Genomic DNA, 110,173 nt, shown 5'->3' on the forward strand with positions numbered 1-110,173 from the left:
CCGCGCGGACGATATAGGCTTCCCCGGCGCGATTGACATAGCCGGCGCCGGCGATGCGGTTGGCGTGCTCCAGCGCCTCCACGAGCTGGACCAGGCCGACGCCGTAGGCCGCGAGACGCCCCGGGTCGGGATGAACCGCGTACTCCTTCACATAGCCGCCGAGCACATCGACCCCGGCGACGCCGGCCACGGTCTTCAACTGAGGCGCCACGATCCAGTCCTGGACCGTCCGCAGGTAGGTGGCCTTTTCCCGATCGGTCGTCAGGCGTTCTCCCTCAGGCGTGACGTAGGGAACGCCGGGCCCGGCGGCTGGGCCGGCCAGTTCCAGCGACCAGATGTAGACCTCGCCCAGCCCGGTCACGACCGGACCCATCGAGGGCGTCAGACCCTCCGGCAGATCCTCTCGCGCGGCCTGAAGCCGTTCGTTGACCAGGTTGCGGGCGAAGTAGATGTCGGTTCGGTCGGTGAAGACCGCCGTGATCTGTGAGAAACCGTGGCGTGACAGTGAGCGGGTTTCGATCAGGCCGGGCATGCCCGCAAGGGCGGTCTCCAGCGGAAAAGTGACCTGCCGCTCGACCTCTTCCGGACCCAGTGCGGGAGCGACGGTGGTCACCTGGACCTGTCGGTTGGTAATGTCAGGCACGGCGTCGATGGGAAGACGCAGCAGTTCGCGGCCGCCGAGCAATGCCAGAACCATAGCCAGTCCGACGACAAGCCAGCGATGGCGAACCGAGGCGTCGATGATGCGATTCAGCATGATCAATGTCCGTGCTCCGCCGCGCCCTTGGCCAATTCGGCCTTGAGCAGGAAGGCGCCGGATCCGGCGATCCGTTCGTCGCCGCTTAGGCCCGACAGGATCTCGATCCGTCCATCCGAAGTCCTGCCGGTCGTCACCGCGCGGGCGCGAAAGCCGCCCGTCTCCACGACGAATACGGAGGCGACGCCCTCGACCGTCTGAACGGCGTCCATGGGGACGACGACAGCGCCATCGCCGCCGCCGGCGGAAATTCGCGCGGACACCACCGAGCCGGCGGGCGGTGTCTGACCTGTCGGCCGGGCGCGGACCACGACCACTCCGGCCGCGTTGGCTGGCGCGACGGCGATCACGGTCCCCGTCACGGCCTGGGCGCCGGCGACCGTGCTCTCAAGCGTGTCCCCGATCCGCACCAGACCGGCCGCTGCGGGCGGCGCCTCGAAGACCAGTTCCAGCCGGCGCGAATCTGCGACCGCTGCGACTTGCAGGGCCTCTTCGTGGAGGGTTTGGCCAGGGGCGGCGCTGATCCGCGTGACAATCCCGGCGATCGGGCTGCGCACGACCGTGAGCCCGTCCGATCCCGGCGCGCCGAAGGCGCTCACGCGGGCGCGGGCGGCGCGCAACTGGGCTTCGGCCCTTCTGGCTTCGGCGGCGCTGACGTCCAGTCGGGCCTGGGACACCCACCCCTGTTCCAGCAAGGTCCGGTCGCGGCGTTCAGCGGCGCGGGCGGCTTCGACGGTCGCCTGGGCCGCATCGACATCGGCGCGGGATGCGGCGCCGTCGGGGCTTCTCAGGGTGATCAGTGCAGCCCCGACCTTCACAGGATCGCCCAGACCCACGTGAACCCTTTGGACGGTTCCGGCCAGGGGTGCGTCGACGATCGCCTCGGCGCCGGGACTGAAGCCGACGCGACCGGGCAGCTTCAGTTCTGTCCCACCCCCGCGTTCGGGAGTGATGAGGGTGACGCCGGCGGCGGCGGCGCTGTCCGGGCGCAGGGCGACCCATCCTTCAGGCGCCGGCTCCTCCGCGTGCGCCTCTTCTGTCTCACCTGCGGCCTGTTCGGCGTCGCTTGGCGTGGTCATCAGGCGGGCGGCGCCGAAGCCCAACCCCAGGGCGACGACGACGGCCGCGCCGGTCATCAGCCAATGTTTCTGCAATCTCATATCGATCCTCATCCGGCGCGTGGCCGAACCCATGTTCAAGACCCGGCGCAGGCCGGGCCAGGAGACGCATCGGTGCGAATTTCCGATGGCGCGTGGGAACAGGCCGATCTCGGCCTGGACAGGATCAGGTTCGGGGAGGACGGTCCGGCCCGTCTGGGCGGTCCAGAGGCGCGCCGGGCGTATGCTTCGCCGGACGGGGCAGGGCGAAGGCCGGCCTGGAGGCCTCGCCCGTCAGGGCGGCGGGCGTGGCGGCGTGTGGCGCGTGGCAGCAACCGTTGGCGCAGGCCGGGCCACAGTCGGAACAGGCGTCGCCGGTCCCATCGTCGGCGAGCACAACGGCCACGCTCTGTGGCGTCTCATCAGTGCAGGCGTGGCTTTCGAACGCGGGCAGCGAGAAGACCAGCGTCAGCAGAAGGGCGCTGACGAAGCCCATCCGGCGAAGAATGTCCCGCAAGGCCTGCATGAGCGCTCCATAGCACCGGGCGCATCGACTGTCTTGCTCTGCACCGCAGGCCAAACCTAACAGATCGGTAACTTGCGAGCGCGACGCTAGATTGACAAGGTTCCTTGACTACGCGGGGTCGGATGGGGCCGGACCGCGGGCGCGTCAGTGCGCCGATCTCGAACCTGGGGCAGGGAACCGCCATGCTGTCGATCAAGAATCTCGTCCACGTCTACGGCAATGGGACTCGCGCGCTGGATGACGTCAGTCTGGAGGTGCCGCGCGGCATGTTCGGCCTGCTGGGACCGAACGGAGCGGGCAAGTCCACCCTGATGCGCTCCATCGCCACGCTGCAGACCCCGACGTCAGGCTCGATCGACTTCGACGGCATCGACGTCATCAAGTCGCCGGAACTGCTGCGCCGGACGCTCGGCTACCTGCCGCAGGATTTCGGCGTCTATCCGCGTGTATCCGCCTACGACATGCTCGACCACATGGCGGTGCTGAAAGGGATCGCCGGCGGAAAGGAACGCAAGGAGACGGTCGAGGGCCTGCTGAACCAGGTGAATCTCTGGCCGGTGCGCAAGAAGGCCCTGGCCGGCTTCTCGGGCGGCATGCGCCAGAGGTTCGGCATAGCTCAGGCCCTGATCGGCAATCCCCGCCTGATCATCGTGGACGAACCCACGGCGGGTCTGGATCCGGAGGAGCGCAACCGTTTCCTGAACCTGCTGGCCGAGATCGGCGAACAGGTGGTGATCATCCTGTCGACCCACATCGTCGAGGACGTAGCGGACCTGTGCCCGCGCATGGCGGTGCTGGCGGGCGGCAAGATCCAGCTGGAAGGGGCGCCTGCGGAACTCATGGGGCGACTGGCGGGTCGCGTCTGGAAGAAGACCATCGACAAGGAGGCCCTGGAAGATCACCGCGCCGGGTACGAGGTCATCTCCACCCGCCTGTTCGCGGGCCGCACCGTGATCCACGTCCTGTCGGACCAGCAGCCGGGCGAAGGTTTCGAACCGGCCTCCAGCGGGCTTGAGGACGTCTATTTCTCGACGCTGAGCGCCTCGCGCCGCGCCGCCGCCTGATCCGGAGACCCGACGCATGTTCGCCAAGGTCGCCGCCTTTGAGCTCCGCTACCAGCTACGCCAGCCAGCCTTCTGGGTCATCTCCATCCTGTTCGGTCTGATGGGTTTCGGCCTCATCGCCGCAGGGGACAACATCTCGATCGGAGGAGGGGGCAATACGCACCTCAACTCGCCGTTTTCGCTGATCCTGACGCACATGGTGCTGGCCGTCTTCTTCATGCTGGCGACCACGGCCATCGTCGCCAATGTCGTGGCGCGGGATGCGACGACCGGCTTTGGGCCCATGATTCAGTCCAGCCGCCTGTCGAAGTTCGACTATCTGTAAGGGCGCTTCCTCGGGGCCTTCATCGCAGTGGCCCTGTGTTACCTCAGCGTGTCCGTCGGCACGATCATCGGCACCTTCGCGCCCTGGGTCGACAGGGAGACGCTCGGGGCCTTCCGGCCAGACGCCTACGCCTACGCCTATTTCGTCATGGGCCTGCCGGCCGTCTTCCTGACCTCGGCCATCTTCTTCGCCCTGGCGACGGTGACCCGATCGATGATGGCCACCTATGTCGGGGTGGTCGCCTTCTTCATCGTCTATCTGACCCTGACGTCGTCGCTGGACCGGCCGGAATTCCGGGAAGTCCTGGCCTGGCTGGAGCCGTTCGGTCTGTCGGCGATCAGTGAGGTGACCCGCTACTGGACGCCGGCGGAGCGCAACACCCGCCTGCCGGAGTTGACGGGAGTGCTGCTGGGCAACCGCGTGATCTGGACCCTGGTCGGCGTCGCATTCCTGGCCGCTGCCTACGCCCTGTATCGACCGGCCGCGCGCGGCGCCAAGGCGGGCAAGCAGGACAAGTTGCGTGCCCTAGCCGCAAAGGAAACGCTGGTCGTCGCTTCCGGTCCGCTGCCCCGGCCCAGCTACGGGCCGGCGTCTGCCTGGGCTCAACTGCGCAAGCGGACGGCCTTCGAGATGGCCTTCATCTTCAAGAGCCCGGCCTTCCTGGTCCTGATCGTGCTCGGCGCCTTCAATTCGATCGGCGCGCTGCTGTTCGCCGGCGAACTGTACGGCGCGCCGACCCTGCTGGTGACGCGCACGGTGATCCAGCTTCTGACGGGCGCCTTCGGCCTCGTCTCGATCATCATCGCCATCTACTATTCGGGGGAGCTCATCTGGCGTGACCGCGACCGGCGCACGCATGAGATCGTCGATTCGACGGCGGCGCCGGATTGGACTTTCCTGCTGCCCAAGATTCTGGGCCTGACGCTCGTCCTCGCAGCCACGCTGCTGGTCGGTGCGCTCTCGGGCATGGCCGTCCAGGCCTACAAGGGCGGCGTTCCCTTTGAAGTCGACAAATACCTGCTCTGGTATGTGCTGCCGGAGACGATCAGCTACGCCTTGCTGGCCGTGCTGGCGATATTTATCCAGGCCTTGTCGCCCAACAAGTTCGTCGGCTGGGCCATCATGGTGGTCTATCTGATCTCGACGATCGTCCTGGGCAATCTGGGCTTCGACCATCGCCTGTATCGCTACGGCTCCACGCCGGGCGTGCCTCTGTCGGACATGAACGGGCAGGGATCCTTCATCTTCGCCGCCAACTGGGTCACGGCCTACTGGCTCGCGTTCGCCGTCATCCTGATGGTCATCACCTACGGCCTGTGGCGTCGTGGAACGGAGGCCCGCTTCCTGCCGCGTCTGCGCCGGCTCCCTTCGCGACTGAAGGGCGGGGCCGGACTGATCGGGGGCATGGCTCTGGTCGCGTTCGTGGCCCTCGGCGCCTTCATCTTCGTCAACACCAACGTCTGGAATGAGTACCGTAGTCGCGACGCCGGCGAGAAGCTTCAGGTCGCCTATGAAAAGGCCCTGCTGCGCTACGAGAACACGCCGCAGCCTTCTGTCGTCAGCGTGACGCTGGATCTGGATTTGTATCCGCATGAGCCGCGCCTGACGACCAAAGGCAGCTATGTGATCGAGAACCGCACGGGCGCGCCGCTGTCGGAGATGCACCTGCGCTGGCTCAGCGACGACCTGGAAATGACCCGTCTGGACGTCGAGGGCGCAACAGTCGCCCGCGAGTGGTCCGACTTCGACTACAGGATCTATCGCTTCGCCACGCCTATGGCGCCGGGCGAGCGTCGCACGGTCAGCTTTGAAACGGTGGTGACCCAGAAAGGCTTTCCGAACTCGGGGCCGCTGACGTCGATCGTCGACAACGGCACCTTCATCAACAACTCGGCCTTTGCTCCGGCCATCGGCATGAGCCGCCAGGGCCTGCTCAGCGACCGCACCAAGCGTCGCAAATACGGCCTCGAACCCGAGCTCCGGATGGCCAAGCTCGAGGACACCTCGGCCCAGGCGAAGAACTATATCGGCGCCGACTGGGTCAATGCGGACATCACCGTGCGCACTGTGGCCGACCAGACGCCGGTCGCCCCCGGCTACAAGGTTTCAGACGTCACCGAGAACGGCCGCCGCGTCGCTCGCTTCGTCACCGAGGCGCCGATCCTGCATTTCTTCTCGGTCCAGTCGGCTAGGTATGCGGTGCGGCAGGAGGTCTATAAGGGCGTCAATCTGGCGATCTATCATCACCCGGCGCACGACATGAACGTCGGGCGGATGATCTCTTCGCTGAAGGCCGGGCTCGACTATTTCCAGTCGGCCTTCGGACCCTACCAGTTCCGTCAGGCTCGGATCGTGGAGTTTCCGGCCTACGCCAGCTTCGCCCAAGCCTTCGCCAATACCATGCCGTACTCGGAATCGATCGGCTTCATCGCCGACTTCCGCAATCCGGAGAAGATCGACTACGTCACCTATGTCACGGCGCACGAACTCGGCCACCAGTGGTGGGCGCACCAGGTCATCGGCGCCGACATGCAGGGCGGCACCAGCCTGTTGGAAACCCTGGCGCAGTATTCGGCCCTGATGGTGATGGAGAAGACCTATGGGCGCGACAACATTCGTCGCTTCCTGAAGTACGAGCTGGATCGCTATCTGATGGGCCGGGCGACCGAGCGGCTGGAGGAAATGCCCCTCTATCGCGTCGAGAACCAGGGCTACATTCACTACCAGAAGGGCGGTCTGGTCATGTACCTGCTGCGCGACCAACTGGGAGAGGCGGCGGTCAATGCGGCCCTACGGTCGCTGGTCGAGACCTACGCATTCAAGTCCGCGCCCTATCCGCGCTCGATCGATCTGGTGAACGCGCTGCGGGCCAACGCTCCGCCCGACAAACAGGCGCTGATCACCGACCTGTTCGAGCGGATCACCCTGTATGACGTGCGGGTCACCGACACGACGGCGCGCAGACTGCCGAACGGCAAGTGGGACGTGGCCGTCACCGTTAAGGCCCGCAAGTTCTACGCCGACGGGAAGGGCAAGGAGACGGACGCGCCGCTGAACGAGGTGTTCGACGTCGGCCTGTTCAGCGCCGAACCCGGCAAGCGCGCCTTTGACGAAAAGAGCATCATGGCCTTCGACCGCCGCCCGATCCGCTCCGGCACCCAGGTGCTACGGTTCGTGACCGACGAGAAGCCCGCCTTCGCCGGCGTCGATCCGTACAACAAGTGGATCGACCGGGATTCCAACGACAACGTCGAGGCGGTGGACTGAATGTGCGGGGGCCGGTCTCTCGCGAGGCCGGTCCCTATTCTCGCGGTGACCGCGGTTCTTCCTCGGCCCCCAGGAGGACCTCGAGCATCATCTTGCGCCGGGTCAGGAAGTTGCGAGTGACCTGATAGTGATCAGTATCTTCGTACGCGATCCGGTCCACGCCATGCTCCGAGACCTGGTAGATCCAGGCGTTGGGGTAGCCGAGCAGGATCGGGGAATGGGTGGCGATGATCAGTTGCGAACGCGCCAGCACAAGCTCGTGCATCCGCGCGAGGAAAGACAGTTGACGCGTCGGCGATAGAGCGGCCTCGGGTTCGTCGAGGATGTAGACGCCGTCTCCGATGAAGCGATTGTCGAAAAGGGCGAAGAAACTTTCGCCGTGGGACTGCTCGTGCAGACGCCGCGCGCCGAAACGGCTGGCCCGAATCTCAGGGTCCTCCAAATAGCTAGCTACTGTGAAGAAGCTCTCGGCCCTGAGGAAGAAGCCGTCCTGAACGCGCTGCGGCGACCTGATTGGTCGGACGAACCGGTGCAGGGGCGAGTGGCTGTCGCGCGTGCCGAAACGATGCTCGCGACCGCCGCCCTCCGGATTGAACCCCCAGGCCACGGCCAGAGCCTCGATCAGGGTCGATTTGCCCGACCCGTTTTCACCGACCAGGAAAGTCACGTTCGGGTGAAACTCAAGGCTGTGCAGCGACCGCACAGCCGGCAGGTCGAATGGATAGGCGGCCTCATCCCACCCCTCCCGGCGCTCGAACAGGGCTTTGATCCAATAGGGGCGCGCCAGGGCAGCCATCTCAGAAGCCCGTGAACAGCCGGTCCAGCGCCCGGCGGATGTCGTCCTCGCGATCGGCGAGAGAGCCTCGGGCGACGCTCAGGACGCGCCGATCCAGTGCGGCCATTTCCGACAGCATCAGCACGAAGGACTCGCCCTGGTGAACGACCGGAATCGTCACCTTGGTCAGCAGGGCCGTAATCGGCATCCGCAACAGCGGCGCGACCAGCACCGTCGGCCCCTCATCATAGAGGTGCGATTGGATCACCGCCACGAACGGAGCGATGGCGCGCGACTGCGACGAAGGATTGTCGAGAACGTCGAACTGGCGGATCACCAGCGCCGCAAGTCCTCGCCGAACACACCGAAGCGGTCGATCCGCTCGCGGTGCAGGGCGATGGCCTCGGCGTTCTCGTCGCCCCACTGACGCGCCTTGTCCGCATAGCTGAGGTGCGCGGCGCGCCGTCGATCCAGCGCCTCGCGCAGACCGTCGGTCGTCACGGCGCTCACGTCGATGTCGAGCGCCCGCGCCTCGTCCAGCAAGGCTTGGTCGATCTCGATCTTCAACTCGATCTTGCCCATGGGCCGAAGCCTAACCCGGAACCGGCCTGCGGACCAGATCAACCAGGCGAGATCATCTTCTCGGGCCGTACCGCCTCGTCGAACTCGGCGTCGGTTAGATACCCGCCGCCGACGGCTTCCTGGCGCAGGGTGGTGCCGTTCTTGTGGGCCGTCTTGGCGATCCTGGCGCAGGCGTCATAGCCCAGCTTGCCGTTCAGGGCCGTGACCAGCATCAGCGAGTTGTTGAGGCCGCGCTCGATGTTGTCTACGCGGGGCTCGATGCCGACGACGCAGTTTTCGGTGAAGCTGATCGCGGCGTCGGCCATCAGGCGCACCGACTGCAGGAAGTTGTAGGCCATCACCGGGTTGAAGACGTTCAGTTCGAAATGCCCCTGCGAGCCGGCGAAGGTGACGGCGGCGTGGTTGCCGAACACCTGCACGCAGACCTGGGTGAGGGCCTCGCACTGGGTCGGATTGACCTTGCCGGGCATGATCGACGACCCCGGTTCATTCTCCGGCAGGGCAAGTTCTCCCAGGCCCGAACGGGGGCCAGAGCCCAGGAAGCGGATGTCGTTGGCGATCTTGAACAGGGACGCGGCCACCGTGTTGATGGCGCCGTGCGAGAAGACCATGGCGTCGTGGGCGGCCAGGGCCTCGAACTTGTTCGGCGCGGTGGTGAACTTCAGGCCGGTGATCTGGGCGATCTTGTCTGCGACGCCTTCGGCGAAGCCGATGGGGGCGTTCAGGCCGGTGCCGACGGCGGTGCCGCCCTGGGCCAGTTCCATCAGCTTCGGCAGGGTCTGGTTGATGCGTTCAATGCCGTTCTCGATCTGCTGGGCGTAGCCGCCGAACTCCTGGCCGAGCGTCAGGGGGGTGGCGTCCTGGGTGTGGGTGCGACCGATCTTGATGATGTGCTTCCAGGCCTGGGCCTTGTCGTTCAGGGCGTTATGCAGCGTCTGGAGCGCCGGGAGCAGGCGGTGGACGATCTCCTCCGCGCAGGCGACGTGCATGGCCGTGGGATAGGTGTCGTTGGACGACTGGCTCATGTTGACGTGGTCGTTGGGGTGGACGGGCTTCTTGGACCCCATCTCGCCGCCCAGGATCTCGATGGCGCGGTTCGAGATCACCTCATTGGCGTTCATGTTCGACTGGGTGCCGGAGCCGGTCTGCCAGACGACGAGCGGAAAGTGATCGTCCAGCTTGCCCTCGATGACCTCGTCGGCGGCCTTGACGATGGCTTCGGCGAGGGCAGGGTCCAGCTTGCCAAGCGCCAGGTTGGTTTCGGCGGCCGCGCGCTTGACGATGCCCAGGGCGCGCACGATCGGCAGCGGCTGCTTCTCCCAACCGATCTTGAAGTTGCCGAGCGAGCGTTGCGCCTGTGCGCCCCAATAGCGATCCGAGGCGACCTCGATGGGGCCGAAGGTGTCGGTTTCGGTGCGAACGGTGCTCATGACGCGGCGGCTCTCTCAGGCGTGGCGGAGGAATGCGCGGCGGTGTAGCACGGGAGCCATGCAGGGCAAGGCGCGCGCCATTCTTGACGGATATCCGAAATGACCGGCGGCGGCTGGATCGGAACCGGCAAGGTCCGGGCGCGAGAGATCGGCGGCGCTGTCGAAATCGCCATTGAGGGCCTGACCACCCAGGCGAAGTACTACAAGCCGCTGGTCTATGAGTTCATGCGCAAGGAGTGGGCGTCTCGCCCGTCGTGGGGCGACCATGTGGTGGAAATCCGCATGGAGCATGTCGGCGAACCTCCGACGCTCGATCTCGACAATCTGGCCAAGGCGCTGCTCGATGCGATCAAGGGCTATCTGTTCCACGACGACGCCCAGGTGGCGCGACTGCTGGTGGAACGGTTCGAGGGGGAGCGCGAACGGATCGTCATCCGCTGCTTCAGGCGTCAGGCGTCGGCCGGCGGACCTGGATAGCGATCGAAGGCGGGGAGGTGATGCAGATCCGCCATCCAGCCGATCCGGTCCGCCGTCTGGATCTGGGCCTGAAGCGGCAGGGCGTCGGGGGTGTCCAGCGTCGCGCTTTGCACGTCGATCTGGCCGGGGAAGATGACCTCGTTCGTGTAGAAGAGCCCAGTTCCACAGCGACCGCAGAAACCGCGCCGTCCATCCGCCGAAGAGGCGTACCAGACGGGCTGACCGGTGATCCGGACCTGATCGGCCGGCGCGAGGGCCCAGGCGACAGCCGGCGCACCGGCGCATTTCCGACAGTCCTCGCAATGGCACAGGGTATGATGGATCGCCTGGTCAGCGGTCTCATACCGAATGTCGCCGCAATGGCAGCCGCCCGTCAGCATCACCGTCTCCCGAGACGTTGTTCCCTTTATGTTCTATATCGAATGCAGCCATCGTTGGCAATCCGCCTGGGATTTCACGAAAGAAGGCTCGGGGAGGCGTGACGCGCCGGTCCTATTTCTTCCGGAACTGGTCCAGAGAGACGACCTTGGGCACGTCGTCGTCGCCGCCGTCTTCCACGGACGGCGCTGCCTTGGCGGGCTCGGGAGCCAGTGACAACACCGGTTCGGGCGCGATTTCCGGTGGATCGAAGTCGAGCACGTAATCGACGCCGCGATCATGGAACCGGGTGATCGCCGAATAAGGAATGGTCAGCACCTTGGGCACGCCGCCGAACTTCAGCATCACCGTGAAAAGACCCGGCTCCACGGCAAGGTCCCAGTACTGGTTCTGGAGGACGATGGTCATGTCGTCCCGGAACCGGGCCAGCAGGTCCGGCGGTATCGTCACGCCCGGCGCCCGCGTCTTGAAGGTGATGTAGAAGTGGTGATCACCCGGCAGCCCGTCCGGCAGGGCCGCCCGTTCCAGCGCCAGGCGCACGACGCTGCGCAGGGCTTCCTGCTCAAGGGCGCCATAATCCATCAGGTCGGCGGGTTCGTCGGCCATCGCATCCTCATCACTTGCCACGTTGATAGCGACGCCTCGCCCGACGCGAAAGGCGCCTGACGCGGAAATGAAGGTGAATATCTGAGGTGGGAAGCGCCGGGATTCTGTTGCCAGGCTCCCGACAGGCCCCGCCTGAGGATCTGAACCCTCAGGACTTAAAGTTCGAAATCAACCGAACCGCATTACGCGGCGAGGCGGACTTCTCCAGCGAAGTTATCGTTCGCAGTTAGAAAATGGCCCGATACGGTGGGCCAGGACGAGCGAAAGCAATCTTCTTTACACGTCCGTCGATGCTAGTCGGCCCCATGCTCGCTCCGCCGATAACGCGGGGAGAAATGGTGGAGCCGCCGGGAATCGCACCCGGGTCCGGTCCGCTTATTACAAGCGCATTTATCGCCATAGTCCGGGCGAACCCGGACAGAACCAATATAGGCGCACCGCGTCATTTCGCAAAGGGGCGCGCTGAAGCCGCGAGGTTCGACAGCCTGTCAGGGCCGAACGCGATCCCAGTCCGGCGTCTGGTTGCGGAACCAGGTCAGTTGGCGCTTGGCGTAGTTGCGGGTGGCCTGGCGCACCGCGTCCATGGCGTCCTTCAGTGAAACCTTGCCGGCCAGATGGGCGGCGAAATCGCGGACGCCCACGGCCTTCATGGCCGGGAGGTCGGGCTTCAGGCGACGTGCGGCCAAGGCTCGGACCTCATCCAGGGCGCCGCTTTCGACCATCAGGGTCACCCGCCGGTCACAGTTGGTATAGAGCCGTTCCCGATCGGGTTCGGTCACAAGCCGATCATAGGTTCCGGGCTTCAGGATCGGACGTGTTTCGGCCTGCCAGTCCGAAAGGGCGCGGCCGGTCGTTTCGGCCACGGCCCAGGCGCGGGTCAGGCGTTGACGGTCGCCGGGCGCGATGGCGGCCTCGGCCTTGGGATCCATCTCGGCCAGCCGACGACGGTATTCCTCCTCGCCAAGGAAGTCGATCTGTTCATCCGCCATCTCGCGCGCTCTGACCGGCACCTCTGGAATGTCGGCGATGCCGCGTGTGAGCGCGGTAAAGTAGAGCCCGGTTCCACCCACGATCACGACCGATCGCCCCTCGGCGCACAACTGATCCAGCAGGGGCGTCACCGCGCGCGTCCAGCGCCCCACCGACCAGGCGTCGGCGGCGTCGGCCACACCGTACAACCGATGTTCGGCCAGGGCCTCGTCTTCTTCGGACGGGCGGGCGCTGAGGATGCGCAGATCGGCGTAGAGTTGCTGGCTGTCGGCGTTGACGATGACGGCGCCCGTGCGGCCGGCGATGTCCAGCGCCAGGGCGGACTTGCCGGACGCGGTCGGACCGGCCAGCAGGGTGATGTGAGGGTGATCGGTCAAGGGCGCTCGCAACGAGGTGATCCCGGCGATAGAACGGCGCCGCGACCTGCCGCAAGCCTTGCCGAGATTTCCCGTGATCGATCGTGACGCCGTCATCGCCGCCCTGGACGCTGTCATCGACCCGAAAAGCGGGCGGGGGCTGAACGCGTCCGGCCTCGTGCGCGGCCTGACCGTGGCCGAGGATCGCGCCGGTTTTGCCCTGGAGGTCGCCGCTGTGGACGCGGCGCTCTATGCGACGGTCCGGGACTCGGCCGAGGTGGCGTTGAAGGCTCTGCCCGGAATGGCGCGGGTCTCGGTCATCCTGACGTCGGAGGCCTCGCCGGTCGTGTCGCCGCGGCGCACGGCGTCGCTGTCGCCACAAGCGGTCGATCAGACCCGCGCGAAGGCGCCGATCCCAACCGATCGACCGGCCCATGTCCGCCGGGTGCTGGCCATCGCCAGCGGCAAGGGCGGGGTCGGCAAGTCGACGGTCGCGGTCAACCTCGCCGCGGCCTTGATGCAGCGCGGCCTGTCGGTCGGGGTGCTGGACGCCGATGTCTATGGTCCGTCCCTGCCGACCATGCTCGGCCTGTCGGGAAAGCCCGAATACCGCGACGGCATGATGGAGCCGCATCTCGCCCATGGACTGAAGGCCATGTCGGTCGGCCTGCTGACCGGAGCCGGCGACGCCATGGTCTGGCGGGGACCCATGGCCTCGCAAGCCCTGACCCAGATGCTGACCCAGACGCGATGGGGCACGCAGACGGCGCCGCTGGACGTGCTGGTGGTCGATCTGCCGCCCGGCACCGGCGACGTGCAACTGACGCTGATTCAGAAGACGCCGCTGGACGGTGCGGTGATCGTCTCGACGCCGCAGGAGGTCGCCCTCGCCGACGCCCGTCGCGCCCACGCCCTGTTCCAGAAAGTCGGCGTGGCTACGCTGGGGCTGATCGAGAACATGAGCGGGGACGTTTTCGGACGAGGGGGAGCGGAGGCGGAGGCGGCCCGGCTCGGTGCGCCGTATCTGGGCGACATCGCGCTGGAGGCCGGCATACGCCGGGCGGGAGATGCGGGACGTCCCGTGGTTCTGGGCGAAGGCGGCTCGGCGATCACGGAAAGGTTCGCGGGGATCGCTGCGAGGCTGTCCGAAACTCTGGCGCTCTGAGGATCGACGCCCGTCTTGCCGCCGTCGGCATTGTCGATATTGTGGCCGTGGGGAAGGGGGCTCCCGGTGACGTTCAGAAGCACACGTGACTGACGACGAGGACGAAGCGTCCTCCGGACGTCGAAAGCTGCTGCTTTACGTCCATGGGTTCGATCCCCGTGGCCCCGGCGTCCTGCATGACCTCCAGCGGCAAGATGCGGTCGGTTCAACCGACTTCGGCGGCGCGTTTCGCGTCGGCCGTCGTCGTCGTGAACCCCATTCCAGCGTCTGGCGCATTGACGCCGACTGGCCCGAAGGAGTCGTCAGCACCGAGTTCGTCGCCTTTCGCTGGGATGATCTGGTGCGGGCCCGCTGGGGTCGCTCTCTTCGGGCGCAAGCCGGCGGCCTTGCGAGGTGGCTGGCGGCCTACTGGCGGACGGGGACTTTCGGCGCGTTGATTTCGGCTTCAAGGACGACGCGCCTTGCGGTTCTGGCGCTTCCGGCGGCGGTGCTTGCGTTCTGCGTCGCAGCGGGCCTGGCGGCGGCTTTCGCCTCGTGGGCGCTGGCGCTGGCTGCGGCCCGCGTGGGCCTGCCGACGGCTGCCGGACTGGGAGGACTGGCGGTGCTCGCCCTGGCTCCCAGCCTTTGGCGACGCTTCGACCGTTGGGCCAATCTTTGCTGGCTGGGGCGTGGCCATCTTCACATGGTCGATCTCAGCCAGGGCCGTATTCCGGAACTGGACGAACGCCTGCAGGCCTTTTCCGATCGCCTGATCGTCGAGGCGGCCTCGGGACGGTGGGAAGACATCATCGTGGTCGGCCACAGTTCGGGCTCGATACATGCCGTCGACGTCGTGGGGCGGGCGCTGATGCGGCACGAAGGGTTGGGACACTCCGGGACGCCCATACGGCTGATAACGATCGGCCATTGTATTGCGCCTTACGCAAAGCTCGGACCTGCGCCGAGCTGGTCGCGGGCGCTCGATGCGCTCGTCGCGGCGGATGATATCGGCTGGACGGACATCAGCGCGCCTGCGGATCCGGGGGCGGCCGGTGTCTGGCACCCCCTGCTGCACACGCCGCATCAACATGACATCGGTCGTGTCCGGCGGCTGTCGCCGCACTTCCATCGCGCGCTCTCGCCGGAGCGGTTCCGAACGCTGAAGCGCGATCCCATGGCCTATCACTTCCAATATATGCGCAGCTCCGACCATCCGGAGGTCTATGACTGGCGCCGCATCGCGTTCGGGCCGGATCGCATGTCATGACCGGCTTCATTCCGCCGAAACCGCACGCCCTGTCTGAAAGGCCGCGCCTGATCGATCGCATACGCGCCAGCCTGAGTTCCAGCCTGGCCCTGTTCCAGGCCGGCAGCTACGGCGGCCTGGGCGTCAGCCGGTTTTCCATTCCCACGGCGCCCCGGCTGGAGCGTCGCTGGCTCTACACGGTGCGCGATCCCGCCCATGTGCGCGAAATGCTGGTCAGCCGCCCCAAGGATTTCCCCAAGAGCGTCATGATGGGGTCGATGCTCAGAAGCCTGACCGGCGAGAGTATTTTCACGACCAACGGCGACGTCTGGCGACGCCAGCGCGACCTGATCGACCCGGCGTTGGAACAGGCGCGGATCAAGGAAAGCTTCTCTCGTATGAGGGAGGCGGCGGACGCGGCCCTGGTCGATCTGGACCGGCGCGCCGCGCGCGACGGGGTGGTGTTCATCGACGACGCCATGACCCATTTCACGGCGGACGTGATCTTCCGGACCCTGTTTTCGGAACCGATCGACCCGAGATCCGGTCGCCAGGCCTTCGCCGCCTTCGAAACCTTCCAGAATCTGGCCTACGCCCATGGAATGGTGCGGCTCAGCGGCCTGCCGACGTTCGTGTTTCCTGGATCCCTGCCGGCCATCTTCGCTGCCTGGCGCATCCGGCGGGTGATGTGGAAGCCGCTGAAGCGGCGGCTGGACGCCTATCGCGCAGGCGGGCCGGCCGGGGACGACATTCTGGGCGCGCTGCTCCGGGGCGGGGCGGAAAGCGGCTGCGGAGGCTTCTCGCCGCGCGAGCTGCTCGATCAGGTCTGCATGCTGTTTCTGGCGGGCCACGAGACGTCGGCCAGCGCCATCGCCTGGGCCTTCTATCTGCTCGCCAACAGCCCGGATGATCTTGAGCGTGTCCGGGAGGAGGTGGCCCAGGCCGCAGGCGACGACCCGCTGGAGTTCCAGAGCCTGCGCCGCCTGGACTTCACGCGTGACGTTTTCCGCGAGGCGATGCGGCTGTATCCGCCGGTGGCTTTCGTGGCCAGGGATACGGTCCAGTGTGAACACCTCGGCAATCGCAAGGTCGATCCGGCGAGCGTCATCTTCATCGCACCCTGGCTGATGCATCGGAACAGCCTGCTGTGGGAAGGCGCGGACGAGTTTCGTCCCTGCCGTTTCGCCACGCCTGAAGGCCGCGCGGCGATGAAATCCGCCTTCATGCCGTTCAGCATGGGCGAGCGCGTCTGCCCTGGCGCGGCCTTCGCCCTTCAGGAAGGCGTGATGATGTTGGCCATGGCGGTACGCCGCTTCGATCTGGCGCCCGCCGAAGGGGCCGATCCGATCCCCTACGCCAAGCTCACGCTCAACTCGGCCAACGGCATTCGCATCGTGATGCGGCGCAGGCGACAGAAAAACGCTGGATAAGGGTTTTCAAACGCAACCCTGATCGCCACCTTGTCGGTTCTTGTCCTCCTCCCCAGAGATCCGCATGTCCGTCGACGCCCTTTTCCGCCCGTTCACGATCAAGAACCTGACCCTGCCGAACCGCATCGTTATGGCGCCGATGACGCGGTCCTTTTCGCCGGGCGGGGTGCCGACGTCCGACGTGGCCGCCTATTACCGCCGTCGAGCCGAAGGCGGGGTGGGGCTGATCGTGACCGAGGGGACGGTGGTCGAGCGGCCGGCCGCCCGCAACGACGCCGCCGTGCCGGTGTTTCACGGCGAGGCCCTGCCGCAATGGAAGACGGTCGTCGACGAGGTCCATGCGGTCGGCGGGCTGATCGCGCCGCAGATCTGGCACGTCGGCGCCGCCCGTGGTCAGGGCGCCGACTGGCAGCCCCTGGGCAAGGTCGACAGCCCCTCCGGCCTGGTGGCGCCCGAGAAGCTGAAATACGAGGCCATGACCGACGAGGACATCGCCGACACGATCGCCGCCTTCGGCCGGTCGGCGCGGGCGGCGCGCGAGCTGGGCTTCGACGCGGTCGAGATCCACGGCGCCCATGGCTATCTGATCGACCAGTTCTTCTGGAGCGGCACCAACGCCCGGGAAGATCGCTGGGGCGGCGCGACGATCAGCGATCGCGCCCGGTTCGGCGCCGAGGTGGTCAGGGCGGTTCGCGAGGGAATCGGCGAGGACATCCCGCTGATCCTGCGTCTGTCGCAGTGGAAGTCTCAGGATTACACGGTCAAGAACGCGCATGATCCGGCGGAGCTGGAGGCCTGGCTGACGCCGTTGTCCGAGGCCGGCGTCGATGTGTTTCACTGCTCGCAGCGTCGCTTCTGGGAGCCGGAGTTCGAGGGTTCGGACCTGAACTTCGCCGGCTGGACCAAAAAGGTCACGGGCAAGCCGACCATCACCGTCGGGTCGGTCGGTCTGAACAGCGAGTTCTTCGGCGCCTTCCGGGGCGAAAGCTCCGAGGCGGCGTCGCTGGACAATCTGGTCGAGCGGCTGGAGCGGGAGGAGTTCGATCTGGTCGCCGTGGGCCGCGCCCTGATCACCGATCCGAACTGGCCCAACAAGATCCGTGACGGTGAGACGGTGGGCGGATACGACCGCGCCTCGCTGATGACGCTGGTCTGATCCTTCGGGCCAGGTCGGAGGCTGCTCCGGCTCGGCCCGCGGGCTCATGCCGACTTCCGCTCCAGGATGCGGAAGACCATGTCGTGGTCGTCCTTTTCGGCGGCGGCCTGGGCGACCGCCTCGGTTTCTTCCCATTGGCTCTCGTCGAAGGCGGGGAACCGGGCGTCGCCCTCGGGCGCCGCCTCGACGTCAGTGACGTAGAGCCGTCTGGCGCGCGGCAGCATCGCCTCAAACAGGGCCGTCCCGCCGATCACGCAGACCTCGTGAACGCCGTCGTCCATGGCCGCCTCGCGCGCCATCTCGATCGCCTCGTCCAGATTGGTGCAGACCACGGCCCCCTTGGCCATGCCCTGTTGGTCATAGGAGAGGTCGCGGGTCAGGACGATGTTCAGTCGGCCGGGCAGGGGCTTCAGCGGCAGGCTCTCCCAGGTGGCGCGGCCCATGACGCAGGGCTTGCCCATGGTCACGGCCTTGAAGCGTTGCAGGTCGCTGCGCAGCCGCCAGGGCAGGGCGCCGTCGCGGCCGATCACGCCGTTCCGGCCGCGCGCCACGACAAGAGCGATCTGGGGCAGGTGCATGGGGATCTCCGTCTGCGGCGCAGATCGAGACTTAGCTCTCGCGCTCCAGCCACTTCAACCACTTCCGCTGCATGGCGGTTTCCAGATCGACGCCGGCGCGGTCGCAGTAGATCAGCAGCATGCCCAGCACGTCCGCCGCCTCGTCCGCCAGGGCCTGGGGGTCGGCCGCGCCGCGCGCCCGGCCGGACAGGCGCAGATGTTCGGCGGTCAGCTCGCCCAGCTCCTCCTGCAGCTTCAGCAGGGCCCAGTCCCGGTCGCGGTCGATGGCGTGCTCGCGTGCATAGATGTCGGAGATGCGCAGGACGCTGTCCTGCAAGTCCTTGATATTCATCAGATCGCGACGTCGGCCTTGATGTGCGGCCAGGGCTGGTAGTCGCTGAGGGTGAAGTCCGACAGGTCGTAGGCGAACAGGTCGTCCCTGGCGGCGATCGTCATGGTCGGCAGGGGCAGGGGCTCTCGCGTCAGTTGCAGCTCGGCCTGTGCCAGATGGTTGGAATACAGGTGGGCGTCGCCGAAGGTGTGGACGAACTCGCCCGGCTTCAGCCCCGTCACCTGGGCCATCATCAGGGTCAGCAGGGCGTAGGAGGCGATGTTGAACGGCACGCCGAGGAAGACGTCGGCGCTGCGCTGATACAGCTGGCACGACAGCTTGCCGTCGGCGACGAAGAACTGGAACAGGCAGTGGCAGGGCGGCAGGGCCATGTCGTCGACGTCGGCCGGGTTCCAGGCGGTGACGATGTGGCGGCGGCTGTTGGGATTGGTCTTCAGACTGTCGACCACCCGGGCGATCTGGTCGATGACACGACCGTCGGGGGCGGTCCAGGACCGCCACTGCTTGCCGTAGACGGGACCCAGCTCGCCCTCGGCGTCGGCCCATTCGTCCCAGATGCGGACGTTGTGATCCTTCAGATAGCCGATGTTGGTTTCGCCGCGCAGGAACCACAGCAGTTCGACGATGATCGAGCGCAGGTGCAGCTTCTTCGTCGTCAGCAGGGGGAAGCCCTTCGACAGGTCAAACCGCATCTGGCGGCCGAACACCCCCAGGGTGCCGGTGCCGGTGCGATCATCGCGACGCGCGCCGGTGTCCAGGATGTCGCGCAGCAGGTTCAGATACTGCCGCTCCGGATGGTCGGCCGGAGCCACGGGCAGGGACTGAAGATCAGCGAGGGCGACCTGGGCGTTCATGGGATCAACCTTGAAGCCAGATGAGGTGATTCGGAACGCCGAAACGCGTTCGCGTCCACAGGAATTGCGCGTCGGCGGTCGCCGGTCGGCGCGGCGTTGCCCTGTTTCAACCTGCCTCATCCTCGGGCTTGTCCCGAGGACCCATTCATCCGTGCGGGCGAGCGGTGGATCGGGGCGCATGTCATCGCAGTAGTTCGTGCGGCGGTCGGGATGGGCCCTCGGGACAAGCCCGAGGGTGACGGGATTTTTTGGATTGGGGGATTTTCCCCCTCCACCGCTTCGCGGTCCGGTCGTCGGATCGCGTGTGATCTTCCACCAAGCCGGGGGCGTCGCCCCCTCCACCGCTTCGCGGTCCGGTCGTCGGATCGCATGCGATCCTTCTCCACCCCCAGAAGGCGGAGGAGAAGGCGTGCGCCATCGGCTTCACGGCGGGGGCCTGAAGGGTGCGGGAGGGGCGGAGCGCCGGGCCTCGCCCGGTCTGTAGGATAGAAGTACCGTTTTCGACGAAGGCCTGATGTCGCTCCGCGCGAGGCCTGGACGGGAGGAGCGACGGGGGGCGCTGATTGGCGCCGGCGTCGAATAGCCCCCCGGCGGGCGGGTCGGCCGGCGTGGCCGATCCCCGGAACGGTCGGGATTTCAACCCCGACCCAGCCTCGGCTCCGAAAAGGTTCCCCTCCGCGGTCGAGGCGGCGGGGCCCGTGTGAACAGACCCCGCCCCCGCTGTCTCGCCTCCACCGCCCGCAGGTCGCCGGCCGACGGCCCTCCCGTGCGGCGGAGTGGGAGCATTATGGATGAGGTTTCACCTGCGCCCGGAAGAGGGCTGCAAGTTTCAGGGAAAGGTGAGGGAAATCAGCGAATCCGGGTGTTGAAGTGTGATGGATGACCGCCCTCTGCCAGACGCCTCCCTCTCCCGGTTGGGAGAGGGATTGAGCGCACGGCGGCGCAGCCGTCGTCCTGGCGCTCAAGGGTGAGGGGACGGATGGTGGGGTCGGCGTGAGCCGTGTCACGGGCGGTGCGACGGCTGTCGCCGAAGGCTGGACCGTCCCCTCATCCGTCTCGCTACGCGAGCCACCTTCTCCCAACAGGGAGAAGGGATGTTTGATGCGACCCTCTCCCAACCGGGAGAAGGAGTTGGGACGGCGGCTGTCGCCACGGGCGTGTCAGCCGGCGAAGCCGCCTTCGTCGAGGAAGGCCTGTTCCTCGGGCGTCGTGTCGCGGCCGAGGCAGCGGTTGCGGTGGGGGAAGCGGCCGAAGCGGACGATGATGTCGCGGTGGATGTGGGCGTATTTCAGAACCTCGGGCATGTCGGCGCTGAGGGCGACGGCCGCGTCCTGATCGGCCAGGGCCTCGGAATGTTCGAAGGGGGTGACGAAGAACTGGCGCAGGTCGGCGTCGAACGTCTGAGGGAAGCCGCGATCCCAGGCCTGGCCGGCGAACATCAGCCCCAGGGCGTCGGTGGCGAATTGATGCGCCGTGCCCCGGAAGCTGTTGCGCGGGTATTGATCCAGCAGGATCATCAGGGCCAGCGCGCCTTCGGCCGTCTCGATCCAGTCGTCCAGCTCCCGGCGCGCCGCCGCCCAGTGCAGGTCGTGGGCGGCGTCGCGGAACTGGCGATCGAAGGCGTCGTCCTTGGCGTACCATTTGGCCGCGCCCGCCGCTTTCCAGAAGGCGACGACCGAGGAAGCGGTTATGAGAACGGTCATGACGCAGACTCCGAACGACCCCGTGACCCTAGCCGACCCGCTGCCCGTGTTCCACGACCGCGACTGCGATCTGTCGATCATTCGCGGTCGGCGGGTGGCGGTGATCGGCTACGGCAGCCAGGGACGGACCCATGCCCTGAACCTGCGCGATTCCGGCGTGGCCGACATCGTGATCGGGCTGAAGCCCGGCTCGGCCACCCGGGCCAAGGCCGTCGCCGACGGCTTCGTCGTCAGGACGGCGGGCGAGGCGGCGGCCGGCGCCGACGTGATCGCCGTCATGGTGTCGGACGAGGCGCACCGCGACCTGTATCGCGACGAATTGGAGCCCAATCTGGCGCCCGGCGCGGCCCTGATCTTCGCTCACGGCCTGTCGGTGCGGTTCGGCCTGGTCACGCCGCGCCCGGACCTGGACGTGATCCTGGATTCGCCCAAGGGCATCGGCCCGCGCATCCGCGACCTGTACGAGGCCGGGGAGGGGGTGTTCTGCCTGTTCGGGGTGCATCAGGACGCCACGGGCGGGGCGCATGCCCTGGGGCTGTCCTATGCGGCCGCCCTGGGGTGTGGGCGAAAGGGCATTCTGGAGACGACGTTCGCGGCCGAATGCGAGAGCGACCTGTTCGGCGAGCAGGTGGTTCTGTGCGGCGGAATCGGCGAACTGATCGATGCGGCCTTCATGAAGCTGGTCAGAGCCGGTTATCCGCCCGAGGTGGCCTGGTTCGAGTGTTTCTATGAGGTCAAGCTGGTCACGGACCTGATGTATGAGCGGGGCATGGCGGGGGCGTTCGGCAAGATTTCGAACACGGCCGAATACGGCGCCTATCTGACCGGGCCGCGCGTCATCGGCGAGGCGTCGCGGGCGGCGATGGACGGGGTGCTGGCCGATGTGCGCGACGGGACGTTCGTGAAGCGGCTGATGGCCGACTATGACGCGGGATCGCCGGATCTGCTGGCCCGCCGGCGGGCGCTGGGCCAGCGCACGCTGGAAACCGTCGGCGCGCACCTGAATGCGGTCGCGGCGGAGGCGTCCGAGATCTGAGGGCGAGGCGCCCTCGGGAAGGGCGGAGATCCAAATGGTCGGAGTGGCAGGATTCGAACCTGCGACCCCTGCGTCCCGAACGCAGTGCTCTACCAGACTGAGCCACACTCCGACTTGGAGGCGGGCTTATAGCGAGGGGGTTTCGCCGCCGCAAGCGCCTTGTGACGCGCCGGGCGGCGGCTTTTTCGTTCGATCGATTTCGCCGCGTTTCGGGTGTTGCATCCCCCGCGGCCTTGGCGTATCTCGACCGCCTTCCGGCGATCCGCCGGTTACGCCGATCCTGCTGGGGAATGGTGTAATGGTAACACTCCGGTTTTTGGTACCGTCATTCTAGGTTCGAGTCCTAGTTCCCCAGCCATCGGTTCTCCCGCGCCTCCGTCGCCTTCCACGCCCTGCGGGGCTGCGTCCGCGCGGGTTCGGGATTTCGAGCGGCTTCCGGCCGATTCTGACCACCTCTGACGGGACGGCGCAGGCCGCCCTCCGGGCCTCAGCGCGTGCGGGGCGTCAGGATTTCGCCCAGGCGGTCCGGCGCGCCCTCGATCCGTTCCAGCCGCGGATAGCGCAGGCCGTCGGCGTAGGTCAGGTTGACCGTGCGGAAGCGGTCGCCGGATTTCAGCAGCAGGACGATCGGCCGGTCCGTTCCCTTGGCCGCGGTGACGGCCTCGCGCAGGCGTTCGGCGCTGGCGGCGCGGTCATTGATGGCCAGCAGGTCCCAGCCGACGCCGATGTCGGCCTGGAACGCCGGGCTGCCCCAGCGGATGTTCGACAGGCGGTTGTTCGGCCCGGACAGGGTGAAGCCCAGGGAATACTGGAAGTCGTTGGCCCAGCCGGACATGATCCGCTTCTCGGCGGCGGTCAGGCTGTCGACATAGGTCAGGCGGTAGCCGCCGCGCGCCAGGCCGTCGAGCGGCGCCCTGGCGTCCGGTCCGGCCGCGTCCAGACGGGTGCGCAGGAAGGTCGCCCAGTCACGGGGGTGGACGGCGTTCAGATGGCGCACCACGTCCTCGAACCGGTAGCCCTCGGGTGCGACGACCCCGTCGTTGCGGCCGAAGAAGCTCTTGGCGAAGTCGTCCAGCGAGCGACGGCCGTTGGTCGCCTCGCGGATCAGGGTGTCGGCGTCCAGCCAGACCAGCAGGGCTTCGCGGTAGTAGTCGCCGGTGCCTCGCATCCAGGAGGACCACTGGCCCGGCACGCGATAGCCGAGCAGATTGTGGTTGTTGGTGTCCTGTAACGAGCGCCAGCCGCGCCCCGGCTGATTGTCATAGAAGCCCGCGATCCCGGCCAGGGTGATGAGGGACTCCTCCTTGGTGTGCAGGCCCGAGCGGGCCGACAGGACCTCGCCCCAGTATTCGGTCTGGCCCTCATAGACCCACAGCAGGGTGTTTTGGGTCGGAACGTTGTAGTTGGCGGTCAGCTCGTCGGCTGGCCGCATGTGCTTGCCGTTCCAGGAGTGGACGAACTCGTGCGGCAGCAGATCGCGCGCGCCGTTGTGCTTGTCCCAGGCGGTGAAGAAGTCGGTCGCCCCGGTGTTTTCCGAACTGCGGTGATGCTCCAGGCCGATGCCGCCGATCTGGTTGGTCAGGCCGAACAGGAACTCATAGCGGTCGTAGTGCCGCGCGCCGAACAGACGGTCGGTCTGGTCGACCAGATTTCGGTAGAAATCGAGCTGGGCCTCGGTCGCGGCCAAGTTCTTCGCCTCGTCCGAGACGATGTTGAGGAAGACGTCGCCGTCGGCGCGGTCGATGTTCACCCGGCGATGGTGGGCGCCGGCGAACATGGGGCTGTCGACCAGGGTGTAGAGGTCGACCGGCTTGAACACCGCCGCGCCGCCCTCGAAGCTTTCGGTGTCCAGGGCCACGCCATAGCCCCAGCCCGGCTTCATCCGGACGGTCGGCGCCACCGTGATCCCGGTCGCGTCGTAGCCGGCGGGATAGAGGATGGCCTTCTCCCACTGGAGGTTGACGACGTCGGGGCCCATGACCACCCGCCACTGGCTGCCGTCCGGCTGGGTCAGCCATTCGAACGCGACGTCGATCTCCGTCACGTTCGCCGGGACGTCCAGATGGAAGGCGTAGGGCTCGACCGTGTCGCGCAGCCACTCCAGCCTCTGACCGTTGGCGGTGACGGTCAGTCCCGACAGCAGCTGGATCGGGCCGGTGGCCGCGTGGTTGCCGGGCAGGTATTTCGGATAGAGCAGGGTCAGGGGGCCGGCCGCCGCGACGGGGACGGTCTGTTTCACCCGGATGATGCGGCGCTCGGTGTCCGTGATGTCGGCCTCATACCGGATCACCCCCGGATAGGCGGCCTGGGACGGGGTCGGGATGACCGGCTGGGCGCGGGGCAGGGCCAGGGGCGCCTGGCTCGCCTCGGTCACGACCGCCGTCTGGGCCAGGGCCGGCAGGGCGGCGCCGGCCATCAGGGTGACGATCAGGGCGGCGGGCAGGCGAGCAAGCAACATGACGACACTCTTGCGGCGGAACCAGAGACGGGCGCGCACCGTCGTGTCGTCGGCCCGCCGCGTCAAGGCGTCAGGGATCGCGGCGTGGTCGCAGCCTGGGCCGTCGGACTATGGCAGGGGCGTCAGGCTGATCTCGACGCCGTCGTCCAGAGTGGCGGCGTCGCCGGTCTTCGATCCCATCTGCATCAGGGCGCGCCCGGAACGGGCGACGACCATTCGCGGGTTCGCCAGGTCAGCGCCGTCGTGGTTCAGGTAGGCCTCCAGGATCAGACGGCTTTCGTCGCCGTCGCCTTGTTCAGGCTGAAGGTCGGCGGTGAAGAGATACTGGCCGTCAGCCCCGGTCAGCACGATCTCGGCCTGCCCGCCCTCGCGAATGGCGGTCCGGCCAGAGGCGACCTCGGTGCCCGCGCGCATGACCGACACCTCGATGGCGTAGCGGTTCGGCGTCGCGGCGGCGTCCTGCGCGGACGCCGGAGTGAACAGGGCGAGGGCCGCCAGGGCGGGCGCCAGGGGGACGAAACGCGACAGTCGCATGGTCAGGCTCCTTGCTTGTGCAGGCACCGTCCGGTGACTCGGCCCGGCCGACAAGCGGTCCGGCGGAGAGGAGATGTAGTCGGCGGCGAAGACGGGATCGCGGCGCCGCCCGCTGAAGAGACCGATTTCACTCTAGGAGCGTTCCAGGCCGGCGATGGCTTCGGAGACCTGCTCCGACATCTGGCTGACGATCGCCTGGGCGTCGTAGAGGCCGCGATTGTAGAAGTAGGGGCCGATCTCGCGGGCGAGGAAGTCGATCAGCATCTCCGCCGGCAGATCCCGCAGCTCCATTTCCAGCTCGTCGCGGAAATAGGGGCGTAGCCGCGCCTTGATGTCGGCGATCTCCTCGCGGCTGAACCGGATCGGCTTCATGCGACCTCCGCCAGGGCTTCTTCGGCGGCGATCCAGGCGGCCTCGGCAGCGTCGAGATCGGCCTGGGTCCGGGCCCGCGCGCGGGTCAGGCCCTCCAGCTTCTTCGGATCGCTGACGGCGGCGTTGGCCAGGTCGTCGTCGATGCGGGCGACCTCGGCCGCCAAGCGCGACATCTCGGCTTCGGCCTTCTTGACCGCGTGGCGCAGGGTCGAGGGAGAGGGGCCGGATCTTTTGCTGGTCCTATCGTTGGCCCCGCGGGGGCTCTCTGCCTGAGGGTGTTCTGCGGCGGTTTCCGCCGCCGGTTCATTCTTTACCTGCGACGGCTTCATGCCGGCCTGTTTGGCGCGGTCGAGGACGAACTTCGCATAGTCGTCCATGTCGCCCTCGAACGGGACGACCTTTCCGTCCGCCGCCAGCCACAGCCGGTCGGCCACCAGTTCCATCAGGGACCGATCGTGGGTGATCAGGATGACCGCGCCCGTATACTCGTTCAGCGCGTCCAGCAGGGCCCGGCGGCTGTCAATGTCCAGGTGGTTGGTCGGTTCGTCCAGAATCAGGATGTGGGGCGCATCCATCGCCACTAGATTCAGCAGCAGGCGAGCGCGTTCGCCGCCGGACAGGGCGTCGACCTTGGTCTCCTGTTTCTCGAACGGCAGGCCGAACTGGGCCAGGCGGCTGCGGCGGCTGCTCTCCGAGGCGTCCGGCATGGCGCGGCGGATGATCTCCAGCGGGGTGTCGGTCGGGTCCATCGCCTCGATCTGGTGCTGGTGGAACCAGCCGACCCGCATCTTGCCGTCGCGATGGAACTCGCCGGTCTCGATGCTCAGGGCCTTGGCGATCAACTTGGCGAAGGTCGACTTGCCCGCCCCGTTGACGCCCAGCAGGCCGATGCGGTCGTCCAGGTCCATCCGCAGATTGAGGTTCCGGAGGATCGGCTTGCCCGGCTCATAGCCGACATTGGCGCGTTCGAGACGGATCAGGGGCGGGGGCAGGGGGCGTTCGGGCGACGGCAGGACGAAGGGGGCGACGCGCTCCTCGGGCGGCAGTTCGATCCGCTCCATCTTCTCCAGCTTCTTGACGCGCGATTGGGCCTGGGTCGCCTTGGACGCCTTGGCCTTGAACCGGTCGATGAACTTCTGCAGGTGCGCCCTTTCGGCCTCCTGCTTGGACTTGGTCGCCTCCATCAGACGCAGCTTCTCGGCCCGCGTCTTTTCGAAGGTGTCGTAGTTGCCGGTGTAGAGATCCAGCTTGCGGTTCGAGAGATGCAGGATGTGGGTGCAGACCTCGTTCAGCATCTCCCGGTCGTGAGAGATGATCAGTGCCGTCGCCGGATAGCGCTTGAGCCGGGCCTCCAGCCACAGGGCGCCTTCCAGATCGAGGTAGTTGGTCGGTTCGTCGAGCAGCAGCATGTCCGGTTCGGCGAACAGGGCCGCCGCCAGCGCGACCCGCATGCGCCAGCCGCCCGAGAAATGCGACATGGGGCGCAGGATGTCCTCCTGGCTGAACCCGAGGCCGACCAGGATTTCGGATGCGCGGGCCGGGGCGGCGTCGGCGTCGATCTCGATCAGCCGGCCCCAGATTTCGCCCATCTCCTCGGGCTCGGCCGTCTCCAGCCGGGTCAGCAGGTCATGTCGCTCGACGTCGGCTTCCAGGATGGTGTCCAGCACGCTGACCGGGGTGGCCGGATGTTCCTGATCGACCGAGCCGATGCGGGCGGTCTTGGGCAGACTGACCTCGTCGCCGTTGGCGGTCAGTTCGCCCAGGATGACCTTGAACAGGGTCGACTTGCCGATGCCGTTGCGGCCGACCAGCCCGACCTTGGCTCCCGGCGGCAGGCTGACCGAGGCGTCGTCCAGAAACTGGCGGCCCCAGGCGTTGAGTGTCAGGTTCTTGATCTGGAGCATGAGGTCGTCAGTCGTCGGAAAGATCGGGCGCGAGCGGTCGCCGGCCGCGCATTGAGGCGAAAATAAGCAGCGGTTGGAAACCGGGGAGACCGCCGCTATAAGCCCGCGACCCTCAATCTCCCAACAAGAAGTCACTCCCATGACCGAACGCACCTTCTCGATCATCAAGCCCGACGCCACGCGCCGCAACCTGACCGGCGCCGTCAACGCCGTGATCGAGGCCGCCGGCCTGCGCATCGTCGCCCAGCGCCGCGTCAAGCTGACGACCGAACAGGCCAAGAAGTTCTACGAAGTCCACGCCGAGCGCCCGTTCTACGGCGAGCTGGTCGAGCAGATGACCGCCGAGCCGGTCGTCGTTCAGGTGCTGGAAGGCCCGAACGCCGTCGCCGCCTATCGCGAAGTCATGGGCGCCACCAACCCGGAACAGGCCGCCGAAGGCACCATCCGCAAGCAGTTCGCCCTGTCGATCGGTGAAAACTCGGTCCACGGTTCGGACAGCTTGGAGAACGCCGGCATCGAGATCGCCCAGTTCTTCACCGAAGACCAGATCGTCGGCTAAGGCGCTTCGCGCCAGACATCGAAGAAGCCCCGGAGCGATCCGGGGCTTTTTTGGTTTGGGCCTGTTCTTGTGAGTGCCGACGTCCCGCCTCACCGAGCATCCCGGCGAAGGCCGGGATCCAGATGGCGAACTTCGTCTTTTGGGTGGTTCGATCCATCGCCCCGCCTCGACGACCCGGAGTTCGATCTGGATTCCGGCCTTCGCCGGGATGCACGGAGGGGGGAGGCGACGGCACGCCCGCACGCGCTCTAGCTGAGGGTTCGGCAGAAGTCCGACAGAACGGCGGGGTAGAGGTCGTGCTCCGCACCGAGAACCCGCGCCGCCAGGGTCTCGACGGTATCTTCGGCCTGCACCGGGACGCGCGCCTGGCCCAGGATCGGGCCCTCGTCCACGCCCTCGGTCACCAGATGCACCGTGCAGCCCGCCTCGGTGTCGCCGGCGGCCAGGGCGCGGGCGTGGGTGTCGAGGCCCGGATAGAGGGGCAGCAGGCTGGGGTGGATGTTCAGCATCCGTCCCTGCCATTTTCGGACCAGCCACGGCGTCAGCAGCCGCATATAGCCGGCCAGGGCCACGACCTCGACGCCTCTGTGTTCCAGCTCGGCCTGGATCGCCCGCTCATGCCCCTCGCGATCCTTGCCGAACGGCCGGTGATCCACAGCGATGGCCTCGACCCCGGCCGCCCGTGCGCGCGCCAGTCCGCCCGCGTCCGGACGGTTCGAAAGCACCAGCACCACCTCATAGGCCGCATCCATCGGCTGTCCCGCCGCGATCAGCGCCGCCATGTTCGATCCGCCGCCCGAAATCAGGACGGCGACGCGGCGGCGATGGACGGGGGCGGGGGCGGCGGTCATGGCGGCGGCTGGATGGCCGCTCCCGGCGCGCTTGGCAAGGCGACGCCCGCCCGCCTTTCTGGAACAGTCGCTGCGGGGGAGTTTGAGATGAGCACGATCGAGACGCCCGGCCCGGCGCGCCTGCCAGTGATCGACAGCCTGCGGGCGCTGGCGCTGTGGGGCGTCATCGCCATGAACATCCTGTCCATGGTCATGGCGCTGGACGCGGCGGCGGTGATCGAAAGGGCGGGGCCCGCAGACTTCGCGGTCGCCGCTTTCGACCTGATCCTGGTTCAGGGCAAGGCGCGGTCGGTGTTCGCCTTCCTGTTCGGCGTGGGCTTCGGACTGCTGATGTCACGCACCGGGCCGGGCTTCATCGGCTTTTATCTGCGGCGCATGGCGGTGCTGCTGGCGATCGGCCTGTTCAACCTGGCCTTCCTGTTCTGGGGCGACATCCTGATCCTCTACGCCCTGCTGGGCATGGTGCTGATGCTGTTCCGGCGGTGGAGCGATCGGTCGATCCTGACCCTGGGGCTGATCCTCATCCTGGCGCCCCCGCTGATCGCCGGGGCGATAGAAGCGGTCACAGGCGCGCCGATCCGCGGTCTGTCGGGCCTGACCTCGGCGGAGGGATGGCGGCTGATCGAGGCCCGCGCGCCGATCTATGCCGAGGGCTCCTACCTCCAGGTCGTGGCCGCCAACCTGCGCTACTACGTCGATCATAACCTGCACGACACGGCCTATGTCCTGACCTATGATCTCGGCGTACTGGGCCTGTTTCTTCTGGGCCTCTGGACGGCGCGGAAAGGCGTGTTCGCCGACATCGCGGCGTGGCGGCCGCGCCTGCGCCGCATCGCCTGGATCTGCCTGCCGATCGGCTTTGTGCTCAGCGCCGTGCATGGCTCCGGCCGGATGGGGATCGAGGCGGGCCCGTTGCTGCGCGCCGCCGTCACCGCCGCCTATGTCGGCCTGCCGGTCATGGCCATGGGCTACGCCGCCCTGTTCACCCTCTGGCTGTCCGGCAAGGGGAAATGGCTGCAGAGAGGCCTGACCCCGATGGGGCGCATGGCCCTGACCGGCTATCTGGCGTCCAACCTGATCGGGGGCTTCATCTGGTACGGCTGGGGGCTGGGCCTGATGGGCGACATCAATGTCGCGGGGATGGCCGCCATCGGTCTGGCGATCTTCGTGGCGCTGTGCGTCTTCAGCGCGATCTGGCTGAAGCGGTTTCGGCAGGGACCCGCCGAGGCCCTGTGGCGTCGCCTCAGCGGCAGAAGATCGCGGCCCGCCTGACGGCCGTATACGAAAATGCGCGCGCGGGCTTGCGAAGCGGCCGGGCCCGGACGTAGCGTCCCGATCCTGTTCAAGGGCCTGTTGTCCCGGGGGATGTATCCATGACGCGCCTTCTGTCTTTCGCCTGCGCCGCCCTGGCGCTGGCCGCCGTGAGCATGCCGGTTCTGGCCCAGTCGCCGGGCGCCATGCAGTCCGCGCCCGACCGGTTCCGCAACGCCAACGCCCAGGCCGTAGAGGCCGACTGGGCCCGCGCCCCGGTGGCCGAGCAGGAGGTGGTGACGAAGGGGTCGGTGACCGCCCATGGCCAGACGCTACGCTACTCCGCCACGGCGGGCACCCTGACCATCCGCGACGACGCGGGCATGCCGACGGCCAGCCTGTTCTTCACCGCCTATACGCTGGACGGCCAGCCTGCAGGGCGCAGGCCGGTGACCTATCTCTATAACGGCGGCCCGGGCTCGCCGACGATCTGGCTGCACATGGGCTCGTTCGGCCCGGTGCGGATCCTGACGGACGAGCCGGTGGTCGAGCGGCCGGCGCCTTTCCGCTTCGGTCCCAACGACATGACCCTGCTGGACCAGACCGATCTGGTGTTCATCGACATGGTCGGCGCCGGATACTCGCGGCCGCTGGGCGAGACGCCGGGTTCGGCCTTCTGGGGCGTGGATCAGGACGCCGACGCCTTCACCCGCGCCATCATGCGCTACACGACCAAATACAGCCGCTGGACCAGCCCGAAATACATCATCGGCGAGAGCTACGGCACGCTGCGCGCCGGGGCCGTCGCCTACAACCTCGAGAACCAGGGCATGCCCCTGAACGGCGTGGTGCTGCTGTCGTCGATCATGAACTACGGCGTACGCCAGCCGGGATTTTCGTCCAACTACATCGGCCTGTTCCCGACGTTTGCGGCCACGGCCTGGTATCACAACAAGGTGCCCAACCGCCCGGCTGACGTGGAGACCCATGTCCAGCGCGCGCGTGAGTTCGCCCTCGGCCCCTATGCGTCTGCGCTGGCTAAGGGATCGATGATCTCCGACGCCGAGCGGGCCTCGATCGCCCGCCAGATGAGCGAACTGATCGGCCTTTCGCCCGAATATATCGACCAGGCCAATCTGCGGGTCGAACTGGGCGGATTCCGCAAGGAGCTGCTGCGCGACCGCCGCCGCACCATCGGCCGCCTGGACATGCGCTATCTCGGCATGGATGCGGATGCGGCGGGCGGGGACCCGGAGGAGGATCCCTCGTCGAGCGCGATCACCGGCGCCTATTTCAGCGTGTTCCGGGACTATGTGGCCAACACCTTGAACTACAAGACCAATGTCGAGTACCGCATGTCGGCGCGCGGCCTGCCGGGCTTCAACTGGAACTGGAGCCACCGTCCGCCGGTGGGCGGGCCGCAGACGACGCCGAACACGGCCGTCGATCTGGCCACGGCGATGCGGCGCAATCCCTATCTGAAGGTGCTGGCGCTGAACGGCTACTACGACGCCGCCACGCCCTTCTTCTCGACCGAGTTCGACATGGCCCAGATGATGCTGGAGCCCGAGGTCCGGGGGAACGTCGCCTTCACCTACTATGACGGCGGCCACATGATGTACACGAGCCGCGAGGCGCTGGAGGAGCTCCACGCCGACCTGAAGGGGTTCTACGCCGAGACGGTCAACGGCGGGGCGCGTTAGGGGCGTTCGGAGTTCGGCTCAGCCAATAGAGTGGCAGTTGTAGGCAAAGGGGGATGCAACGATGCTGACAATGCTCTTGGCGACATTGGTTTTGGGGGCTGAGACGGTAAGAGTGGAGGTCGCCCCGAAATTTATGAATGGCGTCCACATGGCCTGTGAGGCGTCATTCGACGTGGTAGTCGAAGACACGGCCTATTATCAGGGTGACGCCGTAGCCGTTGCGGGAAGTTTTTCGCTCTACAACTGGCCTGACGGCAGTCGAGTTTTCGTTGGCATGAAACTCGGCGTTTCTCGAGACGGAGAAAACTATACTGCGCCGTCTGACGCCTACGTGGTGAATGGGTTCCATACGAACCTTGGCGAACAACAAGCACAGTCACCCGCAGAGAGTCCGAGGTTCCGCCTCTTTGTTTTTGATGCGGGTGGCCACCAAACGGTGGAGGCGCTCTGGGGGATCAGCTTCCAGAACCGGCTCGATGTTGCTTACACACTCGAAAATGGGACGGTGCCGATGATTTTCGCTGTCGACTTTACTCCCGAGCATGGTGAGGCTTGGGAACGTTGCGTTTCTGCGCTGACAGGCCGTGACGCGTAAGGGGGGCACCCGTTCGAGGCTTTGGGGAAACGCCTAGTTAAAGCGGTTCACCAGCAGGTGGTTGGGCATGCAATGCGCCAGCCCTCTCCCGCCGGGAGAGGAGCCGATGTTCACGAAGCCACCAACTGCCCGCAGACGAAGGCCGTCTCGCCGGCTTCCAGCAGTCCCGCCAGCACCTCCTCGGCGTTTTCCGGGCTCACGATCAGGATGAAGCCGACGCCGCAGTTGAAGGTGCGGCGCATCTCGTGGTCGCTGATGCCTCCGGTCTCGGCCAGCCACTGGAAGACGTGCGGCATCGGCCAGGCGTCCCAGTCGAACGCCGCCTCCAGACCCTCGGCGATGCAGCGGGGCGGGTTCTCGATCAGGCCGCCGCCGGTGATGTGGGCGCCCGCCTTGACCAGACCGGCCTTCATCAGGGGCAGGACCGACTTCACATAGATGCGGGTCGGCTCCATCAGGGCCTGGGCCAGCGACCGGTCACGGGCGAACGGCGCGTCGTCGCCCCACGACAGGCCGGACTTCTCGACCACCTTGCGGATCAGGGAATAGCCGTTGGAGTGGGGGCCGGACGAGCCGACGCCGATGATCAGGTCGCCCGGATGCTGGCGATCCAGATAGGGCAGGGCGTGGCCGCGTTCGACGGCGCCGAGCGAAAAGCCGGCCAGGTCATAGTCGCCGTCCGAATACATGCCCGGCATCTCGGCCGTTTCGCCGCCCACCAGGGCGCAGCCGGCCTGACGGCAGCCCTCGGCGATACCGGCGACCACGCGGCGCGCGTCGTCCACGCTCAGCTTGCCCGTCGCATAGTAGTCCAGGAACAGCAGGGGCTCGGCGCCCTGGGCCAGTAGGTCGTTGACGCACATGGCCACCAGATCGACGCCGACGCCGTCATGACGGCCGGTTTCGATGGCGATCTTCAGCTTGGTGCCGACCCCGTCGGTGGTGGTGACGATCAGGGGGTCGTTGAACCCGGCCGCCTTCAGGTCGAACAGGGCGCCGAAACCGCCCAGCGACGGCTCCGATCCGGGCCGCGCCGTGGACTTGGCCAGAGGCTTGATCGCGTCCACCAGCAGTTCGCCCGCGTCGATGTCCACGCCGGCGTCAGCGTAGGTCAGGCCGTTGTGGAGCTTGTCGGTGTTGTCGCTCATGGGTCACGGACCTGGGCTGGAATAGGACGAGGAGGGCGGGAATCGCGGCGGAATTGCGTTGCGGCTCTTGCCACAAGGCGGTCGCCGGGGGCTATAGCATCCGAATGACGCCGATCACCACCAATGAGGCGCTGGCCGAGTTTTGCGCCCGCCTGTCCACGGCCCCCTTTATCGCGGTCGACACCGAGTTCATGCGGGAAACGACCTATTGGCCGAAGCTGTGCCTGATCCAGGCGGCGTCGTCCGAGCATGAGGGGATCATCGATCCGCTGGCCGAGGGGCTGGACCTCGCCCCCTTCCTTGACCTGCTGCGCGATCCGAACATCGTCAAGGTGTTCCACGCCTGTCGCCAGGACGTGGAGATCTTCGTGCGGCTGGGCGCCATGCCCCGGCCCCTGTTCGACACCCAGGCCGCCGCCATGGCCGCCGGGTTCGGCGATCAGGTCAGCTATGATTCCATCGTCCGCCAGATGCTGAAGGTCGATCTGGACAAGGGCAGCCGCTTCACCGACTGGTCGCGCCGGCCGCTGTCGGACGCCCAACTGCACTACGCCATCGGCGACGTGACGCACCTGGCGGCCCTCTATCCCAAGTTGCGCGACCGGCTGGCGCGCGAGAACCGTCTCGACTGGGTGATGTCGGAGATGGAGGATTTCGTCGATCCGGCGCTGTACGACACCGATCCGGAAAACGCCTGGAAGCGGCTGAAGCCCAAGAAATATTCGGCCAGGTACCTGGCGGCGTTCAAGACCGCCGCCGTCTGGCGCGAACGGGCGGCGCAGGAGCGCGATCAGCCGCGCGGCCGCATCCTGAAGGACGAGGCCATCGACGAGATCGCCACCCAGGGCCCGACCGACGTCGAGGCCTTCAACCGCATGCGTTCCGTGCCCAAGGGCTTCGGCGGGTCGCGCCTGGGGCTGGAGCTGATCGAGGCGCTGAAGGTCGCCCTGGCCGATCCGGAGGCCCATGCGCCCAAGCTGCAGCGCCCGGCCCACAACCAGCCGGCGCCGCCGTCGGTGGTCGAACTGCTGAAGGTGCTGCTGAAGGCCAAGAGCGACAACGCCGGCGTGGCCTCCAAGCTGATCGCCACCGTCGCCGATCTGGAAAAAATCGCGCTCAGCGACGACGCCGACATCGACGCCATGAAGGGCTGGCGCCGCCAGCTGTTCGGCGAGGACGCGATCAAGCTGAAAAGGGGCGAGATCGCCCTGGTCCTCAACGGCCCGCGCGTCGAGGTGGTCGAGATCGAGGGATAAATCCGTCGATCGCTCGCTCGCCGGACGTTTCGCTGGCTAAGGTCGCCGTCGGGTGTCGCCGCCCCGGGTCATCGAGATCAGTGAAGCTGGGTCCTCGGGTTCGCTGGCGCGCCGCGAGGATGACGATGGAGGGAGGGATTGATTCAATCGAACCAACCCTCGGACAGGTCCCGCCATTCCGGATTCTCTGTCTCGATCAGTTTCAGCTTCCAGGTGCGAAGCCAGTGCTTGATCTGTTTCTCGCGCTTGATGGCCGCGACAACGGATTCGAACGGCTGATACCAGACCAGGGTGCGGCATCGGTAGTCCGCCGTGAACCCTTCAAAATGCCCGATCTTGTGTTGCCAAACGCGTTCGTACAGGTTGCTGGACATGCCTGTGTACAGGGTGCCGTTGCGGCCGCTGGCGACGATGTAGGTCGCGATGAAGACCCGGTGTGTTTCTCTCACTTCTCACCCCCCCTGTCGTCATCCTCGGGGTGCGTAGCGAACCCGAGGACCCAGCCGTATCGGTCTGAATACCAGCCAGCGCCGTTTGCGTATCGTGGGTTTGTGAGGCTGGGTCCTCGGGTCTCGGCTGCGCCTCGTCCGAGGATGACGATGGGGTGAGGGCTACGGCTGCGCCGCCGGCTCCCACAGCTCAATCGCATTGCCTTCGGGGTCGTGGATGCGGGCGAAACGGCCGACCTCTGGCATGGCGTCCCATTCCGGCTTCGTGATCACCTCGATTCCGGCGGCGGTCAGCGAGGCTTTCAGTCCGTCGAGGTCGTCGACGCGGAAGTTCAGCATGAAGGCCTTGTCGGCGGCGAAATAGTCGCTGTCCTGCTTGAAAGGCGAGAACACCGTCAGCCCCGCCTGCTGGGGCCAGACATAGACGCCCGGCGGCGCGCCGACGCCCAGGTGCTCCAGGTACCAGGCGGCCAGGGCCTCCGGATCCTTCGATCGAAAGAAGAAGCCGCCGATTCCCGTAACCGCCATGCGTCACCTTCACCGCTACCTAGACCCGCCTTGTAACACGCCCGGGGCCAGCCGACACGCAGCCGTGTAGCTTGTTGGCCGGCGGGGATCGTGGGACCGTCCGGGTGGAAAGGGGGCTCCATGAGCCTGCATCGGGTTTTCGCGCTGGTATTGGCCGTCGTGGCCTTGGCCACCGGGCCGACGTCCGCCCATGCCCTTCAGGATGAGCGCGCCGCGCCGCCGCCTCTCCTCGAAGAGCTCGAGAGGCTGTGCCTTCGCGCCAAGGGCGATCACGTCTGGACCTGGTCCTGGGCCCGGGCGAGCGGATTTGAAGACATGGATCCCTCGGCCGTAACGACCTTCAGCCTTTGGGGTTTCGCTCGTGATCTGCGCGGCATGACGCGGACCGTTGACGGTGTTGAGTATCGCCTCATGACGGCGATTGGCGGTTCTCGCCCCGTTGGATCGGACGCCCGTACGGATGGGCATCAAGCGACGTTTTGTTGGGTCTCGGCCCGCCCCCAGGATCGTCGACGCACCGTGGCCGATGTCGGGCGTCTGCTGCGGGTTCCCTCTTACCGCGTGGGGAACTCAAGGCTCTTTCCGTGGCTCGAACAGGATGGCGAGCGCCGACGCGTCAGCCGCACCGCCTTCGAGCGGGATTTCCACCGCTTGGTTCGTGAGGACCACATGCAACTGGTCAGCGTGACCCACGACAAGGACTGGGTGCACCTGGGCTACTTCCGTCGGCGCGATCCGGCGGCGGAGCCGGACTCGCTCGGCCGATACTGACCGGCGATCAGATATCCAGCTTCAGTCCCATGGCCTCGGCCAGAGCCTTCGCCCGACGCCGGGTCTGTTCGCCCAGCAGCACGTCTGCATAGCCGTCCGAGGCCGTCAACTTCAGCGTGTCGCCCTGCACCCGCACGGCCGCATTGGCGAGAAGCTGCGGCGAACGTCCCGACAAGTCGCAGCCCAGACGCATGGCCAGCCCCAGGGCCCGGGCGCGGGCGCGGGCCGTATCGTCCAGCAGGCGGTCCACGGCCTCCGGCTGGGGCGTCGAGGGCGGCCCGGCGTAGCGGGCGTTCAGCACGGCGGCCAGGAAGGCGCGCTCAGGGTGGGTCTGTCCGGCGACCGGGGCGCGCAACACCTGATCGACGACCAGCTCGACCCGGTGATCGGGGTGTAGCCGCGCCCCCAGGTCGGCCAGGCGGCAGGCGGCCCGCGCCAGCACCTCGTCCCGCGTCGGTCCGAACGCCGGGGGAAGGGCGGCGATCACCTGTCCGAGCCAGGCGTGCAACGCCTCGGGCAGATGCGGCGACACCCCCTGTCTGACACCCAGGGCCATGGCGCCCGCCAGCAGCGGATCCTCAAGCGGACCCGCCGCGTCCAGCGCCTCGAACAGCAGGCCTTCGCGCAGGCCCCAGGCCGAGAACTGGATGGTCTTCAAGTTCAGGCGCTCGATCAGCCCCTCCAGAACCAGGGCGGAGTAGGGCAGGGTCTCGGCGCGCTTCTTTGACACGCCCGGCAGACGTTCAAGGCTGGCCTTCGACTGTTGCGCCATCAACCGCGCCAGGTCGCGCGCCTCGGCCGCCGGCATGGCGTATTGATGCACGATGCGCAGCGGATAGTCGGTCCGCGCCATATGCACCTGCGCCAGGGCCCGCCAGCCGCCGCCCACGGCGTGCAGCACGTCGGCCGAGAACCTGTCGGACGCCGGCTTCAGCACCTGTCCGATGCGGGTCTTCAGGCGACCGGCGTCGAACCCCTTTGGGTCGGCCAGGCTGAACGGCCCGAGGGGCAGGGTCACCCCCGGCCTCTGTCCGCCCTCGCCGATGCGGATCAGCTCCAGGCTGGACCCGCCCATGTCGGCGGCCACGCCTCGTGCGCCGGGATCGCCGGCCATGACGCCGAGGGCCGCGTATTTCGCTTCCTCCTCGCCGGAAAGGACTCGGACCTTCAGTCCGGTCTCGGCGGCGACCCGATCACAGAAGTCGGGCCCGTCCGTGGCTTCGCGCACAGCGGCGGTGGCGGCGACGAAGCTGTAGGCCGGCCGCACCCCTTCCAACACGGCGGCGAAGCGGCGCAGCGCCGTCAGGGCTGTCTCGACCCCGTCCTTGGAAAGCCGCCCGGTCGCCGGCAGGTCGCGGCCCAGCCCGGCCAGCACCTTCTCGTTGAACACGGTCCAGATGGCGCGGCCGTCCAGCCGGTACAGGACCAGGCGCACGGAGTTCGAGCCGATGTCGATGACCGCCGCCTCTGTGGCCGGCGTCGTCAGCAGGTCCTTCACGCCTCAGGTCTTCCCCACGCCCGGCCTATTTGCCGGGCCTCACATAGCGCAGGGCCTCGGGCTTCGTCTTCACCTTTCGACCGCGTCCGGACAGGCTGGGGTTGGTCATGAAATACTGATGCGCGGAGAACGGCCGGGCGGGATCGGACGGCGTCAGCCGCTCATAGTCGCCGTCGGGCTTCAGGATCCAGCTCTGCACGTCGTCCTTCAGGTTGGCGACCATGATCTGGTCCAGCACCTGGTCGTGGACGGTGGCGTTGCGGATCGGGGCCATGACCTCGACGCGTCGTTCCAGATTGCGGGTCATCCAGTCGGCCGAGGACACGAACACCTTGGCCTTGTCGTGCGGCAGGTCGCGTCCGTTGGCGAAACAGATGATGCGGCTGTGCTCGAGGAAGCGGCCGACGATCGACTTGACCCGGATGTTCTCCGACAGGCCCGGCACGCCCGGCCGCAGACAGCAGATGCCGCGCACCACCAGATCGATCCGCACCCCCCACTTGCTGGCGCGATACAGGGCGTCGATGATCTCCGGATCGACCAGGGAGTTCAACTTGACCCAGATGGCGGCGGGCTTGCCCATGGCGGCGGCCGACATCTCCTTGCCGATCAGCTCCAGCAGGGTCGATTTCATATTCAGCGGCGACACGACCAGCGCTTCCAGCGCCTCGGGCGTGGCGTAGCCGGTGATGTAGTTGAACACCCGGCTGGCGTCGCGGGCCAGGGCGGGGTCGGAGCTGAACAGGCTCAGGTCGGTGTAAACCTTGGCCGTCACGGGGTGATAGTTGCCGGTGCCGAAATGGCAGTAGGTCTTCAGCCCCTCGCCCTCGCGACGGACCACCACGCTCAGTTTGGCGTGGGTTTTGTACTCGACGAAGCCGAAGACGACGTGGACGCCCGCACGCTCCATGGCCCGGGCCCAGCGCAGATTGGCTTCTTCGTCGAACCGCGCCTTGATCTCGACCAGGGCGGTGACGTTCTTGCCGTTCTCGGCCGCCTCGATCAGGGCCGCGACGATCGGGCTGTCCTTGGAGGTGCGGTAGAGCGTCTGCTTGATGGCGATGACGTTCGGGTCGCGGGCGGCCTGGCGCAGGAACTGGACCACCACGTCGAAGCTCTCGAACGGGTGGTGGATCAGGATGTCCTTCTCGCGCACGGCGGCGAAGACGTCGCCGCCCTGGTCGCGCACCCGTTCCGGATAGCGCGGCTCATAGCCGGGGAACTTCAGCTCGGGATGGCCGGCCGGGATCAGCTCGGACAGCTGGGCCAGGCCCAGCATGCCGTCGACCAGCACCACGTCCTGCGGCGCGGCCTCAAGCTCGCCGACGATGAACTCGCGCAGGTCGTCGGGCATGGCCGCCTCGATCTTGACCCGCACCACCTCGCCCAGACGCCGCTGCTTAAGGGCCTCCTCATATTCGAGGACCAGATCCTCGGCCTCTTCCTCCACCTCGATGTCGCTGTCGCGGATCAGGCGCAGCAGGCCCTTTTCCAGCACCTCGCAGCCCGGGAACAGGTGATCGATGAACAGCAGCAGCATCGATTCCAGGGTGAGGTAGCGCCGCCGCCCCTTGGCCGAGCGGCCGTCGGTCGGCAGCTCCCAGAAACGCCTCACCTGGGTCGGCACCGGCACCAGGGCATACAGGGTGCGGTTGTCGCTGTTGCGCTTCAGCTTCAGCGCCAGGGAGAAGCCGAGATTGGGCAGGAAGGGGAAGGGGTGCGCCGGGTCGATGGCCAGGGGCGTCAGGACGGCGAACAGCTGGTTCAGGAACTCGGGCTCCAGCCGCTCTTTCTCGGTCTGGGTGATCTTGGACGAGGAGATGACCTCGATCCCGGCCCCGGCCAGCTCGACGCGCAACTGCGCCCAGCGGCCCTGCTGCTCGGCCATCAACTCCCCGGCCTGTACGTTGATGCGCTCCAACTGTTCGGCCGGGGTCAGGCCGTCGGCCGACAGGACCCGCACCCGCTCGCGCACCTGGCCCTTCAGACCCGCCACCCGGGTCATGAAGAATTCGTCCAGATTGTTGGCCGAGATCGACAGGAACCGAAGCCGCTCCAGCAGGGGATGCGCGGGGTTGGCGGCCTCTTCCAGGACGCGGGCGTTGAACTTCAGCCAGCTGATCTCGCGATTGAAGAAGCGGGCCGGCGAGGTCATCAGCGCCTCGTCCAGCACGAACTGGGGCGCGCGGGAGGAGGGCACGGTCTCGCCGGCGGGCGTCTCCTTGATCGGCGCGTCCTGGGCGGCGGCGCGGGAAGCGGAAGCAGGTGAGAGGACGTCGTCGGTCATGCGGTGATCTTGGTCGGCGATTGCGACACTCGCAACCACGCGGCGGTTCGTCGCGGACGGATCAGTCGTCCCCGGCCACGCCTTCCAGCGCCTGACGGGCCAGGGCGCGGGTGACCGGGCGGTGCAGGGCGTCCATGCGCGCCACGATGTCGGCCGCCGCGTCCGCCGAGCGGTCGATGCGGCGGACCAGATAGTCGACCACGTCTTCGCCGGGCGTCATGGCGCGCTCGGCGAAACGGGCGCGCAGAATGGCGGCCAGGACCACGTCGTCCGGGGCCTCGATCGCCACCACCCGCATGGCGTCCAGTCGCGAACGCAGGTCGGGCAGGGCGGCCTTCCAGAGGCGCGGGGAGGGCCGGGACACCAGCAGCAGGGCGCCGCCGTCCGCCTGGGCCAGGTTGATGAGGTGGAACAGCGCCTCCTCGTCGGCGTCCTGGGCGATGTCCAGCAGGACGGGCCGCCCCTCCAGCTCCAGCGGATCGACCAGGGCGGCCTCGGCCCCGTTCAACCCCACGGCGCCCAGTCGTTCGGCCCAGATGGCCGCCAGCCGGCTCTTGCCGCTGCCGGCCGGCCCGCACAGGGCCATCACCCGTCCCGCGCCGTCGGGCCAGCGCGACAGGACGTCGAACGCCTCGATGTTGCAGTCCGAGCGCACGAAATCCGCACCCAGGTCGGGCGCGTCGTTGTGCAGCGGCAGGCGCAGCTGATCGGTCATGGCGTGTCGCGCCGACATGGCTGGAACCTAGCACCAGCGGCGGCGCGGACGGTTAATGCGGCCGGGGAGATCGGGGACAAGGCGTCGCGCCTGTGGATCGCCGCCGCCATGGACCGTCCCTCAGAGCCGACCCTGCAGGGCCGGGGTGATCTTGTTCGCCTCCATCTCGACGATGGCGAAGGTGGCCGCTCCCTCGATGTGGAACGGGTCCTGGGTCAGCAGCTCGGCCAGGTCGTCATGGGAGACGCGGTCCGACACGATCAGCACGCCGCCCGTCCGCGATTTCAGCGGCCCGGTGACCAGGAACAGGCCGGACGCCACATGCGGGTCCAGCCAGGCCCGATGCGCGGGCCGCACCGCGTCCACGATCTCGGTGGCGGCCGTATAGGTCAGGGTGACGATGAACATAGGGCTCTCTCGGGGTCCGTATCGCCGTGATATGTGGATTCGCGGAGGCCGTCACAACCGGGCCCGGACGCCTCCGACCTTGACTTTCGGGGGCGATGGTGGCCCTTCCGCCCCTTCCGTTTCCCGCCGCCCGCGCGGCCGAACCCAGACGATTCCCCATATGCACGCCTATCGCTCCCACACCTGCGGCGCCCTCCGTTCCTCGGACGCGGGCGCCAATGTGCGCCTCTCGGGCTGGGTTCACCGCAAGCGCGACCACGGCGGCCTGCTGTTCATCGACCTGCGCGACCACTACGGGCTGACCCAGCTGGTCTTCCATCCGGAGACGCCGGGCTTTGATCTGGTCGAGCGTCTGCGCGCCGAGAGCGTCATCAAGGTGGACGGCGAGGTCATCGCCCGCGACGCCTCGGTGGTGAACCCAAACCTGCCGACGGGCGAGGTCGAGGTGCGCGTGGCCGGCGTCGAGGTGCTGTCCGAGGCCGCCGAACTGCCGATGCCCGTCTTCGGCGATCAGGAATACCCCGAGGACATCCGTCTCTCGAACCGCTTCCTCGACCTGCGTCGCGAGCGGTTGCACAAGAACATCGTCCTGCGCTCGAAGGTGATCTCCTCGATCCGCCGTCGCATGGTCGATCAGGGCTTCCTGGAATACCAGACCCCCATCCTGACGGCCTCGTCGCCGGAAGGCGCGCGCGACTTCCTGGTGCCGTCGCGTCTGCACCCCGGCAAGTTCTACGCCCTGCCGCAGGCCCCGCAGCAGTTCAAGCAACTGCTGATGGTCTCGGGCTTCGACCGCTATTTCCAGATCGCGCCCTGCTTCCGCGACGAAGACCTGCGCGCCGACCGTTCGCTGGAGTTCTATCAGCTCGACGTCGAGATGAGCTTCGTCACGCAGGAGGACGTTTTCGCGGCGATCGAGCCGGTGATGCACGGCGTGTTCGAGGAGTTCGCCGACGGCAAGCCGGTGTCGCCGATCGACGGCAAGCACGTCTTCACCAACGATTTCGGCGACACGTTCGAACACGCCGGTTTCGAACGCCTGACCTACGCCCAGTCGATGGCCTGGTACGGCACCGACAAGCCGGACACCCGCAACCCGATCAAGATGCAGGTGGTTTCCGACCACTTCCGCGACGGCGGCTTCGGCCTGTTCGCCAAGATCCTGGGCGCCGACGACAAGAACGCCGTCTGGGCCATTCCGGCGCCGACGGGCGGTTCGCGCGCCTTCTGCGACCGCATGAACTCCTGGGCGCAGGGCGAGGGCCAGCCGGGCCTCGGCTATATCTTCTGGTCGGATGATCAGGGCGCCTGGGGCGGGCCGATCGCCAAGAACCTGGGCCAGGAGCCGACCGAGGCGCTGATGGGATCGCTGGGCCTGGGGCAGGGCGACGCCGCCTTCTTCACGGCGGGCAACCCGGCCGTGTTCGCCAAGTTCGCCGGACTGGCCCGCACCCGCGTGGGCACGGAGCTGAAGCTGGTCGACGAGAACCAGTTCAAGTTCTGCTGGATCGTCGACTTCCCGATGTTCGAGTGGTCGGAAGACGAGAAGAAGGTCGACTTCAGCCACAACCCCTTCTCCATGCCGCAGGGCGGTCTGGAGGCGCTGGAGACCCAGGATCCCCTGACCATCCGCGCCTATCAGTACGACATCGTCTGCAACGGCTATGAACTGTGCTCGGGCGCGATCCGGAACCACAAGGCCGAGATCATGCTGAAGGCCTTCGGCATCGCCGGCTATGACGCCAGCGTGGTCGAGGATCAGTTCGGCGGCATGTTGAACGCCTTCCGCTACGGCGCGCCGCCGCACGGTGGTCTCGCGCCCGGCATCGACCGTATCGTCATGCTGCTGGCCAATGAGACGGCCATCCGCGAGGTCATCGCCTTCCCGCTGAACCAGCAGGGCGAGGATCTTCTGATGAACGCGCCGACCGAGGCGCAGGAGCGTCAGCTGAAGGACGTCCACATCCGGACGGCCTTGCCGCTCAAATAAGGCTGGGCGTCGTTACCCGGTCGCCGCTGTCCGGCGGCGGCCAGCGCAGTCCTGAGCCATCAGTCCTGGGCGAGCAGCAGCTGGCGCTGGACCGGCGGAACCGGCGGTGACGGCGGACGCGGCGGGGCCACGCGAACGGTCATACGCGACCGGCAGGCCGAGGCCGTCAGGCCGCGAGGCAGGCGGGTGGTGTCGTCGCCGCACGCCTCCGACACCTGCGACTGGGTCAGGCCCAGGGCGCCCGACAGGTCAGCCCCGCGAATGTCGGTCCGCCGCAGCGAGGCGCCGTTGAAATTGGCCCGACTGAACTGGCCGCGGCTGAGGCGCGAACCGTCCAGGGTCGCATTGCGGAAATCCGCGCTGCTGAAGTCGCCTGCGCCCAGGTTGGACGCCGCCACCTCGGCGTTGCGGAACGAGGCGGCGCGGGCGTTCACATTGGCCAGGGTCACGCCGAACATCTCGGCCGAGGTGAAGTTGGCGCTGGACAGGATCGCGCCGTTCATATTGGCGCCGCTGAGTTCGGAAGACGACAGATTGGCGCGGATCAGGTTGGAGCGGGAGAAGACCGCGCCGCTGGCCGAGACGCCGGTCAGGTTGGTGTCGGAAAAGATGGCGCTGCTGAAGTTCGATCCGCTCATCTCGGCCCCGCGCAGATCGCCGCGCGAAAAGTCGCTGGAGGAGAAGTTGGAGCCGGTCAGTTCGGCTCCGCGCAGATTCGCCCCCACCAGGGTGGCGCTCATGAAGGTGGCGCCGGTGAAGGTAGCGCCGGACAGGTTGCGGCCGGACAGTTCGCAGCGGTTGCAGGATCCGCCCAGGCTGACCAGGCGGGCCACGTCGCGGTCCTGAACCGACACCCGCACCCCGGCGGCGGCGGGCACGGCGGCCAGGCCGGCGGCCGTCGCGACGGCGACGACGGCAAGACGACGGAAAGGGCGAGCGATCTGTTTCACACCCCCTCCATGCCGCCTAACGCCGAAAAGCCCTACTTAAATCGAGGTAAGGATGGCGCCGTTATCGTTGCGATCCTGTGACCATCGGTCGGTGGGTCAGCAGGCGGGGATATGCAGCCGGCCGGGCAGGGTGGTCGAGGCGTCGCCACAGGCGCGGTTCAGTTGCGCCTGGGTCAGGCCGGTCGCCCGCCCCAGCTGGGCGCCCGAGAAGTTCGTGCCCGACAGATTGGCGCCGGAGAAGTTGGCGCCTTCCAGATAGGCCCCGACGAAGCTGGCGTTGGTCAGGTTGGCTCGCGAGAAGCTGGCCCCGGAGAACACTCCGCCATAGGCCTCCACGTCACGCAGGTCCGCGCGGGTGAAACGCGCCCGGTTCATGACCGTGAGGCTGAGGTCAGACTGCCGCAGCCGGGCGCCGGTCAGGTTCAGCCCCCGCCGCTCCAGCCCCGAAAAGTCGCCCTGGAACAGGTTGCAGCCGGGACAACTGGCTCCACGGCGCACGCTGGCGATCTGTCCGGCGTTCTGGGCCAGAACGGGCGTCGCCGCCGCGACGGCGGCGCTGAAGAGGACGAGGAGCACAGGTTTCATCGGCGGGTTCCGGACCGGACAGGCGGAAAATCGATCCCCAGCCTATCGCCAAGGTGCTTACGATCTGCTGAACCGACGCCATGGTCACGTCTCAGCCCTCACCGTTGCTGGAAATGGCCGGCGTCAGCGTCGTGCGGGGCGGGCGCGCGCTGCTCGACGACGTCAGCCTGACGATCGGTCGCGGGGAACACACCGCGATCCTCGGCGCGAACGGATCGGGCAAATCGACGCTTGTCCGGCTGATCGCCCGCCAGCTCTATCCCACGCCGGACGTCCGGGGGCGGACCGGTCAGGTGCGCATCTTCGGCGAGGCGCTGTGGGACGTCTTCGATCTGCGGCGTCGGCTCGGCATCGTGTCCCCGGCCCTCCAAAGCGATCTGGCGGGCGAGGAGCCGCTGGAGGCGTTCGACGCGGTGGTGTCGGGCTTCTTCGCCTCTCGCGGCCTCTGGCGTCGTGAGGCGACCCTGACGATGCGGCGAGACGCCGAGGCGGCCCTGGCCCGGATGGGCGCCGATCACCTGGCGGGTCGGTCCCTCGCCACCCTGTCGACCGGCGAGGCGCGGCGCGTCCTGATCGCCCGCGCCCTGGTCCATCGCCCGGAGGCCCTGCTGCTGGACGAGCCCTGCGGCGGGCTGGACCCCGTGGCCCGGCGGGACTTTCTGGAGGATCTGCGCGCGGTCGCGCGGGCGGGCGTGACCCTGATCCTGGTGACGCATCACGTCGAGGAAATCCTGCCGGAGATCACGCGCCTGGTCCTGCTGCGCGACGGGCATGTGCTGCGGGACGGCAGGCGCGACGCCCTGCTCAACGGCGAGGTCCTGACCGAGGTGTTCGGGCGGGAGATGATGGTCGAACGCCGCGGCGACTGGGACTGGGCGCGGATCGCCTGAGCCGGATCAGCCCCTCGCCGAGGGACTGGCCGAGGGATTGGGCAGGCCGGGCCGCCCCGCCGCGCCGCAACTGTCGCAGATCCATTCGCCGCCCTTGTTCTGCAGGGCGAAATCGCCGCAGGCCGGACAGGCGTCCGCGTCGATGACGGAGGGCGTCGGGGTCTGGGCCTCGCGATCGCGTCCGAACGGCAGGACGACCAGATTGTCCGGCGTCTGGCCCCGCGCGAAACCCTTGGAGATGAAGCGGGCGGCCGGCACCAGCTCATCGGCCTTGCCCTGACCCAGGCCGTCGGCGTCCAGAGTCTCGGCGTCGGCGTTGGCCAGTTCTTCTCGGCCCAGATAGCTGACCCCCAGCTCGCGGAAGATGTAGTCGAGAATGGAGGTCGCCGAGCCGATCGAGTCGTTGCCCGTGACCCGCCCCGCCGGCTCGAACCGGGTGAAGACGAAGGCGTCGACGAACTCGTCAAGAGGCACGCCGTATTGCAGGCCGATCGAGATCGCGATGGCGAAATTGTTCATCAGGCTGCGGAAGGCGGCGCCTTCCTTGTGCATGTCGATGAAGATCTCGCCCAACTCGCCGTCGTCATATTCGCCGGTGTGCAGATAGACCTTGTGGCCGCCCACCGCCGCCTTCTGGATATAGCCCTTGCGCCGGTCGGGGAGTTTTCGGCGCGCGCGGTCGCGCTCGATCACCCGCTCCACGATCCGTTCCGTGACCGCAGGATCGGGCGTCGGCTCGGGGTCGGCGCGGCGGGCTGCGACCGGTTCCGGCTCAACGAAATCGAGGAACGGCTCGGACGGCGGCGCGGCGCGACGCAGGGCGATCAGGCGACGCCGCGCCTGAACCCCTTCGCGCAGCGCCTGAAGCGCCTCTTCCGGACCCGCGTCCCAGGCCAGGGCGATGGGCCGCGCATCCGCGACGTCCGCCCGCGTGGCGACGGCGGCCCGGACACGGCGTTCAATCCCGTCGGGGGCCAGGTCCAGGGCCATGCGCAGGGCGTCCGGCGCGGCGACCCAGTCCGCCAGGCTGGGATGCCCGAGAGCGTGGGCCTCTGCGGCGTCTATGGCGTCCTCCGCCAGGCCGAGGCGGCGGGGCAGGGATGTCGAATCGGCGGGGTCCAGGCCCAGCACGTCCTGCACGAAGCCGGGGTCCAGGGCGGCGAAGGCCTGATCCAGGGTCCCGGCCTCGGCCAGGGCGGACTCAAGGGCCTGCAGTTCGGCGTCGGTGAAGCCGAGGCCGCGCAACATCTCGTGGTCGACGCCCGGTCCCTGGTGCAGGGTTCGCCGACCGAACAGACGGCGCTCGGCCGCCAGGACGACTTCGGGTCCGCCGTTCGCCGCCAGGGCCCGGGCCAGGCTGGGGCGCAGTCGACGGATCACCTCGCCGTCGGCGGTCTGATACGCCTCGACATGGCTGAATTCGGACAGGCCGAGGCGCAGGGCGGCCTCCGGATCGTCATTGAGCAGGTTCAGCGTGCGGTTGCGCCTCACCCCCGGCGTCCCGAGCCGCACGCCCAGTTCGCGCGACGCCGCAGAGGCCGCCCTCGCGACCGCCGCAGCCATATCCGCGAGGGCCGCCAGCCCGGTCTCATCGGGCGTCCGGCCCTGGCTGAACAGCCAGTCGGCGCCGCCCGCCAGGCCGAGGGTGAGCGGCCGTCCGCCGGACGTGTCCAGATCCGAAGCGAGGTCCAGGGCCGTGGTCCACAGCCGCACCAGAGCCTCCAGCGTCGCCAGGTCGTCGCCGATCGCCGTCAGATTCAGGGCGCAGCCCGGGGCGACGGTCGCATCGGCCAGGGCCTGGGCTTCGGCGATATCGAGGGCCAGGACGACGCCGCGTTCGGTCAGGGCGGCCTCGGCGGCCTCGGTCAGGATGGCGGCGCCGGGCGACGCCTCCAGGCGGCCGGCCGGGGCGTGAACCAGCCAGGGCGTCTCTGTCTCCGGCGGCTGGACAGGCGCCGTCCAGCGTTCGCCGCTCAGGGCGCGGCGGATGTCGGCGTCCCGGCATCCGGCGCGGCGCGCCGCCGCCGCCGCCCGCGCCAGGGCCGGATTGGCGGCGGGATCGCGGCAGTCCCGGGCGGGACCTTCACACCGCGCCACGGCGTCGGCGACGGCGTCGAGGGCGCGCACGGCGGCCTGGACCGCCGTCCCCTGCAGCTCGCGCGCGCGCTGGGCGGACACCGCCGCCGCCAGGAGGGCGCGGTCGGCGTCGGACATCAGGTCATGGATGGTCGGAAGCGGTCGCCCCCCGCCGGCGGCGGGCGCGGCCAGCCCCAGGGCCATCGAGGCCGCCAGCTCCGTCGCGAAGGTTTCGGCCTCGGCGGCGTCGGCGAAAAGTCCGGCGTCCAGCCCGCGCGCCGCCAGCCGCTCGGCCCAGTCGGCCGGCGCCCCGGCCAGCATGGCGTCGAGGTCGTCGACACGCGGCTCCACCGGCGGCACGGTGGCCGCCCAGTCGAGCCAGGCTTCGATCTGGACGTCGCTCCAGCCGTCAGGGGCCAGCACGGCGGTCAGGGAATCGGCGCGTTCGATCTCCCGCCGGGCCAGGGCGAGGCGGCCGGTCTGGAGCGCGAAACGGGGCTTGAAACGCATGGGAGCCTCGGCTTTACGGCCAGCCTAGGGGCCTTTCGCGCTGTCGGCAATAAATCTTGGGGTCGCGACGGGTGTTACCCCCAAGATATTGAGGCCGGTTTCGTGCGGCGCATGCTGGACGGCGGGCGGCCCGGTTTCTATGATCGCTTGACGCGCCGGACTGCCCGGCCCGGACGACATTCTCGGACCTCCCACGTGCTCGACAAGATCTTCACCTGGTGGAACGGGGCCACGATCGGCACCCTGTTCACCATCGCCAAGCGCGCCGACCTGATCGGCACCGACGAGCTGGGCAACCGCTACTACGAAGCGCGCGACCGCAAGAGCTACGACGGCCGCAAGCGCCGGTGGGTGGTCTATAACGGCTATGCGGAGGCGTCCAAGGTGTCGCCGGACTGGCATGGCTGGCTGCACTACACCTTCGACGAGCCGCCGACCCAGGAGCCTCTGCCGCGTCGGCGCTGGGAGAAGGATCATCAGCCGAACCTGACGGGCACGCCGATGGCGTGGCGCCCGCAGGGATCGCTGGCCGCCGAGGGCGTCCGCCCGCCGGCCGTCGGCGACTACGAGTCCTGGAAACCCGAATGAAGCGCCTGCGGCCGCTCCTGATCGGCGGCGCCGGCCTGGTCCTGGCCGTGAGCGGCGGCGCCGTCGTGGCGGGCGGCTGGCAACAGGCGACGCCCCAGCCGGCGACGCCGTCCTCGGCCGACCCGATCGGCGACCTCCTGCGCGCCCAGCCGCCGGTCGAGAGCCCGCCCGCCGGCGGCCCCGCTCCCAAGGCGCCCACGCCGGTCACGCCGCCGATCGCGCCCGGCGACCTGACGCCGCCGCCCATCGAACCGGTCGAGACCGAGGTCGTGGAAAAGGCGCCTCCCGCCCAGATCGTCACCGAACCCGAGACGCCCGCCCCCCGCAAACGCCTGCGCGTCGTGGTGGTCGAGGCCATCGACAAGATCACGGCCGAGAAGATGCGGTTCGAGGTCGTGGTCGGCGGCCGTCCCGTGCGCTTCAACAACAGTCTGGTGTTCTCTGCCCGGGCTTGCGAACTGTCGGGGCCCAATGAGCCGATCGAGGACGCGGTGGCCTATATGGACGTCAGCCTGCAACCCAGGGGCGCCCTGGCGGGGACGGAGGCGCGCCAGATCTTCCGGGGATGGATGTTCGCCTCCAGCCCGGCGGTCAGCGGCCTGCAGCACCCGCTCTACGACGCCTGGATCGTCGGCTGTAAGACCTGATTCTATCGGGCCGTCGCGAGATCGACCGCCTCGGAGCCGGACATCGGCAGGGTCAGGGACGCCACGTCCGGCTGAACCGCCAGCGCCGCCTTCAATCGCCTCAGGTAGGCCGCCTGCGGCGTCTCGATCGCGCCGAAGCGGCTGAGGTGCGTGGTCATGAACTGGGCGTCCAGCAGGGTCCAGCCGCCGCGTCTCATCCTTGCGACCAGATGCACCAAAGCGACCTTTGAGGCGTCGGTCGCCCTGCTGAACATGCTCTCTCCGAAAAAGGCTCCGCCCAGGGTCACGCCATACAGACCCCCGACGAGGACGTCGTCCCGCCAGCATTCCACGCTGTGGGCCCGGCCGCGCTGGTGCAGGGCCAGGTAGAGGTCGCGGATCGGCGCGTTGATCCAGGTGTCCTCGCGACCGTCGGCCGGCGCCGCGCATCCGTCCAGCACCTCGGCGAAGGCCGTATCGACACGAACGTCGAACGCCGCGCTCCTGACCGTGCGCCTGAGCCGCGCCGGGACGTGGAATCCGTCGAGCGGGAGAACGCCTCGCTGCTCCGGCTCGACCAGGAAGACGCGCGGGTCGTCGCGCGCCTCTCCCATCGGGAAGACGCCGCGCGCGTAACAGCTCAGCAGTTCGTCCGGCCCGAAGCCGTGCGGAAAGGGTTGGGCCGAAAAGTCCGGCTCGCTCAGCCTTCGGCCTTCCGGTTCGCCGCCCATTTCTCCAGCCAGTGGATGTCGTAGTCGCCGGACAGGATGTCGGGCTCGTTCAACAGCTTCTGGAACAGGGGGATGGTGGTGTCGACACCGCCGACGATCATCTCGCCCAGGCTGCGTTTCAGGCGGGCGACGCATTCCGTACGGTCCCGACCGTGCACGATCAGCTTGCCGATCAGACTGTCGTAGTAGGGCGGGATCGAATAGCCGGCGTAGATGGCGCTATCCAGCCGCACGCCCAGGCCGCCGGGGGCGTGGAAGTCGGTGATCTTGCCGGGCGAGGGAGTGAAGGTGTCGGGGTTCTCGGCGTTGACCCGAACCTCGATCGCATGGCCCTCGAAGACGATGTCGTCCTGGGCGAACGACAGCGGCAGGCCGGCGGCCACCCGGATCTGTTCGCGGACCAGATCGACGCCCGTGATCATCTCGGTGACCGGGTGTTCGACCTGAAGACGGGTGTTCATCTCGATGAAGAAGAACTCGCCGTCCTCCCACAGGAACTCGATGGTGCCGACGCCCAGATAGCCGATGGCGGCGATGGCCTTGTTGACCGTCTCGCCGATCTTCCTGCGCCCTTCGGCCGACAGGGCGGGCGAGGGGGCCTCTTCCAGCACCTTCTGGTGGCGCCGTTGCAGCGAGCAGTCGCGCTCGCCCAGATGGACGACGTTGCCGTGCGCGTCGGCGATGACCTGGATCTCGATGTGGCGGGGCTTCTGGAGGTACCGCTCCATATAGACGGCGCCGTTGCCGAACGCGGCCTTGGCCTCGGACTGGGCGGTCTGGACGGCCTCGACCAGATCGTCGGGCGTCAGCGCGACCTTCATGCCGCGCCCGCCGCCGCCCGCCGCCGCCTTGACGATCAGGGGAAAGCCGATGGATTTCGAGGCTTCGATCGCGGCCTCGACCGTCTCGACCTCGCCGTCGGAACCGGGAACGACCGGGATGCCGGCGTCCTTGACCGTCTGTTTGGCGCTGATCTTGTCGCCCATGACGCGGATGTGCTCCGGCTTGGGTCCGATGAAGGTCATGCCGTGGGCTTCGACGATCTCGGCGAAGCGGGCGTTCTCGGACAGGAAGCCATAGCCGGGATGGATCGCCTGGGCGCCCGTGATCTCGGCCGCAGCGATGATCGACGGGATGTTCAGATAGGATTTGGCCGCCGGAGCCGGGCCGATGCAGACGCTCTCGTCGGCCAGCCGCACCCACATGGCGCCGCGATCGGCCTCCGAATGCACGGCGACGGTGGAAATGCCCATCTCCTTGCAGGCGCGATGGACCCGCAGGGCGATTTCGCCCCGGTTGGCGATCAGGACCTTGGTGAACATCGGTCCGGCCTTACGCTTCGAGCAGGATGAGCGGTTCGCCGAACTCCACCGGCTGGGCGTCGCCGACCAGCACCTCGGCCACGACGCCGTCACGCGGGGCCTGGATCGGGTTCATGGTCTTCATGGCCTCGACGATCAGCAGGGTCTGGCCCTTCTTGACGTTGTCGCCCGGCTTGACGAACGGCGGAGCCTCCGGCGACGCCTGCAGATAGACGGTGCCGACCATCGGCGACTTCACCTCTTCGCCCGCGCGGGCGACGATCGTGGCCGGATCGCTGGGCATGGAGGCCGGGACCGGAGCGGCGGCCGGCGCCGCGGCGATGGGGGCCGGCGCGGCGGCGTAGGCCATGGGCGCGGCGGCGACGGTGATCTCGCGCTTGACCTTGATCTTCAGGTCGCCGCGCTCGACCTCGATTTCGGTCAGCTCGGTCTCGTTGAGGATGTCTGCGAGCGACCGCACCAGGGCGGCGTCGATGTCGTGGTGTTTCTTGTCATCGGCCATTGGCTTGGACCTTCTTAGGTTTGGGGCGAACGGGCGGCGGCGTCGCCGCGTTCCCGGATCAGCCCGAGGGCGGCCTGAACGGCCAGGTGATAGGACTGGGGGCCGAAGCCCGAGACGACGCCGGACGCGGCCAGGGACACATAGGTGTGACGCCGGAATTCCTCGCGCGCGGCGGGGTTGGACAGATGGCATTCGATCACCGGGATCGACAGGGACTTCAGCGCATCCAGCAGGGCGATCGAGGTGTGGCCGTATCCGGCCGGATTGATCACCAGGGCGTCCGCCTGGCTGCGGGCCTCCTGCACCCAGTCGATCAACTGCCCCTCGTGGTTGGTCTGGCGAAACACGACCGCGGCGCCCTCGGCCGCACGCTCGCAGATCGCCTGAACGTCGGCCAGGGTCTCGCGGCCGTAGATGTGCGGCTCCCGAACTCCGAGGAGGTTCAGGTTGGGGCCGTTCAGCACGTGGATGACGGGTTGGGCCATGGGCTCCGGGTGGCGGCGCCTGACGCGACGTCAGGTTCTGGATCGGGCGGAATCAGGCGGCCTTTTAGCGGAGCCGCGCCAAGGATCAAACCCGTAGCACGAACCCGTGTCTATGCCTGGGTCCAGCCGCCTTCCGACAGGCGCAGACGGCGGCGGCCGTTGCGATCCAGCCGCCCCGTCGTCCGCACATCGCCGAAGCGCACGACGAAGGGGGTGTCGGGCGCGCCGCGCAGGGTGACCTGATCCGGGCGCGCGGCGCTCCAGCTGAGGTCCATCTCCAGCCCGCCGCGCGCACGCACGCCGCTGACGGAGCCCCTGGGCCAGGCCGACGGCAGGGCCGGCAGCAGATCGATCTCGCCGTCCGCCGAGTGGAACAGCATGCCCATGATCCCGGCGGCGCCCCCAAAATTGCCGTCGATCTGGAACGGCGGATGGGCGTCGAACATGTTGGGATAGGTGCGCTCCGGCCCCAGCAGAAGTTTCAGCACCGTGTGCGCCCTGTCGCCGTCCAGCAGCCGCGTCCACAGATTGATCCGCCAGCCGATGGCCCAGCCGGTCGACAGGTCGCCGCGAATTTCTAGCGACCGGCGCGCGGCGGCGGCCAGTTCGGGAGTCTTGCCGACGCTGATCTGGTCGGACGGATACAGGCCGTACAGATGCGAGACATGGCGATGGTCCTGCTCCGGCGCCTCCATGTCCCAGTCGTCCAGCCATTCCTGCAACTGACCGTCCTTGCCGATCTGATCGGCAGGCAGCCGCGCTCGCGCCGCCCGGACCTCGGCGCGGAAGTCCCGATCCAGACCCAGGGTCTCGGCCGCGGCGACGGTGTTGTCGAACAGGTCCCGCAGGATCTGGCTGTCCATCGCCGGCCCGGCGCAGATCGAGGCGCCGAACGGGTGCAGGTTCTCCGGCGACATGGACGGACAGGTGACCAGTCCGCGCCCCTTCGGATCCTCGACCAGAACGTCGAGGAAGAACCGGCTGGCGCCCTTCATCAGCGGATAGACCTCGGCCAGATAGGCGCGGTCGCCGCAATAGTCCCAGTGGTCCCAGAGGTGTTTGCACAGCCAGGCGCCGCCCGTGGGCCACATGCCGTAACGCGCCTGGTCGATCGGCGCGGTGGCCCGCCACAGGTCGAGATTGTGATGCGCCACCCAGCCTCGCGCGCCATAGTTGACGCGGGCCGTCGTCGCCCCGGTCTCCGCCGCCTCCCGCACCAGCCGGACCAGCGGTTCCACGCACTCCGCCAGATTGCCGGGCTCGGCCGGCCAGTAGTTCATCTCGGTGTTGATGTTGATCGTGTATTTGCAGCCCCAGGGCGGGTTCAGGCGGTCGTTCCACAGCCCCTGAAGGTTCGCCGCCTGCGTGCCCGGCCGCGAACAGGCGATCAGCAGATAGCGCCCATACTGCATGTACAGCGCCGCCAGACCCGGATCCTCCTGGGTCAGGGAACGGGCGATCCGGACATCCGTGCTCTGGGCCGGATCGAACGTTGGCCCCAGGTCGATGGAGACGCGCCCGAACAGGGCCGAATGATCCGCCACATGGGCGTCGCGCAGGGCCGCCGCCGTCTGCCCCGCCGATCGGGCGAGGGCCTGGCGGTTGCGGACGGCCGGGTCGGCGTCGGCCTGTTTGGGGCCGACATGACTGGTGGCCATGACGATCCGGATCGTCGCGGCGTCGGCGCCGTCGACCGTCAGGCGCCCGCCACGGGTCGTGACCCGTCCGCCTTCGGCCTCAACCTGGACGCAGGCTTCGAACGTCAGCGCCGAGGCGATCCCGTGCTGGCCGGTGTTGCGGCCCTTCAGGAACAGCCGATCGCCCTCTGCGACGGCGTCGCCCGGCTGGGGCGTCTCGAACTCGGCGTCGAAGGTGATCCGGCCCGGCGTGTCCGCCGTCAGTCGAACGATCACGGCGTCGGCCGGGTGCGAGGCGAAGATCTCCCGCCGATAGCGCACCCCGTCGCGCGCATAGGTGACGGCGGCGATCCCCGTCTCGAGATCCAGGTCCCGGCGGTAGTCCGACGCCTGGGACGAGGCGCCGAAGGTCAGCATCAGGTCGCCGACCGTCTGATAGGACATCTGGCGGATGGGCCGGGCCATCATCTTTTCATGGGCCAGGGCCTGGGCCGCGAGATACTCGCCCGCGAAAATCAGCCGCCGCACCTCGGGCAGGGCCTCCAGCGCCTCGGGCGACGAGGGATCATAGGGACCACCGCCCCACAGGGTGTCCTCGTTCAGTTGAAGCCGCTCGCGCGCCACGCCGCCGAACACCATGGCGCCCAGCCGGCCGTTGCCGATCGGCAGGGCCTCGGTCCAGGCCTCGGCCGGCGCGCGGTACCACAGCTTCAGCGCATTCGGGTCGGCCGCCGCCGGGCGTGCCGTCGCGACGGCCTGGGCGCGGATCGGTCCGGCGGCCGCCGTCAGGGCCAAGGCCGCGCCCCCCGCCAGAAGGCCGCGACGACTGGTTGCTCGACCGAAGCTCATCCTTGTCCTCCCCAGGCGCCGAAAGGGGGACTGTAGCGAGGCCAAATAATATTACAAATGAGATCGAAGGTCGCGCCTGTGCGTCCTGACGTCACTTCTGCTATGTCGTCGCCCATGCAGATTCAGCTGAACGGTGAACCTCGCGACGTCTCGGCCACGACCATCGCGGCGCTTGTGCTGGAGGTCGGCTTCGATCCCCGAAAGGTGGCGGTGGAGCGCAATCTGGAGATCGTGCCCCGGTCCCTGCACGCCGCCACGGTCCTGGCTGACGGCGACCGGATTGAACTGGTGCAGTTTGTCGGCGGCGGTTGATCGCGATCAAATCGCGCGACAGGCGGTTTCGCGAGGCGTGCCGAAGGTCTAGGTCACCGGCATGACCGAAGCTGTTTCCGACACCTGGACCGTCGCCGGACGGACGTTCACCTCGCGCCTGATCGTGGGCACCGGCAAATACGTCGACTACGCCCAGAACGCGGCGGCAGCCGAGGCGGCGGGGGCCGAGATCGTCACCGTGGCCCTGCGTCGCGTGAACCTGTCGGACCCGAACCAGCCGATGCTGGTCGACCATGTGAAGCCGGACCGGTTCACCTTCCTGCCCAATACGGCCGGCTGCTTCACCGGCGAGGATGCGGTGCGGACGCTGCGGCTGGCGCGCGAGGCGGGGGGATGGTCCCTGGTCAAGCTGGAGGTCCTGTCCAACTCGGCCCACCTGTATCCCGACATGGTCGAGACGCTGCGGGCGCTGGACATGCTGGTCAAGGACGGGTTCGACGTCATGGTCTACTGCACCGACGACGTCGTCATGGCGAAACGGCTGGAGGAGGCGGGCGCCGCCGCCGTCATGCCCGCCGCCAGCCCGATCGGCTCGGGCCTGGGCATCCAGAACCGCGTCAACATCCGCCTGATCGTCGAACAGGCGACCGTGCCGGTTCTGGTCGACGCGGGCGTCGGCACGGCCTCGGACGCAACCATCGCCATGGAGCTGGGCTGCGACGCCGTCATCGCCAACACCGCCATCGCGGGAGCGAAGGACCCCATACTGATGGGCTCGGCCATGAAGCATGCGGTGATCGCCGGACGTCAGGCCTATCTGGCCGGACGCATGCCCCGGCGCATGTACGCCGATCCCTCGTCGCCGCTGGCCGGACTGATCTGAGGCGACGCCCGGCCGATTGGCGCCGCGCCCGTTCCGGTCCACAGTGACCGGACAGCGGGAGGGCGGGACATGAAACGGTACCTACTGGCCTTTACGGCCCTGGCGGTGTGTCTCGCGGCGCCGGCCGTGGCCGATGCGACCCGCGACGCCGCGATCCTTGAGGCGCTGGACAGCCCCCAGGTCTGCGGCGAGGGCGGATCGGCGCTCAACACCGACCCGGTGGCCGGCATGGTCATGGTCGATGGCTTCGGCAAGGCGACCTGGCCGGTCGACGCCATGCCCGAGGCCCAGGCCTGGTTCGATCACGGGGTGCGGCTGCGCTGGGCGTTCGAACACACGGAATCGGTCAGGGCCTTCCGCAAGGCGCGGCTGCTGGATCCGACCTGCGGCATGTGCGCCTGGGGCGAGGCCTGGGCCCTGGGTCCCAATCTGAACGGCGGCGGCAATGACGACGCCTCTCAGGCCGCCGCGCTGAAGGCCGCGCGCGAGGCCCGTCGCCTGGCGCGGGACGCCACGCCCGCCCAGCGACGCATGATCGACGCCCTGGTTCAACGATACTCCGGCCGCAAGGACACACGCGCCCGGCGGTTCGCCCGCGCCATGGACGGAATCGCGACGCGCAATCCCGACGACCTGTTGATCTCGGCGGCGACCGCCGATGCCTGGCTCCTGACCGACTATGACTGGTGGAACAAGGACGGGACGCCCAAGGCGGCCGGGGTCAGCCGCGCCATGGGCCTGCTGGAGCATTCCCTGCGGGTCGATCCCGACGATCCGGGCGCCATCCACCTCTATATCCACCTGACCGAATGGTCGGACGATCCGCATCGCGCCATCCCCTATGGCGAGCGACTGGCGCGGCTCGCCCCGGGCGCCAGCCATCTGGTGCACATGCCCTCGCATACCTTCTATCGGGTGGGCCGCTACAAGGATGCGATGAACTCCAACGTCGAGGCCGTGGCGCTGGACAAACGCTATGACCGCCTGGCCCGGCCCGAGGGCGGGGTGAAGGGCATGCCGCTGCATTCCCACAACATCCATTTCGGCATGGGCGGCGCCCTGATGGCGGGCGGCGCCGAACGGGGTGTCGAACTGGCGGACTGGTTCCTGTCGACCTATGGCGACATGGGGCCGACGGCGGTCTGGCGCGCCATCCAGGCGCACAACGCCTACGCCATCTACGGCCGGTTCGCGGACCCCGCGAAGATCGCCGCCGTGGCGGAGCCTGACGAGGCCAGATATCTGCTGCGGATTTCCTGGCGGTACATGCGCGGCGAGGCGGCGGCGCGGGCGGGCGACGCCGGGGCGGTCCGCGCCGAGGCGGCGGCGATCAAGGCGATCATCGCGGCCACGACCTTCGCCGGTCCGATGCAGGACAATCAGAAGGGCTTCGTCCAACTGGCCCAGCACGTGCTGGAGGGCCGCGCGGCGATGATCGAGGGCGATCCTGACGCCGCCGTGGCCGCCTTCTCGGCCGCGGCCGCCATCCAGGCGATGGGAGACGGGGAGGGCGGCGATCCGCCCATCATCTGGTATCCGACCCGCCGCAGTCTCGCCGCCGCCCTCCTGGCCAAGGGCGACGCCGCCGGCGCCAAGGCCAAGATCGAGGAACTGCTGAAGGACTGGCCGAACGATCCCTACAGCTATTTCGTCCTCGCCGAGGCCGAAACGGCGCTCGGCGATCGCGCCGCCGCCCAGGCCGCCCGCGACAAGGCGCGGGTCGAATGGATCGGCGGCCGCATGGACCTGAAGCTGGCCTGAGGCGAGTCGCGCCCCGGCGGCGGAACGCTTCCGCCGGGCATGGCGGTGGGCTATTCACCGCGCGGCGACACCCCGTGTCGCCTGTTCGCGATGGCGAGCCACCCATGCTGGATGGCCGCTCGTCACCGCTGAGGGAAGACTGCCAGATGTCCAAACCGCCTTCGGTCCTGATCTGCGGCTCCATTCGCGATGGGGGCGCCCTGGCCGGTGAGTTGCAGACCTACTTCCGCTGGCGATCCGAAGGTCTGATCGACCGGCTGGTGTTCAGCGGATGGCTGTCGGACCGGGCGGACGGCAACATCGATCTCATGGTCCGGAACGGCGTCGAGGTGGTGCTGTCGCATCAGCCGGTCATCAGGGGGCCCGGCCACATCTTCCATCAGATCAAGAACTTCCATTTTGGACTGCAGGCGTTTGCCGACGACGAAATCGTCCTGCGCTGCCGGACGGACAAGACGGCGCCGATCTATGCGATCGACGGCCTGACGCGTCGCTTCCACGACGCCCCGCCGCCGGGCGCCGCCGCCCCCTTCGGCAAACGCCTGATGTTGCAGGCGGCGTTGCCGCTTCAGCCGTTCTTCTTCAACGATATGGCCTTCATGGGTCTGGCGGGCGATCTCAGACGCCTGGTGTCCTTCGATATCTGGTGGGAGATCGAGCACGCCGTGTTGAACCCGGAGCAGATATTCCATCTGCCCCCCTATCGCCACTCCGCGCCCGCCACTCACGTTTTCGGCCGGGTCAATCCGGGGCTCGAACACCGGGATCCTGCCCTGTCGGTCGAAATCTATCGATTCCTGCTCACCCAGGATCTCTATCTCAGGGCCGTCGCCGAAGGGTTGGCGGCGCTTGAGGCCGGCTACTGGTTCGGCTGGGACCGGGACAGGCCCGCAGACATGCCCGAAGCCGCCTCTATCGCCGGGCTTCTGGACCTGCCGCTGCAATCCAGCGGATCGACTCTCTGGATGCAGGCCAACAGCAATATGCCGGGCCTGAACCATTCCGAAGCGGTCACGGCGCTGCTCGACATGCCCATATCGGAGGCGGACGCGCGGACGCCGCGGTCTTTCCTGTCACTCGACGCTGGCGTCCCGGAGGCTGAACTGGGGCGCCTGGCGCGGAACCTGATCGAGGGATTCGCGCAGCGTTTTCCCGGCCGACACAATGCGCCGGTGTTTCCACACGACGAAGGCGGCCTGCGCGTCATCCCGCCTCGTGTTCAGAGCGTCGCCGCCGGATAGCCGGCGCCCGACCTCGTCAAGGTTGCCCCGATCCTCAGGACTTCGCCGCCTCTATGGCGCGGTTGACCTCGTCGGGCGCGATGCCGTGGGTGGTCTTGCCGTTGATGAGGAAGGTCGGGGTGCCGGTCAGGCGGAACATCATGGCGGTGGTCTGGATGTCGGCCAGATGGACCGCGATTTCCGGCCCGGCCATGACCGCCTTGGCGCGCGCCAGGTCCACGCCCTGGGCGACCAGTATGCGATCGACCGTCTCCTCGGTCAGCGATCCCTCGACCATCAGGGCCTGATGGACGGGCAGGTACCTGCCCTGGGCGTGGGCGGCGAGGGCGGCGCGGGCGGCGTAGTGGGACATGGCGTCCTCGCCGCGATCAAGGATCGGCCAGTCCTTGAACACGAACCTGACCTCCGGGTGCGCCTGCATCAGCCGCAGGAAGTCGGGCGCCACCGCCTTGCAGCCGGGACAGCGGAAGTCGAAGAACTGGATCACGGTGACCTGGGCGTTCGCCGGGCCATAGGCCGGGTCGCGGGGGTCTGCGGCCAGCAGCGCCGGGTTGGCGGCGACGGCGGCGTTGACGGCCTCGACGCGCCCGGCCTCCTCGCGGGTCTGGCGGGCCGCGACGACCTCGTCCAGCACCTCGGGATGGGCCAGCAGATACGACCGGACGACCCGTCCGCCGAACAGGTCCGGCGCGATCCAGGGCGCGGCCGCGAACCCCAGGGCGATCACGGCGACGCCCAGGGCCAGGGCGCTGCGGCTTCTCAGCCACCCGCCACGAGCCATGGCCGGGCGAGATGACGTATTGGGCGAGCCGTCCGGGGAGGGCGGAGGAAGGTCGGTCATGTCGCCTCGGTTAGTGCGGATTCGCGTCGGCGTCCAAGCGCATCTCAGGACGACGGCGGCAGCACGGCCGGGCGACGGCGTGCGTCGCGGCGATCCAGGTCCGCGATGTCGTCCATCGTCGCGCCCGACGCCAGGACGATGTCCATGGCGCGGCGCCATTCGATGGTGTTCCGTTCCAGCATCGGCCGGGCCCGCAGGGCGAACTGGGTGGCCTGCTCGACGTCGCCGCCCGCGAAATAGGCCTCCGCCATGGCCAGCCGGGCCTCGCCCTCCTTGCCCTGGGTCGAATAGGCCTGGGACAACAGACGCCAGGCCATGGTGTTTTCCGGTTCGCGGGCCGACGCGCGTTTCAGTTCGTCGATCGCCCGATCCAGCCGCTCCCGATCCTGGGTCTCGATCAGGGCGTGCGCCAGGTTGATCCGCAGCAGGGGCGCGTCCGGCTTCAGGGTCACGGCTTTCTGGTGGGACTCGATGGCGTCGGCGGGACGGCCTTCCTCGAACAGGATCTGACCGCGCAGCTCCCACAGGTAGGGATTGTCCGGCTGCTCGCTCAACAGGGCGTCGACGGCCGCGATGGCCCGCTCTGTCTGGCCGTCGCGGTAATAGGCGATGGCGCGGGCGTAACGGGCCGGATAGCTGGTGTCGCTTTCGCGATAGGTCCGGAGCGTGGTGTTCGGCGGATCCATGAAGGCATGGATCTTGGCCAGCATGATCGCGTGCTCGGCGATCCTCTGGTCGCTGTCGCGACGGTCGTAGTTGGATGCGGCCTCGACCGGTCGACGCAGGGCCTCGATGCGTTGCCCGGACAACGGGTGGCTGCGGAAGTAAGGATAGCGCCGCGCGTCCGAGAAGACTTCCTGCGAGCGGAAGTTCTCGAAGAAGGACACCAGGCCGCGCCCGGATTCCCCGGCCGCCTCAAGGGCCCGGGCGCCCGTGATGTCGGCTTCGCCCTCCTGGCTCTGCATGTAACGCAGCGCGCTCAGGGTGCCGAAGTACTGGCTGTTGGCCATCAGCATGGCGCCGGCGCCCGGCTCGCCGGCGATGGCGGCCAGGGCGCCCAGGGCCATGGTCATCAGAAAGGGCTGCATCCCCGCGTTCTGGGCGCCGTCGCGCAGCAGATGGCGGTTCTTGATGTGACCGCCTTCGTGGGCGATCACGCCCAGCAGCTCATTGGGCGTCTCGGTCTGCAGAATCAGGCCGGTGTTCAGCCCCATGATGCGCCCGCGCGTGGCGAAGGCGTTCAGCGTCGGGTCGTTGACCAGCAGGATCTCGACTTCTTCGGGGTTCAACCCCATGGCCGTCAGGGTCGGCGCCGACCAGTCGTGAATGAAGGCCTCGATCTCGGTGTCCCGGATCAGGCTCTGGGCCGAGGCCGCCGACGGCGTCAGCAGGGCGAGACCGACGGTCAGGCCGGCGGCGACGGCGGCGAGCCGGCGGGAACCGTGGCGAACAAGGCGGTTCAAGATGAACTCCCTACCAGCGACAGGCCCCCGCCCGACCTACAGACGACTATCTAATCGCGGCCATTCAGCGGCGCCACCATCCGCGCTTGGGCTTTTCGGGCGGCGTGGTGACCTGATTGGGATCGGCGGCGATGATGGCCGAGACGTCGATCTCTGGGACCGGCGCGGCGGTCGGCTCGACGACCTCGGCGACTTCGGGCTCGGCCGGGGTCGGCTCGGGCTCGGGGGCTGCTTCGACGACGGGCGCGATTTCGGCGGCCGCCTCGAGGGCGATGTCCAGAACGACGGGCTCGCCCTCCGGCTCCGCCTCGTTCGGCTCGACCCCGGTGTCCAGATCGACCTCGGTTGTGGCCGCAGAGGCGCTGGCCGGGCGACGACGCACGCGGCGACGGCGGGGTTCGGGAGCGAGCGCCGGCGCATCCTCGCCGCCGTCCGCGGCTACGACGGCCATCGGCGTGTCGGGCGAACCGTCCGGCGGCATGCCCTCGTTGGTGGCGCGGGCCTCGACCTTGACCTCGTGGGTCATTTCACCGGCGCCGCCGCGACCCCGTCCGCGACGACGGCGACGACGTCCGCCGGCCTCGCCCGAGGTGTCGCCCAGGGTCTCGGGCGTCTCGGCGTCCTCGGTCCGTGCGGCGACGGCCGGCTCGGATTTCTGAGGGTTGATCGGGTCGAACCAGACGTAGGGATCCTCCAGCGACGGCGTGCGGCCGCGCACCCAGAAGAAGTGACCACCGGCCACGGCGCCGTCATCCTCACGCGCCCGACGTCCGCCACGACGGCCACGCCGACGGCGACGGCCGCCTTCGCCATCGTCCTCTTCGTCGTCCGCCGTCGCCTCGACGCCGGATTCCTCATCGCGCCGTCCGCCGCGACGGCGCCGGCGACGCCGACCGCCCCCGCCGACCTCGATCCGGCCGCCGGCCGCGTCGTCGTCGGTGTCCTCGCGCTCGATGTCGGCTTCGTCCTCGTCGTCTTCCTCGTCGTCCTCGTCTTCGTCCTCGTCGCTCCAGGCGGCGTCGTCGAAATCGTCCTGCAGATCGGCCAGCGAGACCTCGGGCTCGGGCGCGACGAAGTCGTCATACGACTCGGTGCGTTCGATCGTGCTTTCGCTCTGGGCCAGGCTGTCGTCGATCTGGACGACGACGTTCAGGCCGCGCTGGACCAGCAGGGACTGCAGATAGGCGCGCTTGTGGTTCAGGATATACAGGGCCACGGCGGTCGACACGCGCAGGATGACCGATCCCGCGCCGTTCTTTCCGGCCTCGGCGTCCAGCGCCCGCAGAACCGTCAGGGCGGCGGATTCCGCCGAGCGGATGCGTCCGGCGCCCTGGCAGTGCGGACAGATTTCGGTGGCGCCTTCCAGCACGCCCAAGCGGCGGCGCTGGCGGCTGATCTCCATCAGGCCGAAGGCCGATATCTTGCCCATCTGGATGCGGGCGCGATCCTCGCTCAGCGCGTCCTTCAGGATGCGCTCGACGGTCCGATTGTTCTTCGGCTCGTCCATGTCGATGAAGTCGATGACGATCAGTCCGGCCAGGTCGCGCAGACGCAGCTGGCGGGCGGCCTCGACGGCGGCCTCGCAGTTGGTCTTGAACGCCGTCTGCTCGACGTTGCGTTCCTTGGTCGCCTTGCCCGAGTTGACGTCGATGGCGACCAGGGCCTCGGTCTGGTTGATGACCAGATAGCCGCCCGACTTCAGCGTCACCACCGGCTGGTGAATCCCGGTCAGCACGTCCTCGATGCCGTTGGCGGCGAACAGGGGCCTGGCGCCCTGGTACAGATGCACCTTCTTGGACTGGGACGGCATCAGCACGCGCATGAAGTCGCGCGCCTGTTTGAAGCCCTCGATCCCCTGAACCTGGATGCCGTCGAAATCCTTGTCGAACATGTCGCGCACGGCGCGGCGGACCAGGTTCTCCTCTTCGTAGATCACCGAGGGCGCGTGGCTGGCCAGGGTGGTCTCGCGGATCGTCTCCCACAGGCGCAGCAGGTACTCATAATCGCGCCGGATCTCGGCCTTGGTCCGCTTGGCGCCGGCCGTGCGGATGATCAGCCCCATGCCCTTGGGCACTTCGAACGAGGCCACGGCGCTCTTCAGGCGGCGACGGTCCGAGCTGTTGGTGATCTTGCGCGAGATGCCGCCGCCCTTGCCGGTGTTCGGCATCAGCACGCAGTAGCGGCCGGCCAGCGACAGCCAGGTCGTCAGGGCCGCGCCCTTGGCGCCCCGCTCGTCCTTCACGACCTGGACCAGCAGAATCTGGCGACGCTTGATGACGTCCTGGATCTTGTAGCGACGCATCAGGCGGCGCTTCAGGCGCTCCTCGTCCGCCAGCTTGGCTTCGGGATCGGCCTCGTCGTCCGCCGACTCGCGGCCCAGATCGTCCTCGTCCGCCTCGTCGTCCGCCTCGGCCATGATGGCTTCGCGGTCTGCGACGGGGATCTGATAGTAGTCGGGGTGGATTTCGTTGAAGGCGAGGAACCCGTGCCGGTTGCCGCCGTATTCGACGAAGGCGGCCTGCAGGCTGGGTTCTACGCGGGTGACCTTGGCGAGGTAGATGTTGCCGCGAAGCTGGCGCTTCGTCTTCGACTCGAAGTCGAATTCCTCAACCTGGCGTCCGTCCACGATGGCGACGCGGGTTTCTTCCGCGTGCGCCGCATCGATCAGCATCGTCTTTGACATGTAGAATCTCTCTCTGGCGCGCTCTGGCCGACCCCGATGTGCTGGGGGTCATGGCGGCTCGCCGAATGGGGTAGGGGGCCTGGCCGGGCGTGGTTCCGCTGCGGATCGCGGCGATCGCCGGATCGTTGTTCCGGACAAGCCGGGCGGAAGGCGAGGCGTAAGGGCCCATGGGTCTGGTCGGTCCTCGACCCGAACGCGCCGTTTGCGGCGGCGAAGCGGGCCGGTTCTTCGATTCCTCGGGCCAGGCCCGGCGGAATCTCGGATGGGTGAAAGTCAGCGCAGGCGGGGCGACGCGTCGATCGCCGATCAGGATCGGCAGACGAACGCTCCGCGAGCGGACACAAGCATAGGCAGGCTGAAGCCGAAAGAAAAGGTTTCCGCGCTTAACTCAATCCAAACCGCGCTCGTGCAGGATGACGGCCAGCGAAGGTGGGATCGCCGTCAGAATGATGCGCAAGGCTTTTTACGCTCCGCTCTCCAGGCTCGGCCTGTGGGGCGTCAGGGAATGGACGATGACCGCCGCTGCGTTCGTCGTGATCTGCCTCGCCCTGTTCCTGGGCGGGCGCGGTATCGCGGGCGGAGCCAGCGGTGACGTGCTGGGCGTCCGCTTCGGCGGCGACGCCGAACGCACGCGCGTGGTGCTTGATCTCGGCGTTTCCGCGCGCGGCGCCGTGGTCGAGGCCGGCGACGCGGGCCGGGTCGTTCTGAACCTGTCCGGCGTGGCGCCGGGACGGGGCGTCACGGGCGACGGCTCCGGCCTGGTCAACGCCTATCGCATCTCGGCCGCCGCCGGCGCATCGCGGGTCCAGCTCGAGTTGGCCAAGGCGGTCGAGATCGAGCGCCGCTTCCTGCTTCCTCCGGGCGACGGGGTCGCCAACTACCGCTACGTCGTGGACCTCAAGGCGCGCGCCGGGGCCGGTCCCGCGCCGACGACGCCCCGGCCCGCCGCTGTGCCCAACGTCCGGCCGGCCGCCGAGACCCGTTCGGCGCCGCGCGCGTCCGCGCGACGCGACAAGCCATTGATCGTCATCGACGCCGGCCACGGCGGGCGGGATCCGGGCGCCATGGGGGCGTCGAACCGGGAAAGCGCCCTGACCCTGGCCGCCGCCCAGACGCTGAAAGCCGAGCTGGAGCGCACCGGGCGTTACCGTGTCCTGCTGACACGCACCAACGACACCTATGTCGATCTGTATCAGAGGGTCCGCATCGCCCGCCGGGCGGACGCCGACCTGTTCATCTCCCTGCACGCCGACGCCGGGGCCGATCCGGCCACGCGGGGCGCCAGCGTCTACACCCTGTCGGAACAGGGGGCGAGCCGCGCCGTGCGCGAGGTGACGCGCGGGGACGACTGGCACCGCGATCTGCACCTGCCCGGACGCGACCCGTCCGTCGACCGCATCCTGCTGGACCTCACCCAGCGGGCCACCCAGAACCGCTCCGCCCAGTTCGCCCGCACCCTCCTGAGCGGCCTCGAATCGGCCGAACACCCGATGCTGCGGCGCAGCCATCGCGACGCGGGTCTGGCGGTCCTGCTGGCCCCGGACGTGCCCGCCGTCCTGCTGGAGATGGGCTTCATCACCAATCCGGACGACGAGCGCCTGCTGGCCGACGAACGCCGCCGCCGCCGCATGATGCGCAGCGTCGCCGACAGCATCGACCGCTATTTCCGGGGCGGGTCCGAGGCTGCCCTGTTCGCCTCGGCCGACACCACGGCGGCCGGCGCGCCCTGATCGGCCCTTCTTCGGCCAATTGGCGTCTAGCCCCGATGGGCGGCGCGGTCTAAATCAGGGTTCGAGTGTCCGGCCCCTCCTGGACGCGGCGCTGGAGACCGTTGGTGAAGATTGCCGAACGCTGGTTCGTGTTGGCGGGCGTGGCCCTGCTGGGCGCTGTCGCGCTCGCGGGCTTCATCATCGCCGTCTATGCGGCCTGGCTGTTCCACGACCTGCCCGACGCGTCGGAGCTGACCGACTATCGCCCGCCGACCGCGACGCGCGTCTATGGCGGCGACGGCACCCTGATCGGCGAGTTCTCGGACGAGCGGCGAATCTACGTCACCTATGACCAGATCCCCCAGCCGGTGATCCACGCCTTCCTGGCGGCGGAGGACAAGAAGTTCTTCGACCACGGCGGCATCGACGTGTCCGGTCTGGGCCGGGCCATGTTTAAGAACGTCTTCAACTTCGTCGCCGGCCGACGGCTGGAGGGCGGCTCGACCATCACCCAGCAGGTGGCCAAGAACGTCCTGCTGACCAACGAGTCCACGATCGGCCGCAAGCTGAAGGAGGCGATCCTTTCCAGCCGCCTCGAGGCCACGCTGACGAAAGAACAGATCCTCGAACTGTATCTGAACGAGATCTTCCTCGGCTATCGCTCCTATGGCGTGGCCTCGGCCGCCTACAACTATTTCGGCAAGTCGCTGAACCAGCTGACGCCCGACCAGGCCGCCTTCCTCGCCGCCCTGCCGAAGGGGCCGAACAACTATCATCCAAAACGGCATCCCGGCGCGGCCAAGGGGCGGCGCGACTGGGTCCTGGGCGAGATGAACCAGGCGGGGTGGCTGAGCGACGCCGACCTGGTCGCCTCACAGGCGCGGCCGCTGGCGGCCAATGACGCGCCGCAGCGCGCCCAGTACCGCGACGCCGACTTCTTCGTCGAGGAGGCGCGACGTCAGGCCCTGGCCACCAAGGACATCGGCGAGCATCTGAACGCAGGCGGCTTCTATATGCGGACGACGCTGGACCCCAGCCTCCAGACCGCCGCGCGCGACGCCCTGATGACGGGGCTCGAGAACTATGATCGTCGCCACGGCTGGCGCGGCGCCTGGGGCGAGACGGATTTCGCCGAGGGCTGGCAGGCGGCGGCGCTCAAGCGTCAGACGCCGCCCGAACGGCGGGCCTGGCGCGCGGCGGCGGTCACCGCCGCCTCGGGCAATTCGGTCCAGGTCGTCACCGCCCGCGACGGCGACACCGGCAGCCTGATCCCCGCCGACGCGGCCTGGGCCAACGCCCGTCGTCCGCTGAAGCGCGGCGACCTGATCTTCGTTGAGCCCCGCAACGGCCAGTTCGCCCTCAAACAGGTGCCGGCGGTCAACGGCGCCCTGGTGGCTGTCGAGCCCCAGTCGGGACGCGTCCTCGCCATGGTGGGCGGCTACTCCTACGCCCTGTCCAGCTTCAACCGCGCGACCCAGGCCAAGCGCCAGCCGGGCTCGGCGTTCAAGCCCTTCGTCTATGCGACGGCGCTGGAAGGGGAATACACCCCGGCCTCGATCGTGCTGGACGCCCCGATCAGCTTCGCCGGCGGCCCGAACGGCCAGCGCTGGACGCCCGAGAACTACAGCCGCGAATACTACGGACCCCAGACCCTGCGTCGCGGGCTGGAGCTGTCGCGCAACGTCATGACCGTGCGTCTGGCCCAGGCGGTCGGCATGCGCCGTATCGTCGACCAGTCCGAGAAGATGGGCCTGCCCGGCCTGTCGCCGAACCTTTCGGTGTCGCTCGGCGCCGGCGAGGTGACCCCGTTGCAGCTGACGGCGGCCTATTCGGCCTTCGTCAACGGCGGACGCCGCGTCCAGCCCTATCTGATCGACTATATCCAGGACCGGAACGGCGAGACCGTCTGGCGCGCGGACCGTCGCAACTGCCGTGAGTGCGGGCGCGCCTTCAGCGGCCAGGCCTCGCCCCGCCTCGACGCCCGCGGCGCCCAGGTGATCGACCCGATCACCGCCTATCAGGTCAGCTCCATGCTGGAAGGCGTGATCCAGCGCGGCACCGCCGCCAGCGCCCGCGGCCTGGGCCGCTGGATCGGCGGCAAGACGGGCACGACCAACGACTACCGGTCGGCGTGGTTCGTCGGCTTCTCCTCCGACATCGTGGTCGGGGTCTTCATCGGCTTCGACGACAACCGGTCCCTCGGGGGCGGAGAGACGGGGGCGACGACCCCGGTGCCCATCTTCACCCAGTTCATGCAGCAGGCGCTGAAGGAGCGGCCGGCGCGTCCGTTCGTGCGTCCGCGCAACGCCGTCTTCCGCGTGGTCAATGGCACCGAGGAAGCCTTCCGTCCCGGAACCGAGCGTCAGCGGGAGGAACAGGCGCCGGTCGATCCGACCATCCCGGTCGGACCCCAGAACTACAACGAGATCATCCGGCGCGAGCTGGAGGCCGAGACCGCCCCGCCGCCGTCCGCCCCGCCGCCCAGCGCCCCGCCGCCGCCCACGCCGCAGCGGCCGCCGGCCGAGGACCTCAGCGGCCTCTATTAGGGCGTCCGGCCCAGGTTCGGGCTTTCCCTTTGAGCGGCGGACCTATATGTCCGCCGCTCGCATTTTGTATCGCGGGAGTTTGCGATGAGACCGGATGTCGAGGCCATGAAGGCCGACATCGAGCAGAGCGTCGCTCTGCTCAGGAGGCGTCTTTGACTGGGACGTCGCTGTAAGAAAGCTCGATGAGCTGAACGCCAGGGTCGAGGATCCGACCCTGTGGGACGACCCCGACCAGGCCCAGGCCGTCAGCCGCGACCGGTCGCGCCTGGAATCCCAGATCTCCGCCGTGCGCGAGATGGAGCAGGGGCTGGAAGACGGCGTCATGCTGTCCGAAATGGCCGACGAGGAAGGCGACGAGGCCGCCCTCGAGGATGCGCGCGCCCATCTGAAGGCGATCAAGGACCGCGCCGCGCGCGCCGAGCTGGAAGCCCTGCTGTCCGGCGAGGCCGACGGCAATGACGCCTATCTGGAGGTCAACTCCGGCGCCGGCGGCACCGAGAGCTGCGACTGGGCCGGCATGCTGCTGCGGATGTACACCCGCTGGGCCAAGGCGCACGGATACGAGGTCGAGTTGGAGGCGTCGGAAGACGGCGATCAGGCCGGCATCAAGTCGGCGACTATCCTGGTCACCGGCCCCAACGCCTATGGCTGGCTGAAGTCGGAATCGGGCGTGCACCGGCTGGTCCGCATCAGTCCGTATGACGCGGCCGCCAAGCGCCACACCTCCTTCGCCTCGGTCGGGGTTTCGCCCGTCGTCGACGACACCATCGAGATCGACATCAATCCGGCCGATGTGCGCACCGACACCTATCGCGCCTCGGGATCCGGCGGACAGCACGTCAACAAGACGGATTCGGCCGTGCGCCTGACGCACATTCCGACCAACACCGTCGTGGCCTGCCAGGCCGGCCGGTCACAGCACCAGAACCGCGATCAGGCGTGGAAGATGCTGCGGGCCCGCCTCTACGAGCTTGAGCTGCAGAAGCGCGAGGCGGCGGCCCAGGCCCTGGCCGACGCCAAGACCGATATCGGCTGGGGGCACCAGATCCGCTCCTATGTCTTGCAGCCCTATCAGATGGTGAAGGACCTGCGGACAGAGGTCGAAACCTCGGACACCCAGGGCGTGCTGGACGGCGATCTGGACGCCTTCATGGGGGCGGCGCTCGCGGCCCGCGTGGGCGAGACCCGGGGCTCCACCACCGAATAGCCGACAGAATGACGAAAGGCCCCGGCGATCACCGGGGCCTTTCTCATCTCAGCGATGCGTCGCGGTCAGAGCGGGCGCAGCGGCACGGCGTCGAGGGCCGATTCCAGCGCCGCCTGGGCCGACCCGGCCGGAGACGTCGGCGCCGGGGACGCGGGGGCGGAGAAGGTCGGCTGCACCGGAGCGGGCTCCGGCGCGGGAGCGGGCGCGGGAGCGGGAGCCGGGGCAGGAGCGGGAGCCACCGCCGCCGGGGCGGGAGCGGCCGGGGCTTCGCGGCGGCTTTGCAGGACGCGGCCCTGGAAATAGGCGCCGATGTCGATCGACAGCTGTTCGGCGGTGATGTCCCCGTCGACATAGGCGGTGGCGACCAGCTTCACCTGACGGCCGGAGACGCCGCCGACGATCCGGCCGCGCACTTCCAGATATTCGGCGCTGACATTGCCTTCGACCGAGCCGGTTTCGCCGACGATCAGGCGCCCGACGCGGATGTCGCCCTTGACGGCGCCGTCGACCTGCAGGTCGCCGTTGCCCGACACCGTGCCCTCGAACTGCAGATCCGCAGCCAGGGTGGACAGGCTGCGGGCCGGAGCCGCAGGCACGGGCGCCGGGGCGGGGCTCGACGCCGCAGCGGCGGCGGGACGCGGCGACTCCGGCAACGGCGGAACATCGGCGATGGCGGGCCGGGTCGTCGGCTTAGTGGTCTTGTTGAACAAGATAATCTCCTGCCTTGAGGAAGCGGGCTGGGTTCTGGGGACGTCCGTCGACCCACACCTCATAGTGCAGGTGGACGCCGGTGGATCGGCCGGTCGTGCCCATGGCGCCGATGCGCTGGCCGACCGCGATCGCCTGTCCGGGCTGGACGGCGATGGCGTTCAGATGGGCGAACCGAGTCTTGAAACCTCGCCCATGGTCTATCTCAACGGTGTTGCCATACCCTGAACGCACGCCGGTGAAGGAGACGACGCCCGGCGCCGTGGCCAGGATCGGGGTGTTCAGGGGCGCGGCGAAGTCCTGGCCCTGGTGCAGGGCCGGCCGGCCGTTGAAGGGATCGAACCGCACGCCGTAGCCGGAGGTGGTCCGGGCGTGCGCGGGGCGGGACAGGGGCAGGGCGTCGGCCGCGTCGGCCAGGTCGCGCATTTCGCCCAGGCTGTCGGCCGCCTGACGAATGCGCAGGGCGAAGGCCTCGTCCACGTCCAGGATGGCCGCCAGGGCCCGCGGGTCGCGCGCCTCGACCAGGGGGCCGCCCAGGGCCGCGCCCGCGGCGGCGTAGGCGGCGGGGTTCAGTCCGGCTAAGCGAAAAGCCAGCCGCAGCCGCTCGGCCCGGCTCTGTGCGAAGGTCTCGGCGCGCGCGATCAGCCGCTCCTGATCCAGTCGGACGGCCATGATCCGCTGGCCCGGCGTCAGATCGCCGCTCGCCGGTCGAACGGGACGCAGGGCCGCGCGGGCGCCCGGGACGCCCCGGAACTGGCCCATGACCTGGGTCAGGGCGGCGTGCCGCCGCTCGACGGTGCGGGCGATGTCGTCCAGCGATCCTGTGGTCGTGGACATCCGCATGACGGCGCTGTCCAGTCGGGCCTGTAGGTCGGCGTTGGCCCGTTCGGCCGCCGCCCGATCCTGCGCCGCCCGTTCCTGATCCGCACGCGTCGATACCGCGTCGATCGCGACCGAAGCCGAAGCCAGCAGGGTCCAGCCGCCGACCACGGCCGCGACCCCGGCCAGGATCATCTGCTTGCGGCTGCTGACCGCATAGCCGCGGATCTCGCCGTTCGATCGCAAATAGATCTGACGCTCGGGAAACCAGCGTCTGATCCAGCCCCCGCTGGTCATGTCCGTTTCCTGCCCACAGGCCGAAGCCCCCAAAACCGGCGGCACTATCCGTCAGAGATTCGGGGGCGGCAACACTGTTTACGTCTCGTTAACCATCAATATGGCCGCGAAACGCCTCACGCGAATCTGGATCGACGGAAGATTCGCGTCACGGGCGATCGGATGACGTTCAGTAGGTCGGACGGCGGAGTCTGAACCCCGCCTTTTCAGGTCTCACTCGCCGCCAGAACCGCCTCGGCGTGTCCCTTGACCGACACCTTGCGCCAGGCCTGGGCGACCGTTCCGCCGGCGTCGATCAGAAAGGTCGCCCGTTCGATGCCCATATAGGTGCGGCCGTACAGCTGCTTCTCGCCCCAGACGCCGAAGGCCTCGGTCACCGCGCCGTCCTCGTCCGACGCCAGGATGACGCCCAGCTCACGCTTTTCCGCGAACCGCGCCAGCTTCTTCACCGGGTCGCGGGACACGCCGATCACCGTCACCCCCGCCGCCTCGAAACGCGGCAGCAGGGCGGTGAAGTCCTGGCCTTCCGTCGTGCAGCCCGGCGTGTCGGCCTTGGGATAGAAGTAGAGCACATAGGACCTGCCCTTCAGGCCCTCGGACGAAATCCGGTCGCCCGAGGCCGTGGCCATGTCGAAGGCGGGGGCGGGCATGCCGGGCTCGAGCGCCATCAGACCGGCCTCACCAGGACGATCTTCTTCTTGCCCGCCGCCAGCTTCAGCACTCCGTCCGCATTGACGTCGTCCGCCGCGATCAGGCGCGCGCCGTCGGCGATCGCTTCGTCGTTCAGACGCAGGCCGCCGCCCTGGGCCAGGCGCCGGGCCTCGCCGTTGGAGGCGCTGAGGCCCGCCCGGGTCGCCACGGCGGCGATCATCGCCCCGATAACCTCGTCCTTCGCCAACTCCACGGTCGGAAGATCTGCCGAGATCTGGCCCTTCTCGAAGGCGCTTTCGGCCGCCGCCCGCGCCGTCGCGGCCGCTTCCGCGCCGTGCAGCAGGGTCGTCGCCGCATCAGCCAGCGCCTTCTTGGCGTCGTTGATCGCGGCGCCTTCCAGCGCCTCGAAGGCCGCGATCTCGTCCAGCGACAGGTCGGTGAACAGGCGCATGAAGCGGCCGACGTCGGCGTCCTCGGCGTTGCGCCAGAACTGCCAGTAGTCGTAGGGGCTCAACTGCTCGGCGTTCAGCCACACCGCGCCCTGGGCCGTCTTGCCCATCTTGCCGCCCGAGGCCGTGGTCAGCAGCGGCGTGGTCAGGCCGAAGGCGGCCTTCTGATCCACACGGCGCACCAGATCGACGCCCGAGACGATATTGCCCCACTGGTCCGACCCGCCCATCTGCAGTGTAACGTTTAGGCGGCGGTTCAGCTCCAGGAAGTCCACCGACTGCATCAGCATGTAGTTGAATTCCAGGAAGGTCATCGGCTGCTCGCGCTCCAGCCGCAGCTTGACCGAGTCAAACGCCAGCATCCGGTTGACCGTGAACTGGGTGCCGAAATCGCGCAGGAACTGGATGTAGCCGTATTTCGACAGCCACTCGTCATTGTCGATCATGACCGCGTCGGTGGGGCCCTCGCCGAAGGTCAGGAACTTCTCGAACACCGTCTTGATGGTGGCGATGTTCGACTTGATCGTCTCGTCCGTCAGGTGCGGGCGCGAGGCGTCCTTGCCGGTCGGGTCGCCGACCTTGGTCGTGCCGCCGCCCATGATGACGACGGGTTTGCCGCCGGCCTGCTGCAGCCGGCGCAGCATCATGATCTGGATCAGGCTGCCGACATGCAGCGAGGGCGCCGTGGCGTCAAAGCCGATGTAGCCCGTCACCACGCCGGACGCCGCTGCGGCGTCCAGTTCGGCCGGATGCGTGATCTGGTGGATGTAGCCGCGCGACTGCAGCGTGCGCAGGAAATCGGACTTGAATTCGGTGTCGGTCATGGACGGCTCCGTTAGCAGGGATGCCGGCGGCCGTCTTGTCAGATTGCGCGCCGGAGTGCGGCGCAGGTTCGCGGGCCGCTCGCTAGATCAGCGGGCGGTAATACAGGCCGGTGCGGGCGAGGGCGGCGAACATGGGGTCGGGATAGGCGGCGCCGTACGGCTCCGTCAAGTCCGCCGGTCTGCGGCCGGAACCGAAATGGGGTTGAAGCCATGCCGACACATGGTCGAATAGAGGTCGAACGCCGCCCCTGCACGAAAGACGATCCGCATGGCCCTCACCGTCCGAAACCCGGCCGCCCTGCGCCTGCTGATCGGCTGGGCGGCGATCGCGGTCCTGACGCTGGGCGGCCTGACCCTGATCGGACTGGGGCCGACGAGCGCGGGGGCCAGATCCGTCTTCCTGCCCGCCCTGGTCGCAGTCCTCTTCCAGGGCGGAGCGGCCCTGATGGCGGTGCGCCGCGGTCATGTGCGGCTGGGCTGGATCATCCTGCTGGCGCCCAGCCTGCTTCTGGCGGCGACGATCGTGCTGATCTTCGGCCTCTATCTGCTGGGCAGGCCCTGAGGCTGACGGATGCCGCGCGCCGTCCTGATCCCGCATCCGACCTCGCCGGACGGACCTGCTGCGACAATCGCGGTCGAATATGAACGGCGGGCGGATCAGCTCTGGCTTCGCTTTGTTTGCAAGGGCGATCCGGACCTGATCCGCTGGCCGGCAGAGAATCCGCCGGGGCGGGCGGACAATCTCTGGACGCACACCTGTTTCGAGGCCTTCGTGGGCACGGGTGAAGCCTATTTCGAATTCAACCTCTCGCCGACCGGCCAGTGGGCGTCCTATGCCTTCGCCGGCTATCGGGAAGGCATGAGGGCGGCGGATGAGGCGGCTGTGGTCGATGGCCTTGATGGCGGATCGGACTACATGGCGCTGGAGGCACGTGTCGATTTACCCGACGCCGCGCAGCGCCTGGCGCTTTCGGCCGTGATCGAGGACATCCACGGCGAGAAGACCTATTGGGCCCTGGCCCATCCGTCGGATAAGCCGGATTTCCATCATCCCGACTCGTTCACGCTGGTCCTGCCGGCGCCCGAGACCTCTGGAACGGAACAGCCATGAAATTCGGCATCGACCGCCTGATCTCCGAACCCGCGCTTCAGGCTGAACTTCAGGGACGGCGCGTGGCCCTGCTGGCCCATCCGGCGTCGGTGACGGCGGACCTCACCCATTCCATCGATGCCCTGGCCGCCATCCCCGGCGTCCGCCTGACCGCCGCCTTCGGCCCCCAGCACGGGATGAAGGGCGATCTGCAGGACAATATGATGGAGACGCCGGACGAAACCGACCCGGTGCACGACATCCCCGTCTTCAGCCTTTACGGCGAGGTCCGGCGGCCCAGCGGCCAGTCGATGACGACCTTCGACATCATCCTGATCGATCTTCAGGACGTCGGCTGCCGCATCTACACCTTCGTGACCACGCTTCTGTACGTGCTGGAGGCGGCGGCGGAGCACGGCAAGACGGTCTGGGTTCTCGACCGGCCCAATCCCGCCGGGCGACCGGTCGAGGGTCTGACCCTGCGTCCCGGCTGGGAAAGCTTCGTCGGCGCCGGGCCCATGCCGATGCGCCACGGCATGACCCTGGGCGAAATGGGCCTGTGGTTCATCGACCACTTCAAGCTGAAGGTCGACTACCGCGTCATCGAGATGCAGGGCTGGGAGCCCGAGGCCGCGCCGGGTTACGGCTGGCCGCTGAGCGAACGCAGCTGGATCAACCCCAGCCCCAATGCGCCCAACGTCTCCATGACCCGCGCCTATGCGGGGACGGTCATGCTGGAAGGGGCGACCCTGTCCGAGGGACGCGGCACCACCCGGCCGCTGGAGCTGTTCGGCGCGCCCGACATCGACGCCCGGGCCGTGATCGCCGAGATGAAGTCTCTCGCGCCCGACTGGATCAAGGGCTGCATCCTGCGCGACATGTGGTTCCAACCCACCTTCCACAAACACGTCGGTCAGCTGTGCAACGGGGTCCAGATCCACGTCGACGACCCCCACTATGATCACGCGGCGTTCAAGCCTTGGCGGGTCCAGGCCCTGGCCTTCAAGGCGATCCGGCGGCTGTATCCCGACTACGACCTGTGGCGCGACTTCCCCTATGAATACGCCTTCGGGAAACTGCCGATCGACGTCATCAACGGCTCGCCCCTGCTGCGCGAATGGGTCGATGACGCCGACGCCACGCCCGCCGATCTGGACGCCCTGACCCAGCCGGACGAGGCGGCCTGGATCGAGGTGCGGCGGCCCTTCCTGTTGTACTGAGCGTGACCGCATCGACATCCCGGCTGGCGGGCGTCGCCAGCGGCCTCGGCGCGGGCGCGTTGTGGGGCCTGGTCTTCCTGGCGCCCAAGGTCGCGCCGGACGCCTCGCCGATGATGATGAGCGCCGGGCGATATCTGGCCTATGGGCTGATCGCCGCGGCCCTGCTGGCGCCGCGCTGGGGCAGGGTGCGGCTGCATCTGGACGCCCCCGCCTGGAAGGGCCTGATCTGGCTGAGTCTGTCGGGAAACCTGATCTACTACCTGTTTCTTGTGGTCGCCGTGCATTTCGCCGGCGTCGCCGCCTCGGCCCTGATCGTGGGCATGGTGCCGGTCGCCGTCGCGGCCTGGGGCCTCAGGGACCCCGACGCGCCGCCGCTGTCACGGTCCGCGCCGCCGATCCTGCTGGCGACGGCCGCCGTCGCGCTGATCGGCTGGGAGGCGTTTCTGGGACGCGGCGGCGGGCATGCCGGCGACGTCGCGGCCAATGCGCCGGGCGGAGACCTGGTGCTGACCCTGATCGGCCTCGGCTGCGCGGTCGCGGCCCTGATCTCCTGGTCGATCTATGCGATCAGCAACAGCCGCTGGATGGCGCGGCTGCCGCAGGTGTCCGCCCATGACTGGTCGTTGCTGACCGGCGTCGTCACCGGCGGGATGGCCCTGCTTCTGACCATCCCCGCGGCCTTGCGCGACCTGCCCGACGACGCGGATCAATGGGTTCGGCTGGCCGGCGTCAGCGTCGGAATCGCCGCCCTGGCCTCGATCCTGGGCAACGCCCTGTGGAACCAGGCCAGCCGGTTGCTGCCTCTGTCGATGCTGGGCCAGATGATCGTGTTCGAGACCCTGTTCGCCTTCCTCTACGGCTTCCTGTGGGAAGGGCGCGGGCCAACAGGGTTGGAGATCATCGCCGTCATCCTGATGATCGTCAGCGTGATCTGGTGCGTAAGGGCCCATGGCCCCTCAGTCGCCGAGGGCGCCGAGAAGACCACGCCGGACTGAGTCAGGCCGGCTCGGCTTCCAGACGCTTGTCCAGATAGGCGCCGACGCGACGATCGACGGCCTCGATATGGTCCTGCCAGAAGTGGGTCGCCCCGTCTTCCAGCTCATAGTCGATGACGATGCCCTTCTGGGTGCGCAGCTTGTTGACCACGCGCTCGACCTCGATCGGCGGCACGATGCTGTCGGCCGTGCCGTGCAGGAACAGGCCCGAGGCCGGGCAGGGGGCCAGGAAGCTGAAGTCGTAGATGTTCGACGGCGGCGACACCGAGATGAAGCCGTCGGTTTCCGGCCGGCGCATCAGCAGCTGCATGCCGATATAGGCGCCGAACTGATAGCCGGCGACCCAGGTCTGGGTCGCGGCGGGGTTGTTGGCCTGCAGCCAGTCCAGCGCCGTGGCCGCATCGGCCAGTTCGCCGATGCCGCTGTCGAACTCGCCCTGCGACTTGCCCACGCCGCGAGAGTTGTAGCGCAGGGTCGCGAAGCCGCGCTTCACGAACAGCTGGTACAGGGTCACCGCCACCGGATTGTTCATGTGCCCGCCCGCCTTGGGGTGGGGGTGCAGGATCAGGGCGATGGGCGCATTCGGGCGCTTCCCGGGCGAATAGCGGCCTTCGATGCGGCCGGAGGCGCCGGGCAGGATGACTTCAGGCATGTCGGCTCTGGAATCCGTTCAAACGTCGTTTCTAGGCGGGACAATACTTGACCATGGCGGTAGGACTTTCTAAGTCCGCCCGGCGCGCGGTCGCCTTGTCGAGGGCGCGGGTCTTAGCACAGGCCTTCCGCAAAGCGCGAGATTTTTGAGGTTTGCTCATGCGCCTGTCGACCAAGGGACGTTACGCCGTGATGGCCATGGCCGATCTGGCCAAGAACGGGCGCGCCCAGAGCGCGGAGCGCGGCGCCCAGAGTCGGGCGGTGTCGCTGGCCGAAATCGCCGCGCGGCAAGAGATTTCATTGTCCTATCTGGAACAGCTGTTCGCACGGCTGAGAAAGAGCGGTCTGGTCAAGTCCGTGCGTGGGCCCGGGGGAGGCTATCGCCTGGCCAAGGCCGCCCATGAAACGGTGGTGGCCGAGATCGTCCTGGCCGTTGACGAGCCCATCCGGGCGACCCGCTGCGTGGCCCACGGCACGCCCAAGGGCTGCATGCTGGCCGGCGAACGCTGCATCACCCACAATCTGTGGGAGGATCTGGGCGACGAAATTCATCGCTATCTTTCGCGCGTCTCGCTGGAGGATGTGGTCATGAACCGCACCGGCGCGCGGCGGTCGCCGGTCGTGGATCGCCCGATCGCGGTCGAGGCGGCGGCATGACCGGCGTCTACCTCGACTATAACGCCTCCGCGCTTGTGCGGCCCGAGGTGCTGGACGCTATGACGGCGGCCCTGGCGGACAACGGCAATCCGTCCGCCGTGCATGCGGCCGGTCGCCGGGCGCGGGCCCGGGTGGAGACGGCGCGGGCCCAGGTCGCGGATCTGGTCGGCGCCGATCCGACGGCGGTGATCTTCTCGTCCGGCGGCACCGAGTCCAACGCCCAGGGCGTCGTCAGCGCCCTGGCCGGCGGTTGCGAGCGGCTGATCGTGTCGGCGACCGAACATCCGTGCGTGGCCGAGGCGGCCGCCGCGTCCGGCGCGCCGGTGGAGGTGCTGCCGGTCGACGCCAACGGCGTCATCGATCTGGCCTGGTTGAAGGCTGCGCTGGCGCGTCCCGGTCGGGCTGTGGTGGCCGTCCATCACGCTAACAACGAGAGCGGCGTGATCCAGCCGATCGCCGAGGCGGCCGGGCTCGTGCGCGCCGCCGGCGGCTGGCTGCACGTCGACGCCATCCAGTTGGCGGGCAAGATCCCGGTCGATATGCGCGACCTCGACGCTGACAGCCTGACCCTGTCGTCCCACAAACTGGGCGGTCCACAGGGCGTGGGCGCACTGATCCTTCGGGAAGGCGTGTCGGCCGTGCGAATCCTGCATGGCGCAGGACAGGAGCGAGGCCTGCGCGCGGGCACCGAGAACGTGCCGGGCATCGTCGGCTTCGGCGTGGCCGCCGACTGCGCCGCGCGCGACCTGCCCCAGGCCGCGTCTCACGCCGCCTGGCGCGATGCGGCCCAGGCCCGCGTCCAGGTCGCCGGCGCCACGGTCATCGGCGCGGGGGCGGATCGCTTGCCCAACACCCTGTTCATGGCCGTCGAGGGCTGGGACAGCCCGCAGCAGCTGATCGTCATGGATCTGGCCGGGATCATGGTCTCGGCGGGTTCAGCCTGTTCCTCGGGCAAGGTGAAGCCGTCAAAGACGATCAGCGCCATGGGCCTGGATCATCTCGCCACGGGCGGCGTTCGGGTTTCTGGGGGCTGGGGCACGGTCGAGGGTGACTGGGCGCGCTTCGCCGACGCCTGGATCGCCGCATACGACAAACACAAGTCGCGCGCCGCCGGGCGCTTGAGAGAGGTTGCCTGATGGCCGCCGTCAAGGAAACCATCGACGCCGTCGCCGCGCTGGAGAAGTACGCGCACGGCTTCACCTCGGACATTGAGCAGGAGTTCGCCCCCAAGGGTCTGAACGCGGATATCATCCGCTTCATTTCCGGGAAGAAGGGCGAGCCGGAATGGATGCTGGAATGGCGTCTGGCTGCCTATGAACGCTGGTTGGCGATGGAGGAGCCGACCTGGGCGGCGGTGAAGTACGAGCCCGTCGACTATCAGGACCTGTTCTACTACGCCGCGCCCAAGACCAAGGAGGGGCCGAAGTCGCTCGACGAGGTCGATCCGGAACTGCTGGAAGTCTACGCCAAGCTGGGCATCCCGCTGAAGGAACAGGAAGTGCTGGCGGGGGTGCAGGGCGCGCCGCGCGTGGCCGTGGACGCCGTGTTCGACTCGGTCAGCGTCGTCACCACCTTCAAGGAGGAGCTGGCCAAGGCGGGCGTGATTTTCATGCCCATTTCCGAGGCCTTACGCGAATATCCTGATCTGGTGCGGCAATATCTGGGATCGGTCGTGCCGGTCTCGGACAACTATTTCGCGGCCCTGAACAGCGCGGTCTTTTCGGACGGATCCTTCGTCTACATCCCGCCGGGCGTGCGCTGCCCGATGGAGCTGTCGACCTATTTCCGCATCAATGCGTCACAGACCGGCCAGTTCGAACGCACCCTGATCATCGCCGACAAGGGCAGCTACGTTTCGTACCTCGAGGGCTGCACCGCCCCCATGCGCGACGAGAACCAGCTGCACGCGGCCGTGGTCGAGATTGTCGCCCTCGAAGACGCCGAGGTGAAATACTCCACCGTCCAGAACTGGTATCCGGGCGACGCCGAGGGCAAGGGCGGCATCTACAACTTCGTCACCAAGCGCGCCGACTGCCGAGGCGACCGGTCGAAGGTCAGCTGGACCCAGGTCGAGACCGGCTCGGCGGTGACCTGGAAATACCCGTCCTGCATCCTGAAGGGCGAGGAGAGCTCGGGCGAGTTCTATTCCATCGCCATCACCAACGGACATCAGCAGGCCGACACCGGCACCAAGATGATCCACCTGGGCAAGAACTCGCGCTCGCGGATCATCGCCAAGGCGGTCTCGGCCGGAAAGTCGGACTCGACCTATCGCGGCCTGGTCTCGGTGCATCCTAAGGCGACGGGGGTGCGCAACTTCACCCAGTGCGACAGCCTGCTGATCGGCAAGGACTGCGGTTCGCACACCATCCCCTATATCGAGGCCCGCAACGGCTCGGCCCAGCTTGAGCACGAGGCGACGACGACCCGTCTGTCCGACGACCAGCTCTTCTACGCCCAGCAGCGCGGCCTTTCGCAGGAAGAGGCCGTGGCCCTGCTGGTTAACGGCTTCGTCCGCGACGTGATGCAGAAGCTGCCGATGGAGTTCGCGGTCGAGGCGCAGAAGCTGGTGGCGATCTCGCTGGAGGGGTCTGTTGGCTAAACCTCTCCCGTCATCCTCGGGCTTGTCCCGAGGACCCATTGGCCCGCATGCTCCGACGCATGGGGGAACGCCTCTTCATCGCCGTCTACATCATGACCAACGCCTCCTACGGGACGCTCTATGTCGGCGTGACCAGCAATCTGTACGAGCGGGTGCGCCAGCATCTAGCCGAGACGTTCGACGGGTTCACGGCCGAGTACGGGCTGAAGCGGCTGGTCTGGTATCAGCCGTTCGACAGCATGACCGCCGCCATCCGGCGCGAGAAGTCGCTGAAACGCTATCTGCGTGGCTGGAAAATCAATCTGATCGAGCAGGACAATCCGCATTGGGACGACCTGTCGCTTCAATGGGACCGAAATCCCGTGTGGCGGCCTCCGGTGGACGACTAACCTCATCTCTTCGTCAACCTCGGGCTTGTCCCGAAGGCCCATCGTCGGGTCGAAAGGGTGATGAGGAATTTGTTTCGGCTCCTGCCTCTCACAACCTGACGCTCGTGCCTGCATACAAATGGGTCCTCGGGACAAGCCCGAGGATGACGGGGGGTGGTGGAGCGATCAGCCTGGAAGGGAGCGTGGGGTGAGTGCGGCCTGGGAACAGATCGCTGCAAGCCCGGAAGATGTTCCGGTCGTTCTCGCTTGGGAGACTGCAGATCGCCTTCAATCGCTCTTTGAAGGCCAGAACGATCTGCAAAGGCTCGCCGCGCTCAAGGGTGTGAGCGAGTTCGCATTTCGCTCAGTGAATATCGGTTTGGTCGATGCCGAAGGCATGGCCAGCCAGCTCGAAGCCATGGCGGGCTATGTCCGCAAGAATATGAAGTGACCATGCTTTCCATCTCCAACCTCCACGTCTCCGTCGGCGACAAGCCGATCCTCAAGGGGCTGACGCTCGACGTTCCCTCCGGCGAGGTGCACGCCGTCATGGGACCGAACGGGGCGGGCAAGTCGACGCTGGGCTACGCCCTGTCGGGTCGGCCAGGCTATGAGGCGACCGAAGGCTCCGTCGAATGGAACGGGCAGGACCTGCTGGGTCTGGAGCCGGCCGAACGGGCGGCCCAGGGCGTCTTCCTGTCCTTCCAGTATCCGATCGAGATTCCCGGCGTGCCGGCCCTGACCTTCGTGCGCACGGCCCTGAACGCTCAGCGTCGCCAGCGCGGCGAGGACGAGGTCTCGGCCCCTGAGTTCCTGAAGATGGTCAAGGCGGCGTCGAAAGCCCTGAAGATGGACTTCGACATGCTGAAACGGCCGCTGAACGTCGGCTTTTCGGGTGGCGAGAAGAAGCGGATGGAGATCCTGCAGATGGCCCTCTTGGAGCCGTCGCTGCTGATTCTCGACGAGACCGATTCCGGCCTCGACATCGACGCCCTGCGGATCGTGTCGGAAGGGGTGAACGCCCTGCGCAGCAAGGACCGCTCGATGCTGGTCATCACCCACTATCAGCGCCTGCTCGACTACATCAAACCGGACCGGGTCCATGTGCTGGCCGCCGGCCGCATCGTCGCCTCGGGCGGCCCCGAACTGGCGCTGCAGCTGGAGGCGGAGGGGTATGACAAATACCTTCCGCAGGCGGCATGACGGTTCAGCCCCAGAATTTGGCGAAGATCGATCTGACCGACGCCTCGACCTTCCCGTCGCGGCGGACGGAGGCTTGGAAATACAGCGACCTGCGCCGCTATCTGCGTGAGGCGCCTGAACCGTCGCCGACCACCACCGTCGGCGCGCCGGGACCGTTCTACGCCCTGGGCGGAGAGGCGATCGTCTTCGCCAACGGCCGGCCGGTGGGCGTCACCGACTTCATCGCCTCGGGCGAACAGACCCTGCGCCTGCGCTACATCAGCCAGGCCGAGGCCACCGGCCACACGGCGTCCGCCCGCGTCGTCGCCCGGCCCGGCGCCCGGCTGCTGCTGCTGGAGACCCACGAGGGCAGGGGCTCGGCCTATGTGGCGCACAACCGGCTCGAACTGGACGTCGCCTCGGGCGCGGTGGTCGAGCGCATCGTCCTGATCGACGAACCCGAAGACGCCCTGTCGATCGCCGAGGCCGAGGTGAAGGTGGCCCCCGGCGGCGTCTATCGCCAGACGCTGGTCGCGACAGGCGCGAAGCTGCAGCGCGTCGAGACCCGCATCCGTCATGGCGGCGAGGGGGCCGAGGTGCGCGCCGACGGCCTTTATCTGCTGAACGCGTCGCGCCAGGCCGACCTGACCAGCGTGGTCACCCACGCGGCGGCGGACGGCCAGACCAGCCAGCTGATCAAGGGCGTGGCGCGGGACGCCTCGCGCGGCGTCTTTCAGGGCAAGATCGTCGTCGAACGCGGCGCCGACGGCACCGACGCCCGCATGGGCCACCACGCCCTGATCGCCTCTGAGCGGGCGGAGATCGACGCCAAGCCCGAACTGATCATCTACGCCGACGACGTCCAGTGCGCGCACGGCAATACGATCGGAAATCTGGACGAGAGCGCCCTGTTCTACATGCAGCAGCGCGGCATCCCGGCCGACGAGGCGCGGGCCCTGCTGACCCAGGCCTTCCTGATCGAGGTGGCGGACCGCATCGAACACGAGGGCGCGAAAGAGGTGGTGCGGGAATGGCTGACGGCGCGACTGTGAGCACAGCCCTCGACCTTGCGGCCATCCGCGCCCAGTTCCCGATCCTGTCGCGGACCGTGAACGGCCGCCCGCTGGTTTATCTGGACAACGCCGCTTCGGCCCAGAAGCCGCGCGCGGTGATCGACGCCCTGGTGGCGACGATGGAGGGCGGCTACGCCAACGTCCATCGCGGCCTGCACACCCTGTCGAACGAGGCGACCGAGGCCTATGAGGCCGCACGCGAGACCGTCGCCCGCTTCCTGAACGCGCCGTCGCCCGACACCATCGTCTGGACCAAGGGCGGCACAGAGGCGATCAATCTGGTGGCGAATGGTCTGGGCCTTTCGATCCAGCCGGGCGACGAGATCCTCGTCTCGGAGATGGAGCACCACTCCAACATCGTGCCCTGGCACATGCTGCGCGAAGGCCATGGCGCGGTGCTGAAATGGATCCCGATCCTCGACGACGGCACGCTGGACATGGCGGCCTATGTCGACCTGCTGGGGCCCCGGACCCGGATCGTGGCCGTCACCCACATGTCCAACGTCCTGGGCACCATCAATCCGGTCGCCGAGATCACGCGTCTGGCCCATGCCGCCGGGGCGCGGGTGCTGATCGACGGCTGCCAGGGGGCGGTGCATGCGGCGCCGGACGTTCAGGCCATCGGCTGCGACTGGTATGTGCTGACCGGCCACAAGCTGTTCGGACCGACCGGGATCGGCGCGCTGTACGGAACCGCCGCCGCGCTGGACAGCCTGCCTCCCTATCAGGGCGGCGGCGAGATGATCGAGACGGTCAGCCGCGACGCCGTGACCTATGCCAAGCCGCCCCACCGTTTCGAGGCGGGCACGCCGCCGGTCCTGGAGGCGATCGGCCTGGGCGCGGCGCTGGACTGGCTGTCCGGTTTCGACCCGGCCGCCGTACAGGACCACGAGGCGGCCCTGTACGCCCGCGCCATGGAACGTCTTCACGGCGTCAACGGCGTCCGCATCCTGGGCCAGGCGGAAGGGAAGGGGGCGATTCTGACCTTCGCCGTGGACGGCGCCCACGCCCATGACGTGGCCCAGATCATGGATCGCTACGGCGTCGCCGTGCGCGCGGGTCTGCACTGCGCCGAACCCCTGGCGAAACGGATGGGCGTGGCCTCGAGCACGCGCGCCTCCTTCGCCCTATATAACACCCTGGAGGAGGCGGACGCCTTCGCCGACGCGCTGATCCGGGCGCGGGAGTTCCTGCTGTGACCACGACCGACGATACCCCGCGAGAGGCGACCTTCGCCGAGACCTGGGACGAGCCCCAGAAGAGCGCCCTGTCCCAGGCCGAGCTGGATCAGCTGACCGACGACCTGATCGAGGCGCTGAAGACCGTCTATGACCCCGAAATTCCGGTCGACATCTATGAACTGGGCCTGATCTACCGCGTGGACGTCAACGACGACCGCGACGTGGTGATCGACATGACCCTGACCGCGCCGGGCTGTCCGGTCGCTGGCGAGATGCCGGGCTGGGTCGAGGACGCGGTCCAGAAGGTCGAGGGCGTGAAGTCGGCCAGGGCCAACCTGGTGTTCGATCCGCCGTGGGATTCGTCCAAGATGAGCGACGAGGCCAAGCTCGCGCTCAACATGTTCTGATGGCTTCTCTTTTTTCTCCGTCATCCTCGGGCTTGTCCCGAGGACCCATGTTCCATCGGCACGAACGGTTCGGGTGGCGTGACCCTCGATGCCCTGGGTCTATCGCCGGCTTGAGTCTGCTGATCGATGGGTCCTCAGGACAAGCCCGAGGATGACGGGTCTGTTTCTGGCTCCGACGGGAGTTTTCGTATGAGCGAACTGCAAACGACTGTGCGTCCCCGTCGGCCCAGACCCAAGGCCGTCACCCTGACCGATCGCGCCGCCGAGCGGGTGCGCGAGATCATGGCCAAGGGCGACCAGCCCTATGTCGGCCTGCGCGTCGGGGTGAAGAACGGCGGCTGCGCCGGGCAGGAATACACCTTCGCCTACGCCGAACAGGTCGAACCGCTGGACGAGGTGGTCGAGGACAAGGGCGTGACCATTCTGATCGATCCCAAGGCCGTGCTGTTCCTGATCGGCACGGAGATCGATTTTGAGACCACGCGGCTGTCGTCGAAGTTCGTCTTCAACAACCCGAACCAGACCGACGCCTGCGGCTGCGGCGAGAGCGTGACCATCGTCCCGGTCCAGGCCGACTGACGTGGCCTACGATCCCGATTTCGGCGAATGGGTGCGCGAGCATTTCGCCGCGCTCGGGGCGCTGGAGATCAAGCGGATGTTCGGCGGGGCCGGCGTGTACCGCAACGGCGTCATCTTCGCCCTGCTGGATGACGGGGTCGTCTGGCTAAAGGGCGGCGACGAGAACATCGCTGCGCTGGAAGCCGCCGGTTCGCGTCCGTTCACCTATCCCGGCAAGGACGGCGCGGTCATGTCGCTCGGCTACTGGAGCCTGCCGGACAGCGCCGTCGATGATCCGGACGAGGCCGTGGACTGGGCGCGGGGCGCAATCGAGGTCGCCCTCCGCAAGGCGGCCCAGAAGAAGCCGCGCAAGGCGAAATCCTAGACCGCGGCGGCCGCCTTCTTCGCCTCATCCGGCGTCAGGACCTGCACGGCGGGCGTCACCGGGCGGCCGGTCGCCTCGGCCACCAGTTCGGCGGTCTTGCCTTCGACGGCGGCTTCCAGTCGCGTCAGGAACTCGGCCTTCTCCAGTCCGGTCGGGATGGGATCGAGAAACTCCAGGGTCGCCACGCCCGGATGCTTCTCATAGGCCTCGCCGGGCCAGAACAGGCCCAGATTGGTCGCCAGGGGCACGACCGGCATGTCGAAATCGCGGTACATGTGCCAGACGCCGGATCGATACCGGAACTTTTCCCCGACCTTGGCCAGATTGCCTTCCGGATAGATCAGGATCTTGCGGCCCTCGGCATGGGCGTCGGCGGCGCGGTGTTTCAGGGCGTCGCGGGCGGCGCGGCCGCCGCAGTTGTTGACCACGATGGCGCCGACCTTCTTCAGCACCACGGCCAGAAGCGGGAACTTCTCCAGGTGGTCGCCGGTGACGAAGGCCAGGTCATCGAACTGGTCATAGGTGGCGAAGCCGTCGCCCCAGCTCTGGTGCTTGGACGCGATGATGAAGGCGCCCTCGGGCAGGCGGTCGCGGCCCCGAACCTCGATCCGGATGCCGGCGAAGATCCGCATCGCCTTGACCATGCGGCGCACATAGGCGCGGATCACCCGCGCCGTCGCGGCCCGCCCCGGCGTCAGGGCGGCGAAGGCGGCGGCCAGCCCGTGGCTGATCGACAGCAGCCAGTAGGCGATGTTGAAGGTCAGGCTGCGCATGCGCCGGATGCCGTCAGGCGGCGGCCGGGGCCCGCATCCGCTCGCCGTTGGTCACCCGGTCACGCCCGTTGTGCTTCGAGACGTACAGGGCGGCGTCGGCCCGATCGAGAATCTGGCTTCCGCTTTCGCCGCGATGGCGTTGCGCCACGCCGGCGGAAATGGTGACGGCGCCCAGTTCATCGTCGGTCGACCGGCGCCGCAGGGCCCGTGACCCGATTTCCTGGCGGATGGCGTTGAGGACGTTCTCGGCCTCGGCCGCGCTCTCGCCGACGAAGATCATCGCGAACTCCTCGCCGCCGTAGCGGGCGGCGAAACGCGGCGGCTTGGCGACGCGGCCGATGACGCTGGCGACATAGCGCAGCACCTGATCGCCGGTCTGATGGCCCCAGGTGTCGTTGAACCGCTTGAAGTGGTCGATGTCGATCAGCGACAGGGTCACCTCGGTCCCGGCGCGCTCGGCATCGTCGCAGGCGCGCAGCAGCTCTTCGTCGAAGGCCTTGCGGTTGGCCAGATTGGTCAGGGCGTCGGTCATGGCGTCGCGGCGCACCTGCTCCAGGTGTTCGCGCAGACGGGCGACCTCCTTGGTGGAGTCCTCCAGGCGGGATTCCAGATGCGCGTTCTCTTCGCGCACCTTGGCCGTCGCCGCCGACAGGCTGGTGACGACCTGGCGCAGGCTTTCGGGCTTGTCGACCTGTTCGATCGAGGCCGAGGCGCCGGCCAGGGTTTCGCCATAGGCGGCCTGGGTCTTTTGGGCCTGGGCGATCGCCGAGGCGACGCTGCTCAGTTCGCGATTCAGCAGGGCGCCTGCATCACGGATTTCCTCCGACAGGCGGCCGCGCGGCAGGAACTCCGCCGCCAGCATCTCCGCCGTGCCTTCGGTGAACGGCTCCTGGGCGCTCAGCAGGCGCGTGATCTCGCGCCCCAGCGGTCCCTCGGGATCTCCGACGTAGTGCAGCCAGATCTCGTAGTTGAGCGGCGTCGGCCAGGCGCCGGCGGCCTCCATCGCCTCCATGGCCTTGCGGGCCAGGCTGAAGGCTTCGGGTCCGCGCAACGTGGTTTCGACTTCGGTCGCCATCTTTCCCCCTCGGCGCCGCAGATATGACGCCTGGGCCGAAAGCCTAGCCGTCGATCCGTAACGGGGGGTTAAGCGGCGACCGAATTCGGGGCGCGGCTAGAGCAAAATCGGACCTGACTGACGCAGTCAGTCTGGGCGTAGATTTTGCTCCTGATCGATGCCCTAGGTGCTTTTCGCCTTGGTCGTCGCCTTCCTGGCCGGCGCCTTCTTGGCGGCCGTCTTGGCCGGGGCCTTTTTGGCGGGCGCCTTTTTGGCCTTGAGCGCGGCGGCGGCCTTGGCGGCGAGCAGGGGCAGGGCGGCTTCCAGCGTCAGCTCCTCCGGCGCCGTGCCCTTGGGCAGGGTGGCGTTGATCTTGCCCCATTTGACATAGGGGCCGAACCGGCCGGCCATGACATGGATCGGCTGGCCGTCGTCGGGATGGCCGCCCAGGTCCTTGAGCGGCGCCGTCGCCGCGCCGCGTCCGGCGAACTTGCCGGCCCGCTTCTCGGCCAGCAGGGTCACCGCGCGGTTCAGGCCGATGTCGAACACCTCGTCGATGTCGGCGACGTTGGCATAGGTCCCGTCGTGCAGGATGAAGGGACCATAGCGCCCAAGCCCCGCCGTGATCGACTTGCCGTCCTCCGGATGGGCGCCGACCAGGCGCGGCAGGCCCAGCAGGCGCACCGCCTGTTCCAGCGTCAGGGTCGCCGGCGACCATCCCTTGGGCAGGGACGAGCGGCGCGGCTTGTCGCCCTCGGTCGCCGCGGCGGTTTCGACATAGGGCCCGAACCGGCCGATCTTCAGCGCGATCGGCAGGCCGGTCTGGGGATCGAGGCCCAGTTCGCGATCGCCGCCCGCCTCCTGCTCCTCCGCCCCCGCGCCGAAGCCGCGCGTGTAGCGGCATTCCGGATAGTTTGAGCAGCCGATGAAGGACGACTTCATCTTGAAGCTGGCCTTCAGGTGCAGGCGGCCGGTCCCGCATGCCGGGCACAGGCGCGGATCGGCGCCGTCGGGCTTCTCGGGGAACAGGAACGGGCCGATGGCGTCGTCCAGCTGATCGATGACGCCCTGACGCTCCAGGACCGTGGCCGTCGCGGGCTTCAGCTGGGACCAGAAGTCGCGCAGCAGCACCTTCCAGTCCAGGTCGCCCTCCGACACCTGGTCCAGACGGCCTTCCAGGTCGGCGGTGAAGTCGTACTCCACCCACTGGGCGAAGAACTCCGTCAGGAAGGCGGTGACCAGGCGGCCGTTGTCCTCGGGGATGAACCGGTTCTTGTCCATCCGCACATAGCCGCGGTCGCGCAGCGTCGTCAGGATCGAGGCGTAGGTCGACGGGCGGCCGATGCCCAGCTCCTCCAGCTTCTTGACCAGGGTGGCCTCGGAGAAGCGGGCAGGGGGCTCGGTGAAATGCTGGTCCGTCCGGATCGCCTGTACCTTTGCGGCCGCGCCTTCCTTCAGCGTCGGCAGGCGGGTCGCGTCGTCGTCGTCCTCGCCTTCGGGCGCGGCGGCGCCCTTGGGCCGATCGTCGCGGCCCTCTTCATAGACGGCCAGGAAGCCGTCGAAGGCCACGACCTGGCCGGTGGCGCGCAGGCCGGTCTGGCCGTCCGGCGTCTCGATCTCGACCGTGGTCCGGTCCAGGCGCGCTTGCTCCATCTGCGACGCGACCATCCGTTTCCAGATCAGCTCATAGAGGCGGCCCAGGTCGCTCTCCAGCCGGACGCTGTCGGGATGGCGGGCGATGTTGGTCGGGCGGATGGCCTCGTGCGCCTCCTGGGCGTTCTTGGCCTTGGCCTTGAAGTAGCGTGGCTCGGCCGGGACATAGGCGGGCCCATAGCGGTCGCCGATGACCTCGCGGGCCTGGGCGATGCCTTCGGGCGTCACATAGACGCCGTCGGTCCGCATATAGGTGATCAGGCCGCCCTGATCGTCCACGCCCTCATAAAGCTTCTGCGCCGCCTGCATGGTGCGCTGGGCGGTGAAGCCCAGCTTGCGCGCCGCCTCCTGCTGCAGGGTCGAGGTGGTGAAGGGAGGGGCGGGCGACCGCTTGACCGGCTTCTTCTCGATCGAGCGGATGGTGAAGGCGCCGGCGTCGATCGCCGCGCGCGCCGCCGAGGCCGTCGCCTCGTCCTTGATGTCCAGCCGCTGAACCCGCTTGCCGGCGTGCTTGACCAGACGGGCGGTGAACGGCGGGCTGTCGGCGATCAGGTCGGCCTCGATCGACCAGTACTCCTGAGGCCGGAAGCGTTCGATCTCCAGTTCGCGATCGACCACGATCCGCAGCGCCACCGACTGCACCCTTCCGGCCGAGCGCGCCCCCGGCAGCTTGCGCCACAGCACGGGCGACAGGGTGAAACCCACCAGATAGTCCAGCGCGCGGCGGGCCAGATAGGCCTCGACCAGCTCCATATCCAGCTCGCGCGGCTGGGCCATGGCGTCCAGGACGGCCGACTTGGTGATGGCGTTGAAGGTAACGCGCTGGACGTCCTTGTCCTTCAGCGCCTTCTTCTTGTTCAGCACGTCCAGCACGTGCCAGCTGATCGCCTCGCCCTCGCGATCCGGGTCGGTGGCTAGGATGATGCGGTCGGATTTCTTGGCCGCCTCGGCGATCTCCGAAATGCGCTTGGACGCCTTGGGATCGACCTCCCACGACATGGCGAAATCGTCGTCGGGCTGGACCGACCCGTCCTTGGACGGCAGGTCGCGGATGTGGCCGTACGAGGCCAGCACCTGATAGTCCGAGCCGAGGTATTTGTTGATGGTCTTGGCCTTGGCCGGGCTCTCAACGATGACGAGATTCATTACGGACGCAGTCTGAGGGAGGGGCGGCGAACGTGGTTGGCCGGAGGGGTCCTGTCAATCACACGCGATCCGTCGCCGTGAAATCGCGTCATGGTTGTAATACGCGTTAAGGTGGAATATCTCTGCCGTCATTGGGTGTGGGACCAATGAAAATGCACGAAGACGCCAATCCGAACATCGAACCTTTTCGCGCGCGCCGCGCCGCCGCCGCGCCGGAGCCGTCCAGGCCGCGCGAGCACGAATATCCGGTGCGGGAGTATATCGGCGCCATGTGCCACGAGATGGCGCAGATGGCGCGCTGGGACGGCGACGAGACCCTGGCGACCCTGCTCGAGGTCGCCGGGACCCGGGCGAAGGCCGCCGTGGCCGGCTGATCGTTTCAGGCGTCGTCCGGCTCGGTGAAGGCGCCGGTGGGGACCGCCCCGCCGGGACGATGCACGGTCATGACCACGCCGCTCGGCGACGGTCGGCTCTCCACCAGGGACAGGCCTGTCGGCCGCGCCTGATCGTGGACCCACCGCTTGCCGGCGCCCAGCACGACCGGAAAGGTCAGCAGCCGCAGTTCGTCAACCAGCCCGTGGGCGAACAGGGCGTGGAGCAGCTGTGAACTGCCCTGCGTCAGCAGGTCCGGCCCGTCGCCCTGTTTCAGCCCAGCGATCTCGCGTGCCACGTCACCGCTCAGGGCGACCGAGTTCGCCCAGGTCAGCGTTTCGGGCGACGAGGTGACGACGTATTTGGTCACCCGGTTGAACAGGGCGCCGATCGGATCGTCCTCGGGCATGCGCGGCCAGTGCCCGGCGAAGATGTCATACGTCCGCCGCCCCAGCAGCAGGTCGAATGGCCGCCCAAACATCCCGTCCATGAAGGCGCCCACCTCGTCGTCCCAGTGCGGGAAGACCCAGCCGCCGAAGGCGAAGCCGCCGTCCGTGTCCTCTGTGGGGCCGCCCGGCGCCTGCATCACGCCGTCCAGGCTGGTGAAGGCGGCGACAATCAGCTTCCGCATGGCGTCTCTCCTGTCGATGTTGGACCGGCGTGGCCGCTTGACCGCGCCGCCTCCTGCCCCGGACCTCAGTCGCAGGCTTCGGGATTGGTGTTGACCATCCAGGGGATGCCGAACCGGTCGATCAGATTGCCGTATCCGGGCGACCAGAACGTCTCGCCGAACGGCATGATGACCGTGCCGCCCTCGGACAGGGCGTCGAACACGCGTCGGGCCTCGGCCGTGTCGGAGAAGTGGACGGTGACGTCAAAGCCGTTCTTGGGCTTGTCGATGTTCGGGGCGTATTCGACCGGCAGGTCGGCGCCCATGATCGACTGGTCGCCGACGTCCAGCCAGGCGTGCATCAGCCAGTCCTTGTATTTCGGATCGACCGGCATGTCCGGCGGACCCTCGCCGAACGGAAAGGCGGCGGTGACCTTCCCGCCCAGAACCTGGGCGTAGAAGTCGAACGCTTCCCGGCATTGGCCCTGGAAGCTCAGGCTGGTGACGATCTTCATGGCGTCCTCCTTTTGATGTGTCAGTCGTCGGGATGGGCGGCGAGCCAGGCGGCCAGACGATCGGCCGTCGAACTCCAGCCGTGACGGTGTCCCGCCAGGCTCTGTTCCGACTTCAGCCCTTCATGGGTGAACTCCATGACCGTGCGATCGTCGGTCATCGGTTGCAGATCGACGGTGACGAGGGTGTCCACGGCCGGCCCGTCCTCATGACCCTCGTCCCATCTGAAGGTGAACACCAGGCGTTCGGGCGCGACGATCTCCCGATACACGCCACCCTGCCACAACTCGTCGCCGGTTTCCGGACTGCGCAGACATATCCGCCATTCGCCGCCGACCCGAAGATCCTGGCGCACGGACACGGCGGGCCACTCCACCGGCCCCATCCATTGCACCGTCATTTCCGGCCGGGTCCAGGCCGCCCAGACCAGGTCGCGCGGGGCGTCGAACTCCCGCCGCAGCTTGAGCGACGGCCGGGACGGCGCTTCCATCGCTGCACTGGGTCTGGGCGGGATCGGCAGCATGGCTCAGAGCGTCTTGACCAGGTCGTTCAACTGGTCTGCGACCTGTCCCCAACCTTCGTGGAAGCCCATCTCCTCGTGCTGCTTCATGGCGGCCTCGTTCCAGTGGCTGGCCGTGGCGACGTAGCGCGTCTTGCCGTCGTCCGTCGGCTCCAGTTCGATCCGGGCCACCATGAACGGCTGTCCGGAGGTTTTCCAGTCTGGCGTGAAGGCGTCGGTCGAAATCAATCGCCGGTTGGGAACGACCTCCAGGAAGACCCCGCTGTTGGGAAAGCGTTCGCCGTCCGGGCCGTGCATGACGAAGTTGAACCGACCGCCCGCGCGCGGCTCGACCACGGCGTCCGTGATCGACCAGGGCTTGGGCGCGAACCACTGGCTCAGGATCGCCGGGTCCGTATAGGCGCGATAGACCTTCTCGGGCGGCGCGTCGATGATCCGCTCCAGCACCAGATCGAAGCTGTGCGCCACGCCGTCCGTGTCGCAAGGGTTGGTCTCAGTTTCGTTTGCCATCGTCGCGTCCTCTCTGAGCTTTTCGCAGATAGTCTTCCAATCGGTCGAAGCTTCTGTCCCAGAAGCGTCGGTAATGTTCCAGCCAGTCGGACGCGCCCTTCAGCGCCATAGGCTCCAGCCGGGCCGGCCGCCATTGCGCCTCGCGCCCCCGGCTGATCAGTCCTGCCCTTTCCAGCACCTTCAGGTGTTTTGACACCGCCGGCAGGCTCATCTCGAAAGGTTCGGCCAGATCGCTGACGCTCGCCTCGCCCTCCGTCAGCCGCGCCAGGATCGCCCGACGGGTCGGGTCGGCCAGGGCGGAGAAGACGGCGTCGAGCCGATCGGGGGACATCGCGGGCATCCGATTTAACTGGTCGGTTAAATAAAGGTCCGCGCGCCCGTTGTCAACCTGCCGGTTAAATAGCGGCGTCGTGCGTGTCCGAGCTGAAACATGCCGGGCCGAATGTCGGCCGCAGGGTGAACGGCAGGCGCGTTCGCCGCTCAGGTTCGGCTCAGCACGTGCGGGTCATGGTCTGCGCATGGCTCAGATCGAAAGGAGACACGCCATGAACCGCAAGATCATCGCTTCCGCCCTGGCGGCCCTGACCACCGCGTCCGCCCTGGGGACGGCCTCGGCCGCCGCCGCCCAGTCCCGCGGACCGCATCGCGCCGAGCCGCCCCGCGCCCAGGCGCCGGCGCGTCCGGCCCCGCCCCGGATTCAGCCGCCCCGGGCGCAGCCTCCGGCTCCGGTGCGGGCCCAGACGCCGCCCGCCTATGGTCGCTGGCAGCAGGCGCAGCGCCGCTACGCCGCCACCCGCTACACGCCGCCGCGCGGTTATCAGGCCCGTCAATGGTCCTATGGCCAGCGGCTGCCGGCCCAGTACCGGACGCGGACCTATGTGGTGAACAACTACGCCGGCTACGGCCTGCGTGCGCCGCCCCGGGGCTATCAGTACGTCCGGACGGGCAATGACGTGGTCCTGACCGCCGTCGCCACCGGCCTGATCACCGCCGTCATCGCCGGTCTGTTCAACTGATCATGGAGGAAAGGAACGCCCCGGTCGAAAGGCCAGGGCGCTCTGACGTTCGACAGGGGCGGGCAAAGCGGCGACAATGCCGCACGGAGGCCCCGAGCATGAGATTCCCGACCCTTTGCCTTGTCGTGTCGATGGCGGCGGCGTCCCCGGTTCTGGCCCAGGCGCCGGCCGACGACGTCGCGGCGATCAATACGACCCTGGACCAACTGCATCAGTTCGCCAGCCGGCCGGACGGCGACGCCTATTTCGGACTGTTCACGCCGTCCGCCCGCTTCATCGGCACCGACGCCACGGAGCGATGGTCGCTGGCGCAGTTCCGCGCCTACGCCATGCCCTACTTCAGCCAGGGCAAGGGCTGGACCTACCATCCGCGCGAGCGCGTCGTCTCGATCCTGCCGATCGACTGCCGCTGCGTCGCCAGCTTCGACGAGCGGCTGGACAACGCCGCCTATGGCGAGACGCGCGGTTCCGGCGTTCTGGTCCGGACCGCCGACGGCTGGAAGATCGACCAGTATGTCCTCAGCTTCGCCGTACCGAACGATGTGGCGAAGGCCGTCGTCGCCGTGATCGCCGCCCCGCCGGCCGGCGAGGCCCCCTGACCCCATGGATTTTCATGAGGAGGCCTTCGTCCTGTCGGCGCGGGCGCATGGCGACACCGGCGCCGTCGTCGATCTGCTGACCGAGACTCACGGCCGCCGCGGCGCCTATGTGGCGGGCGGCGCTTCGCGAAAGATGCGGCCGTTCCTGCAACCCGGCGCCCGCGTCGTCGCCGACTATCGCGCGCGGACGGCGGACCATCTGGGCGCCGCGCGGCTTGAGCCGGTGGGGCAGGGGCCCAGCGCCCTGTTCGACGATCCCCTGGCGCTCACCGGCCTCGCCGCCGCCGCCGCCGTCGCCCAGGGCGCCCTGCCGGAGCGAGAGCCGCATCCCGGCGCCTTTCTGGCGTTCGAGGCCATGATGGCCGCCTTCGCCTTGCCGGAGGTCTGGCCGGCCGTTTTCGTGCGGTTCGAACTCGGCCTGCTGGACGACCTCGGTTTCGGCCTAGACCTGTCCAGCTGCGCCGTCACCGGGTCGCATGACGATCTGATCTGGGTCAGCCCGCGCACCGGCCGGGCCGTCAGCCGCGAGGCCGGCGCGCCCTATGCCGACAAGCTCCTGCGACTGCCGCCGTTTCTGCTCGGCGCCCAGGCAGGGCTGGCTGAAGGCGACGTCGGGGCGGGCCTGGAGCTGACGGGGCGGTTCCTGGAGCGGCTGGTCTTCCATGGCCAGAACAAGCCGCTGCCGACGGCGAGGGACTGGATGATCGATCGGCTGCGCGAGGCCGGTCGCCTTTGAGGCCCTGACTGTGTTAGGCGCGATGTCAGGAGTTGGCGGCGGAGATTTCGGATGACCGGTCGGGTTGTGCGGGCGACGGCCCAGGGGCTGATCCTCGGCCTGGCGTTGGCCTGGGGCGCGAGCAGTCCGGTCCAGGCCCAGACGCGCGATGCGGCGGCGGAAGCGCGCATTCAGGCCGACGTCGCCTTCCTGGCCGATGATGCGCTCGAGGGGCGCGGCAACGGCCAGCGCGGCTATGATCTCGCCGCCCTTTACGTCCAGTCGCGGATGCAGGCGATCGGCCTGAAGCCCGGCGGCGTGGACGGAACCTGGCGCCAGCCCTTCGCCGTCGCCCGGATCGGCGTGGCGGACGACGGCGCCACGCTCACCCTTCGGCGTCCCGGCGGTCAGACCCTGGTCTGGAGCAATGGAGAGAATGCGCTGCTCGGCGTCGGCCGACGCGCCGGCCATGAAACGGCGACGATGCAACTGGCCTTCGTCGGCTTCGGCGCGGCCGAGGACTACGCTGACCTCGACGTCGCCGGAAAGGCGGTCGTCGTCCTGTCCGGCGCGCCGAGGGGCATGGCGCCTGACGCCGCCGCCCGGCTGGAAGCGGACAAGACCGCCGTCGCCGAGGCCAGGGGCGCGATCGCTGTCATCACGGTCAACACCGAGGCCAGCGCCCGCCGCTTCACCGACGCCCTGATGAAGCGGATGGCGGGCCGCACGGAATCGGCCTGGGTCGGGGCCGACGGCCTGACGCGCCGCGCCAACCCCGGCGTCGCCTTCACCGCCTTCCTCGGCGACGCCGCCGCCGAGGCCCTGTTCCAGGGCGCGGACCGCTCCTACGCCGAGATCCGCCGCGCTGCGGCGGCCGAGGACGGACGACCGTCGGGCTTCATTCTGTCCGGTGAAGCGATCTTCGACGTGCATACGCGGCGCGACGACCTGGCTGTCAGCAACGTCATCGGCCGCATCGAAGGGACCGACCCTGACCTCAAGGCCGAGCATGTCGTGATCACCGCCCACCTCGATCACCTCGGCATGACCGGCTCGGGCGAGGACCGCATCAACAACGGCGCCCTGGACAACGCCGGCGGCGTCGCCGCCATGCTGGAGGCGGCGCGCGCGCTCGCCGCCAGCCCGCCGCGCCGTTCGGTGCTGGTCGTCGCCCTGGCGGCGGAGGAGGTGGGTCTGATCGGGTCCGACTATCTGGCCCGTCACCCCGTCGTCGACGACGTGGCGGCCAATGTGAACCTCGACATGCCGGTCCTCACCTACGGCTTCAGCGATGTCGTGGCCTTCGGCGCCGAGCATTCGACGATGGGACCGCGGGTCGATGCGGCCGCCCGCGCGCAGGGCGTGAAGCTGTCGCCTGACCCGATGCCGGAACAGAACGTCTTCACCCGCTCGGACCACTATTCCTTTGTCCGCGCCGGGGTGCCCTCGGTCATGCTGGCGACGGGCTATGCGGACGGCGGCGAGGCGGCCTGGGGCGCCTTCTTCGCCGAGAAATATCACAAGCACGGCGACGAGATCGGGGCCAATTTCGACTGGGACGCGGCGGCCCGCTTCGCCCGGATCAATGCGGCGGTCATCCGCGAGGTGGCCGACGCCGACCAGCGCCCGCTCTGGTACGAGGGCAACACCTACGGCGACCGCTTCGCCGCGGGCCAGCCGCGTGCGCCGGCGCCGACCCACTGACCGGACGATCGCCCGGGGAACCGAAAGCCGGGGAAAACGGGCCAAACCCCCACGGGGGCGCTAGACTCAGACGTCCCGATCCCCGATTCGCAGCCGCATGACCATTCACACCCCGCCGCCCGAGGGCGGACGTATCGTCGAAGAGCCGATGAGCGACGCCCTGTCGCGTCGCTATCTCGCCTACGCCCTGTCGACCATCACCAACCGCGCCCTGCCGGATGTGCGGGACGGCTTCAAGCCGGTGCACCGGCGCATCCTCTACGCCATGCACCAGATGCGGCTGAACCCGCAGGCGGCCGCGCGCAAATGCGCCAAGGTGGTGGGCGAGGTCATGGGCGGCTATCACCCGCACGGCGACGCCTCGATCTATGACGCCCTGGTCCGCCTCGCCCAGGACTTCGCCCAGCGCTATCCGCTGGTCGACGGCCAGGGGAACTTCGGCAATATCGACGGCGATAACGCCGCCGCCATGCGCTACACCGAGTGCAAGCTCACCCCGGCGGCCATGCTGCTGCTGGACGGCATCGACCAGGACGCCGTCGACTTCCGCCCCACCTATGACGATCAGGACGAGGAGCCGGTCGTCCTGCCGGCGGGCTTCCCCAATCTGCTGGCCAACGGCTCGTCGGGCATCGCCGTGGGCATGGCGACCTCCATCCCGCCGCACAACGCCCATGAGCTGATCGACGCCTGCCTGCTGCTGCTGGAACGACCCGAGGCCACGACGGCCGAACTGGTCGAGATCGTGCCCGGCCCCGACTTCCCGACCGGCGGCGTCGCGGTCGAGGGCCATGCGGCCCTGCTCGACGCCTATGAGACCGGCCGGGGCGGCGTTCGCCTGCGCGCGCGCTGGGAGGTCGAGGACCTGGGCCGGGGCCAGTGGCGCATCGTCGTCACCGAGATGCCCTACCAGGTGCAGAAGTCCAAGCTGATCGAACAGCTGGCCGACCTGATCGAACAGAAGAAGGCGCCCCTGCTGGGCGACGTGCGCGACGAGTCCGCCGAGGACGTCCGCCTCGTGCTCGACCCCAAGAGCCGCGCCATCGAACCCGAGGTGCTGATGGAGAGCCTGTTCCGGCTGTCCGATCTGGAGGTCCGCTTCCCCATCAACATGAACGTTCTGGACGCGACCAACACCCCGCGCGTCATGGGATTGAAGGACTGCCTGCAGGCCTTCCTCGATCACCGGCGCGAGGTCCTGATCCGGCGCGCCCAGTGGCGCATCGAGCGGGTCGAAAAGCGGCTGCACCTGCTGGAAGGCCTCCGCATCGTCTTCCTCAACCTGGACGAGGTGATCCGCATCGTCCGCGAGGAGGAACAGCCCAAGGCGGTCCTGATCGCCCGCTTCGGCCTGACGGAGATGCAGGCGGACTACATCCTCGACACCCGGCTGCGCCAGCTGGCCCGGATCGAGGAGATGGCCATCGAGAACGAGTTCAGGGAACTGTCCGAGGAACTGGCCGGGCTGAAGGCGATGATCGTCTCGCCCGCTCGCCAGAACAAGCTGCTGAACGTCGGCCTGCTGGATGTGCGCAAGGCCCTGATCTCGCCGCGCCGGACCACCATCGCCGAGGCGGTGGACGCCTCGGCCTTCGTCGCCCCCGAGGCCTTTGTCCCGCGCGAGGCGATCACGGTCATCCTGTCCGAGCGCGGCTGGATCCGCGCCGCCAAGGGCAAGGTCGAGGATCCGTCGGAGCTGAAGTTCAAGGAGGGCGACAGCCTGGCCTTCCTGGTTCCCGGCTTCACGACCGACAAGCTGCTGATCGCCGCCTCGGACGGGCGTGTCTTCACCGTCGGCGCCGACAAGCTGGCGGGCGGACGCGGCCATGGCGAGCCGCTGCGCCTGATGATCGACCTGGACGAGAAGGCCGAGATCATCGCCCTGCTGGCGCATCAGCCCGGCGCGAAACTTCTGGTCGCCTCGACGGCGGGCTACGGCTTCATCGCCTCCGAGGACGAGATGCTGGCCCAGAAGCGCGGCGGCAAACAGGTGCTGAACGGCGAGTTGAAGGCCCTGCTGCGCGTGACCGGCGACCATGTCGCGGTCATCGGCGACAATCTGAAGACCCTGATCTTCAAGGCCGAGGAATTGCCCGAGATGGGCCGCGGCAAGGGCGTCAAGCTGCAGGCCTACAAGGGCGGCGGCCTGCAGGACATCGCGGTCTTCGACGGCGAGGCCGGGCCCGAGTGGGTCGACGGCGGCGGCCGTCGCCGCAACTGGCCCGACTGGAAGGACTGGCTGGGCAAACGCGCCCAGACCGGCCGGATGGGGCCGCGCGGCCTGCGCAAGTTCCGCTGACCCTTCGGAAGCTGACTTGACGCGGAATTCACTGGCGAAGCCGTCGGCGGCGCCCGATGTTTCGTCGAAACGGAACAGGACCACGCCATGACCGCCCTCATCGTCATTGTCGTCATCATCGCCGTGATCGGCTTTCTGGTGGTCGGCGCCTACAACCGGTTGGTGGCCCTGAACCAGAAGGCGGATCAGGCCTTCGCCGACATCGACGTGCAGCTGAAGCAGCGCCAGGACCTGATCCCCAACCTGGTGGAGACGGTGAAGGGCTACGCCGCGCACGAAAAGGGCACACTGGACGCCGTGACCCAGGCCCGCGCGGCGGCGGCCGGTGCGACGACCGTGGATCAGAAGGTGGCGGCGGAAAACATGCTGACCGGCGCCCTGGGCCGGCTGTTCGCCGTCGCCGAGGCCTATCCCGACCTCAAGGCCAACACCAACTTCCTGGAGCTGCAGCGCGACCTGTCGGACCTGGAGAACAAGCTGGCGGCGGCCCGCCGCTTCTTCAACAACGCCGTGGCCGAGTTCAATGCGGTGCGGCGTCAGTTCCCGACCGTCCTGTTCGCCGCCCTCGTGGGCTTCGCGTCCGACAAGCCCTTCTTCGACGTGGGCTCGGCCGAGCGCGCCGACATGAACGCGGCCCCGCCGACGGTGGCGTTCTGAGCCTGGCGCCGCCATGAGGGCCGTCGGCCTTTCGACCCATATCTGGGCCAACAACACCCGGTCGGTGCTGCTTCTGGCCGGCTTCCCGGCCCTGATGGTGCTGTTGCTGTACGGGGCGCAGCTGATCCTGATGGGCTTCGGCCTGATCCAGGGGACGGGGCGGGGGCTGGAGGACGACCTGGTCCTCGCCGGCTCGATGCTGGGCTTCACGATCCCGGCGGCCCTGGCCGTCGCCGGCGTCTGGTTCGTGATCGCCTATCTGGGCAACCAACTGATGATCGACGTCATGACCGGCGCCCGAAAGGTGGACCGGCGCGACGCCCCCGAACTCTACAATCTGCTCGAGAACTTGTGCATCTCGCGCGGCATGACGACGCCGACGCTGCGGATCATCGAAAGCCCGGCCCTCAACGCCTTCGCCTCCGGTCTGCACGCCGGGCGCTATTCCGTCACCGTCACGCGCGGCCTGATCCAGACGCTGGATCGCGACGAGATGGAGGCCGTGCTGGCGCATGAACTGACCCACATCATCAACAAGGATGTGCGGACCATGGTGATCGCCTCGATCTTCGCCGGCATCATCAGCGTCATCGCCGAACTGGTGTTCCGTGGCCTGTTCCATGTGCGGGGCGGGGGCAAGGACAACAAGAACGCCGGTCCGCTGATCCTGATCGGCATCGCCATCGCCGGGATCGGCGCCCTGCTGGCCGTGGTGATCCGGCTGATGCTGTCGCGGACGCGCGAATATGTCGCCGACGCCGGATCGGTGGAGCTGACCCGCAACCCCGACGCCATGATCCGCGCCCTGCGCAAGGTCTCCGGTCGCTCCAAACTGGCCGCGCCGGACGAGGTCCAGGGCATGTTCCTCGACAACCAGCCGGACGCCAGCGGCATCGACGCCATCTTCGCCACCCACCCCTCGATCGAGGACCGCATCGCCGCCCTGGTCAGATTCGCCGGCGGCCGCGACGAACCTCTCCTCGCCACCGGCGTCCCGACCACCTGACGCCATCCCGATTGGGTTGCTGCCTTCCTTCTCCCCGTTGGTAGAAGGTGCCCTGTAGGGGCGGATGAGGGGACGGTCGGACCGTCGGCGACAGCCGTCGCGCCGTCCGTGACACGGCTCGCCGACGACGCATGTCCTATTCCTTCCCTTCTTGGGGAAGAGGGACCGCCGCAGGCGGTGGAGGGGGCTGATCCACACCCGCTTGGTGGAGGAGGATCGCATGCGATCCGACGACCGGACCGCCGAAAGCGGTGGAGGTGGAAACCCACACCCACTCCCGTCACCCTCGGGCTCGTCCCGAGGGCCCATCCCGGACGCCGCACAAGCTTCTGCGATGAGATGCGCACCGATCCACCGCTCGACCGCGCGCATCCACGAGTCCTCGGGACAAGCCCGAGGATGACGGCAGGGGGACGGGAGGCGATGCCGCCAGGACGGCCGATCCTGAAGCCCCTAAATCTCCAGGGCGGCGTCGCCGCGCAGGACGGCCTCGGCCTGAGGGGTGTGCTTGGCGCCCGAACGGTCGTGCAGGACCAGCGGCGGCAGAAGGCGCAGCGGCGCGCGGCCGGACCGGACGGCCTGGACCAGCACCCGCTTGGCCGGGGCGTCGGCGAAGGGCTGAATCGGCAGGATGGCGAAGGAGCCGGCCTTTTCGCCCAGCAGGGCCAGCAGGTCGGCCAGGCGATCGGCCCGATGAATCAGGACGATGCGGCCACCATCCTTCGCCGCCGCCAGCAGCAGGTCGGTCCAGGCCTTCAGCCCGTCGTCGGCGATCCAGGCGCCGCGCTTTCCGGGCGCGGGCGCGCGCAAGGCGGCGGCGTCGTCGAAGAAGGGCGGATTGCTGACGGCCCAGTCGAAGCGGGGAGAGGCGAGGGGGCCCAGGCCGTCGGCGACGTCGCCGGTCACGATCAGGGTGCGATCCTCCACCCCGTTCAGCCCGGCGTTGCGGCGGGCCAGTTCGGCCGCGGCCGCATCGCGCTCCAGCCCCACCAGATGCGTTCCCGGACGTCGGGCGGCGACCTGCATCAGGACGGCGCCGGCCCCGCAGCCGGCCTCGAACACGCGATCGCCGGGCCGCGCGGCCGCCACGGCCGCCACCAGGGCGGCGTCCATGCCGGCGCGATAGCCGTGCGTCGGCTGCAGCAGCCGCACCCGGCCGCCCAGCAGAGCGGACTCGGCGATCTGCGGCTCTGTCGAGGCGTCGGCTTCGGGCGTCATTCGGCTTGACCGGTCATGGTCCGATCACCATTGTCCGCCTCGCTTCGGGGCGGCAAGTCCCGAGGCTTCCGAGGCGCGCCTTTGTCCCGGAAACGCCAGACCGCCAGAGAGTATCCGTGGACGCTGCCGCCCTGAAACCCGCCCGCGCCAAGGGCGACATCGAGGCCCTGCTGCGGCTGGCCGCCGACGACATGGCGCGCGTCGACGCCCTGATCATCGAACGGATGCAGTCCGATGTTCCGGTCATCCCGATGCTGGCCGACCATCTGGTGGCGGCGGGCGGCAAGCGTCTGCGGCCGTTGCTGACCGTGGCGGCGGCGCGGGTCGCCGGGGGGGCGGTCGAGAACGCCGTCAAGCTGGCGGCGGCGGTGGAGTTCATCCACACCGCCACCCTGCTGCACGACGACATCGTCGACGCCTCGAACCTCAGGCGCGGCAAGGTGGCGGCTCACCTGATCTGGGGCGCGCCGTCCAGCGTGCTGGTCGGGGACTTCCTGTTCGCGCGGGCCTTCGAGCTGATGGTCGAGACCGACCGTATCGCCGCCCTGGGCATCCTGTCGCGCGCCTCGGCCGTGATCGCCGAGGGCGAGGTGCTGCAGCTGACGCGGGCGCACGACCTGGGCCTGGACCAGGACGTCTATATGCAGATCATCGCCGCCAAGACGGCGGAACTGTTCGCGGCGGCGGCCGAGGCCGGGGCCGTGGGCGCCGACGTCGATCCCGTCCAGTGCGCGGCCCTGCGGGACTATGGCCTGAACCTGGGCCTCGCCTTCCAGCTGGCCGATGACGCCCTGGACTACGGCGGCGCGTCCGACACCCTCGGCAAGAACGCGGGCGACGACTTCAACGAGGGCAAGGTGACCCTGCCCCTGCTGCTGGCCGTCCAGCGGACCAGGGGGCGCGAGGACGCCTTCTGGGAGCGGACGATCAACAAGGGCCAGAGGGACGACGGCGACTTCGCCCGGGCCCGCGAGCTGATCGTTGGAACCGGCGCGGTCACGGCCACGATCGAGACCGCCTATGACTACGCCGATCGGGCCAGGGCGTCCCTGTCGGCCCTCCCGGCCGGCCCCTGGCGGCAGGCGCTGGAGCAATTGGCGGACTTCGCGGTCAGCCGGGCGGCCTGAGGTCGCTCGCCTTTCGGGCAAAAGGAAAAGGGGCGACCTGACGGCCGCCCCTCGAGTGCGACGCCGTGGGGGCGGCGTCGCGGTCAGAAGCGGGTCCTGAGACCCACGACGAAGTTGCGGCCACGTAGCGGGGCCAGCGTCGAGATGAAGGAGGCGTGGTTCAGCGCCGTCTCATCGAGCAGATTCGTCCCGCGCACGAACACCTGGTTGCCGAAGCCGCCGATGTCGAAATCGTAGGCGACGGTGGCGTTGACCATGTCATAGCCCGGCGTGGCCTCCTCATAGTCGGCGATCCGGTCCTGATCGAACACGTGGATATACTCCAGGTGGCCCGACCAGGCGCCGGCATAGGCGTCGGCCCGACCGCCCAGACGTCCGGCCGGGATGCGCGGCAGGTCGCCGCCGTCCTTGAGCTCGGCCTGGACATAGTCGCCGAAGGCGCCCACCGAGAGCCAGGGCGTCAGCTGCTGGCGCAGTTCGGCCTCGACGCCGGTGAAGGTCGCGTCTCGCTGCGCATACTGGACCAGCCGGAAGTCCTCGAACTGGTCCAGGGTGTCGGCGTAGATGTAGCCGTCATAGGCGTAGCGATAGGCGCCGACGGAGAAGGTCGTCGGGCCAGAGGTCTTCTCCAGCGAGAGCTCGACCGAATTCGCGGTCTCGACGTCGAGACCGGCGTCACCGATCTCATAGGTGTTCGTGGCCAGGTGGACGCCACGTGCGTAAAGCTCCTGGGCCGAAGGGGCGCGCTGCGAACGGGACACGGCCAGGGTGGTCGACCAGCCGGGCGCGAAGACCCAGTTCGCCGAGACCGAGGCCGAGAAGGGCGAATGGTCCGTATCGGCGCGGCCGACGGCCGAGGCTTCCTGCCACTCCTGGCGCAGGGCGCCTTCCAGCTTCACGGTGTCGGAGAGGCTGTACTCCTCCAGCAGGAACAGGGCGGTGGTGTCGGTGCGGCTGGGCGGAATGAAGGACTCGTCCCCCACGGCGGCGAAGTCGCTGCGCCCGACCTGGACGCCGAAGACGCCGCGCAGCGGACCGATCGGGGCGTGCTGCGCCTCGATGCGGGCGTCATACCCCTCATTGGTGAAGGTGGTGGCGACGACGCCCTCGTCCTTTTCGTCATGGGCGTAGTCGGTGTAGCCGCCCCGGAAGCGCAGGCGCTCGATGCCCGCGAACGGATCGGCGATCTCGCCCCGCACATCGACGCGGCGGCTGACCAGATCGACGACGGGCGGGTCTTCGTGCTCATGCTCGTGATCGTGGTCCTCCTCGCCGTGGTCGTGGCCGCCGCAATGCAGGCTCGACCCATGCGGGTGGCAGGATTCGTATTCGTGGCTGTGGCCCGGCAGGCCGTAGGTCGCCAACTGTTCGGTGAAGGCCGCGCCGAGATAGCCGCGCGAGCCGATCCACGAAAGGCCGACCGTCTTGGTCGAGCCGCGATTGAACGACCCGGCGAGACGGTCGAAGCCCTCCGCCGCTTCCTCGTGCTCGTGGTCCTCTTCCTCCTCGCCCTCGTCATGCTCATGGGCGGGCGGGGTGTAGAAGGGAGTTTCATAGTCGTCGAGGCTGCGGCCCGCCCACTCCAGCCGCAGGGCCAGGGATCCGGCGCCGACGGTGAAGCCCACGACCCCGGCCTGTTCGTCATCGGCCGTGCCCAACCGGGCCTCGGCGACGCCTTCGCCGCCGTTTTCGGGAATCCGGGTGGGGATTTTCCGGTCCAGAAGGTTCACCGCCCCGCCGATGGCGCCGCCGCCATACAGCAGGGCGCTGGGGCCACGCAGGATCTCCACCCCGTCCAGAAGCAGGGTCTCGCCGGTGACGGCATGGTCCGGCGACACCTCGGAGGCGTCGTTCAGGCCTGAACCGTCGCTCAGCACCTTGACCCGCGGGGCGGTCTGGCCGCGGATGACCGGACGGCTGGCGCCGCCGCCGAAGGTGTCGGAGTTGACGCCGGGCAGGCCGTTCAGGGTCTCGCCCAGGGTGCCCTGGCGCCGCTGGGTCAGGGCGTCGCCGCGCAGCACCGCCACGCTGGAGATGACTTCATCGCTGCGGCGGCCCAGGGGATCGGCCGTCACGACTACGTCGTCCACGCGGGTCGCCGGCCCGGACTGGGGCAGGGTCGTGGCCAGCGCGACGTGAGGCAGGGTCGACAGACCGGCGGCGGCGAGGAGGACGGTTCGAAGGCGCATGCGATAATCCTGAAACTCAAGCTGGGCTTGGTGTATGTTACAAGATAACGTAGCGCAAGCTACGAAATCGACAGAAGCGGCATTGTCCGGGAATGTCGCGCGGAAAGGTCAGCGTCCTTGGTGTCGGCTCTCTTCACCCATATCGAATCCCTGCAGGACAGCGCGCCGTGGGGGGCTTTCCTGGACGCCGGATCGGGCATGAACTCCAGCCTGTGGTCGACCGGGCTGGCGACCGACCGCTGGGTCGGGGTGACGGCGGCGCCCGGCCATGCGCGGCAGATCGAGGCGGCGGTGCAGGGCAGGTTGAGGCCGCAGGACAGGCTGGTGCTGGGAGACTGGACCAACCCCGAGGTGTTGATCGGCGAGACGTTCGACACCGTTCTGGCGGACTATCTGCTGGGCGCTGTCGAGGGGTTTTCACCCTATTTCCAGCCTCAGCTGTTTCGACGTCTGCGACCCCTGACGGGGCGCGTTCTGTATGTGGTGGGGCTTGACCCCTATGTGGTCGGCGAGGCCGGGACGGACGCGGGCCGCATGGTGCAGGCGATCGGGCGGCTGAGGGACGCCTGCCTCCTGCTGGCGGGGGAAACGCCATACCGCGAATACCCGATGGAATGGGTGCTGGAGACGCTGGCGGCGTCCGGCTTCGAGCCGATTTCGGCGCGGCGGTTCGGCAATCGCTATCGGGCGGCCTGGGTCAATGGCCAGCTCGACATGGCGGTGCGGCGGGTCGAGCGGTTTGAGGATCGCGCCCTGGCGGAGGCGATGTCGCGCCGGATCGAGGCCTTGAGAGCCGAAGGCCTGGCCCTGGGCCGGCGTGACGACGGCCTGCGTTTCGGGGCGGACTATGTGATCGCCGCCCGCCCCGTGTGACACGTTAACAGGGAATGGCGATGACGTGACCGCCGGCAGCGAAATCCAGCAGAGGTCGATCCCGAGTCATGAGATGGTATTCGCCGGACCTGGCGGTCGCAGCGATGATCCGGTCTGCGGGGTCGCGCAGCGCGGGGCCAGGCAGTTGTGAGGACGCCACCAATATTTCCGGCGATAGAGGCGCCAGATCGATCCCCAATTCCAGGAGGGTGTTGAACCACTGAAGTGGGGGGATCGTCAGGGCCAGCCGTTCCTTGGACACCAGCATGCCGACCTCCCAGGCGGTCATCGGCGACAGCAGGACCTGAACGCCTGTGGTCTCGGCGTTCCGAAGAGCAGACTCGGCGTCATCGGAAAGTGCTGAGCCTTCGGCCAGCCAGATCGCCGCGCAGGTGTCGAGCAGGATCGGCCGGCTCACCTGTCGGCGTCCCAGACTTCGCCTGTTGGCGCGGTCACGTCCGCGCCGGATGGAATGCTCGTGGTGCCGGCCATCCGATCACGGATACGGGTCAGGAGGCCCAGGCTGCGGCCGGGTGAGGACGGAGGCGTATGTGTTGGAACCGTGGTAGGCGAGGGACGGCGGTCGACCTTGCGACGGAACACCAGTCGGCGGGCGCCCATATCGACCCGCTCAGAGACGAAGCCGGCGGCTAGCCAGGCCCGGGTCATGACGTTGTTGGAGGGGTTGTTGCTCCACCAAGCCCGGATGCCGCTCGCCTTTTCAGGCAGTTTGAAACCGACGACCTTCTCGATTTCCGCAAAGGTCATCGGGACCTCGTGAGAGTCCTTGTCGATGAGGAAGTGTGTGAGGGGCTCGTACTTCGACATGGTCAGCTCCTGTGTGTTTGTGAACACTACAAAAACACAGTGTGTTTTTCAACCGGACATCCGGCAGCTGACTGAGGTCGGCTTTTGCATGTCCGGTAAAGGTGGGCCGGCTGCCGCTCGCAGGGCCCTATTTCAGGCTGGCGCAGAACCGCTGAATGCGTGTGCAGGCTTCTTCCAGCACGGCCTCGGACGTGGCGTAGCTGACGCGGAAGTAGGGCGACAGGCCGAAGGCAGAGCCTTGGACCACGGCGACGCCCTCGGCCTCCAGCAACTCCGTCGTGAAGGTGTCATCGCCGTCGATGACGACGCCCGACGGCGTGGTCTTCCCGATCAGGCCCTCGATGGACGGATAGACGTAGAAGGCACCTTCCGGGTTCGGGCAGCGGATGCCCGAGGCCTGGTTCAGCATGGAGACGACCAGGTCGCGGCGCGCCTGGAAGGCGTCGTTGCGGGGCTTGAGGAAATCCTGCGTTCCGTTCAGGGCCTCGACGGCGGCCCACTGGCTGACCGACGACGGGTTCGACGTCGTCTGGCTGGCGACCTTGCGCATCAGGTCGATCAGGGCCTTCGGGCCGCCGGCATAGCCGATGCGCCAGCCGGTCATGGCGTAGGCCTTGGACACGCCGTTGACCGTCAGGGTGCGGTCGTAGAGGTCCGGCGCCACCTGGGCGATGGTGGTGTACTCGAAGTCGTCGAACGTCAGGTGCTCATACATGTCGTCCGTCAGGATCCAGACCTGAGGATGGTTGCGCAGCACGGCCGCCAGCGATTCCAGCTCGGCGCGGGTATAGGCGGCGCCGGTCGGGTTGGACGGGGAGTTGAGGATCAGCCACTTGGTCCTGGGCGTGATCGCGGCCTCCAGCACCTCGGGACGCAGCTTGAAACCGTCCTTCTCCTCGCCCGTGACGAAGACCGGCTCGCCGCCCGCCAGCAGGGTCATGTCGGGATAGGAGACCCAGTAGGGCGCGGGGACGATGACCTCGTCGCCCGGGTTCAGGGTGGCCAGAAGGGCGTTGTAGATCACCGGCTTGCCGCCCGAGGCGACGTGGATCTGGTTGACCTCATAGGTCAGGCCGTTCTCGCGGGCGAACTTGGCGACGATGGCCTTCTTCAGCTCCGGCATGCCGTCGGCGTCGGTGTATTTGGTCTCGCCGCGGTTGATGGCCTCGATGGCGGCGGCCTTGATGTTGTCCGGGGTGTCGAAGTCCGGCTCGCCGGCGCCCAGGCCGATGACGTCGCGACCCTGGGCCGCCAGGGCGCGAGCCTTGGCGCTGACCGCGATGGTGGCGGACGGCTTGACGCGGGCGAGGGCGGAGGACTGCAGCGACATTTTGGAATTCTCGTTCTCGGGAGGCGGGCGCTGTTTACGAGGCGAGCGCGTTGCGTGCAATTGAACAGGCGTTTCGGAGTATAAAATGCTGACAGCCGCCGTAATCGCCGCCCTGGCCATGGGGCAAGCCGCCCCCGTCGACCGGAACTGCCGGGATGACCGAGGCCGAGAGATCTGTTCGGCGGAACACGACGCCCAGGTCGAGGCCCTGCTCGGATTGGCGTCGATAGCCGAAGAATCTGAGCAGGGAGCCGAAGTCTATCGGGCGCGCTACATCGACGGATACGGGCGCGACATGCCGAGTGTAAGCTTCGAGCGTCGGCCGGGAGCGGACCCGGTCGTTGTGGTCTACGGGAGAGAGGGACGGCGTCTGTCAGGCCCGGTGTTATCCGAGGTCTGGGATCGCGTAAGGTCGGAAGCGCGCTTTGCTGATCGCGTGCTGGAGCCGTTCCCCACATCCGCGCCTTCGGACGGACGAGCCCCTCCACCGCAAATTTGCCTCCACGCCTGGGTCGTGTCGCTCGAGATGGCCAACAGCATGCCCGAAAGGCGGGAGGTCACGCCGATCCGGAGGCGGATCGAAAGCGCATGCGGCGGCGCGCTGGCTGTCCGATACGCGTTTCTGCTGGCGGAAGAGGCAGTCAAGTCCATCGCTCCGTGCGCGATTATCGATGCGCAGCGGCAGCGGAACCATGTGACCATACTGGAAACATGTCTGGGCCTGGAGGGGGACCGGTTCGCGGCCGCCAGTCTATGGAACAGCCGATCGACGGGAATGCCGCGATACGGATTGGATCATAAGGACCCAGGCGTCTGGCGAGCTTATCTCGGGACCAATGGTTCGCCTCGGCTCGACTGGGCCGGGCAGAAGGTCGAGACCGATCGAGGTCGCAATAATCTCGTGGCGGAATTCATCGCGAGCAAAGTCCGCGAGACGCCAAGCCTGAGGTTCACGCCTACCCACTTTCGAGGGCTGACGGCCAGGCGAGCGGAGCTCAACGGCACGGCGACATATGGCGATGGGGAGGCGAGATTGATCGCGGCATATCGCCAGACCTGGGTCTGGGATGTGAACCTGCACGAGTGGATGTTGGAAAACTGGACGGTCGAGTCCTTCCGTCCCATGGACTGACACATGCGCCGTCTCCTCGATTTCATCCTCAACATGGAAGGCGCCCGTTGGCGGGCGTTGCTGGCGACCGTCCTGCTGTTGGCGGGGGTGGTCGCGGTGTTCGCCTTTGGCAAGACCCAGCTGGCCCTGGGCGCCGAGGAGCGGCTGGAGGCTTGGCTGGCCGGGTTCAGCGTCGGGCCGTGGGGCCTGCTGGCGGCGGTGGCGGTGTTCGTGATCTCGGCCTTCCTGGGCGTGCCTCAGTTCCTGCTGATCGCGGCCTGTGTCGTGGCCTTCGGACCGTGGTGGGGGTTTCTGTACAGCTGGATCGCGACGGTGGTTTCGGCCGGCGTCACCTATTGGCTGGGGCGGGGGCCGACGGCGCGGACGCTGGAGCGGTTCGGGGGCAAGACGACCGAGCGGCTGAAGCGGTTCGTGGGGCGTAACGCCTTCTCCGCCAGTTTCATCATCCGCAATGTGCCGTCGGCGCCGT

108 protein-coding genes, 2 tRNA genes and 1 other RNA gene (2 of these 111 cut by a window edge) are annotated in these 110,173 nt (G+C 68.0%); 54 read left to right on the top strand and 57 right to left on the bottom strand.

Annotated features, from left to right (window positions below):
- The 3 genes from ACO2Q1_RS02680 to ACO2Q1_RS02690 form a co-directional block, all read right to left on the bottom strand.
- Positions 1–757, bottom strand: partial view of an efflux RND transporter permease subunit gene (locus ACO2Q1_RS02680; RefSeq protein ID WP_423328000.1) — the start only. It extends 2,411 nt beyond the left edge of the window; the window shows 757 of its 3,168 coding nt (coding positions 1–757); the start codon lies at positions 755–757; its stop codon lies beyond the left edge, outside the window.
- 2 nt (positions 758–759) lie between these two features.
- A complete protein-coding gene (locus ACO2Q1_RS02685) occupies positions 760–1,917 on the bottom strand; it encodes an efflux RND transporter periplasmic adaptor subunit (RefSeq protein WP_423328001.1) in 1,158 nt (385 codons plus the stop codon).
- A 124-nt stretch (positions 1,918–2,041) separates the two neighbouring features.
- Entirely contained in the window at positions 2,042–2,380 is a 339-nt protein-coding gene (locus ACO2Q1_RS02690) for a hypothetical protein (RefSeq protein ID WP_423328002.1), read from the bottom strand.
- 182 nt (positions 2,381–2,562) lie between these two features.
- Between ACO2Q1_RS02690 and ACO2Q1_RS02695 the strand changes: the two genes are divergently transcribed.
- From ACO2Q1_RS02695 to ACO2Q1_RS02705, 3 genes are read left to right on the top strand one after another with little or no spacing between them, the layout of a single operon-like run.
- Positions 2,563–3,444, top strand: coding sequence for an ABC transporter ATP-binding protein (locus ACO2Q1_RS02695; RefSeq protein ID WP_423328003.1), 882 nt, complete (start codon positions 2,563–2,565; stop codon positions 3,442–3,444).
- Between the two features lie 16 nt (positions 3,445–3,460).
- Positions 3,461–3,769: a hypothetical protein gene (locus ACO2Q1_RS02700; protein WP_423328004.1), complete on the top strand. Its 309-nt coding sequence runs from the start codon at positions 3,461–3,463 to the stop codon at positions 3,767–3,769.
- A 48-nt stretch (positions 3,770–3,817) separates the two neighbouring features.
- Positions 3,818–7,036, top strand: a complete 3,219-nt coding sequence (locus ACO2Q1_RS02705) for a M1 family aminopeptidase (protein ID WP_423328005.1) — start codon at positions 3,818–3,820, stop codon at positions 7,034–7,036.
- Between the two features lie 34 nt (positions 7,037–7,070).
- Here the strand turns inward: ACO2Q1_RS02705 and ACO2Q1_RS02710 are convergent, their stop codons facing one another.
- Genes ACO2Q1_RS02710 through fumC form a run of 4 tightly spaced genes read right to left on the bottom strand, consistent with a single transcriptional unit; the run spans position 7,071 to position 9,823 of the window.
- Entirely contained in the window at positions 7,071–7,832 is a 762-nt protein-coding gene (locus ACO2Q1_RS02710) for an AAA family ATPase (RefSeq protein ID WP_423328006.1), read from the bottom strand.
- 1 nt (position 7,833) lies between these two features.
- On the bottom strand, positions 7,834–8,148 hold the full coding sequence (locus ACO2Q1_RS02715; RefSeq protein ID WP_423328007.1) for a CcdB family protein: 315 nt from the start codon (positions 8,146–8,148) through the stop codon (positions 7,834–7,836).
- Complete coding sequence (locus tag ACO2Q1_RS02720; RefSeq protein WP_423328008.1) at positions 8,145–8,393, bottom strand: type II toxin-antitoxin system CcdA family antitoxin; 249 nt, start codon at positions 8,391–8,393, stop codon at positions 8,145–8,147. The genes ACO2Q1_RS02715 and ACO2Q1_RS02720 overlap by 4 nt, the downstream gene beginning before the upstream one ends.
- A 38-nt stretch (positions 8,394–8,431) precedes the next feature.
- Positions 8,432–9,823 (bottom strand): class II fumarate hydratase, encoded by a 1,392-nt coding sequence (fumC, locus tag ACO2Q1_RS02725; RefSeq protein WP_423328009.1) that lies wholly within the window; start codon positions 9,821–9,823, stop codon positions 8,432–8,434.
- 99 nt (positions 9,824–9,922) lie between these two features.
- Here fumC and ACO2Q1_RS02730 point away from each other — a divergent pair, with 99 nt between their 5' ends.
- Entirely contained in the window at positions 9,923–10,300 is a 378-nt protein-coding gene (locus ACO2Q1_RS02730; protein WP_423328010.1) for a RusA family crossover junction endodeoxyribonuclease, read from the top strand.
- On the opposite strand, the gene ACO2Q1_RS02735 is transcribed toward ACO2Q1_RS02730, so the two are convergent.
- The 4 genes from ACO2Q1_RS02735 to miaA form a co-directional block, all read right to left on the bottom strand.
- The gene (locus tag ACO2Q1_RS02735; RefSeq protein ID WP_423328011.1) at positions 10,273–10,680 is read right to left on the bottom strand and encodes a GFA family protein; all 408 of its coding nucleotides are present in this window, start codon (positions 10,678–10,680) and stop codon (positions 10,273–10,275) included. The genes ACO2Q1_RS02730 and ACO2Q1_RS02735 overlap by 28 nt on opposite strands.
- Positions 10,681–10,792: 112 nt before the next feature.
- The gene (locus ACO2Q1_RS02740; protein WP_423328012.1) at positions 10,793–11,284 is read right to left on the bottom strand and encodes an SspB family protein; all 492 of its coding nucleotides are present in this window, start codon (positions 11,282–11,284) and stop codon (positions 10,793–10,795) included.
- A gap of 92 nt (positions 11,285–11,376) precedes the next feature.
- Positions 11,377–11,742: a transfer-messenger RNA gene (gene ssrA / locus ACO2Q1_RS02745) on the bottom strand.
- 30 nt (positions 11,743–11,772) lie between these two features.
- Entirely contained in the window at positions 11,773–12,651 is an 879-nt protein-coding gene (miaA, locus tag ACO2Q1_RS02750) for a tRNA (adenosine(37)-N6)-dimethylallyltransferase MiaA (protein ID WP_423328013.1), read from the bottom strand.
- A gap of 73 nt (positions 12,652–12,724) precedes the next feature.
- Between miaA and ACO2Q1_RS02755 the strand changes: the two genes are divergently transcribed.
- The 4 genes from ACO2Q1_RS02755 to ACO2Q1_RS02770 all read left to right on the top strand — a co-directional run bounded on the left by ACO2Q1_RS02755 (position 12,725) and on the right by ACO2Q1_RS02770 (position 17,606).
- Positions 12,725–13,795, top strand: coding sequence for an Mrp/NBP35 family ATP-binding protein (locus ACO2Q1_RS02755; protein WP_423328014.1), 1,071 nt, complete (start codon positions 12,725–12,727; stop codon positions 13,793–13,795).
- 85 nt (positions 13,796–13,880) lie between these two features.
- Positions 13,881–15,041 (top strand): hypothetical protein, encoded by a 1,161-nt coding sequence (locus tag ACO2Q1_RS02760; protein ID WP_423328015.1) that lies wholly within the window; start codon positions 13,881–13,883, stop codon positions 15,039–15,041.
- Complete coding sequence (locus tag ACO2Q1_RS02765; RefSeq protein WP_423328016.1) at positions 15,038–16,450, top strand: cytochrome P450; 1,413 nt, start codon at positions 15,038–15,040, stop codon at positions 16,448–16,450. Before ACO2Q1_RS02760 ends, ACO2Q1_RS02765 begins: the two co-directional genes overlap by 4 nt.
- Before the next feature lie 64 nt (positions 16,451–16,514).
- Complete coding sequence (locus ACO2Q1_RS02770; RefSeq protein WP_423328017.1) at positions 16,515–17,606, top strand: NADH:flavin oxidoreductase; 1,092 nt, start codon at positions 16,515–16,517, stop codon at positions 17,604–17,606.
- 44 nt (positions 17,607–17,650) lie between these two features.
- On the opposite strand, the gene ACO2Q1_RS02775 is transcribed toward ACO2Q1_RS02770, so the two are convergent.
- From ACO2Q1_RS02775 to ACO2Q1_RS02790, 4 genes are all read right to left on the bottom strand, one after another.
- Positions 17,651–18,184: a dihydrofolate reductase gene (locus ACO2Q1_RS02775; RefSeq protein ID WP_423328018.1), complete on the bottom strand. Its 534-nt coding sequence runs from the start codon at positions 18,182–18,184 to the stop codon at positions 17,651–17,653.
- A 31-nt stretch (positions 18,185–18,215) separates the two neighbouring features.
- Positions 18,216–18,515: a phosphoribosyl-ATP pyrophosphohydrolase gene (locus ACO2Q1_RS02780; protein WP_423328019.1), complete on the bottom strand. Its 300-nt coding sequence runs from the start codon at positions 18,513–18,515 to the stop codon at positions 18,216–18,218.
- Positions 18,515–19,369 carry a thymidylate synthase gene (locus ACO2Q1_RS02785; RefSeq protein ID WP_423328020.1) on the bottom strand — a complete coding sequence of 285 codons (855 nt, stop codon included), beginning with the start codon at positions 19,367–19,369 and terminating at the stop codon, positions 18,515–18,517. The genes ACO2Q1_RS02780 and ACO2Q1_RS02785 overlap by 1 nt, the downstream gene beginning before the upstream one ends.
- Positions 19,370–20,529: 1,160 nt before the next feature.
- The gene (locus ACO2Q1_RS02790) at positions 20,530–21,072 is read right to left on the bottom strand and encodes a DUF924 family protein (RefSeq protein WP_423328021.1); all 543 of its coding nucleotides are present in this window, start codon (positions 21,070–21,072) and stop codon (positions 20,530–20,532) included.
- Here ACO2Q1_RS02790 and ilvC point away from each other — a divergent pair.
- Positions 21,071–22,108: a ketol-acid reductoisomerase gene (gene ilvC, locus ACO2Q1_RS02795; RefSeq protein ID WP_423328022.1), complete on the top strand. Its 1,038-nt coding sequence runs from the start codon at positions 21,071–21,073 to the stop codon at positions 22,106–22,108. The two genes, ACO2Q1_RS02790 and ilvC, sit on opposite strands and share 2 nt — an antisense overlap.
- A gap of 35 nt (positions 22,109–22,143) precedes the next feature.
- Here the strand turns inward: ilvC and ACO2Q1_RS02800 are convergent.
- Positions 22,144–22,220 (bottom strand) — tRNA-Pro (locus ACO2Q1_RS02800).
- Between the two features lie 172 nt (positions 22,221–22,392).
- On the opposite strand from ACO2Q1_RS02800, the gene ACO2Q1_RS02805 reads away from it, so the two are divergent.
- A tRNA-Gln gene (locus ACO2Q1_RS02805) sits at positions 22,393–22,466 on the top strand.
- Positions 22,467–22,595: 129 nt separating this feature from the next.
- On the opposite strand, the gene ACO2Q1_RS02810 is transcribed toward ACO2Q1_RS02805, so the two are convergent.
- From ACO2Q1_RS02810 to ACO2Q1_RS02825, 4 genes are all read right to left on the bottom strand, one after another.
- Positions 22,596–24,566 (bottom strand): M61 family metallopeptidase, encoded by a 1,971-nt coding sequence (locus ACO2Q1_RS02810; protein ID WP_423328023.1) that lies wholly within the window; start codon positions 24,564–24,566, stop codon positions 22,596–22,598.
- Positions 24,567–24,674: 108 nt separating this feature from the next.
- Positions 24,675–25,100, bottom strand: coding sequence for a hypothetical protein (locus ACO2Q1_RS02815; RefSeq protein WP_423328024.1), 426 nt, complete (start codon positions 25,098–25,100; stop codon positions 24,675–24,677).
- A 132-nt stretch (positions 25,101–25,232) separates the two neighbouring features.
- Entirely contained in the window at positions 25,233–25,472 is a 240-nt protein-coding gene (locus ACO2Q1_RS02820; RefSeq protein WP_423328025.1) for a DUF2164 domain-containing protein, read from the bottom strand.
- On the bottom strand, positions 25,469–27,376 hold the full coding sequence (locus ACO2Q1_RS02825) for an ABC-F family ATP-binding cassette domain-containing protein (RefSeq protein WP_423328026.1): 1,908 nt from the start codon (positions 27,374–27,376) through the stop codon (positions 25,469–25,471). Before ACO2Q1_RS02825 ends, ACO2Q1_RS02820 begins: the two co-directional genes overlap by 4 nt.
- 139 nt (positions 27,377–27,515) lie before the next feature.
- Here ACO2Q1_RS02825 and ndk point away from each other — a divergent pair, with 139 nt between their 5' ends.
- Positions 27,516–27,935, top strand: coding sequence for a nucleoside-diphosphate kinase (ndk, locus tag ACO2Q1_RS02830; protein ID WP_423328027.1), 420 nt, complete (start codon positions 27,516–27,518; stop codon positions 27,933–27,935).
- 248 nt (positions 27,936–28,183) lie between these two features.
- Here ndk and purN read toward each other — a convergent pair whose 3' ends face one another.
- Positions 28,184–28,786, bottom strand: a complete 603-nt coding sequence (purN, locus tag ACO2Q1_RS02835) for a phosphoribosylglycinamide formyltransferase (protein WP_423328028.1) — start codon at positions 28,784–28,786, stop codon at positions 28,184–28,186.
- Between the two features lie 87 nt (positions 28,787–28,873).
- Between purN and ACO2Q1_RS02840 the strand changes: the two genes are divergently transcribed.
- The 3 genes from ACO2Q1_RS02840 (at position 28,874) to ACO2Q1_RS02850 (ending at position 32,335) form a co-directional block, all read left to right on the top strand.
- Positions 28,874–30,058: a DUF418 domain-containing protein gene (locus ACO2Q1_RS02840; protein WP_423328029.1), complete on the top strand. Its 1,185-nt coding sequence runs from the start codon at positions 28,874–28,876 to the stop codon at positions 30,056–30,058.
- Positions 30,059–30,159: 101 nt separating this feature from the next.
- Positions 30,160–31,740 (top strand): S10 family peptidase, encoded by a 1,581-nt coding sequence (locus ACO2Q1_RS02845; protein WP_423328030.1) that lies wholly within the window; start codon positions 30,160–30,162, stop codon positions 31,738–31,740.
- Positions 31,741–31,801: 61 nt separating this feature from the next.
- Positions 31,802–32,335 carry a hypothetical protein gene (locus ACO2Q1_RS02850; protein ID WP_423328031.1) on the top strand — a complete coding sequence of 178 codons (534 nt, stop codon included), beginning with the start codon at positions 31,802–31,804 and terminating at the stop codon, positions 32,333–32,335.
- Between the two features lie 110 nt (positions 32,336–32,445).
- Here ACO2Q1_RS02850 and purM read toward each other — a convergent pair whose 3' ends face one another.
- On the bottom strand, positions 32,446–33,483 hold the full coding sequence (gene purM / locus ACO2Q1_RS02855) for a phosphoribosylformylglycinamidine cyclo-ligase (protein WP_423328032.1): 1,038 nt from the start codon (positions 33,481–33,483) through the stop codon (positions 32,446–32,448).
- A gap of 104 nt (positions 33,484–33,587) precedes the next feature.
- Between purM and rnd the strand changes: the two genes are divergently transcribed.
- The gene (gene rnd, locus ACO2Q1_RS02860; RefSeq protein WP_423328033.1) at positions 33,588–34,739 is read left to right on the top strand and encodes a ribonuclease D; all 1,152 of its coding nucleotides are present in this window, start codon (positions 33,588–33,590) and stop codon (positions 34,737–34,739) included.
- A gap of 143 nt (positions 34,740–34,882) precedes the next feature.
- On the opposite strand, the gene ACO2Q1_RS02865 is transcribed toward rnd, so the two are convergent.
- Both ACO2Q1_RS02865 and ACO2Q1_RS02870 read right to left on the bottom strand, forming a co-directional pair.
- On the bottom strand, positions 34,883–35,188 hold the full coding sequence (locus ACO2Q1_RS02865; RefSeq protein ID WP_423328034.1) for a GIY-YIG nuclease family protein: 306 nt from the start codon (positions 35,186–35,188) through the stop codon (positions 34,883–34,885).
- Positions 35,189–35,350: 162 nt separating this feature from the next.
- Positions 35,351–35,716: a VOC family protein gene (locus tag ACO2Q1_RS02870; protein ID WP_423328035.1), complete on the bottom strand. Its 366-nt coding sequence runs from the start codon at positions 35,714–35,716 to the stop codon at positions 35,351–35,353.
- Between the two features lie 120 nt (positions 35,717–35,836).
- Between ACO2Q1_RS02870 and ACO2Q1_RS02875 the strand changes: the two genes are divergently transcribed.
- Entirely contained in the window at positions 35,837–36,487 is a 651-nt protein-coding gene (locus ACO2Q1_RS02875; RefSeq protein WP_423328036.1) for a hypothetical protein, read from the top strand.
- Positions 36,488–36,494: 7 nt separating this feature from the next.
- On the opposite strand, the gene ACO2Q1_RS02880 is transcribed toward ACO2Q1_RS02875, so the two are convergent.
- From ACO2Q1_RS02880 to ACO2Q1_RS02895, 4 genes are all read right to left on the bottom strand, one after another.
- Positions 36,495–37,985 carry a Ppx/GppA family phosphatase gene (locus ACO2Q1_RS02880; RefSeq protein WP_423328037.1) on the bottom strand — a complete coding sequence of 497 codons (1,491 nt, stop codon included), beginning with the start codon at positions 37,983–37,985 and terminating at the stop codon, positions 36,495–36,497.
- 25 nt (positions 37,986–38,010) lie between these two features.
- Positions 38,011–40,272 (bottom strand): RNA degradosome polyphosphate kinase, encoded by a 2,262-nt coding sequence (locus tag ACO2Q1_RS02885; RefSeq protein WP_423328038.1) that lies wholly within the window; start codon positions 40,270–40,272, stop codon positions 38,011–38,013.
- Between the two features lie 61 nt (positions 40,273–40,333).
- Positions 40,334–41,005: a chromosomal replication initiator DnaA gene (locus ACO2Q1_RS02890; RefSeq protein ID WP_423328039.1), complete on the bottom strand. Its 672-nt coding sequence runs from the start codon at positions 41,003–41,005 to the stop codon at positions 40,334–40,336.
- A 102-nt stretch (positions 41,006–41,107) separates the two neighbouring features.
- On the bottom strand, positions 41,108–41,395 hold the full coding sequence (locus tag ACO2Q1_RS02895) for a YciI family protein (protein ID WP_423328040.1): 288 nt from the start codon (positions 41,393–41,395) through the stop codon (positions 41,108–41,110).
- Positions 41,396–41,546: 151 nt separating this feature from the next.
- Here ACO2Q1_RS02895 and aspS point away from each other — a divergent pair, with 151 nt between their 5' ends.
- Positions 41,547–43,385, top strand: coding sequence for an aspartate--tRNA ligase (gene aspS, locus ACO2Q1_RS02900; protein ID WP_423328238.1), 1,839 nt, complete (start codon positions 41,547–41,549; stop codon positions 43,383–43,385).
- A 59-nt stretch (positions 43,386–43,444) separates the two neighbouring features.
- On the opposite strand, the gene ACO2Q1_RS02905 is transcribed toward aspS, so the two are convergent.
- Positions 43,445–44,335 carry a pentapeptide repeat-containing protein gene (locus ACO2Q1_RS02905; protein ID WP_423328041.1) on the bottom strand — a complete coding sequence of 297 codons (891 nt, stop codon included), beginning with the start codon at positions 44,333–44,335 and terminating at the stop codon, positions 43,445–43,447.
- 96 nt (positions 44,336–44,431) lie between these two features.
- A complete protein-coding gene (locus tag ACO2Q1_RS02910; protein ID WP_423328042.1) occupies positions 44,432–44,920 on the bottom strand; it encodes a pentapeptide repeat-containing protein in 489 nt (162 codons plus the stop codon).
- Between the two features lie 80 nt (positions 44,921–45,000).
- On the opposite strand from ACO2Q1_RS02910, the gene ACO2Q1_RS02915 reads away from it, so the two are divergent.
- The gene (locus ACO2Q1_RS02915; RefSeq protein WP_423328043.1) at positions 45,001–45,810 is read left to right on the top strand and encodes an ABC transporter ATP-binding protein; all 810 of its coding nucleotides are present in this window, start codon (positions 45,001–45,003) and stop codon (positions 45,808–45,810) included.
- Between the two features lie 6 nt (positions 45,811–45,816).
- Here the strand turns inward: ACO2Q1_RS02915 and ACO2Q1_RS02920 are convergent, their stop codons facing one another.
- Positions 45,817–48,396 (bottom strand): TSCPD domain-containing protein, encoded by a 2,580-nt coding sequence (locus tag ACO2Q1_RS02920; protein ID WP_423328044.1) that lies wholly within the window; start codon positions 48,394–48,396, stop codon positions 45,817–45,819.
- Positions 48,397–48,591: 195 nt separating this feature from the next.
- Between ACO2Q1_RS02920 and ACO2Q1_RS02925 the strand changes: the two genes are divergently transcribed.
- Together ACO2Q1_RS02925 and ACO2Q1_RS02930 are read left to right on the top strand one after the other, a co-directional pair.
- On the top strand, positions 48,592–48,984 hold the full coding sequence (locus ACO2Q1_RS02925) for an NADH:ubiquinone oxidoreductase subunit NDUFA12 (RefSeq protein WP_423328045.1): 393 nt from the start codon (positions 48,592–48,594) through the stop codon (positions 48,982–48,984).
- Positions 48,981–49,631, top strand: a complete 651-nt coding sequence (locus tag ACO2Q1_RS02930) for a DUF2155 domain-containing protein (RefSeq protein WP_423328046.1) — start codon at positions 48,981–48,983, stop codon at positions 49,629–49,631. The genes ACO2Q1_RS02925 and ACO2Q1_RS02930 overlap by 4 nt, the downstream gene beginning before the upstream one ends.
- Positions 49,632–49,633: 2 nt before the next feature.
- Here the strand turns inward: ACO2Q1_RS02930 and aat are convergent, their stop codons facing one another.
- The 5 genes from aat to ACO2Q1_RS02955 form a co-directional block, all read right to left on the bottom strand.
- The gene (gene aat, locus ACO2Q1_RS02935; RefSeq protein WP_423328047.1) at positions 49,634–50,341 is read right to left on the bottom strand and encodes a leucyl/phenylalanyl-tRNA--protein transferase; all 708 of its coding nucleotides are present in this window, start codon (positions 50,339–50,341) and stop codon (positions 49,634–49,636) included.
- Positions 50,311–51,663, bottom strand: a complete 1,353-nt coding sequence (accC, locus tag ACO2Q1_RS02940; RefSeq protein ID WP_423328048.1) for an acetyl-CoA carboxylase biotin carboxylase subunit — start codon at positions 51,661–51,663, stop codon at positions 50,311–50,313. The genes aat and accC overlap by 31 nt, the downstream gene beginning before the upstream one ends.
- Positions 51,664–51,673: 10 nt before the next feature.
- On the bottom strand, positions 51,674–52,165 hold the full coding sequence (gene accB / locus ACO2Q1_RS02945) for an acetyl-CoA carboxylase biotin carboxyl carrier protein (RefSeq protein ID WP_423328049.1): 492 nt from the start codon (positions 52,163–52,165) through the stop codon (positions 51,674–51,676).
- 14 nt (positions 52,166–52,179) lie between these two features.
- Positions 52,180–52,650, bottom strand: a complete 471-nt coding sequence (aroQ, locus tag ACO2Q1_RS02950; RefSeq protein WP_423328050.1) for a type II 3-dehydroquinate dehydratase — start codon at positions 52,648–52,650, stop codon at positions 52,180–52,182.
- A gap of 110 nt (positions 52,651–52,760) precedes the next feature.
- Complete coding sequence (locus tag ACO2Q1_RS02955) at positions 52,761–55,136, bottom strand: glycoside hydrolase family 95 protein (protein ID WP_423328051.1); 2,376 nt, start codon at positions 55,134–55,136, stop codon at positions 52,761–52,763.
- A gap of 114 nt (positions 55,137–55,250) precedes the next feature.
- Here ACO2Q1_RS02955 and thiS point away from each other — a divergent pair, with 114 nt between their 5' ends.
- The 4 genes from thiS to ACO2Q1_RS02975 all read left to right on the top strand — a co-directional run bounded on the left by thiS (position 55,251) and on the right by ACO2Q1_RS02975 (position 59,294).
- Positions 55,251–55,448, top strand: coding sequence for a sulfur carrier protein ThiS (gene thiS / locus ACO2Q1_RS02960; protein WP_423328052.1), 198 nt, complete (start codon positions 55,251–55,253; stop codon positions 55,446–55,448).
- A gap of 61 nt (positions 55,449–55,509) precedes the next feature.
- The gene (locus tag ACO2Q1_RS02965) at positions 55,510–56,292 is read left to right on the top strand and encodes a thiazole synthase (RefSeq protein ID WP_423328053.1); all 783 of its coding nucleotides are present in this window, start codon (positions 55,510–55,512) and stop codon (positions 56,290–56,292) included.
- 69 nt (positions 56,293–56,361) lie between these two features.
- Entirely contained in the window at positions 56,362–58,053 is a 1,692-nt protein-coding gene (locus tag ACO2Q1_RS02970; protein WP_423328054.1) for a tetratricopeptide repeat protein, read from the top strand.
- 146 nt (positions 58,054–58,199) lie between these two features.
- Positions 58,200–59,294 (top strand): hypothetical protein, encoded by a 1,095-nt coding sequence (locus ACO2Q1_RS02975; protein WP_423328055.1) that lies wholly within the window; start codon positions 58,200–58,202, stop codon positions 59,292–59,294.
- Between the two features lie 34 nt (positions 59,295–59,328).
- On the opposite strand, the gene ACO2Q1_RS02980 is transcribed toward ACO2Q1_RS02975, so the two are convergent.
- From ACO2Q1_RS02980 to ACO2Q1_RS02990, 3 genes are all read right to left on the bottom strand, one after another.
- Positions 59,329–60,135, bottom strand: a complete 807-nt coding sequence (locus ACO2Q1_RS02980; RefSeq protein WP_423328056.1) for a DsbA family protein — start codon at positions 60,133–60,135, stop codon at positions 59,329–59,331.
- Positions 60,136–60,179: 44 nt separating this feature from the next.
- A complete protein-coding gene (locus tag ACO2Q1_RS02985) occupies positions 60,180–61,601 on the bottom strand; it encodes a M48 family metalloprotease (RefSeq protein ID WP_423328239.1) in 1,422 nt (473 codons plus the stop codon).
- Between the two features lie 61 nt (positions 61,602–61,662).
- Complete coding sequence (locus ACO2Q1_RS02990) at positions 61,663–64,281, bottom strand: Rne/Rng family ribonuclease (protein ID WP_423328057.1); 2,619 nt, start codon at positions 64,279–64,281, stop codon at positions 61,663–61,665.
- Between the two features lie 512 nt (positions 64,282–64,793).
- Here ACO2Q1_RS02990 and ACO2Q1_RS02995 point away from each other — a divergent pair.
- The 3 genes from ACO2Q1_RS02995 (at position 64,794) to prfB (ending at position 69,743) form a co-directional block, all read left to right on the top strand.
- Positions 64,794–66,011, top strand: a complete 1,218-nt coding sequence (locus ACO2Q1_RS02995; protein WP_423328058.1) for an N-acetylmuramoyl-L-alanine amidase family protein — start codon at positions 64,794–64,796, stop codon at positions 66,009–66,011.
- A 104-nt stretch (positions 66,012–66,115) separates the two neighbouring features.
- Positions 66,116–68,536 (top strand): penicillin-binding protein 1A, encoded by a 2,421-nt coding sequence (locus ACO2Q1_RS03000; RefSeq protein ID WP_423328059.1) that lies wholly within the window; start codon positions 66,116–66,118, stop codon positions 68,534–68,536.
- Positions 68,537–68,620: 84 nt separating this feature from the next.
- Positions 68,621–69,743, top strand: a protein-coding gene (prfB, locus tag ACO2Q1_RS03005; RefSeq protein ID WP_423328060.1) for a peptide chain release factor 2 whose coding sequence is annotated in 2 segments (ribosomal slippage) — positions 68,621–68,689 and positions 68,691–69,743 — 1,122 coding nt in all. Because the reading frame shifts where the segments join, the coding sequence is not laid out codon by codon here.
- Positions 69,744–69,808: 65 nt separating this feature from the next.
- On the opposite strand, the gene ACO2Q1_RS03010 is transcribed toward prfB, so the two are convergent.
- From ACO2Q1_RS03010 to tyrS, 4 genes are all read right to left on the bottom strand, one after another.
- A complete protein-coding gene (locus ACO2Q1_RS03010) occupies positions 69,809–70,453 on the bottom strand; it encodes a bactofilin family protein (protein ID WP_423328061.1) in 645 nt (214 codons plus the stop codon).
- A complete protein-coding gene (locus tag ACO2Q1_RS03015) occupies positions 70,434–71,567 on the bottom strand; it encodes a peptidoglycan DD-metalloendopeptidase family protein (RefSeq protein ID WP_423328062.1) in 1,134 nt (377 codons plus the stop codon). The genes ACO2Q1_RS03010 and ACO2Q1_RS03015 overlap by 20 nt, the downstream gene beginning before the upstream one ends.
- 206 nt (positions 71,568–71,773) lie before the next feature.
- Positions 71,774–72,235 carry a thioredoxin-dependent thiol peroxidase gene (gene bcp / locus ACO2Q1_RS03020; RefSeq protein WP_423328063.1) on the bottom strand — a complete coding sequence of 154 codons (462 nt, stop codon included), beginning with the start codon at positions 72,233–72,235 and terminating at the stop codon, positions 71,774–71,776.
- Complete coding sequence (gene tyrS / locus ACO2Q1_RS03025; protein ID WP_423328064.1) at positions 72,235–73,491, bottom strand: tyrosine--tRNA ligase; 1,257 nt, start codon at positions 73,489–73,491, stop codon at positions 72,235–72,237. The genes bcp and tyrS overlap by 1 nt, the downstream gene beginning before the upstream one ends.
- 268 nt (positions 73,492–73,759) lie before the next feature.
- Here tyrS and ACO2Q1_RS03030 point away from each other — a divergent pair, with 268 nt between their 5' ends.
- From ACO2Q1_RS03030 to ACO2Q1_RS03045, 4 genes are read left to right on the top strand one after another with little or no spacing between them, the layout of a single operon-like run.
- Positions 73,760–74,053, top strand: coding sequence for a hypothetical protein (locus tag ACO2Q1_RS03030; protein WP_423328065.1), 294 nt, complete (start codon positions 73,760–73,762; stop codon positions 74,051–74,053).
- Between the two features lie 9 nt (positions 74,054–74,062).
- A complete protein-coding gene (locus tag ACO2Q1_RS03035; protein ID WP_423328066.1) occupies positions 74,063–74,602 on the top strand; it encodes a DOMON-like domain-containing protein in 540 nt (179 codons plus the stop codon).
- Positions 74,599–75,801 carry an exo-beta-N-acetylmuramidase NamZ family protein gene (locus ACO2Q1_RS03040; RefSeq protein WP_423328067.1) on the top strand — a complete coding sequence of 401 codons (1,203 nt, stop codon included), beginning with the start codon at positions 74,599–74,601 and terminating at the stop codon, positions 75,799–75,801. The genes ACO2Q1_RS03035 and ACO2Q1_RS03040 overlap by 4 nt, the downstream gene beginning before the upstream one ends.
- A gap of 2 nt (positions 75,802–75,803) precedes the next feature.
- Positions 75,804–76,796 carry a DMT family transporter gene (locus ACO2Q1_RS03045; RefSeq protein ID WP_423328068.1) on the top strand — a complete coding sequence of 331 codons (993 nt, stop codon included), beginning with the start codon at positions 75,804–75,806 and terminating at the stop codon, positions 76,794–76,796.
- Between the two features lies 1 nt (position 76,797).
- On the opposite strand, the gene ACO2Q1_RS03050 is transcribed toward ACO2Q1_RS03045, so the two are convergent.
- Positions 76,798–77,448 (bottom strand): alpha/beta hydrolase, encoded by a 651-nt coding sequence (locus ACO2Q1_RS03050; protein ID WP_423328069.1) that lies wholly within the window; start codon positions 77,446–77,448, stop codon positions 76,798–76,800.
- 158 nt (positions 77,449–77,606) lie between these two features.
- Here ACO2Q1_RS03050 and ACO2Q1_RS03055 point away from each other — a divergent pair, with 158 nt between their 5' ends.
- The 11 genes from ACO2Q1_RS03055 to ACO2Q1_RS03105 all read left to right on the top strand — a co-directional run bounded on the left by ACO2Q1_RS03055 (position 77,607) and on the right by ACO2Q1_RS03105 (position 85,860).
- A complete protein-coding gene (locus ACO2Q1_RS03055) occupies positions 77,607–78,104 on the top strand; it encodes an Rrf2 family transcriptional regulator (protein WP_423328070.1) in 498 nt (165 codons plus the stop codon).
- A complete protein-coding gene (locus ACO2Q1_RS03060; RefSeq protein ID WP_423328071.1) occupies positions 78,101–79,240 on the top strand; it encodes a cysteine desulfurase family protein in 1,140 nt (379 codons plus the stop codon). The genes ACO2Q1_RS03055 and ACO2Q1_RS03060 overlap by 4 nt, the downstream gene beginning before the upstream one ends.
- On the top strand, positions 79,240–80,706 hold the full coding sequence (gene sufB, locus ACO2Q1_RS03065; RefSeq protein WP_423328072.1) for a Fe-S cluster assembly protein SufB: 1,467 nt from the start codon (positions 79,240–79,242) through the stop codon (positions 80,704–80,706). Before ACO2Q1_RS03060 ends, sufB begins: the two co-directional genes overlap by 1 nt.
- 47 nt (positions 80,707–80,753) lie before the next feature.
- The gene (locus ACO2Q1_RS03070; protein WP_423328073.1) at positions 80,754–81,095 is read left to right on the top strand and encodes a GIY-YIG nuclease family protein; all 342 of its coding nucleotides are present in this window, start codon (positions 80,754–80,756) and stop codon (positions 81,093–81,095) included.
- A 187-nt stretch (positions 81,096–81,282) separates the two neighbouring features.
- Positions 81,283–81,525, top strand: coding sequence for a hypothetical protein (locus tag ACO2Q1_RS03075; protein WP_423328074.1), 243 nt, complete (start codon positions 81,283–81,285; stop codon positions 81,523–81,525).
- Between the two features lie 2 nt (positions 81,526–81,527).
- A complete protein-coding gene (sufC, locus tag ACO2Q1_RS03080; protein WP_423328240.1) occupies positions 81,528–82,277 on the top strand; it encodes a Fe-S cluster assembly ATPase SufC in 750 nt (249 codons plus the stop codon).
- Complete coding sequence (sufD, locus tag ACO2Q1_RS03085) at positions 82,274–83,308, top strand: Fe-S cluster assembly protein SufD (protein WP_423328075.1); 1,035 nt, start codon at positions 82,274–82,276, stop codon at positions 83,306–83,308. The genes sufC and sufD overlap by 4 nt, the downstream gene beginning before the upstream one ends.
- Positions 83,287–84,528, top strand: coding sequence for an aminotransferase class V-fold PLP-dependent enzyme (locus tag ACO2Q1_RS03090; protein ID WP_423328076.1), 1,242 nt, complete (start codon positions 83,287–83,289; stop codon positions 84,526–84,528). The genes sufD and ACO2Q1_RS03090 overlap by 22 nt, the downstream gene beginning before the upstream one ends.
- Before the next feature lie 68 nt (positions 84,529–84,596).
- Positions 84,597–84,917 carry an SUF system Fe-S cluster assembly protein gene (locus tag ACO2Q1_RS03095; protein ID WP_423328241.1) on the top strand — a complete coding sequence of 107 codons (321 nt, stop codon included), beginning with the start codon at positions 84,597–84,599 and terminating at the stop codon, positions 84,915–84,917.
- Between the two features lie 189 nt (positions 84,918–85,106).
- Entirely contained in the window at positions 85,107–85,496 is a 390-nt protein-coding gene (locus ACO2Q1_RS03100; protein ID WP_423328077.1) for a HesB/IscA family protein, read from the top strand.
- A 1-nt stretch (position 85,497) separates the two neighbouring features.
- Complete coding sequence (locus tag ACO2Q1_RS03105; protein ID WP_423328078.1) at positions 85,498–85,860, top strand: TfoX/Sxy family protein; 363 nt, start codon at positions 85,498–85,500, stop codon at positions 85,858–85,860.
- Here ACO2Q1_RS03105 and ACO2Q1_RS03110 read toward each other — a convergent pair.
- The 3 genes from ACO2Q1_RS03110 to topA form a co-directional block, all read right to left on the bottom strand.
- Positions 85,857–86,633: a lysophospholipid acyltransferase family protein gene (locus ACO2Q1_RS03110; RefSeq protein ID WP_423328079.1), complete on the bottom strand. Its 777-nt coding sequence runs from the start codon at positions 86,631–86,633 to the stop codon at positions 85,857–85,859. The two genes, ACO2Q1_RS03105 and ACO2Q1_RS03110, sit on opposite strands and share 4 nt — an antisense overlap.
- A 13-nt stretch (positions 86,634–86,646) precedes the next feature.
- Positions 86,647–87,708 carry a GGDEF domain-containing protein gene (locus ACO2Q1_RS03115; RefSeq protein WP_423328080.1) on the bottom strand — a complete coding sequence of 354 codons (1,062 nt, stop codon included), beginning with the start codon at positions 87,706–87,708 and terminating at the stop codon, positions 86,647–86,649.
- A 162-nt stretch (positions 87,709–87,870) separates the two neighbouring features.
- Positions 87,871–90,486, bottom strand: coding sequence for a type I DNA topoisomerase (topA, locus tag ACO2Q1_RS03120; protein ID WP_423328081.1), 2,616 nt, complete (start codon positions 90,484–90,486; stop codon positions 87,871–87,873).
- 146 nt (positions 90,487–90,632) lie between these two features.
- Here topA and ACO2Q1_RS03125 point away from each other — a divergent pair, with 146 nt between their 5' ends.
- On the top strand, positions 90,633–90,860 hold the full coding sequence (locus tag ACO2Q1_RS03125; RefSeq protein ID WP_423328082.1) for a hypothetical protein: 228 nt from the start codon (positions 90,633–90,635) through the stop codon (positions 90,858–90,860).
- Positions 90,861–90,865: 5 nt separating this feature from the next.
- On the opposite strand, the gene ACO2Q1_RS03130 is transcribed toward ACO2Q1_RS03125, so the two are convergent.
- The 5 genes from ACO2Q1_RS03130 to ACO2Q1_RS03150 form a co-directional block, all read right to left on the bottom strand.
- Entirely contained in the window at positions 90,866–91,489 is a 624-nt protein-coding gene (locus ACO2Q1_RS03130) for a dihydrofolate reductase family protein (protein WP_423328083.1), read from the bottom strand.
- 65 nt (positions 91,490–91,554) lie between these two features.
- Positions 91,555–91,983 (bottom strand): VOC family protein, encoded by a 429-nt coding sequence (locus tag ACO2Q1_RS03135; protein ID WP_423328084.1) that lies wholly within the window; start codon positions 91,981–91,983, stop codon positions 91,555–91,557.
- Positions 91,984–92,003: 20 nt separating this feature from the next.
- Positions 92,004–92,504, bottom strand: coding sequence for an SRPBCC family protein (locus ACO2Q1_RS03140; protein WP_423328085.1), 501 nt, complete (start codon positions 92,502–92,504; stop codon positions 92,004–92,006).
- A 3-nt stretch (positions 92,505–92,507) separates the two neighbouring features.
- Positions 92,508–93,011 carry an SRPBCC family protein gene (locus ACO2Q1_RS03145; RefSeq protein WP_423328086.1) on the bottom strand — a complete coding sequence of 168 codons (504 nt, stop codon included), beginning with the start codon at positions 93,009–93,011 and terminating at the stop codon, positions 92,508–92,510.
- Positions 92,995–93,342 (bottom strand): ArsR/SmtB family transcription factor, encoded by a 348-nt coding sequence (locus tag ACO2Q1_RS03150; protein ID WP_423328087.1) that lies wholly within the window; start codon positions 93,340–93,342, stop codon positions 92,995–92,997. The genes ACO2Q1_RS03145 and ACO2Q1_RS03150 overlap by 17 nt, the downstream gene beginning before the upstream one ends.
- 214 nt (positions 93,343–93,556) lie before the next feature.
- Here ACO2Q1_RS03150 and ACO2Q1_RS03155 point away from each other — a divergent pair, with 214 nt between their 5' ends.
- From ACO2Q1_RS03155 to ACO2Q1_RS03185, 7 genes are all read left to right on the top strand, one after another.
- Entirely contained in the window at positions 93,557–94,027 is a 471-nt protein-coding gene (locus ACO2Q1_RS03155; RefSeq protein ID WP_423328088.1) for an RcnB family protein, read from the top strand.
- A gap of 98 nt (positions 94,028–94,125) precedes the next feature.
- The gene (locus ACO2Q1_RS03160) at positions 94,126–94,626 is read left to right on the top strand and encodes a nuclear transport factor 2 family protein (RefSeq protein ID WP_423328089.1); all 501 of its coding nucleotides are present in this window, start codon (positions 94,126–94,128) and stop codon (positions 94,624–94,626) included.
- Positions 94,627–94,630: 4 nt separating this feature from the next.
- Positions 94,631–95,362 carry a DNA repair protein RecO gene (recO, locus tag ACO2Q1_RS03165; protein ID WP_423328090.1) on the top strand — a complete coding sequence of 244 codons (732 nt, stop codon included), beginning with the start codon at positions 94,631–94,633 and terminating at the stop codon, positions 95,360–95,362.
- Between the two features lie 51 nt (positions 95,363–95,413).
- Positions 95,414–97,045, top strand: a complete 1,632-nt coding sequence (locus ACO2Q1_RS03170; RefSeq protein WP_423328091.1) for a M20/M25/M40 family metallo-hydrolase — start codon at positions 95,414–95,416, stop codon at positions 97,043–97,045.
- A 97-nt stretch (positions 97,046–97,142) separates the two neighbouring features.
- Positions 97,143–99,344 (top strand): DNA topoisomerase IV subunit A, encoded by a 2,202-nt coding sequence (gene parC, locus ACO2Q1_RS03175; RefSeq protein ID WP_423328092.1) that lies wholly within the window; start codon positions 97,143–97,145, stop codon positions 99,342–99,344.
- 87 nt (positions 99,345–99,431) lie between these two features.
- Positions 99,432–100,001: a LemA family protein gene (locus tag ACO2Q1_RS03180; protein WP_423328093.1), complete on the top strand. Its 570-nt coding sequence runs from the start codon at positions 99,432–99,434 to the stop codon at positions 99,999–100,001.
- A gap of 13 nt (positions 100,002–100,014) precedes the next feature.
- On the top strand, positions 100,015–101,007 hold the full coding sequence (locus ACO2Q1_RS03185; protein ID WP_423328094.1) for a M48 family metallopeptidase: 993 nt from the start codon (positions 100,015–100,017) through the stop codon (positions 101,005–101,007).
- Positions 101,008–101,460: 453 nt separating this feature from the next.
- Here the strand turns inward: ACO2Q1_RS03185 and ACO2Q1_RS03190 are convergent, their stop codons facing one another.
- Positions 101,461–102,225 (bottom strand): tRNA1(Val) (adenine(37)-N6)-methyltransferase, encoded by a 765-nt coding sequence (locus ACO2Q1_RS03190; RefSeq protein WP_423328095.1) that lies wholly within the window; start codon positions 102,223–102,225, stop codon positions 101,461–101,463.
- A 158-nt stretch (positions 102,226–102,383) separates the two neighbouring features.
- Between ACO2Q1_RS03190 and ACO2Q1_RS03195 the strand changes: the two genes are divergently transcribed.
- On the top strand, positions 102,384–103,352 hold the full coding sequence (locus ACO2Q1_RS03195) for a polyprenyl synthetase family protein (RefSeq protein ID WP_423328242.1): 969 nt from the start codon (positions 102,384–102,386) through the stop codon (positions 103,350–103,352).
- 83 nt (positions 103,353–103,435) lie between these two features.
- Here the strand turns inward: ACO2Q1_RS03195 and ACO2Q1_RS03200 are convergent, their stop codons facing one another.
- Positions 103,436–105,541, bottom strand: a complete 2,106-nt coding sequence (locus tag ACO2Q1_RS03200; RefSeq protein WP_423328096.1) for a TonB-dependent receptor domain-containing protein — start codon at positions 105,539–105,541, stop codon at positions 103,436–103,438.
- Positions 105,542–105,658: 117 nt separating this feature from the next.
- On the opposite strand from ACO2Q1_RS03200, the gene ACO2Q1_RS03205 reads away from it, so the two are divergent.
- Positions 105,659–106,414, top strand: a complete 756-nt coding sequence (locus tag ACO2Q1_RS03205) for a class I SAM-dependent methyltransferase (RefSeq protein ID WP_423328097.1) — start codon at positions 105,659–105,661, stop codon at positions 106,412–106,414.
- A gap of 4 nt (positions 106,415–106,418) precedes the next feature.
- Here the strand turns inward: ACO2Q1_RS03205 and ACO2Q1_RS03210 are convergent, their stop codons facing one another.
- From ACO2Q1_RS03210 to ACO2Q1_RS03220, 3 genes are all read right to left on the bottom strand, one after another.
- Entirely contained in the window at positions 106,419–106,832 is a 414-nt protein-coding gene (locus ACO2Q1_RS03210) for a type II toxin-antitoxin system VapC family toxin (protein WP_423328098.1), read from the bottom strand.
- The gene (locus ACO2Q1_RS03215) at positions 106,829–107,242 is read right to left on the bottom strand and encodes a DUF7662 domain-containing protein (protein WP_423328099.1); all 414 of its coding nucleotides are present in this window, start codon (positions 107,240–107,242) and stop codon (positions 106,829–106,831) included. Before ACO2Q1_RS03215 ends, ACO2Q1_RS03210 begins: the two co-directional genes overlap by 4 nt.
- Positions 107,243–107,369: 127 nt before the next feature.
- The gene (locus ACO2Q1_RS03220; RefSeq protein ID WP_423328100.1) at positions 107,370–108,572 is read right to left on the bottom strand and encodes a pyridoxal phosphate-dependent aminotransferase; all 1,203 of its coding nucleotides are present in this window, start codon (positions 108,570–108,572) and stop codon (positions 107,370–107,372) included.
- 85 nt (positions 108,573–108,657) lie between these two features.
- Here ACO2Q1_RS03220 and ACO2Q1_RS03225 point away from each other — a divergent pair, with 85 nt between their 5' ends.
- Positions 108,658–109,704 (top strand): hypothetical protein, encoded by a 1,047-nt coding sequence (locus ACO2Q1_RS03225; protein ID WP_423328101.1) that lies wholly within the window; start codon positions 108,658–108,660, stop codon positions 109,702–109,704.
- Positions 109,705–109,707: 3 nt separating this feature from the next.
- On the top strand, positions 109,708–110,173 hold the 5' portion of the coding sequence (locus tag ACO2Q1_RS03230; RefSeq protein ID WP_423328102.1) for a TVP38/TMEM64 family protein. It continues 248 nt past the right edge of the window; 466 of the gene's 714 nt are visible here — the first part of the coding sequence; the start codon lies at positions 109,708–109,710; its stop codon lies beyond the right edge, outside the window.

This window comes from Brevundimonas sp. VNH65, from assembly GCF_049445955.1.
Taxonomy (GTDB): Bacteria; Pseudomonadota; Alphaproteobacteria; order Caulobacterales; family Caulobacteraceae; genus Brevundimonas.

What these genes read in the sequence shown, in the direction of transcription:
- ACO2Q1_RS02685 (WP_423328001.1), bottom strand. Translation starts at nt 1,917, where the DNA reads ATGAGATTGCAGAAACATTGGCTGATGACCGGCGCGGCCGTCGTCGTC.
- ACO2Q1_RS02690 (WP_423328002.1), bottom strand. Translation starts at nt 2,380, where the DNA reads ATGCAGGCCTTGCGGGACATTCTTCGCCGGATGGGCTTCGTCAGCGCC.
- ACO2Q1_RS02695 (WP_423328003.1), top strand. Translation starts at nt 2,563, where the DNA reads ATGCTGTCGATCAAGAATCTCGTCCACGTCTACGGCAATGGGACTCGC.
- ACO2Q1_RS02700 (WP_423328004.1), top strand. Translation starts at nt 3,461, where the DNA reads ATGTTCGCCAAGGTCGCCGCCTTTGAGCTCCGCTACCAGCTACGCCAG.
- ACO2Q1_RS02710 (WP_423328006.1), bottom strand. Translation starts at nt 7,832, where the DNA reads ATGGCTGCCCTGGCGCGCCCCTATTGGATCAAAGCCCTGTTCGAGCGC.
- ACO2Q1_RS02720 (WP_423328008.1), bottom strand. Translation starts at nt 8,393, where the DNA reads ATGGGCAAGATCGAGTTGAAGATCGAGATCGACCAAGCCTTGCTGGAC.
- fumC (WP_423328009.1), bottom strand. Translation starts at nt 9,823, where the DNA reads ATGAGCACCGTTCGCACCGAAACCGACACCTTCGGCCCCATCGAGGTC.
- ACO2Q1_RS02730 (WP_423328010.1), top strand. Translation starts at nt 9,923, where the DNA reads ATGACCGGCGGCGGCTGGATCGGAACCGGCAAGGTCCGGGCGCGAGAG.
- ACO2Q1_RS02735 (WP_423328011.1), bottom strand. Translation starts at nt 10,680, where the DNA reads ATGCTGACGGGCGGCTGCCATTGCGGCGACATTCGGTATGAGACCGCT.
- ACO2Q1_RS02740 (WP_423328012.1), bottom strand. Translation starts at nt 11,284, where the DNA reads ATGGCCGACGAACCCGCCGACCTGATGGATTATGGCGCCCTTGAGCAG.
- ACO2Q1_RS02765 (WP_423328016.1), top strand. Translation starts at nt 15,038, where the DNA reads ATGACCGGCTTCATTCCGCCGAAACCGCACGCCCTGTCTGAAAGGCCG.
- ACO2Q1_RS02770 (WP_423328017.1), top strand. Translation starts at nt 16,515, where the DNA reads ATGTCCGTCGACGCCCTTTTCCGCCCGTTCACGATCAAGAACCTGACC.
- ACO2Q1_RS02775 (WP_423328018.1), bottom strand. Translation starts at nt 18,184, where the DNA reads ATGCACCTGCCCCAGATCGCTCTTGTCGTGGCGCGCGGCCGGAACGGC.
- ACO2Q1_RS02780 (WP_423328019.1), bottom strand. Translation starts at nt 18,515, where the DNA reads ATGAATATCAAGGACTTGCAGGACAGCGTCCTGCGCATCTCCGACATC.
- ACO2Q1_RS02785 (WP_423328020.1), bottom strand. Translation starts at nt 19,369, where the DNA reads ATGAACGCCCAGGTCGCCCTCGCTGATCTTCAGTCCCTGCCCGTGGCT.
- ilvC (WP_423328022.1), top strand. Translation starts at nt 21,071, where the DNA reads ATGACGCAGACTCCGAACGACCCCGTGACCCTAGCCGACCCGCTGCCC.
- ACO2Q1_RS02790 (WP_423328021.1), bottom strand. Translation starts at nt 21,072, where the DNA reads ATGACCGTTCTCATAACCGCTTCCTCGGTCGTCGCCTTCTGGAAAGCG.
- ACO2Q1_RS02810 (WP_423328023.1), bottom strand. Translation starts at nt 24,566, where the DNA reads ATGTTGCTTGCTCGCCTGCCCGCCGCCCTGATCGTCACCCTGATGGCC.
- ACO2Q1_RS02815 (WP_423328024.1), bottom strand. Translation starts at nt 25,100, where the DNA reads ATGCGACTGTCGCGTTTCGTCCCCCTGGCGCCCGCCCTGGCGGCCCTC.
- ACO2Q1_RS02820 (WP_423328025.1), bottom strand. Translation starts at nt 25,472, where the DNA reads ATGAAGCCGATCCGGTTCAGCCGCGAGGAGATCGCCGACATCAAGGCG.
- ACO2Q1_RS02825 (WP_423328026.1), bottom strand. Translation starts at nt 27,376, where the DNA reads ATGCTCCAGATCAAGAACCTGACACTCAACGCCTGGGGCCGCCAGTTT.
- ndk (WP_423328027.1), top strand. Translation starts at nt 27,516, where the DNA reads ATGACCGAACGCACCTTCTCGATCATCAAGCCCGACGCCACGCGCCGC.
- purN (WP_423328028.1), bottom strand. Translation starts at nt 28,786, where the DNA reads ATGACCGCCGCCCCCGCCCCCGTCCATCGCCGCCGCGTCGCCGTCCTG.
- ACO2Q1_RS02840 (WP_423328029.1), top strand. Translation starts at nt 28,874, where the DNA reads ATGAGCACGATCGAGACGCCCGGCCCGGCGCGCCTGCCAGTGATCGAC.
- ACO2Q1_RS02845 (WP_423328030.1), top strand. Translation starts at nt 30,160, where the DNA reads ATGACGCGCCTTCTGTCTTTCGCCTGCGCCGCCCTGGCGCTGGCCGCC.
- ACO2Q1_RS02850 (WP_423328031.1), top strand. Translation starts at nt 31,802, where the DNA reads ATGCTGACAATGCTCTTGGCGACATTGGTTTTGGGGGCTGAGACGGTA.
- purM (WP_423328032.1), bottom strand. Translation starts at nt 33,483, where the DNA reads ATGAGCGACAACACCGACAAGCTCCACAACGGCCTGACCTACGCTGAC.
- rnd (WP_423328033.1), top strand. Translation starts at nt 33,588, where the DNA reads ATGACGCCGATCACCACCAATGAGGCGCTGGCCGAGTTTTGCGCCCGC.
- ACO2Q1_RS02870 (WP_423328035.1), bottom strand. Translation starts at nt 35,716, where the DNA reads ATGGCGGTTACGGGAATCGGCGGCTTCTTCTTTCGATCGAAGGATCCG.
- ACO2Q1_RS02875 (WP_423328036.1), top strand. Translation starts at nt 35,837, where the DNA reads ATGAGCCTGCATCGGGTTTTCGCGCTGGTATTGGCCGTCGTGGCCTTG.
- ACO2Q1_RS02885 (WP_423328038.1), bottom strand. Translation starts at nt 40,272, where the DNA reads ATGACCGACGACGTCCTCTCACCTGCTTCCGCTTCCCGCGCCGCCGCC.
- ACO2Q1_RS02890 (WP_423328039.1), bottom strand. Translation starts at nt 41,005, where the DNA reads ATGTCGGCGCGACACGCCATGACCGATCAGCTGCGCCTGCCGCTGCAC.
- ACO2Q1_RS02895 (WP_423328040.1), bottom strand. Translation starts at nt 41,395, where the DNA reads ATGTTCATCGTCACCCTGACCTATACGGCCGCCACCGAGATCGTGGAC.
- ACO2Q1_RS02910 (WP_423328042.1), bottom strand. Translation starts at nt 44,920, where the DNA reads ATGAAACCTGTGCTCCTCGTCCTCTTCAGCGCCGCCGTCGCGGCGGCG.
- ACO2Q1_RS02915 (WP_423328043.1), top strand. Translation starts at nt 45,001, where the DNA reads ATGGTCACGTCTCAGCCCTCACCGTTGCTGGAAATGGCCGGCGTCAGC.
- ACO2Q1_RS02920 (WP_423328044.1), bottom strand. Translation starts at nt 48,396, where the DNA reads ATGCGTTTCAAGCCCCGTTTCGCGCTCCAGACCGGCCGCCTCGCCCTG.
- ACO2Q1_RS02930 (WP_423328046.1), top strand. Translation starts at nt 48,981, where the DNA reads ATGAAGCGCCTGCGGCCGCTCCTGATCGGCGGCGCCGGCCTGGTCCTG.
- aat (WP_423328047.1), bottom strand. Translation starts at nt 50,341, where the DNA reads ATGGGCGGCGAACCGGAAGGCCGAAGGCTGAGCGAGCCGGACTTTTCG.
- accC (WP_423328048.1), bottom strand. Translation starts at nt 51,663, where the DNA reads ATGTTCACCAAGGTCCTGATCGCCAACCGGGGCGAAATCGCCCTGCGG.
- accB (WP_423328049.1), bottom strand. Translation starts at nt 52,165, where the DNA reads ATGGCCGATGACAAGAAACACCACGACATCGACGCCGCCCTGGTGCGG.
- aroQ (WP_423328050.1), bottom strand. Translation starts at nt 52,650, where the DNA reads ATGGCCCAACCCGTCATCCACGTGCTGAACGGCCCCAACCTGAACCTC.
- ACO2Q1_RS02955 (WP_423328051.1), bottom strand. Translation starts at nt 55,136, where the DNA reads ATGAGCTTCGGTCGAGCAACCAGTCGTCGCGGCCTTCTGGCGGGGGGC.
- thiS (WP_423328052.1), top strand. Translation starts at nt 55,251, where the DNA reads ATGCAGATTCAGCTGAACGGTGAACCTCGCGACGTCTCGGCCACGACC.
- ACO2Q1_RS02965 (WP_423328053.1), top strand. Translation starts at nt 55,510, where the DNA reads ATGACCGAAGCTGTTTCCGACACCTGGACCGTCGCCGGACGGACGTTC.
- ACO2Q1_RS02970 (WP_423328054.1), top strand. Translation starts at nt 56,362, where the DNA reads ATGAAACGGTACCTACTGGCCTTTACGGCCCTGGCGGTGTGTCTCGCG.
- ACO2Q1_RS02975 (WP_423328055.1), top strand. Translation starts at nt 58,200, where the DNA reads ATGTCCAAACCGCCTTCGGTCCTGATCTGCGGCTCCATTCGCGATGGG.
- ACO2Q1_RS02980 (WP_423328056.1), bottom strand. Translation starts at nt 60,135, where the DNA reads ATGACCGACCTTCCTCCGCCCTCCCCGGACGGCTCGCCCAATACGTCA.
- ACO2Q1_RS02990 (WP_423328057.1), bottom strand. Translation starts at nt 64,281, where the DNA reads ATGTCAAAGACGATGCTGATCGATGCGGCGCACGCGGAAGAAACCCGC.
- ACO2Q1_RS02995 (WP_423328058.1), top strand. Translation starts at nt 64,794, where the DNA reads ATGACCGCCGCTGCGTTCGTCGTGATCTGCCTCGCCCTGTTCCTGGGC.
- ACO2Q1_RS03015 (WP_423328062.1), bottom strand. Translation starts at nt 71,567, where the DNA reads ATGACCAGCGGGGGCTGGATCAGACGCTGGTTTCCCGAGCGTCAGATC.
- bcp (WP_423328063.1), bottom strand. Translation starts at nt 72,235, where the DNA reads ATGGCGCTCGAGCCCGGCATGCCCGCCCCCGCCTTCGACATGGCCACG.
- tyrS (WP_423328064.1), bottom strand. Translation starts at nt 73,491, where the DNA reads ATGACCGACACCGAATTCAAGTCCGATTTCCTGCGCACGCTGCAGTCG.
- ACO2Q1_RS03030 (WP_423328065.1), top strand. Translation starts at nt 73,760, where the DNA reads ATGGCCCTCACCGTCCGAAACCCGGCCGCCCTGCGCCTGCTGATCGGC.
- ACO2Q1_RS03035 (WP_423328066.1), top strand. Translation starts at nt 74,063, where the DNA reads ATGCCGCGCGCCGTCCTGATCCCGCATCCGACCTCGCCGGACGGACCT.
- ACO2Q1_RS03040 (WP_423328067.1), top strand. Translation starts at nt 74,599, where the DNA reads ATGAAATTCGGCATCGACCGCCTGATCTCCGAACCCGCGCTTCAGGCT.
- ACO2Q1_RS03050 (WP_423328069.1), bottom strand. Translation starts at nt 77,448, where the DNA reads ATGCCTGAAGTCATCCTGCCCGGCGCCTCCGGCCGCATCGAAGGCCGC.
- ACO2Q1_RS03055 (WP_423328070.1), top strand. Translation starts at nt 77,607, where the DNA reads ATGCGCCTGTCGACCAAGGGACGTTACGCCGTGATGGCCATGGCCGAT.
- ACO2Q1_RS03060 (WP_423328071.1), top strand. Translation starts at nt 78,101, where the DNA reads ATGACCGGCGTCTACCTCGACTATAACGCCTCCGCGCTTGTGCGGCCC.
- sufB (WP_423328072.1), top strand. Translation starts at nt 79,240, where the DNA reads ATGGCCGCCGTCAAGGAAACCATCGACGCCGTCGCCGCGCTGGAGAAG.
- ACO2Q1_RS03070 (WP_423328073.1), top strand. Translation starts at nt 80,754, where the DNA reads ATGCTCCGACGCATGGGGGAACGCCTCTTCATCGCCGTCTACATCATG.
- sufC (WP_423328240.1), top strand. Translation starts at nt 81,528, where the DNA reads ATGCTTTCCATCTCCAACCTCCACGTCTCCGTCGGCGACAAGCCGATC.
- sufD (WP_423328075.1), top strand. Translation starts at nt 82,274, where the DNA reads ATGACGGTTCAGCCCCAGAATTTGGCGAAGATCGATCTGACCGACGCC.
- ACO2Q1_RS03090 (WP_423328076.1), top strand. Translation starts at nt 83,287, where the DNA reads ATGGCTGACGGCGCGACTGTGAGCACAGCCCTCGACCTTGCGGCCATC.
- ACO2Q1_RS03100 (WP_423328077.1), top strand. Translation starts at nt 85,107, where the DNA reads ATGAGCGAACTGCAAACGACTGTGCGTCCCCGTCGGCCCAGACCCAAG.
- ACO2Q1_RS03110 (WP_423328079.1), bottom strand. Translation starts at nt 86,633, where the DNA reads ATGCGCAGCCTGACCTTCAACATCGCCTACTGGCTGCTGTCGATCAGC.
- ACO2Q1_RS03115 (WP_423328080.1), bottom strand. Translation starts at nt 87,708, where the DNA reads ATGGCGACCGAAGTCGAAACCACGTTGCGCGGACCCGAAGCCTTCAGC.
- topA (WP_423328081.1), bottom strand. Translation starts at nt 90,486, where the DNA reads ATGAATCTCGTCATCGTTGAGAGCCCGGCCAAGGCCAAGACCATCAAC.
- ACO2Q1_RS03125 (WP_423328082.1), top strand. Translation starts at nt 90,633, where the DNA reads ATGAAAATGCACGAAGACGCCAATCCGAACATCGAACCTTTTCGCGCG.
- ACO2Q1_RS03130 (WP_423328083.1), bottom strand. Translation starts at nt 91,489, where the DNA reads ATGCGGAAGCTGATTGTCGCCGCCTTCACCAGCCTGGACGGCGTGATG.
- ACO2Q1_RS03135 (WP_423328084.1), bottom strand. Translation starts at nt 91,983, where the DNA reads ATGAAGATCGTCACCAGCCTGAGCTTCCAGGGCCAATGCCGGGAAGCG.
- ACO2Q1_RS03140 (WP_423328085.1), bottom strand. Translation starts at nt 92,504, where the DNA reads ATGCTGCCGATCCCGCCCAGACCCAGTGCAGCGATGGAAGCGCCGTCC.
- ACO2Q1_RS03145 (WP_423328086.1), bottom strand. Translation starts at nt 93,011, where the DNA reads ATGGCAAACGAAACTGAGACCAACCCTTGCGACACGGACGGCGTGGCG.
- ACO2Q1_RS03150 (WP_423328087.1), bottom strand. Translation starts at nt 93,342, where the DNA reads ATGTCCCCCGATCGGCTCGACGCCGTCTTCTCCGCCCTGGCCGACCCG.
- ACO2Q1_RS03155 (WP_423328088.1), top strand. Translation starts at nt 93,557, where the DNA reads ATGAACCGCAAGATCATCGCTTCCGCCCTGGCGGCCCTGACCACCGCG.
- ACO2Q1_RS03160 (WP_423328089.1), top strand. Translation starts at nt 94,126, where the DNA reads ATGAGATTCCCGACCCTTTGCCTTGTCGTGTCGATGGCGGCGGCGTCC.
- recO (WP_423328090.1), top strand. Translation starts at nt 94,631, where the DNA reads ATGGATTTTCATGAGGAGGCCTTCGTCCTGTCGGCGCGGGCGCATGGC.
- ACO2Q1_RS03170 (WP_423328091.1), top strand. Translation starts at nt 95,414, where the DNA reads ATGACCGGTCGGGTTGTGCGGGCGACGGCCCAGGGGCTGATCCTCGGC.
- parC (WP_423328092.1), top strand. Translation starts at nt 97,143, where the DNA reads ATGACCATTCACACCCCGCCGCCCGAGGGCGGACGTATCGTCGAAGAG.
- ACO2Q1_RS03180 (WP_423328093.1), top strand. Translation starts at nt 99,432, where the DNA reads ATGACCGCCCTCATCGTCATTGTCGTCATCATCGCCGTGATCGGCTTT.
- ACO2Q1_RS03185 (WP_423328094.1), top strand. Translation starts at nt 100,015, where the DNA reads ATGAGGGCCGTCGGCCTTTCGACCCATATCTGGGCCAACAACACCCGG.
- ACO2Q1_RS03190 (WP_423328095.1), bottom strand. Translation starts at nt 102,225, where the DNA reads ATGACGCCCGAAGCCGACGCCTCGACAGAGCCGCAGATCGCCGAGTCC.
- ACO2Q1_RS03200 (WP_423328096.1), bottom strand. Translation starts at nt 105,541, where the DNA reads ATGCGCCTTCGAACCGTCCTCCTCGCCGCCGCCGGTCTGTCGACCCTG.
- ACO2Q1_RS03215 (WP_423328099.1), bottom strand. Translation starts at nt 107,242, where the DNA reads ATGTCGAAGTACGAGCCCCTCACACACTTCCTCATCGACAAGGACTCT.
- ACO2Q1_RS03220 (WP_423328100.1), bottom strand. Translation starts at nt 108,572, where the DNA reads ATGTCGCTGCAGTCCTCCGCCCTCGCCCGCGTCAAGCCGTCCGCCACC.
- ACO2Q1_RS03225 (WP_423328101.1), top strand. Translation starts at nt 108,658, where the DNA reads ATGCTGACAGCCGCCGTAATCGCCGCCCTGGCCATGGGGCAAGCCGCC.